The sequence below is a fragment of the Azotobacter salinestris genome (genome assembly GCF_009363155.1).
Taxonomy (GTDB): Bacteria; Pseudomonadota; Gammaproteobacteria; order Pseudomonadales; family Pseudomonadaceae; genus Azotobacter; species Azotobacter salinestris.
Map to the genome: position 1 here is coordinate 1213491 of NZ_CP045302.1, position 113352 is coordinate 1326842.

The window sequence follows — 113352 nt, forward strand, 5'->3', positions numbered from 1 at the left end:
AGGCTGGCGAGAAAGGCCTCGCGCAAATGCTCGGCGGCCTGGCGGGCCCCGACATTGCCGCGATCCAGATGGCATACCGGCCCCGGAGCCTGCCAGGCACGGATGTTTTCCTGCGGCAAGAGCCCCTGGAAGGATGCACGAATGGGTTCGATCGTATCTGGAAAAAGCCCGTTGAGTGCAATAAAGACTTCGTTCTCACCACAGTTTCTAGCAATTGCCTGAGCAAGAGAAAGGGAGTATCTGCCAATCCCACGAGTTCGGTTTTCAGCTTGCGAACTCTGTAAATCAATGACGATACGCATTGGCGCTCTCTCTTTCCTGCATGTCTTTTCTCAGGCTCGTGTAGATCTGACGAGCCCTGGGCGTCAATGTCGAAAGATCCTCCCCCTGAATATTCTCAACCACCTGAGGTCCCGGCGGCACCGCCCCCAATAGACCGCGATTCAAGGCAAACAATCGGAGACGCTGGAAAAGCACGGGATGTCGGCGCAGCCGGTCTGCCAGACGCTGCTTCAGCCCCGGCCGCGCCATGATCCAACGCATGGCCCGGGCGAGGATGGGCCGCAGCAAGCGCCTCATCAAGTACGAAGGCGACCCGCCCAGCTTCCGCAGACCGATCATCAGCACGCGCAGGGGTTTGGTGACGCGCCAGGAGGTGCTGTTGAGCATATCCTTCGCCTGCGCTTCGTAGGCACTGGCCTGCAGGTACCAGTGGTGAGCGTTGTATTGTGCCTCTGCAAGCTGCTGTCGGGCTTGCTGCAACTGTGCATCGAGCTGGTGGGCCTGTTCCCGCAGGGCACTCGCCTCACTGGCTGCTTGCTGCGTCTGCTGGCGAAGCGTTTCATTGAGGGTTTCCACGGCAGCCTGTTTCACTTCGGCCTGAATGCTCCGGGCGATGCTTCCCCTGAGGGCCGCTTCGACTTCCCGGGCACGTGCGCCGGTCTCTTCGAGCTGCTTCCGGAACCGGTCGAACTCCTCCTGCAGGCCATCGTCATATCGCTTGGCCAGCATATCGAGCGCCACGCCATATTTCTTCTCGAATGCCGAATCGAAAAGGGCCATCTGCTCGACCGGCGCGGCTTTCTGCGCCACTATGGCGTAGTCTGGACTGACTCCGGCCAGCACATTCATCAGGGCGATCCGCTCGGCTTTCGCCAGTGCCGCAGGTTCCTGCAAGCGCAGCAGCTTGAACCTGGCAAAGCCGGTATGTTCGGTGAGGAAACTCAACAACAGATGGGGAACGGGACGTTCGTGGGTGGGATCGAAGTAGAAGTTGTTGGTGCCAACCACCAGGTTTTCCGCGTTGGGCGACTCCAGGATCAACAGACCTGCGGGCTTCAGCACCCGCAGCGCCTCGGCCACCAACTGCTGAAGGCACTCGAAGGACATATGCTCGACGATATGGAGGCCGGAAATCAGCACTTGGCTTTCGTCCGCCAAACGTTTGAGGGTATCCAGGGCCTCGCCCTGCTCTGCCGGCAGGTTCAAGGTGCTGCAGACCTCGAGCATTCCCTGGTCGAGATCGACGCCCCGCGCTTCGAAGCCGTTCTCCAGCAGGATCTCCAGCCACTCCCCGCGACCGCAGCCGAGGTCCAGCGCCGGGCAACTGGAGTACAGTGTTTTCAAGGGCTCGATAAAGGACAGGTAGACGGCCTGGCGCTCCTTTATAAGCTCTCGTGAACCGCGAAGACGTTCCTCGAAGGCGCGATAGAAGGGCTCCATCATCGGCGATACTCCATGGTCAGCATAATCCAGATCAGGCCGGCAAATGCTTCTTTCAAGGCATCGCTCAAGTTGACTACCAATGGCGGGTTGTTCCGACCATGGATGCAGGCATTGAAAAATGGCCCGTCAAAACAGTCCGTGATCATATAAATAACTCATTACCATTCTTATAGGCGCGACTTCGCTGATATACGAGCAGCGCAGGAATTATTGGTGCCGACAGGAAAAATATCCTTCGTATCGAAGCGAAACATTAAACTTTCGCCGCACCGAGTTGAAAATCGAGCAATCCGCGCTTGAGCTGTTCCGCACTTTCCGCCCAGGTCAGCCAGGGCATGTTGGCGGAACAAGGATGCCGCCCTTCCTTGTACAAACACAGCCAATCGGCGAGAGCCCTTGCCAAGTCTTCCGCCGCCGATCCGCTGAAATAATAGGCGTGCCTGCCGGCAATCTCGCGAAACACGGGAATATCGCGAGCAATAATGGGTAATCCGTGCTGGGCAGCTTCGATCAGGGGTAGACCAAAGCCCTCTCCCTCGGAGGCGGCGATCAGACAGTCCGAAGCAGCATAGATCTTTTCCAGATACTCGTCGCTGATGCCATCGAGCCACCAAAGTCGCTGGCCGAGTTCTGAATGAGCGCTCAATCTCTCGCAGAAATCGGACATCATCCAGCCACTCTTCCCTACCATGACCAAATTCAAGTCCGAGCCGGCTTTCCACAGAGTTTCGAACGCTGACAGGATCTGCCGATATCCCTTGCGTGGCTCTATGGTTCCCACCGACAAGAAGCATGGCCGACGGTTCATGGCGTTCAGGTTCTCTTCCCAGCCTTCCGGCAGTCCACGGCTGGGAGAGGAACTGGTTATATCCGCGCCAAGATGAAAAAAGGCAAGCTGGAATGTCTTGCTCTTCATGATGGAGGGAAGCATCCCGAACCAGCGCCGATAATCTGCTGCAACGGCTTGCGATATGCACAGGACCCCGTCGCTTTCCGCCGTGACGCCAAGCCAGTCGAGATAACCGGCCGTATCCGCTTCCGCAAAGTATTCTGGCAATCTGACCGGTAACAAATCGTACACGACAAAATATACCGCCACCCCGTGCCTCTTTATGTCGGAGTACAAGCCCTGTCGCGACGCAGGCACTACATAACCACCAGCAAGATCCAGGCAGAGCAGAATATCTCCCGGCGCAGCGTCTATTTCACGGGAAGCCTTTTCGGGCTCGGCAAACAGCTCATCGTTGTGCAGGGAAATATTTGCCACTTTGTAGCACCATGCCGAGTCCTTGCCGTCGAGATAGACCGGAACAATCTCGAAGAAATCATCCGGATTATCCAGCAGCGCGGCCAGAAGCCCCCTGACGACACGCTGAATCCCGGTTCTGAAATCATTCTTGTAGACAACGGATATGTCGATGTAAATCTTGCTCCGTCGGCCTCCAGCCTTGAGAAGGCCGGAAATCATATTCCTCGCACACTCGCTCCAGGTCAGCCACCCTATATTTCCGGATTTCGGATGGGTCCCCTGCCGATAAAGCTCCAGCCAGGCCACGACGCTGCCTCCCAGCGCTGCCGGGGCCGCCCCCCGGGGAAAATAATGGGCATTTTCGCCGACAATTTCCCTGAAAACCGGAATATCTCGAGCAATGATCGGCAAGCCATGCTGTGCAGCTTCGATCAGCGGCAACCCGAATCCCTCGCCTTCGGAGGCGGCGATCAGGCAGGTAGAAGCAGCGTATACCTTTTCCAGATACTCATCACTGATGCCCTCAAGCCAGAAAAGCCGCCTTTCCCGTTCGGGGTGCGAACCCAGGCATTGGATGGTATGGGGAATCGTTCTGCGCATCTCATCGGGAAGCCCAAGCCAACCTTCCTTGCCAACGATTACCAGATTGACATCGACCCCGTTGCGCCAAAGCTGTGTGAAGGCCTCCAAAGCAAGCAGATGACCTTTTCGCGGCTCGACCGTACCGACCATGAGAAACGTCGGTCGTGCCCTGCACTCGCTCAGCACCCGATGCGCATCTTCGGGAAGTCCCTTGCTGGGAGCAGAACTGTCTATATCGGCCCCAAGGTGAGCAACCACTACATGAAACGGACGGCCATTCCTTTCAATGTGCCGTGAACGCCATGCCTGCAGGTCATCGGCAACCGCTTGTGTTATGCATACGGCGCCATCCGCTCCGGCGACGGCAGACAACCAGCGCGCATGGCCAGCGTCCGCTCCCGGAGGAAAGGCATGTGGCAGCAACAGCGGAAGAAGGTCATACACCATGAAATAAGTCTGGACACCATCGGCACGCAAAGCGTCGTAAAAGCCCTCGTCCGCAGCCTGGGCAAGCAGCCCCCCCGAGATGTCCAATCCCAGCACGATATCGCCATGAACAGGATCAGCCCTCTCGTCCACCAGGATGTCCGAGGCTATACCAAGCATTCCGGCCATATAGCGCCGCGCATGGAAATAGCCCCAGGCGCCATCCCTTTTATCCAGATAGACAGGCTCGACCCGATATCCGGGCGGAGGGTTTTCTATCAGTGCAATGGCCAGTGCCCGGGCAACGCGCTCGATACCGGTCTTCAAGTCGTTACGACATGTAGCGGAAAGGTCCAGATAAAGAACTTTGATCAGACTTTTGCTTGGCGTTGTGATACCCAACTTCTTTTCAACCCCTGGTGTTGCTGTTCCAGGCCGGCACCATGCCGCTTGGCCAAACTATCGAGCGCCAAGCCGCATCCACTCCAAGCTTGGTCGAAAACGGATCGAGACTCCCTTCTAGTCCCATCGAGGCTCGATGACGCTGTATTGACTATCGACGGCATTCCACGGTCGGAGGTATCCAGGCCAGGCCCACGAATGCTTCCCTGGATACATTGACCACGTTGAATACCAATGCCAGGTCACGCCATTCATAATTGCGGGATATATGACTGTCGGTAGTGTGCAGGGCCACTGCGATGGAATAGGAGCCGATACCGAGATTGGCCGGAAAACTGAAGCGGTATTCCAGCCTCTCCCCGGCGCGCAGGGTTTCGAGCTTGCAGCCCAGGTGGTGGGTGTTGGTGCCGAAAACCGACTGACCAAGCCGGTCTTTGATCATGTAGCCCATTACCAGTTCGGGGATGTCGCTGCCGATGCGGGCAACGATACGCAAGGAGACAGACTCCCCCACCGACACGAACTCGACTGGATCGCCCATGGTGTTGTACAAGCCAACCGATTCGATAGTGGCCTCTCCCGTGCCGGAGCAGGTCTGTATGCAACCGTCCTCCAACTGCCGGACTTCGAGCTTGGTATTCTCCTTCTCGGCAATCAGGGCGTTGTAGAAATCCATCACCTCCTCGGGGTTGCCGTCCTTGATGACAGCGCCACGCTCCAGCAGGATCGCTCGATTGCAAAGCGCCTGAATCGCACCTCGATCATGAGAGACGATCAGCAGGGTGGTACCCCGTTTCTGGAACTCGCGGATGCGGTCGAAGCTCTTGTGCTGGAAGTAGGTGTCGCCGACCGACAGGGCCTCATCGACGATGAGGATTTCGGGGCGAAAGGCGGTCGCCACCGAAAACGCCACACGCATCTGCATGCCGCTGGAATAGGTGCGCACAGGCTCGTCGAAGTATTCGCCGATTTCGGCGAAGGCTTCGATTTCATCCATGACCTGGCCGACCTGTTCGGCACTGAAGCCCATCAGGCCAGCGGCGTGATAGACGTTCTGCCGCCCGGTGAGCTCCGGGTTGAAGCCCATGCCCAGTTCGAGAATGGCAGCGACGCGCCCGTTCACCTGCGCGCAGCCCTCGGTGGGCTGCAGGGTGCCGGTGATCATTTTCAGCAAGGTGGATTTGCCGGCGCCGTTCTGGCCGACGATGCCGATGGCCTCTCCCGCCTGGATGGAAAAGCTGATATGTCTTAGAACCCAGTGCTCCTCTCTGGGCTTGACCGGAAGATAGAACCAGCGCGCAATACGTTGCCATTCGGAGCCGTAGCTGCGGTAGGCCTTGCCCAGGTTGTTGACACTCAGCAGAGTCATAAGGCATCCACCATTTCCGGCGCAGCGCGACGAAACATGAAAAGACCGAGCAGCATCAAGGCAAGCGCCATGAGTGTGGTAATACCGGTCTGCTGCAGGTCCGGGGCACTGCCGTAGACCAGGATGCTGTGATAGGCGTCGATGATCGGATACATCGGATTGATGTCCATCATGCCCTTGAGCTCTTCGGGAATGATGCCAACCGGATAGACGATTGGAGTGAACCAGAACCATATCTGCAGCACGATGGGTACGACTTGACCTATATCGCGCACAAAGACGTTCAGTACACCAAGAATCAGCCCCAAACCAGTCGCCAGCGCCACCACGCTCAGAGTAAGCGGGATCAGCCAGAACATCTGCAGGCTTGGCGGCTGCCCCAGCAAAGCGAAAACCACCAGCACGGCCATGAGTAACAACTGGTTGTTGAGCAGGCTGGAGCCGATCACGATCACGGGCAGAGTGATGCGCGGGAAGCGCATTTTCTTCATCAGGTTGCCCTGGTCGATGAACAGGGTCAGGCAACGACCGACAACCTCGGCAAAGAGGCTCCAGCCCAGCATGCCGGCCATGAGGTAAAGGGCGTAGGCATATTGGCTTTCGATCCCCGGCAACTTGGCTGCCAGCACATTGGAAAGGATCAGGGCATAGATGGCCACCTGCGTCAGCGGGTGGATAATCATCCATAAACCACCGAGGTGGCTGCGGGCAAAGCGAGCAGCGAACTCGTTACGGATGGATGAAACGACGAAGCCTCTGTAGCTCCAGAGGCTTCTCAACATGGCGAACATTGGCACTCCTGCACGGGGTTACACCACTCGGAACAACTCGCAGATTCTGTCCTGAAGGCTCGTGGTGGGCCTATCAGCCCACAAGCAGAGCAGTTAAAGCATTTTTCCACTCATCGCCTTGATTGCCACCCTCTTTCTCACTCTTTCGCCGAGCCTTGTTTGGAGGCCCTTGCCTTGCCATCATGAGCCAGCCATACGTTGACGCTTTCGATCGTTTGCTCGGACAACTCGCCAGCCCAACGATTCAAGGCCAGAAGATTAGTAACAAAATCGTATTTAGCCTTGAGCAGGTCACGTCGCGCCTCGTATTCATTTTTTACGCTGGTTAGGACATCGACCGCATTCACGACTCCAAATTGAAATCCCCGCTCGGCCGCAACGGTTGATTTTTTTGCGGACTCCAATGCATTGCGCGAGGCCCGGATTCTTTCCACACTGGAGTTGGCAGTGAGATAGGCACTGGTGGTTTCCTTGACTACTTGGCGACGCACCGACTCGAGTTCCTGCTCGGCCGCCGTCATATCGCTCTGCAAGGCCCTGACCCGGGCGGAAGTAGAGCCCCCGCTATAGATGGGCACCTGCACACCCACACTGGCGCTATAGTTGTCATAGCGTGCTGCCGGGTTGTTGTCGTAACCGGCATCACTGCGTATGCCCGACAAGTTGAGGTTGAGCGACGGATAATGCCCCCCTTTACCTCCACGAAGCGCCGCATTGGCGGCGGCAAGGGCATTTTCCCGGCTCTTGAGTGCCGGGTTGGCAGCGATGGCGCGGTCGATCCAGGCCTCCAACTGCTCGGGTGGCGCCTGTAACTCGATGTCCTCGCGTATACGGCTGAGGTTTTCCTTCACGGGCCGCCCAACGAGTTCTGCGAGTTCCTGCCGGCTGACCTCAACCTGGTTTCGTGCCTCCAGCTCTGAAGCAGCCAAGGCATCGACACGTGCCTGCAGGTCAAGGACGTCGGTGACCATTGCCATTTGCCTTTCGTATAACGCCTTGATGCGATCCAGGTTTCTCTGGGTCGCTCGGCGCTCCGCCATGATCAGCTCGAGCTCGTCCTCTGCGGCCAGCGCGACGAAGTAGCGCCGCGCAAGATCCACGGTCGCTTCGGCGTGAATGTCTTTGGCTTCGAACTCGCCTTGCCGGGCAAGACTCTTGGACTCCTGATAGTTCTCCCAAGCGACTTTGTTGTAGATATGCTGGGTCAAAGTGACGGAGTAGCGCTCCGTATCGTAAGAGGTGCGATCGGTCTCGGCATCCCGTGTGTTGCGGCTGAAGGTGCTGCTTGCGGAAATTTGCGGTAGCAGCCCGCCCAAGGCTTCACGTCGACGGTCCCGCGCGGCCTGGGCGCGCGCGTAGGCAGCCAGGATCTGTGGATCCTCGAGACGTGCCTCGCGGTATAGTTGCATCAGGCCGACGCTGTAATCGAGGATGCTGACCTCCTGCCGTCGGGCCGCCTGGGAGATAGACGCCGACTCCCCTGTACGGGTTTCGCCCTGTACCGATACGGCCAGCACGACTAGCAACATGCAGATCGAACTACGGCGCACAGGTCACTCCTCGATCAGCGATCTGGCGAATGCATCGGCAGCCGGTTGAATCAGATATTGCAGCATGGTGCGCTCGCCGGTATTGATGAAGACCTCGGCCGGCATCCCCGGCTGCAGCCTGAGACCGTTCAAGCGCTTGGCCCCCTCCTCGGTCAAGCCGATGCGGGCCAGGTAGTAGGGAGTCCCGTCCTGCTCCTCAAGACGGTCGGCGGAGACATGGATGACCCGCCCCTCAATGACCGGTGTGGTACTGCTGTTGAAGTTGCTGAAGCGAATATCGGCAGACTTACCTACTTCAACCCGGTCAATATCATTGGGCGAGACCTTGGCCTCGACAATCAGGTCGGAAACCGATGGCACGATTTCCAGCAAAGGGGTGGCCGGGCTGATCACACCACCAATGGTGTGCACCTTCATACCGAGAATCATCCCATCCTCCGGGGCACGGATCACGACGCGACTCAGGCGATCCTCCAGGGCAGCCTTCTTTTCCTGCAGATCGAAGACCTTGCTTTGCACCTCGGCCAGTTGACTGACGACTTCGGCATTGAAGTCCTTGTTGAGCTGGAGGATTTGTAGTTTGGTCTCATTGATCTGCAGTTGGGTCTTGGTGATCTCCGAGCGGTGATCTGCCACTTCGGCACGTGTCTTGTCGAGATTGCGTTCTTGCTCCAGCAGACGCTGCTTCTCGACAAAGCCTTCGGCAAGCAATTCCTTCAACTCGCGGATTTCCGTTGAGAAGGACCGTTCCAGGCTGCCCTTGGTGCCAATCACCTGCTTCAGGCCATTGACCTGCTCATGCAGTTGGCCAATGCGCTCCTGCAACACTGAAACCTCTCCCAGACGGGAGTTTCGGCGAGCCTTGAACACTTGGACCTCCCCATCGCGGGCCTCCAGGGCACGCGGTGTGGCTTGCTCGATCATGGAGGAGAAATCGATGGCTTCCAGATCGTCACGCTCGGCCCGCAATCGGGCCTCTGTCGCCTGCGCGGTGATCAGTTGGCTGCGGGTCACTTCGTAATCGGCGCGAATCTGGGTCTCGTCGAGAACGATCAGGGGAGCTCCGGTCTTGACCAGGTCGCCATCCCGGACCAGCAATTCCTTAACGATCCCTCCCTCGAGGTGCTGGATGCTTTTGCGAAAACTTTGCACCATCACCACCCCGGGAGCCAGCGCTGCACTGTCCAGCGGCGCGAGGGCAGCCCAGCTACCAAAGATGCCGAATGTGATGAAAACCACCAGGAAGCCGAAGGCACTTACCCGTTTGCCGGACGTAGCCGGGTCGGAAAGACTGGCATCCAGTCGCTTGACGGTCATATCAGTCATGTCTATGTCTTCCTTCAGTCCTTGTTAGCCACGGGCACATCGGCAGAAGCCTTGGCTGGCTTCTCCAGATTGGGCTGCTGTTGTGCCGCAAGCTCGGCCAGGACCTTGTCTCGAGGACCGAAAAGGACAACACTGCCACTGCGCATCACCAGAAGGCAGTCCAGCTGAGCCAGGATGCTGGTGCGGTGAGTAATGATAAAGACGGTCGCGCCAGTCGCCCTGACCTGCTGGATGGCCGCACCCAGGGCGCGCTCTCCCACATCGTCCAGGTTGGAGTTCGGCTCGTCGAGAACGATCAGCCGGGGGCAACCGTAGAGTGCGCGGGCCAAGCCGATACGCTGGCGCTGACCACCGGAAAGACTGACGCCTCCACTACCGATCACGGTGTCGTAACCCTCGGGCAGCTGCAGGATCATCTCGTGCACGCCTGCCATTCTGGCCGCCTGGATTACCTTGCCGGGGTCGACCTCTCCGAAGCGGGCGATGTTTTCATTGATGGTACCTTCGAAAAGCTCGATATCTTGCGGCAGATAGCCGATATAGGGCCCGAGCTCCTGCTTGTTCCAGTTGTTGATATCGGCGCCATCCAGGCGTACCACACCATGCTGCGGAGTCCATACACCGAGAAGCGCCCTGGCGAGGGTGGACTTGCCGGAGGCACTGGGACCGATGATGCCGACGACAGCGCCGGCCTGCACGGTGAAGCTGACATTCTTGATGATCGGTGTTCTGGCACCCGGCGCAGCGACGATCAGGTTCTCCACCTGGACATGTCCTTCGGGGGCGGGTAGCGACATGCGCTCCGGCTCGGCCAGCTGTTTCTCCAGAACCTCGTTGAGGCGCCCATATTGAGAGCGGGCACTGACGAAGCCCTTCCAGCTGCCGATCATCTGATCGATCGGCGACAAGGCACGACCGAGCAGGATGGAACCAGCTATCATGAGCCCGGGATTGATCTCCTGCTTGATGACCAGATAGGCGCCCAGCCCGAGGATCAGCGACTGCACCAATATGCGGAAAATTTTGGAGCAGGATGAGACCAGACCAGCCCTTTCGCTGGCTAGCGATTGGAGTTGCAGCACCGTCCGGTGGCGTTTCCACCAGCGCCCCATGAGGCTCTCGAGCATCCCCATGGACTCGATCACTTCGGCGTTACGCAAATTCTTGGTGGTATGAAGATTGGAAGCCAGATTCTGCTTGTTGGCCTCGACGAGCACATGACCGGTGAGCTTCTCGTTCACCATGGCCAAGCCAAGCAATATGATTGCACTGGCGATGGCAACCAGGCCGTACCAAGGATGAAGCAGATACATGACGCCAATATAGACCGGCAGCCAGGGTATATCGAAGAACGCGAAGAGTCCGTTGCCCGTGAGGAACTGGCGCAACCCGGTAAGATCATTCATCGACTGCGCCGAAGCATCCGTTCCTCCGCTTTCCAGCGCCCGTCTGAAGCTCGCCCGGTAGACTTCGCGACTGAGCAGTGCGTCGAGTTTGTCGCTGACACGAACCATGAGGCGTGATCGCGTCCACTCCAGGGCGCCCATTGTCATGATCAGGATGCCCATGATCAAGGTAAGCATCAGCAGCGTGCTTGTGCTGCCGCTGGTTACGGCCCGATTATACACTTGAAGCATGTAGAAGGTTGGAACCAGCATCAGTGCATTGACGAAGAAACTGAAGAAGCCGACCGTGATGAAGCCGCCCTTGCAAGCCTTGAGCGCGGCCTGCAGGCCATGTTCATTTGTATCACGCATAAAACTCAGCACCAATAGCGGGCAGCCCAAAGGAGTCTACGCTATCACAGACCATTCGAACCATAAAGGCTGAATATCGGACAATCGTATGAGCGGTAGGTAATAGTCCATTTGCAACTATAGACAAAACTGCAAACAACTCATCTGCCAAGAGGCCTTGGAGCACTATTTCCCCATGAGCACCAGCCTGATCCGGCTCCATGAGGGATGGCAGATTGGACAGCTTTTCCTTTGAAACTGCCTCCATATTGATATTCCTTTGCAGAATCCGGGATACGCGCCTATCAACCCGAGCACTCTTCAGCTCGACCGACCTGCGCGGTCACTATTTGGCGCAAGACTTTCCCCACGCCTCTCGATCCATTTCCGGTATTCATTGGTTACAAAACATTCGAACTCCTCACGAAAACGAGCTTCGCTGAAACGCAGGGCATTCTCGACACAATTGCCCGAAGTTATTCTCGGCAATTGCTCTTCGAAACGCCGAACGGCCTCTTCGAGCGCCTCGATATTCTGCGCATGAAAGAAGCAGCCCGAAGGGTTTTCGGAGTCCAAGCCACGGATGGTTTCCAACGCCCCGCCCCTGCCATAAGCGATAACTGGAGTACCTGCAGCCTGTGCCTCGAGCGGTGCAATGCCGAAGTCCTCTTCCGCCGCAAAAACGAACGCCCTGGCCTTGCGCAAATGCTCTTTCAGAACCGGAAATTCACAGTACCCTAGAAACTTGATGTTCGGTCCCGCCAGGGAGCGGATCTTATGAAGTTCGGGCCCGTCGCCGATAACGACCAGCTTCCTGTCGGGGAGCCGTCGAGAAAAAGCCTCCACAATCAGATCCACCCTCTTGTAGGGCACCAAGCGCGAAGAGGTAACATAAAAGTCCTCTTTATCGCCAGCCTCTGTCGCTTTAAATGCCTCCACATTCACTGGAGGATAAATAGTGACCGAATCCCTTCGATACACTTTTTGTATACGACGCCCGATAAATCTCGACACAGAGATGAAGTGATCGACACCATTGGCAGTCCGCATATCCCATAAACGCACCCTGTGCAGCATCAGCCTAGCCAGCCAACCCTTCACCCCTCTGTCCAGACCTGACTCCCGCAAATATTGATGCTGCAGATCCCAGGCATAACGCACAGGAGAATGACACATGCAGATGTGCAACTGATCCGGCCCCGTGATTACACCTTTTGCCACGGCGTGCGAGCTGGAAATAATCAAATCATAAGCGGACAAGTCGAACTGCTCGACCGCCAGCGGCATCAGCGGAAAATAATTTCGATATTTCTTGCTGGCCAATGGCAACCTTTGAATAAAGGAGGTCGCAACCCGCTTATGTAAAATAAAGCCTCGCTCTTGGGCGGGAATAAAGTCCACCAGACTGAAAAGATCTGCGTCGGGATAAATCTTGAGAATCTGCTCCAAGACACGCTCCGCCCCCGCGTAACACACCAGCCAGTCATGTACGATGGCTACCTTCACTCCAGCACCTACTCCCCGATCGAAAATTCAAACATGCAGACAAGCACACCCTTCAACTCAGTACATGCTGAATGGCGCAAGCGCAAGATTATATCCAAAATTCTTCAGCCGCCTGCTCGACCATAGACATCGTCGAACCGAACAATGTCATCTTCGCCAACGTAGTCTCCGCTTTGCACTTCGATCAGAACCAAATCGATCACTCCCGGATTTTCCAGACGGTGCTTATGACCGGCCGGAATGAAGGTGGATTCATTGGTATTGAGCATGAATTCATGCTCTTCATTGATCACATGAGCCATGCCACTGACGACGACCCAGTGCTCGCTGCGATGATGATGCATCTGCAAGGAGAGCGAGGCCTTGGGCTTGACCACGATACGCTTGATCTTGAAGCGATCACCTTGCTCCAGGATGGTATAGGTTCCCCAAGGACGATGCACGGTACGGTGCACCAGGTGGGCATCATGACCGCTCCTCTTGAGTTGACCGACAATGTGCTTGACGTCTTGGACATTATCTTTGTGGGCAACCAAAATCGCATCCGGAGTATCGACCACGATCAGGTCTTCCACTCCCACCAAGGCTGTCAGGCGTCCAGCACTCTGAACATAGTTGTTGTGAGCCTCGTGGACTACTACCTCACCTTCACAGCGATTGCCCTCGGCATCCATTGGCGTAAGTTCGCTGATCGCATTCCAAGAGCCGATATCACTCCATTCAATATCGCAGGGCACGGTCGCCACCCTGCTGGAACGCTCCATCAAGGCATAATCAATGGAAATATCCGGCACCTTGCTGAAACGGTCGGCATCGAGCAGCAGACAGCGATGCCTGCCAGCCTCACTCAGGCGCGAGCAATCCATTGCAGCACGCACCTCCTCCAAAACTTTGGGGGCATGAACCTGCAGCTCTTCCAGCAAAGTACCAACACGAAAACAGAACATGCCGGAATTCCAGTAATAATTGCCGGCAGCGATATAGCTCTGGGCAGTGGCCAGGTCGGGCTTTTCGACAAAACGGCGAACCCTGAGGCCACTACCCAGGGAAGAGTCCACCTCGATGTAGCCGAAGCCCGTCTCCGGATATTCCGGTCGAATTCCGAAAGTTACCAGCCAGCCCTCGGCCGCCAACTGGCGGGCCTTCCTGACAGCCTCGGCGAAGGCCGCCTGATCGCGAATCAGGTGGTCAGCCGCAAGTATCAGTATCTGGGCATCCAGACCGTAGGTCTCGCCCACTTGCAGGGCGGCAGCAGTCACGGCTGCCGCCGTGTTGCGACCAAATGGCTCAAGAATGAAGCTCAAGCTGACCTGCGTACATCCTGCTCGAAGATATTCGTCTTCGGTCTTGAAAAGCAGACCATTATTGGTGACGGTGAGAATTTCCACGACATCATCCAGGGAGGCTGCACGGATGAAGGTTTTTCGAATCAGATTCTGACCATCCGGCAGAGGCATGAATGGTTTTGGATGCGTTTCCCGGGATACCGGCCAGAGGCGGCTACCAACCCCACCGGACATTATTACAGGAATCAAAGTCATCAAGGTCGGCCTATAGCTTTATTTATTAAGGAAGCCCTGAGGCAGGGCCTGCACGATGAGCCGGTCAAAACCCACTCAAGTCGAAAATCACCATTATGAGATAATACGAATCCTGAAGCACACGCTCTGCCCTCCCCCTCAAACCACCTCTTCCAATTCGAGCACGCTACCGCCCAGAATTATCGTTATTTTCCGAAAACGAGGGATCGGGAAAATAGCCATCCATTGACAGGTACTGCAACCAAGGGCCTCAATACTTGCGTATGCTTTCCAACGGCAGACTCAGCCGATGCTCGCGGTGGAGCAGCCTCATCAGCAGCGTGACCCGTTCTTCACCATCCAGCGCCACAAAGATGGCGTCCAGTTCTGCAAAGCTTCCCGTGACGATCCGCACCCGGTCGCCGGGCTTCAGGGCTGGCTCGGGCGAAGGCTCGACGCGTCGTTGCAACTCGGCGATCAACCCGTCGGCAACCGGCAGCGGCATGCCGCCAAAGCCGACCAGGCGGCTGACGCCTCGCGTCGAGCGCAGTGGCGCCCAGTTGGCATCGGCGGCCAGTCGAATGAACAGATAGCCGGGGAATAGCGATTCGCTCTGAATTTGCAGGCTGCCGCGCACCAGACGCTCTCGCTGGCACTGCGGACGGAAGTACTCATACCCTTGGCGCTTCAGGTTTTCTTCAGCCCGCTCGTCCTGGCGAGGCTTGCATTGCACGAGATACCACGCCTTGCCTTTACACATGCCGCATGCATCGCCCACAGTGCGAATGTTCATATTCCGCGTCATCCTGTCTCCTGCTGCCGATATGGCCAGCGCAGGAGGCTTTTCAATTTACTCAACGTCCCTGGGTACGCTCCAACGGACTGCATTCGCACATCTGGCAACACTGCTCATGATACCAAGCGGATCTGCGGGCGGGCTTCGGGACAGTGAAGCCGCCCAGGACAATCGCAAAAGCTTCATCTTGCAGCCTTCAAGCGATCGCTCTGGCGGATCTGCTTCATTTCGATCATCGTTCCTCAAGGCGTAATGATGTTTACCTTCTTCTGTCTTTGCCCATAGCGCCGCCTCAATTCGGCACCAAGTTCGTGCTTGGCGCCGGCTTCGCCATGGACAAGACGAATTTCGTCCGGCCACTCGCGCATCCGGGTGATAAAGCTCACCAGCCCCTGCCGGTCGGCATGGGCAGAGTAGCCGCCCAAGGTGGTGATACCGGCCCTGATCCCAAGGCGCTCGCCCTCCAGATCGACGTAGCCACCCCGCGGACCATACTTCTGGATAGCATGTCCGGGCGTGCCCATGGCCTGGTAGCCGACGAAGAGCACATTGTGTCGACGATCTCCCAGCATGGCCTTCAGATAGTTGACGATGCGTCCGCTGGTGCACATGCCGTTGCCGGCGATGACTATGGCCGGACGGGCCGTACTCGCCAGGTGCTCGACCATGCGCAGGTGGTCGGCGTGATTCTCCACCGTGATCAACTGCTCGAAGCTTAGCGGCCGGCGCCCGGATTTTATCCGCCTGATGGCTTCCTGGTCCCAGAACGGCTGCAGTTCTCGATAGGCCTGGGTGAAGCGGCTGGCGAGAGGAGAATCAAGAATGATGGGCAGCTGCGGCCAATCGGTCTGGCCGGGCAGCAGCCCTCCTCCCGTGTTCTCCAGCGAGCGGGATCGCGTCTTGCGATAAATGATGTCTTCCAGCTCGTAGAGCAGTTCCTGGGTCCGCCCGATGCTGAAAGCCGGAATCAGCACGCTGCCCTGGTCGGCCAGGGCCTGCCCGATCACGGCCTCGAGACGCTGCCGGCGAGTGCGCCGGTCCTCGTGCAGGCGATCGCCGTAGGTGCTCTCGATGATCACGGTATCGGCGCGGTAGGGCGATCGGGGTGCAGGCAACAATGGCGAATGGGGAGCGCCCAGATCGCCGGAGAACAGGATGCGGCGCCTTTGACCGGCGGGCCGATAGTGCAGATCGACCTCCACGTAGGCCGAGCCGAGGATGTGCCCGGCCCGCTGCAGGCGAGTCCGGCAGAGCAGCGCCGGAATCTCCACCAGGGTGAACCAGTGGCGGTAGGGCAAGGCGATCAGGCGCTGCCCGATCAGCTTGAGGTAGCGCTCCACCTGCCGCTGATCGGCGCTCACACCCAGTCTGAAGGCATCCTCGAGAACGATGGGCAGCAGCCTGGCCGAAGGCTCGCTACAGAGGATCGGTCCCTTGAAGCCGGCCGCCAGCAGATAGGGAATCCGTCCGACATGATCGATATGCACGTGAGTCGCGATCAGCGCCCTGACGGTATCCAGCGCGAAGTCGATGGCCAGCCTACCCGCTCCAGCCCGCCCTTCGGCAGAGGTTTCCGCCCCCTGGAACAGGCCGCAGTCAATCAGCAGACTGTGCTGCGCATCCATCAGGAGTTGATGACAGGAGCCGGTGACTCCCTGGGTGGCACCGTGATGGAGAATCTCCGGGTATGGCATCGCTCGATCCTTCAGCTGAAAGTCCTCAATCGCCTGGCAAGCACCATCCCGCGCCATGCCCAGGCCCTTCCTCATGCGCAGCAAACATGAACAGACACCCGGCGAACGCCGGCTGTCGGCTCTGACTTGGCTGCTGCGGTCTCTCCGGCAGCACACCCACTGCCCTACCGGCAGGCAGGACAGGCGTTCGATGCGAACCGCGACAGGAACTCGCAGGAATGGGAACATGCGGGCGAGCTACCAGACCGCGCGGCACCCTGACGCCGGAGGCGCGGATTGTGCCGGACGGAAGACGGATTTCAAGCCTTGACAGGATAGGCGCCCGGTCGAATGAAGAGCCGGGCGCACAAATACCGGAAGAGCATCACAAAACCTATCTCCCCGGAGAGATGGAAGCGTGCCCCGATTATTCGGCAGCCGGCTTCTGAGTGAGCCGGGCCAGCTCCTTCTGGCATTCCACCAGTTGGCGCTGACGGGAGGCCAGCTGCATTCTCAGGCGACCATAGAACAGCATGCCCAGTAGCGGCGAGGCCAGCAGCCCCAGTAGCAGGGCAGCAGAAACGAAGACGGCCATCGGCAGTTGCGGCGTAGTCCAGCCAAAGAGCACCAGCGTCGCGACCTGGCGGTTTTCCAGTACGAACACCAGCGTGGCGGCGGCTACCAGCAGCAGGATCAATCCCAGCAAGATTCGTTTTAAGTGGCGCATTAAGCAGTTCTCTCGTGATGACTACACTTTCGTTCGCTCTATCCGGACGGCCATTGCATTGCACAAGGACAACCTGGAGGTCCGCTGCGCGGACGAGCCAGCTCCGAAGGCGCTCAGTGTACCGTCCCGGCATTCGAGCGGAACATAGTCATTTCATTCATTGACGCGATCGCGCAGTTCCTTGCCGGGCTTGAAATGCGGCACGAACTTGCCATCGAGGCGAACGGTCTGCCCTGTTTTCGGGTTGCGACCGACGCGCGGCGCCCGATAGTGCAGCGAGAAGCTGCCGAAACCGCGAATTTCGATGCGATCTCCGGTGGCCAGAGCCTGCGACATCTGCTCCAGCATGGTCTTGATGGCCAGTTCCACATCCTTTGCGGACAACTGCCCCTGCTGGGTGACGATGCGCTCGATCAACTCCGACTTGGTCATGGTTTTCCCTTCGTTTTCAAGCGGCTAGATCAAAATGGGTTGCTTGGGTTTTAGCATGCTGGACAGAGTTTGAACAGCCCGGAGCACAGCCAAGCAGCGAGGAGCACACAGAAAGGACAGCGCGTCCTCCATCGGCCCAACCACGACCAAGGGGCCGAAAACGGAAAAGGGCGACCGAAGTCGCCCTTTTCATTCAACGCAACGCCGAACTCAGCTCTGGTTGCCCATCTGAGCGCGGATCAGATCACCAATGGTGGTCGGACCGGGCGCCTCGGTTTCCTGCTTGCGCAGTTCCTTGATGGCGTCCTTCTCGTCGTCCACATCCTTGGCCTTGATCGACAGGCTGATGACGCGGCTCTTGCGATCGATGCTGATGATCTTGGCTTCGACCTCATCGCCTTCCTTCAGCACGTTGCGGGCGTCCTCGACGCGATCACGACTGACTTCGGAAGCCTTCAGCACAGCTTCGATGTCGTTGCCCAGGTCGATGATTGCGCCCTTGGCATCGACTTCCTTCACGGTGCCGCGCACGATGCTGCCTTTCTCGTTGAGCGAGGCGTAGTTGGAGAACGGATCGTCCGCCAGTTGCTTGATGCCCAGCGAGATGCGCTCGCGCTCCGGATCCACGGAGAGGATGACGGTTTCCAGCTCGTCGCCCTTCTTGAAGCGGCGTACGGCTTCTTCGCCCTGCTCGTTCCAGGAGATGTCGGACAGGTGGACCAGACCGTCGATGCCGCCTTCCAGGCCGATGAAGATGCCGAAGTCGGTGATCGACTTGATGGTGCCGGAGATGCGGTCGCCCTTGTTGTAGCGGCTAGAGAAGTCTTCCCAGGGATTGGACTTGCACTGCTTGATGCCCAGGGAGATGCGACGACGCTCTTCGTCGATGTCCAGCACCATGACTTCCACTTCGTCGCCGACCTGAACGACCTTCGACGGGTGGATGTTCTTGTTGGTCCAGTCCATCTCGGAAACGTGCACCAGGCCTTCCACGCCCTCTTCCAGCTCGGCGAAGCAGCCGTAGTCGGTGAGGTTGGTGACGCGGGCCATGACGCGGGTGCCTTCCGGATAGCGGGCCTTGATGGCGACCCACGGATCCTCGCCCAGTTGCTTCAGGCCCAGGGAGACGCGGTTGCGCTCGCGGTCGAACTTGAGCACCTTGACTTCGATCTCGTCGCCGACGTTGACGATCTCGGACGGATGCTTGATGCGCTTCCAGGCCATGTCGGTGATGTGCAGCAGGCCATCCACGCCGCCCAGGTCGACGAACGCACCGTAGTCGGTGAGGTTCTTGACGATACCCTTGACCTGCTGGCCTTCCTGCAGGGACTCCAGCAGGGCCTCGCGCTCGGCGCTGTTCTCGGCTTCCAGGACGCTGCGACGGGACACGACCACGTTGTTGCGCTTCTGGTCGAGCTTGATGACCTTGAACTCGAGCTCTTTACCTTCCAGGTGGGTGGTGTCGCGCACCGGACGGACGTCGACCAGGGAACCCGGCAGGAACGCACGGATGCCGTTGATGTCGACGGTGAAGCCGCCCTTGACCTTGCCGTTGATGACGCCTTTGACAACTTCTTCTGCCGCGAAAGCCGCTTCCAGAACAATCCAGCACTCGGCGCGCTTGGCTTTTTCGCGGGACAGCTTGGTTTCACCGAAGCCGTCTTCCACTGCGTCCAACGCGACGTGGACCTCGTCACCCACCTTGATGGTCAGCTCGCCCTGCTCGTTGTAGAACTGTTCGACCGGGATGACGCCCTCGGACTTCAGGCCGGCATGCACGGTAACCCAGTCACCGTCGATGTCGACCACGATGCCGGTGATGATGGCACCGGGTTGCATGTCGAGGGATTTCAGGCTTTCTTCAAAAAGTTCTGCAAAGCTTTCGCTCATGTTGATTCCTGTCGATTGGGGCGGGGGACCCGCCCATCTCCACATTCCAGACAATGTGGGTTCGTTTCTTCAAAAAGTCCGCAGTACGAGGTCTGGTTTTCTGCGGCCCTTGTGTATCATCCAGCAAGATCGCGCGCGGCGATTTCGCTCATGATCCGCTCCACCACCTGCTCGATCGAGAGCTCCGTGGAATCCAGCCGGATCGCGTCCGGCGCGGCCTTGAGCGGAGCGACAGCACGCTGGCTGTCACGCTCGTCGCGCTTGCTTATCTCGCCCAGTAGACTAGACAGGTTAGCATCGACCCCACTCTCCTTCAACTGCTGGTAGCGGCGGCGCGCCCGTTCCTCGGGTCTGGCGGTGAGAAAAACCTTCAGCGGGGCGTCCGGAAAGACCACGGTGCCCATGTCCCGACCATCGGCCACCAGGCCCGGCGGCTCGAGGAAGGCATGCTGACGCTGCAGCAGGGCTTCGCGCACGGCCGGCAGCGAGGCGACCTGGGAGGCCCCGGCGCCGACCTGCTCGTTGCGAATGGCGTCGGTGACATCCTCACCCTCGAGAATGATCTGCTGCGGGCGCTGCTCGGTGGAGGTGATGAACTGCACGTCCAGATGGGCGGCCAGCACCTTGAGCGCCTCTTCGTTGGTCAGATCCACGCCATGGTTGCGCGCGGCGAAGGCGAGCAGGCGATACAGGGCTCCCGAGTCGAGCAGGTTCCAGCCGAGCCTCTTGGCGAGCAGGCCGGCCACGGTCCCCTTGCCGGAGCCGCTGGGGCCGTCGATGGTGATCACGACCGGGCGAACGCTCATGACTCACCCTCCTCGTCCACGCGAATGCCGACATGCTTGGCCAGGGCGACGAAATTGGGGAAGGAAGTGGCCACATTGGCGCAATCATGGATGCGGATCGGCGCGCTGGCACGCAGCGAGGCGATGCTGAAGGACATGGCGATGCGATGGTCGCCGTGACTGTACACCTCTCCCCCGCCGATCGGACCGCCCTCGATGACGATGCCGTCCGGGGTCGGCTCGGCCTTGACGCCGAGTGCCTGCAGACCGTCGGCCATCACCTGGATGCGGTCGGACTCCTTGACCCGCAGCTCCTCGGCGCCGCGCAACACGGTGCGCCCCTCGGCACAGGCCGCGGCGACGAACAGCACGGGGAACTCGTCGATCGCCAGCGGCACCAGGTCCAGAGGAATCTCGATGCCCTTCAGGCGGGCCGAACGCACGCGAATGTCGGCGACCGGCTCGCCACCCACTTCGCGCGGGTTCTCCAGGGTGATGTCGCCCCCCATCAGCTTGAGAATCTCGATCGCTCCGGTGCGGGTCGGGTTGATGCCGACGTGCTCGAGCAACAGCTCGGAGTCTTCGGCAATGCTTGCGGCCACCAGGAAGAAGGTCGCCGAGGAAATGTCCGCCGGCACCTCGATCTGGGTCGCCTTCAGCTTGTGGCCGGACTCGACGGTGACCTTGCTGCCCTCGACCTTCACCGGATAGCCGAAGCCGCGCAGCATGCGCTCGGTGTGGTCGCGGGTCGGCGCCGGCTCGCTGACCGAGGTTTCGCCGCCGGCATAGAGGCCGGCGAGCAGCAGGCAGGACTTCACCTGGGCACTGGCCATGGGCATCTGGTAATGCATGCCGGTGAGTTTGCGGCCGCCCCTGATGGTCAGCGGCGGCCGGCCCTCCGGCCCGGTTTCGATCTCGGCGCCCATCTCGCGCAGGGGTTTGGCCACGCGGTTCATCGGCCGCTTGGAGAGCGAGGCGTCGCCGGTCAGCACGGTGTCGAACGGCTGAGCGGCGAGCAGCCCCGACAGCAGGCGCATGGAAGTGCCCGAGTTGCCCAGGTACAGCGGCCCCGGCGGCGCCTTCAGACCGTGCAGGCCCACTCCGTGGATGGTCACCCGGCCATGGTGCGGGCCCTCGATGACCACGCCCATGTCGCGGAACGCCTGGAGGGTGGCGAGGGCGTCCTCGCCCTCGAGAAAGCCCTCCACTTCGGTCGTGCCCTCGGCCAGCGAGCCGAGCATGATCGAGCGGTGGGAGATGGATTTGTCGCCGGGAACACGGATGTGTCCGCGGGCATGACCGCCCGGCAGGGCCAGGTAGATCAAGTCGTTATCGTGCATGGCATCCACATAGGCCCGGCGGGCCAGTATCTTGCTGAAATGCTCACGGGCGACGCGGGCGCGGGTGAACACGCCCAGCAGTTGATGCCCGTCCCCTGCATCGACCGCGGCGCGCAGGGCGTCGAGATCGCTGCGAAAGACATCGAGGGTGCGCAACACCGCCTCGCGGTTGGCGAGGAAGATATCGCGCCACATCACCGGATCGCTGCCGGCGATCCGGGTGAAATCACGGAAACCGCCGGCGGCATAGCGAAAGATCTCCAGGTTCTCGCTGCGCTTGGCCAGCGAATCCACCAGACCGAAAGCCAGCAGGTGCGGCAGATGGCTGGTGGCGGCGAGCACCTCGTCGTGGCGCTCGACGGTCATGTGCTCGACCACTGCACCGAGCCCTCGCCAGAGGCCATCGACCAGCGCCAGGGCTTCGGGATCGCTCTCCTGTACCGGTGTCAGGATGACCTTGTGGTGGCGGAACAGTTCGCTGTCGGCCGCCTCCACGCCGCTGCGCTCGGAGCCGGCGATCGGATGGCCGGGCACGAAGCATAGTGGCTGACCGGCAAAAGCCCGCCGCGCCGCCCGCAGCACATGCCCCTTGGCGCTGCCGACATCGGTAATGACAGTGTTGCCCAGATCGAGTCCGGCGAGCGCGCCGAGCAGCTTCTCCATGGCCAGAATGGGTATGGCGAGTTGGATCACCTGCGCTCCCCGACAGGCGACAGCGAGGTCCTCTTCGCAGCGGTCGACCACACCCTGGGCGACGGCCAGCTCGCGGGTCTGCGGATCCAGATCCACTCCGACGACCTCGCGGCACAGGCCGCGCTCAAGGACTCCCTTGGCGAAGGAGCCGCCAATCAGCCCCAGACCCACCACGACCAGACGGCCGATCCTGGGCTCCGCCGGTTGCACCGCAGCGATAGGTGAGAATGCATGCTCAGACACTGGCGAGAACCTTCTTCAGCGCCGCCAGGAAGCGGGCGTTCTCTTCCGGCAGACCGATGGACACACGCAGGAAGGTCGGCATGCCATAGCCGGCCACCGGACGCACGATGACGCCCTCGCGCAGCAGCGCCGCGTTGATCGGCGCCGCATCGCGGCCGAAGTCGACGGCGACGAAGTTGCCCCTGCTGGGAATCCAGGACAGGCCAAGCTCGCCCAGCCCCGCCTCCAGCTGGGCCATGCCCGCATCGTTGATGCGCCGGCCTTCGGCCAGGTACTCGGCATCCTCCAGCGCGGCGCAGGCGGCAGTCAGGGCCAGGCTGTTGACGTTGAACGGCTGGCGCACCCGGTTCAGCACGGCCGCCACTTCGGCTGTGGACACGGCATAGCCGACACGCAGGGCGGCCAGCCCATAGGCCTTGGAGAAGGTGCGCGAAACCAGCAGATTCGGGTAGCGGGCCAGGTACTGGAGCCCGTCGGGCAAGTCGTTGCCCGATGCGTACTCGATGTAGGCCTCGTCGAGGACCACCAGCACGCGCGCCGGCACCCGGGCGAGGAAGCGCTCCAGGGCGTCCGGGCCGAACCAGGTGCCGGTCGGGTTGTTCGGGTTGGCAAGGAACACCACGCGGGTATCGGCGTCGATGGCGGCAAGCATCGCCTCCAGGTCATGCCCGTAGTTCTTCGCCGGCACCGCCCGCCCCTCGGCGCCTGCCGCCTGGGTGGAGATCGGGTAGACGGCGAAGGCGTGCTCGCTGAACACCGCATTGAACCCCGGCGCCAGCCAGGCGCGGGCGACCAGATCGAGAATGTCGTTGGAACCGTTGCCCAGCGTGATCTGCGCCGGCACCGCGCCACAGCGCTCGGCCAGCCGGGCCTTGAGCACGTAGCCGCTGCCATCGGGATAGCGGGTCAGCTCCGCCAGCTCGTCGCGGATCGCTTCCAGCACCCTGGGGCTCGGGCCGAGCGGGTTCTCGTTGCTGGCCAGTTTGACGATGCCCGCCGGATCGAGATCCAGCTCGCGCGCCAACTCGTCCACCGGCTTGCCGGGCACATAGGGAGACAGCTTCTGCACGCCCGGCACGGCCAGGGCGAGAAAATCACAGGTCATGAATCAAGCCTCAAGCGTGGGGCCGCAAGCAACAGGACAGGCCGGGCAGCGATGCGCCGATGGCTTGCCCCTGCTCGCTTGCGGCGGCCGCAATCACAGTACTGCCTTGGGATAGGAGCCGAGCACCTTGAGCGCCACGGCCTCCTGGCTGAGTCGTTCCAGTACGCTCTTGACCAGCGGGTCGTGGCGGTGACCGACGAAGTCTATGAAGAACACGTAGGTCCACTTGCCGCTGCGCGAAGGACGGGTCTCGATGCGGGTCAGGTCGATACCGTTCTCGTGGAAGGGCACCAGGAGTTCGTGCAGGGCACCGGGCTTGTTGTTCATCGAGACGATGATCGAGGTCTTGTCATCCCCCGTCGGCGGCACTTCCTGGTTGCCGATGATCAGGAAACGGGTGGAATTGTCCGGACGATCCTCGATCTTCTCGGCGAGCCTGGTCAGGCCGTAGAGCTGGGCCGCCATGTCGCCGGCGATGGCCGCGCTGTTCCACTCGCCCTTCACCCGCCGGGCGGCATCGGCATTGCTGGCCAGCGCCACGCGCTCGACGTTCGGGTAGTGCGCATCCAGCCACTTGCGGCACTGGGCCAGCGACTGGGCATGGGAGTAGATGCGGGTGATGCCGTTGGTCCGGGTATTCTCGCCGACCAGCAGATGATGATGGATACGCAGCTCCACCTCGCCACAGATCACCAGGTCGTGCTCGAGGAAGCTGTCCAGGGTATGGTTGACCGCCCCCTCGGTGGAGTTCTCCACCGGCACCACGCCGAAGTTGACCGCGCCGGCGGCCACTTCGCGGAACACTTCGTCGATCGCCGCCATCGGCGTGCTGATCACCGCATGGCCGAAGTGCTTGAGCGCAGCGGCCTGGGTGAAGGTGCCTTCCGGGCCGAGATAGGCAACCTTGAGCGGATGCTCCAGGGCCAGGCAGGAGGACATGATCTCGCGGAACAGCCGGGCGACTTCTTCGTTGCCCAGCGGCCCCTTGTTGATCTCCATGATGTGCCTGAGCACCCAGGCCTCGCGCTCGGGCCGGTAGAACACCGGTGACTCGCCGGGCTTGAGCGCCGCCATCTTCACTCGCGCCACCTCTTCGGCGCAGCGCGCACGCTCGCTGATCAACTCGAGGATCTTCTCGTCGAGGCTGTCGATGCGTACGCGCAGAGCCTTGAGCTGATCCTGGTCACTCATCAGCCGTGCTCCTTCTCGAATTCGGCCATGTAGGCCACCAGAGCCTCGACTGCGTCCAGGCCGACCGCATTGTAGATCGAGGCGCGCATGCCGCCGACCGAGCGATGGCCTTTGAGGTTGAGCAGGCCGCGTGCCTCGGCACCGGCGAGGAAGGCCTTGTCCAGCTTCTCGTCGGCCAGACGGAACGGTACGTTCATCCAGGAGCGGGCGTTGAAGGAAATCGGGTTGGTGTAGAACGCGCTGCCGTCGATGAAGCCGTAGAGCAGATCCTTCTTGGCGCGGTTGCGCTGCGCCATGGCCTCGATGCCGCCCTGCTCCTTCAGCCACTCGAAGACCAGCCCGGACAGGTACCAGGAGAAGGTCGCCGGGGTGTTGTACATGGAGCCGTTGTCGGCGGCGACCTTGTAGTCGAGCATGGTCGGACAGAGGCTGCGGGCGCGCCCGAGCAGGTCTTCGCGGACGATCACCACCACCAGGCCGCTGGGACCGATGTTCTTCTGCGCACCGGCGTAGATCAGGCCGAACTGCGACACGTCGACCGGTCGGGAGAGGATGTCCGAGGACATGTCCACCACCAGCGGCACGTCGCCGAGCTCCGGCACCCAGTCGAACTGCAGGCCGCCGATGGTCTCGTTGCTGGCATAGTGCAGGTAGGCGGCGTTCTTCGACAGCCGCCACTCGTTCTGTCCGGGGATGGCGAAGTAATCGTAGGCCTCGGCGCTGGCGGCGACATTGACGCTACCGAAGCGGCGCGCCTCCTCCATGGCCTTGCGCGACCAGATGCCGGTGTCGACGTAGTCGGCGACGCCGCCCTCGGGCAGCAGGTTCAGCGGAATCTCGGCGAACTGCTGGCTGGCCCCGCCCTGCAGGAACAGCACCTTGTAGTTCGAGGGAATCGCCAGCAGATCGCGCAGGTCCTGCTCGGCTTTCTCGGCGATGGCCACGTACTCGTCGCTGCGATGGCTCATCTCCATCACCGACAGCCCCCGGCCATGCCAGTCGAGAAGCTCTGCCTGGGCGCGGAGCAGGACAGCTTCGGGAAGCGCGGCCGGGCCGGCGCAGAAGTTATAGGCGCGTTTGCTCACGTCGTTATCTCTCACACTCTATTCTCAGATCGTTCCCACGCACGGCGTGGAAACGCAGCCTTGACGCTCCCGCGGATCGCAGCGAAGGCGCGCCCCCTACAGACAAAACCGAACCTGCTTCCGCGGGGGCCCGACCTGGAGGGGACGATGCACTCCCGCCGTCAGCCCAATCAATCCTCGCTGTCGGTCGGCACCACATCCGGCGAGACATCGCCGCCACCGCCGAGCAGCTCGTCCTTGCTCGGCTCGGTGCTCACCACCGGCAGCTCCTTCTCCATGACCGCTTCGTCGATGCCGGCCTCGACCTCTTCCTGAATCTCTTCCTCGGAGGGTTCCTGCACCCGCTCCAGACCCACCAACTGCTCGTCGCCGGCCAGTTTGATCAGGGTGACGCCCTGGGTGTTCCGGCCCAGCGAGGAAACTTCGTCCACGCGGGTGCGCACCAGGGTGCCCTGGTCGGAAATCAGCATGATCTCCTCGCCCTCCTGTACCTGGATGGCGCCGATCAGCTTGCCGTTGCGCTCGTTGGTGACCATGGCGATCACCCCCTGGCCGCCACGGCCACGACGCGGATACTTGCTGAGCGGGGTGCGCTTGCCGTAACCACGCTCGGAGGCAGTGAGGATCTGCGCGCCGCGCTCGGGGATCAGCATGGAAATCAGTTGCTGGCCGGCACCGAGCTTCATGCCGCGCACGCCGCGGGCGTTGCGGCCCATGGTGCGCACGTCGCGCTCGGCGAAGCGGATCACCTTGCCGCCGTCGGAGAACAGCATGACCTCCTTCGCACCATCGGTGATGGCGGCGGCGATCAAGGTATCGCCCTCGACCAGATCCAGCGCGATCAGGCCGGCCTTGCGCGGGCGGCTGAACTGCACCAGCGGCACTTTCTTCACGGTGCCGCAGGCGGTGGCCATGAAAATGTAGGCACCGGTCGGCTCGCCGTTCAGCTCGGCGGTCTCGCCGTCAGCTTCTTCGGCCTCGGCCTCGACCATTTCGCCCTCGATCGCGGGGCTCTCGCCGTCTTCCAGCTCCTCGTCGGCAGCGCTCTGCTGCAGTGCCTCCAGATCGACCTGCAGCATGGCGGTGATGCGCTCGCCCTCGTCCAGCGGCAACAGGTTGACCAGCGGCCGGCCACGGGAAGTGCGCGACGCCTCGGGAATCTCGTAGGTCTTCAGCCAGTAGACCTTGCCCTTGCTGGAGAACAGCAGCAGGGTGGTATGGCTGTTGGCGACCAGCAGGTGCTCGACGTAGTCCTCGTCCTTCACACCGGTGGCCGCCTTGCCCTTGCCGCCGCGACGCTGGGCCTGGTAGGTGGCCAGCGGCTGGCTCTTCGCGTAGCCGCCGTGGGAGATGGTCACCACGCGCTCTTCCTCGGTGATCAGGTCGGCGATGGTCAGGTCGACCTGGGAGGCGACGATCTCGGTGCGCCGTGCGTCGCCGAACTCGGCCTTGACCTTCTCCAGCTCCTCGCGGATGACCTCCATCAGCCGCGCGGGGCTGGTCAGGATGCGGATCAACTCGCCGATCTGGGCGAGGATCTCCTGGTACTCGGCGAGCAGCTTTTCGTGCTCGAGGCCGGTCAGGCGGTGCAGGCGCAGGTCGAGGATCGCCTGGGCCTGCTCCGGCGACAGATAGTACTTGCCGTCGCGCAGACCGTATTGCGGCTCGAGATCCTCCGGGCGGCAGGCGTCGGCGCCCGCGCGCTCGACCATGGCCTCCACGGCGCTGGACTCCCAGGCGGTGGCGACCAGGCGCTCCTTGGCCTCGGCCGGGGTCGGCGAGCGTCTGATCAGCTCGATCACCGGGTCGATGTTGGACAGCGCGACCGCCTGGCCTTCGAGGATGTGGCCGCGCTCGCGGGCCTTGCGCAGCTCGTAGACGGTGCGCCGGGTCACCACCTCGCGACGGTGGCGGACGAACACCTCGAGCATGTCCTTGAGGTTCAGGGTGCGCGGCTGGCCATCGACCAGGGCCACGACGTTGATGCCGAACACGCTCTGCAATTGGGTCTGGGCGTAGAGGTTGTTGAGCACCACCTCGGGCACCTCGCCGCGGCGCAGCTCGATCACCACGCGCATGCCGTCCTTGTCGGACTCGTCGCGCAGCTCGGTGATGCCCTCGATCTTCTTCTCCTTCACCAGCTCGGCGATCTTCTCGATCAACCGCGCCTTGTTCAGCTGGTAGGGCAGCTCGGTGATGACGATCTGCTGGCGGTTGCCGGTCTTGTCGATGTCCTCGATCTCGGCACGGGCGCGGATGTAGATGCGCCCACGGCCGGTGCGATAGGCCTCGATGATGCCGGCGCGGCCGTTGATGATGCCCGCCGTGGGGAAGTCCGGACCGGGGATGTACTGCATCAGCTGGTCGACGGTCAGCTCGGGGTTGTCGATCAGCGCCAGGCAGCCGTCGATCACCTCGGAAAGGTTGTGCGGCGGAATGTTGGTGGCCATGCCCACGGCGATGCCGCTGGAACCGTTGACCAGCAGGTTGGGAATCTTGGTCGGCATGACCGCCGGGATCTGCTCGGTGCCGTCGTAGTTGGGCACCCAGTCGACGGTTTCCTTGTCCAGATCGGCGAGCAGTTCGTGGGCCAGCTTGGCCATGCGCACTTCGGTGTAACGCATGGCCGCGGCGTTGTCGCCGTCCACCGAGCCGAAGTTGCCCTGGCCGTCGACCAGCATGTAACGCAGGGAAAACGGCTGGGCCATGCGCACGATGGTGTCGTACACCGCGGTGTCGCCGTGCGGGTGGTACTTACCGATGACGTCGCCGACCACGCGGGCGGACTTCTTGTACGGCTTGTTCCAGTCGTTGCCCAGCTCGCTCATGGCGAACAGCACGCGCCGGTGCACCGGCTTCAGGCCATCGCGCGCATCCGGCAGGGCACGTCCGACGATCACGCTCATGGCGTAGTCGAGGTAGGACTGTTTCAGCTCGTCTTCGATATTGACCGGGAGGATTTCTTTGGCCAGTTCGCCCATGGAAGCCGGGTTCCTTTTACGTCAGCAGTGTCCTGCGTTTAAGCGCGGAATGGTAACACAGGGGAGCCGCCGCAGGCTGCACGCCGTGCGCGGCAAGCGGCAGCCGGCATGTCGTGCCGGCTGCCCCTGTGGCGACAGGTCAGTGCAGCCGCTTGCGGCTCATGAGCTCGGCCATCTTGGCCGCGTTCGGCCGTTCGACCACGCCCCGCTCGGTGACGATGGCGTCGATCAGGTCGGCCGGAGTGACGTCGAACACCGGGTTGACCGCCTCCACCGAGGCCGCCACGCGCTTGCCGCCGATCTCCAGCAGCTCGCGCCCATCGCGCTCCTCGATGGGAATTTCATCGCCACTTTGCAGCGACATATCGATGGTGGAGCTGGGCGCCACCACCATGAAGCGCACGCCGTGGTGCATGGCCACTACCGCCAGCTGATAGGTACCGATCTTGTTGGCCACATCGCCCTCGGCGGTGATCCGGTCGGCACCGACGATCACCCAGGTAATGCCCCTGGTCTTCATCAGGTGGGCGGCCGCACCGTCCACGTTCAGGCTCACCGGCACGCCCTCTTCGGCCAGCTCCCAGGCGGTCAGGCGCGCGCCCTGCAGCCATGGGCGAGTCTCGTCGGCATAGACCCGCTCGACCAGCCCCTCCAAGTAGGCCGCCCGGATTACGCCGAGCGCGGTGCCGAAGCCGCCGGTCGCCAGCGCGCCGGTATTGCAGTGGGTCAGGAGCGCCTGAGGTTTGCCGCCATGCTTGCGGATCAGTTCGACGCCGAGCTGGGCCATGGTCAGGTTGGCCTCGCGATCGCTCTCGTGGATGCCCACCGCCTCGGCCTCCAGCGCCGCCAGCACGCCCTCGCCCTCCTTCAGCCGCGCCAGACGCTCGCGCATGCGATCCAGCGCCCAGAACAGGTTGACCGCGGTCGGCCTTGAAGCGGCCAGCACCCGGAAATCCTCCTCCAGCGCCGCACGCCAGTCGCCGCCGGCCGCCAGCCGCTGGCGAGCGCCCAGCACCACGCCGTAGGCGGCACTGATGCCGATCGCCGGCGCACCGCGCACTACCATGTCGCGGATCGCCCCGGCCACGCCCAGCGCACTGTCGTAGGCAAGCCAGCGCTCTTCCTGCGGCAGCAGGCGCTGGTCGAGCAGATGCAAAGTGCCATTCCGCCACTCGATGGCCTTGATTTTTTCCGCAGCCAGCAATCGCTCGCGCATGGGACACCTCGCAGTTCAGGAAACGAAAAAGGTGCGGATTATAACGAGCAGGCAAAAAGGCTGCTCGGCTATACTACTGCGCCTTTTTTGCACCAACCGACAAGGACCTCCACCATGCCTGACGCCACCGCTCCGCTCGACCTTTTGCTCCTGCCGACTTGGCTGGTGCCGGTCGAGCCCGCCGGTGTCGTGCTGCACGATCATGCCTTGGGTATCCGCGACGGCCGCATCGCCCTGCTCGCTCCCCGCGATGTCGCCCTGCGCCATGCCGCCCGGGAAACCCGTGAGCTGCCCGGCATGCTCCTCGCGCCCAGCCTGGTGAACGCTCACGGCCATGCCGCGATGACCCTGTTCCGCGGCCTGGCCGACGACTTGCCGCTGATGACCTGGCTGGAAAAGCATATCTGGCCGGCCGAGGCCCGCTGGGTGAACGAGGACTTCGTCCGCGACGGCACCGAGCTGGCCATCGCCGAACAGCTCAAGGGCGGCATCGGCTGCTTTTCCGACATGTACTTCCATCCGGAAATCGCCAGCGACCCCATCCACCAGAGCGGCATCCGCGCGCAGCTGTGCATCCCGGTGCTGGACTTCCCGACCCCCGGCGCCCGCAACGCCGGCGAGGCGCTGCGCAAGGGTGTCGAGCTGCTCGACGACCTTCGCCATCACCCACGCATCCATGTCGCCTTCGGCCCCCACGCACCCTATTCTGTAGGCGACGAAACCCTGGAGAGCATCCGCGTGCTCGCCGAGGAACTGGATGCATCGATCCACATGCACGTGCATGAAACCTCCCATGAGATCGCCCGCGCCCTCGAGCGCGACGGCGTGCGCCCGCTGGCCCGCCTGGCCCGTCTGGGCCTGCTCGGCCCGCGCTTCCAGGCGGTGCACATGACCCAGGTGGACGACGAGGATCTGACCCTGCTGGTGGCAAGCAACAGCAGCGTGATCCATTGCCCGGAGTCCAATCTCAAGCTGGCCAGCGGCTTCTGCCCGGTGGAGCGCCTCTGGCAGGCCGGCGTGAACGTGGCCATCGGCACCGACGGCGCAGCGAGCAACAACGATCTCGACCTGCTCGGCGAGACGCGCACCGCGGCCCTGCTGGCCAAGGCGGTCGCCGGCTCGGCCACTGCCCTGGATGCCCATCGCGCGCTGCGCATGGCCACCCTGAACGGCGCCCGCGCTCTGGGGCTGGACGCCGAAACCGGCTCCCTGGAACTCGGCAAGGCCGCCGACCTGGTCGCCTTCGACCTCTCCGGATTGGCCCAGCAGCCGGTCTACGATCCGGTCTCGCAACTGATCTACGCCAGCGGCCGGGACTGCGTGCGCCACCTCTGGGTCGGCGGCCGGCAACTGCTCGATGAGGGTCGCCTGACCCGCCTGGACGAGGAACGACTGAGGGAAAAGGCCCGCGAATGGGGGCAACGCATAGCTGCCGCGGACAGCGTCCGCTGACCCCGCCCGCGACAAACCGACACAGGGCACGGACCCCATGCGCCCGGCAAAGCTGGCACCATGGACCGCGCAGAGTTACCGCCCGACAACCACGGAATCACTGATGAGCAACGTCGACCACGCCGAAATCGCCAAATTCGAGGCTCTGGCTCACCGCTGGTGGGATCGCGAGAGCGAATTCAAGCCGCTGCACGAGATCAATCCGCTGCGCGTCAACTGGATCGAGGAGCACGTTCGCCTGGCCGGCAAAAAGGTGCTCGACGTCGGCTGCGGTGGCGGCATCCTCAGCGAGGCCATGGCCCTGCGCGGCGCCACGGTGACCGCCATCGACATGGGCGAGGCGCCGCTCGCGGTGGCGCGCCTGCACCAGCTCGAGTCCGGCGTCGAGGTGGACTACCGGCAAAGCACCGTCGAGGCGCTGGCGGCGGAGATGCCCGGCCAGTTCGACGTGGTCACCTGCCTGGAGATGCTCGAGCACGTGCCCGACCCGGCCTCGGTGATCCATGCCTGCCACACCCTGGTCAAACCCGGCGGCCAGGTGTTCTTCTCGACCATCAACCGCAATCCCAAGGCCTACCTGCTGGCGATCATCGGTGCCGAGTACCTGCTCAAGCTGCTGCCGCGCGGCACCCACGACTTCAAGAAGTTCATCCGCCCTTCCGAACTGGGCGCCTGGTGCCGCGCTAGCGGCCTGGCGATCGGCGACATCGTCGGCCTGACCTACAACCCGCTGACCCGCCACTACAAGCTGGGTACGGACGTCGACGTCAACTACATGATCCAGACCCTGCGCGAGGAATGATTCCGGCATGACTCTACGAGCGGTCCTCTTCGACATGGACGGCACCCTGCTCGACACGGCGCCGGACTTCATCGCCATCATCCAGGCCATGCGCACCGACCGCGGCCTGCCGCCGGCCGACGAACGCGCCATTCGCCACGTCGTCTCCGGCGGCGCCCGGGCGATGATCATGGCGGCCTTCGCCGTGGAGCCTTCCGCCGCCGAGTTCGAGGCCCTGCGCCTGGAGTTCCTCGAGCGCTACCAGGAGCACTGCGCGGTGCTCACCCGCCCCTACGCGGGCATGGAGGAGCTGCTGGCCGATATCGAGCGGGCCCGGCTGCTGTGGGGCGTGGTGACCAACAAGCCGCTGCGCTTCGCCGAGCCGATCATGCAACGTCTGGGGCTGGCCGAGCGCTCGGCCGTCCTGATCTGCCCGGACCACGTGAAGAACAGCAAGCCCGACCCGGAGCCGATGATCCTCGCCTGCAGCCGGCTCGGCCTGGCCCCGGCCAGCGTCCTGTTCGTCGGCGACGATCTGCGCGACATCGAATCGGGCCGCGCCGCCGGCACCCGCACCGCCGCGGTGCGCTACGGTTACATCCATCCGGACGACAACCCCGGCCACTGGGGCGCCGACGTGGTGGTGGATCATCCGCTCGACCTGCGCACGGTTCTCGACCGGGCGCTCTGTTCGTGCTGAGCCGCCAGTCCGCAGGCTGCGCCGGCCGCACGGCGAGCTGACCCGCCGGCAGCACCGCGAGGGACCGCCCGCGGGTTGCGCTTCGCCAACCTCTATGAAGCTGCAGTTCTCCATAGGAGATTCCCATGTTCCAATACACTGCCCGTCCCGACCTGCTGAAGGACCGCATCATTCTGGTCACAGGCGCCGGACGCGGCATCGGCGCGGCCGCCGCCAGGATCTTCGCCGCCCATGGCGCCACCGTGCTGCTGCTGGGCAAGACCGAAGAGCACCTCAACCGGGTCTACGACGAGATCGAAGCTGCCGGACATCCGCAGCCGGTGGTGATTCCCCTCAACCTGGAAACCGCCCTGCCGCACCAGTACGACGAGTTGGCGGCGACCATCGAGGGCGAATTCGGCCGCCTTGACGGCCTGCTCCACAACGCCTCCATCCTCGGCCCGCGCACGCCGCTGGAACAGCTCTCCGGCGACCACTTCATGCGTGTCATGCAGGTCAACGTGAACGCCATGTTCATGCTCACCAGCACCCTTCTGCCGCTGCTCAAGCTCTCCGAAGATGCCTCGGTGGTATTCACCTCGAGCAGCGTCGGCCGCAAGGGACGCGCCTACTGGGGCGCCTATGCGGTATCGAAGTTCGCCACCGAGGGTCTGATGCAGGTACTCGCCGACGAGGTCGACGGCACCTGTGCGGTACGCGCCAACAGCGTCAATCCCGGTGGCACCCGCACCGATATGCGCGCCCAGGCCTACCCCGGGGAGAACCCGATGAGCCGGCCGGGGCCGGAAGAGATCATGCCGGTCTACCTGTACCTGATGGGGCCGGACAGCAAGGGCGTCAATGGCCAGGCATTCGACGCCCAGCAGGCGTCGAACATGCCCTGATCTCCCCGGGGTTCGGCCGCAACGTCCTCAGGGACGCTTGCGGCCGAACCCCGGACGCTGGCCTTCGCCGGCCGGCGGGCTGCGGCGCTTGGCCGGCGCCGGTGCCGGCCTGGGCTTGCGGGCCGGACGCTCGGCCAGCTCGACGGGCGGCCGCTCGCCGGACGGCTTGCCCGGACGCTTGCGGCCGGACTCGGCGGGACGCTCGCCTGCCGGCCTGCCCGGGCGCTTGCGAGCGGATTCGGCCGGACGCTCGGCGACCGGCGCTCCGCGACCGCGCGGGGCTTGCTCCTCCTTCGGCCGTCGCGGGGCGCGGCGCTCCTGTGCCTCTGCGCCCTCATGGGCCGGCCGCAGCACCCGCTCGCGCGACCCGCTGCGGCCGACCGGCTTGGCCGACTTGCGCTGCAGGCGCTCGATCTTCTCGCGGAACTTGAGCTTCATGTCCGGCAGAGCTACCGGCTCCAGCCCCACTTCGCGGCTGAGAACGTCCACCTCGCCCTGGGTCATCTCGCGCCAGCGGCCCATGGGCAGGTCGGACGTCATGAACACCGGGCCGAAACGCACCCGCTTCAGCCGGCTCACCACCACCCCCTGGGATTCCCACAGGCGGCGCACCTCGCGGTTGCGCCCTTCCATGACCACGCAGTGGAACCAGTGGTTGAGACCCTCGCCACCGGGCGCCTCCTGAATGTCGGTGAAGCGCGCCGGGCCGTCCTCCAGCATCACCCCGCGCTTGAGGCTTTCGAGCATCTCCTCGGTGACCTCGCCGCGCACGCGCACGGCGTACTCGCGGTCCATCTCGTAGGAAGGGTGCATCAGGCGGTTGGCCAACTCGCCGTCGGTGGTGAACAGCAGCAGACCGGTGGTATTGATATCGAGCCGTCCGATGTTGATCCAGCGGCCTTCCTTCAGGCGCGGCAGGCGGTCGAACACGGTCGGCCGGCCTTCCGGGTCGTTGCGGGTGCAGATCTCACCCTCGGGCTTGTTGTAGATCAGCACGCGGCGCACCGCCTCGGCGCCCTCTTCGCGCCTGAGCAGACGCCCGTCGAGGGCGATGGCGTCGTTGCGACCGACACGCTGGCCGAGCGTGGCGACCACCCCGTTGACCATCACCCGCCCTTCGGCGATCCGCGCCTCGATGTCGCGCCGCGAGCCGAGGCCCATGCGCGCCAGCACCTTCTGCAGCTTCTCGCCCTGGGCGGCAGGCAGGGAATTCTCTTCACGTTCGCTCATCTGGGCACCTCCCGGTGTGTCGGTTCCGCTTGAATGGGGCGCGCATCATACGCGCATCGCCGACGGGACGCACCCGCCCTGCTGGCTCAGCCGAGCAGGGCCAGGGCCTCGCCGGCCAGACGCTCGATACTCGCCCAGTCGCCGCGCTCCATGGCCGCGGCGTCGAGCATCCAGGTGCCGCCCACGCACATCACATTGGGCTGCCTCATGTACTCCCAGAGGTTGCCCGGACGAAGGCCGCCGGTGGGGCAGAAGCGGATGCCGGGAAAGGGCCCCGCGAAGGCCCGCAACGCCGCCACGCCACCGCAGACCTCCGCTGGAAACAGCTTGAAGCGCCGGTAGCCCAGGCTGTGGCCGAGCATCAGATCGGAAGCGCTGCTGGCCCCCGGCAACAGCGGCAGCGGGCTTTCCAGGCCGGCCTGAAGCAGCTCCGCAGTACAGCCGGGGCTGACCACGAACTGCGCGCCGGCGCCTTCGGCCTCGGCCAGCATCGCCCGGTCGAGCACGGTACCGACGCCGACGCACAGCTGCGGCCGCTCCCGGCGCAGGGTGCGGATGGCGCTGAGACCGTGCTCCGAGCGCAGGGTGATTTCCAGAGTGCTCAGGCCGCCGGCGGCCAGGGCATCGGCCAGCGGCAGGATGTGCGCCGCCTGACGCACGGTGATCACCGGCAGTATCCGCGCCTGGGTACAGAGCCTGTCGAGGGCGGCGATCTTCTCGGCCATGGGAACGGACATACGACGCTCCTCGGCGCTCAGGGGCACCAATAGATCTCGAGGGGAGAGTACAGGAAGGCGCGGATCGGTATCTGCCGGGCATCCTCTGCAGCCAGGGCGGCACGCAGGGTGGCGAGCTTGGCTTCGCCCTGCAGTTGCAGCAGCGTCGAACGTGCCGAGGCCAGCATAGGCAGGGTCAGGGTCAGGCGCTGGCGGGGCTCGCTGGGCGCCTGCATCGGCAGGCAGCGACGCGGACAGGCAGGATCGAGTGCCGACTCCAGGTTCGGACTGCCGGGAAACAGCGACGCGGTATGGCCGTCCTCGCCCATGCTCAGCACCAGCACGTCGATCGGCGGCAGCCCGGCCAGCGCCGCATCGGCCAGCTGTGCCGCCGCCTCCAGGGACTCGGCAGGCTGGTAGAGGCCGACAAAGCGCGCCTGCGCCGCCCGGCCGCGCAGCAGATGACGCTGCACCAGGCTGGCGTTGCTGTCGGGATGCCCGGGCGGCACCCAGCGCTCGTCGGCCAGGCTGACCGTCACCCGCGCCCAGTCCAGCGTCTGCTCCGCCAGTCGCTCGAAGAAGGCAGCCGGGCTGCGCCCGCCGGACACCACCAGGCAGGCCTGGCCGCGCGATCCGATGGCCACCCGTACGGCCTCGGCCACCTGCTGCGCCATGGCGGCGGCAAGCTCTCCGGCGTCGACCTGCGCATGGAGGGCCAGCTGCGAAGGCCATTCAACGGAATGGATGGACATGGACAAGCTCCCGCTTCAGTGCCCCGGATGGGCGCTCTGCGCACGACATATGTTTTTTACCAGTTTAGGAAATAAAACCCCTGACTTCACGGTAAAGCCCCTAGATTCTGTTGTAATAAAACTACGAAGTCTTGTAAAACACGAAAAGCCCTCCACACAGGACAGGGAAACGGCATGAGAAATTTCCTCGAACGGATCCAGGGGCGCCTCGACGAGCTGAACAGGGCCGAACGTAAGGTCGCCGAGGTCATTCTGCAGGACCCGCAACAGGTAATGGGCCTGAGCATCGCCGCCCTGGCCCAGGCGGCCGGCGTCAGCGAGCCGACCGTCAACCGCTTCTGCCGCTCTCTTGATACCAATGGCTACCCGGCCCTGAAGATCCAGCTGGCGCAGAGCCTGGCCAGCGGCGTCGCCTACGTCAGCCAGGCAGTGGCGGCGGACGACGGTCCCGCCACCTACACGCGCAAGATCTTCGGCAGCACCATCGCCGCCCTCGACAATGCGTGCCAGAGGCTCGATCCGCAGAGCGTCGACAAGGCCGTCGACCTGCTGATTCAGGCCCGACAGACCCACTTCTTCGGCCTCGGCGCCTCCGCCTCGGTGGCCCTGGATGCGCAATACAAGTTCTTCCGCTTCAATCTTGCCGTAACGGCGCAGAGCGACGTGCTGATGCAGCGCATGCTCGCCTCGGTGGCCCACACCGGCGATCTCTTCGTGATCATTTCCTACACCGGGCGCACCCGCGAACTGGTCGAGGTGGCGCATCTGGCCCGCAGCAACGGCGCCTCGGTGCTCGGCCTGACCGCCGCCAGCTCGCCGCTGGCCAGAGCCTGCAGTCACAGCCTCGACGTTCCGCTGCAGGAAAACACCGACATCTACATGCCGATGACCTCGCGGCTCATCCAGCTCACCGTGCTCGATGTGCTGGCCGCCGGCGTGACCCTGCGCCGCGGCACCGACTTCCAGCCGCATCTGCGCAGAATCAAGGAAAGCCTGGCGCAGACCCGCTACCCGACCGACGACGAAGTGACCGAGGAGTGACGGACAGCGCACCGCCTCAGCCGGCGCTCGGGCGTTCCGCCCAGGCATCCAGCGCCAGCCCTGCGCCCAGCAGGCCGGGCTGCTCGGCGATCGCCAGCCAGACCGGAACGTCCTGCAGATAGCCGCTCATCACCCCCTTGTCGACGAAGCAGCGGGCGAAGCCGCTGGTGCGCAGGAAGTCGGCGAAATGCGGCAGGATGCCACCAGCCAGATAGACTCCGCCGCGTGCCCCCAGGGTCAGCGCATGGTTGCCGGCGACCCGCCCCAGCCAGCAGCAGAACTGCTCCAGCACCGCCGCCGCGCCGGAATCGCCGGCCAGCGCCGCGGCGCTGACCGCGGCGGCCGAGGCGAGCTGCGGCGTCCGGCCGTCGAGGACACAGCTGGCGCGATACAGGCGCAGCAGGCCGCTGCCGCTGAGCACGCTCTCCGCGGAAACGTGACCGAGCTCGCGCTGCATCAGCTGCCACAGGGCCACCTCGCGCTGGTTGCCGAGCGGCAGATCGACATGCCCGCCCTCGCCGGCCAGGACCTGCCAGCCTCCCGCGCCGTTCGGCAGCAAGGCGCTGACGCCGAGCCCGGTGCCCGGCCCCAGCACCAGCCGGGGGCTGTCGGCGACGGCATGGCCGGGGCGGACGGTCAGCCGCTCATGATCGTCCAGGCGGGTCATGCCGAGGGCCATGGCGGCGAAGTCGTTGATCACCAGCAGCTGGCGCAGCCCCAGTGCCCGGGCCAGTGCCTGGCGGCCGAACTGCCAGTGGTTATTGGTCAGATGCAACAGGTCGCCCTGCACCGGTCCGGCGCAGGCCAGACAGGCCGTCTCCAGCGCCGCCAGCGGCAGGTCCAGCTCGGCGAGATAGGCGCGGATCGCCTCCTCCGGACCGGGATAATCGCCCGTGGCCAGCACCCGCAGTGCTTGCGCCCGGCCATCCTGCCAGAGGGCGAAGCGCACGTGCGTTCCACCGATATCGGCGATCAGGGCCAGCCTCATTTGAGCGCTCCGAGCCGCTCGGTGAACACGCAGGCCCCTTCCTCGGCCGAACTGAAGGCCGTGCGCATGAAGGCGAACAGCTCGCGGCCACAGCCGACGCCGGCGTCGTCCGGCGGCGGGACCGTCTCACGCGCCGTCCATTCCGCCCCCGGCAACATCACCTTCAGCTCGCCGCTCTCGCCGTCCACGCGGATCGGGTCGCCGTCGCGCACCCGCGCCAACGGCCCGCCCTCCTGCGCTTCGGGACAGACATGGATGGCCGCTGGGATCTTGCCGGAGGCCCCGGACATGCGCCCGTCGGTGACCAGCGCGACGCGATAGCCGCGGTCCTGCAGCAGCCCCAGGTAGGGCGTGAGCTTGTGCAGCTCGGGCATGCCATTGGCCTTCGGGCCCTGGAAGCGCACCACCGCCACGAAGTCGCGCTCCAGCTCGCCGGCCTGGAAGGCCGCGGCCAGCTCGGCCTGGCTGACGAAGACCCGCGCCGGGGCCTCGACCACCCGGTGCTCCGGCGCCACCGCGGAAACCTTGATCACCCCGCGTCCGAGGTTGCCCTCCAGCACACGCAGACCGCCCTCGGCGGAGAACGGTCGGGCCACCGGCCGCAGAATGCTTTCGTCGAGACTCTGCGACGGGCCTTCGCGCCAGACCAGCCGCCCCCCGTCCAGAAACGGCTCCTGGGTGTAGCGGCTCAGCCCGCGCCCCAGCACGGTGTTGACGTCCTCGTGCAGCAACCCGGCGCCGAGCAGCTCGCGGATCAGCAAGGGCGTACCGCCGGCAGCGTGGAAGTGGTTCACGTCGTCCTGGCCGTTGGGGTAGACCTTGGCGATCAGCGGCACCACCTCGGACAGGTCCGACATGTCCTGCCAGGTCAGCTGGATGCCGGCGGCCTGGGCCATGGCCGGCAGGTGCAGGGTGTGGTTGGTCGAGCCGCCGGTGGCCAGCAGCGCCACCACCGCATTGATCGCAGCCTTCTCGTCGAAGACCTGGCACAGCGGCAGGTAGTCGCCGGCCTGCCGGGTCAGGCGCGTCACCTGCCGGGCCGCCTCGCGGGTCAGCGCGTCGCGCAGCGGCGTGTAAGGGTTGACGAAGGCGGCGCCCGGCAGGTGCAGGCCGATCACCTCCATCAGCATCTGGTTGGTGTTGGCGGTGCCGTAGAAGGTGCAGGTGCCGGGGCTGTGGTAGGACTTCATTTCCGACTCGAGCAGTTCCTCGCGACTGGCCTTGCCTTCGGCGTAGCGCTGGCGGGTCTCGGCCTTTTCCTTGTTGGGGATGCCCGAGGGCATCGGTCCGCCGGGGACGAAGACGAACGGCAGATGGCCGAAGCGAAGCGCACCGATCACCAGGCCGGGGACGATCTTGTCGCAGATCCCCAGGCACAGCGCCGCGTCGAACATGTTGTGGGAGAGCGCCACCGCGGTGGCCATGGCGATCACGTCGCGGCTGGCCAGGCTCAGCTCCATGCCCGCCTCGCCCTGGGTGACGCCGTCGCACATCGCCGGTACCCCGCCGGCGAACTGGCCGACTGCGCCGATCTCATTCAGGGCGGCCTTGATGAGCGGCGGAAAATGCTGATAGGGCTGATGCGCCGAGAGCATGTCGTTGTAGGCCGAGACGATGGCCACGTTGACTTCGCCGGGCAGGCGCAGGCGCTGCTTGTCGCTCTCGCCGCAGCCGGCCACGCCGTGGGCGAAGTTGGCGCAGGGCAGCCGGGTACGCGACGGCCCGTCGGCGGCGGCACGGCCCATGAGATCGAGGTAGCGCTCGCGGGTGGCGCGGCTGCGCTCGGTCAGCCGCCGGGTGACTTCGAGAACTCGGGAATGCATCGCGGACTCTCACTGGCTGGTCAGTATTCATTTAGGCCCAGGGCAGGGGAATGGACAAGGAGCAGGCGGCGCCGCCGCCGCTGCGCTCAGGAGTCGTCCGCAGCCCGCTCGACACCCTCAGCGCCGTCCTCCGGCAGGTCGTCGAAGTCGGTCTTGAGGCCCTGCTCCATGGAGTCCAGCTCGGCCAGCAGGGTGCGGAAGCTGGTCTGCTCGGCCGGCTCGCCGAGTTCGGCACGTACCGGCAAACCGACCGGCGGCAGCTCCCCGTCGGCCGCTCCCTCCGGTCCGGGCTCCAGACTGCGCAGGACCGCCAGGGGCGGCAGCTCGTCGAGGCTCTTCAGGTTGAAGTGGTCGAGAAAGGCACGCGTGGTAGCGAACAGCGCCGGCCGACCGGGCACCTCGCGGTAGCCGACCACCCGTATCCACTCGCGCTCCTGGAGGGTCTTGATGATGTTGCTGCTCACCGCCACGCCACGCACCTCCTCGATCTCGCCGCGGCTGATCGGCTGGCGGTAGGCGATTAGCGCCAGGGTTTCCAGCAGGGCCCGCGAGTAGCGCTGCGGCCGCTCCTCCCAGAGGCGCCCGACCCAGGGTGCGAAGCGTTCGCGCACCTGCAGGCGATAGCCGGAGGCCACTTCCTCCAGCTCGAAGGCGCGCCCCTGGCAGGAACGGGCGAGGATCGCCAGGGCATCGCGCAGACGGGCGGGGTCGGGCCGCTCACCCTCCTCGAACAGCTCGCCGAGACGCTCCAGCGACAGCGGCCGGCCGGCGGCGAGCAGCCAGGCCTCGAGCAGCACGGCCAGTTCGGCCGGATCGTTCAGGTTCATTGCGTATCTTCCGCAGGCTCGTCGCCACGCAGGCGCACATGGATGGGCGCGAAGGGCTCGGTCTGCACCAACTCGACCAGGGACTCCTTGATCAGCTCGAGCACCGCCATGAAGGTCACCACCACCCCCAGACGCCCCTCCCCGGCCTGGAACAGCGCCACGAAGGGCACGAAGCTTCCGTCCCGCAGGCGCTCCAGTACCTCGCTCATGCGCTCGCGGGTGGACAGCGCCTCGCGGGTGACCTGGTGACTCTCGAACAGGTCGGCGCGGCGCAGCACCTCGGCCATGGCCAGCAGCAGCTCGTCCAGGCCGACCGTCGGCAACAGGCGGCGCACCCGCGCCTGCGGCGCCTCCAGCTGCGCTGGGTGCAGTTCACGACCGACCCGCGGCAGGCCGTCGAGTTCCTCGGCGGCCTTCTTGTAGCGCTCGTACTCCTGCAGCCGGCGGATCAGCTCGGCGCGCGGGTCCTCCTCTTCTTCCTCGACCTCCGCCGAGCGCGGCAGCAGCATGCGCGACTTGATCTCGGCGAGCATGGCGGCCATCACCAGGTATTCGGCAGCCAGCTCCAGGCGCGCGGTCTTCATCAGCTCGACGTAGCCCATGTACTGACGGGTGATCTCGGCCACCGGGATATCGAGAATGTCGATGTTCTGCCTGCGGATCAGGTAGAGCAGCAGGTCGAGCGGCCCCTCGAAGGCCTCGAGGAACACCTCCAGGGCATCCGGCGGAATGTACAGGTCCTGCGGCAGCTCGGTCAGCGCCTGCCCGTAGACCAGCGCGAAGGGGGCGCCGGCGGCGGCTACGGCGTCGTCCGGCATGGGCTCGGCGGCCGGCGCGGCGCTGGCCGGTACAGGGCGGGGCAAGGCTCAGGCTTCGCCGGCGAAGGGGGTCGGGTCGCCGCAGCCGACGCGCACCACCTCGGGCTCATCCTCGAGCAGGCTGACCACGGTGGAGGCCTCCAGGGTGCCGGCACCGCCGTCGATGATCAGATCGACCTGGTGCTCGAGGCGCCGACGCATCTCCCCCGGATCGCTCATCGGCAGCATCTCGCCGGGCAGGATCAGGCTGGCGCTCATCAGGGGCTCGCCGAGCTCCGCCAGCAGGGCCTGGGCGATGGGGTTGGCCGGGATGCGCAGACCGACGGTGCGCCGCTTGGGATGCAGCATGATCCGCGGCACTTCGCGGCTGGCGTGGAGGATGAAGGTATAGGGGCCGGGGGTCCAGGTCTTGAGCAGGCGGAAGGCACCGGTGTCGACCCGGGCGAACAGGCTCAGCTGCGAGAGGTCGCTGCACACCAGGGTGAAGTTGTGTCGCTCGTCCAGCTGGCGCAGGCGGCGGATGCGCTCCAGACCTGCCTTGTTGCCGAGCTGGCAGCCAAGCGCGTAGGAGGCATCGGTGGGGTAGACGATCACCCCGCCGCCGCGGACGATTTCCACGGCCTGACGAATCAGGCGCAGCTGGGGGTTTTCCGGATGGATCTGGAAGTACTGACTCACATGAATTCCCTGTTCAGAGGACGGCGCAGTGGCGGACATGGGCGAAACGCATCCAGAGAGGCGGCAGGTCGTCCGGCAACGGGCGGTACAGCCCGAGTTCGGACCAGGTATCGGGGGCGTGGAAATCGCTGCCGGCGCTGGCCAGCAGACCGAATTCGCGAACCAGGATGGCCAGGCTGCCGACCTGCTCGGCCGGCTGCAGACCATTGCTGACTTCCAGGGCGTGACCGCCGGCGTGGATGAAATCGCCGACCAGGCGGCGTCGCTTGCTGCGGGTGAAATCGTAGTGCCAGGGATGCGCCAGGCTGATCCAGGCGCCGGCCGCGCGCAGGGTGGCAACCGCCTGGTCGAGGCTCGGCCAATACTGCTTGACGTCGCCCAGCTTGCCCGCGCCCAGCCACTTCTGGAAGGCTTCCGCACGGTCCCGGGCATGCCCGGCACGCACCAGAAACTCGGCGAAGTGCGGACGCGCCGGCGCATTGTCGCTGTCGCCCAGCTCGCGCTGCACCGCCCTGGCGCCCTCCAGGGCCCCGTCCATGCCCTTGCCGGCCAGGCGCCGGGCGATCTCCCCGGCCCGCTGCCAGCGCCCCTCGTGCAGTGCGGCAAGGGCCTGGCACAGCGCCGGCGCATCGCAGGCAAAGGCGTAGCCGAGCACGTGCACGGTGGCCCCGCTCCACAGCGCGGACAGCTCGATGCCGTTGATCAGCTCGATGCCAAGCTCCGCGCTGGCGGCCTGCGCCTCGGGAAGCCCGGCCAGGGTATCGTGGTCGGTCAGCGCCAGCAGCCGGACGCCGCGCCCATGGGCGCGACGGACCACCTCGGCGGGGCTCAGGGCTCCGTCGGAAGCGGTACTGTGGCAGTGCAGATCGACCTTCATGGCGCTGGCTTTCGCGGCTGTCGAGGTTTGTTATTATGCCGTCACATCCCGCGTCTGGCTGCCACAGTGAAACAATTCATCGATTTCATTCCGCTGATTCTCTTTTTCATCGTCTACAAGCTGGAACCCCGCATCGTCGAACTGGCCGGCCAGAGCTTCACCTTCGGCGGCATCTTCAGCGCCACTGCGGTCCTGATCCTCGCCTCGCTGCTGGTCTACGGCGCGCTGTTCCTGATCCAGCGCCGGCTGGAAAAGGGCCAGTGGATCACCCTGCTCGCCTGCCTGGTGTTCGGTGGCATGACCCTGACCTTCCACAGCGAAACCTTTCTCAAGTGGAAGGCGCCGGTGGTCAACTGGCTGTTCGCCCTGGGCTTCGCCGCCAGCCAATTCATCGGCGACCGCCCGTTGATCCAGCGCATCCTGGGCCACGCGGTCAGTCTGCCGGCGCCGCTGTGGACGCGCCTGAACCTCGCCTGGGTGGCGTTCTTCGTGTTCAGCGGCTGCGCCAACCTGTTCGTCGCCTTCACCTTCCACGAATTCTGGGTCGACTTCAAAGTGTTCGGCAGCCTGGGCATGACCGTCCTGTTCCTGGTCGGCCAGGGAGTCTTCCTCGCCCGTCACATGCACGAACACGGCACCGACCCCGCCGCCAAACCCAAGGACTGACATGCTCTACGCCATCATCGCCACCGACGCGGAAAACTCCCTGGACAAGCGCCTGGCCACCCGTCCTGCGCACCTTGCCCGCCTGCAGCAACTGAAGCAGGAAGGCCGCCTGGTACTGGCCGGACCGCACCCGGCCGTGGACAGTCCCGACCCCGGCCCGGCCGGCTTCAGCGGCAGCCTGGTGGTCGCCGAATTCGATTCCCTGGAGGCCGCCCGCAGCTGGGCCGAGGCCGATCCCTACTGCGCCGCCGGCGTGTATGCCGACGTCAAGGTCAAACCCTTCAACAAGGTCCTGCCCTGATCCGGCGCCATCATGAGCGAACTGCTGCTGATCGACGACGACTGTGAGCTGTGCGAGCTGCTGGCCAGTTGGCTGGCCCAGGAAGGCTTCCAGGTGCGTGCCTGCCATGATGGCCATGCCGCCCGCACCGCCCTCGTCGAGAAGACCCCGGATGCCGTGGTGCTGGACGTGATGCTGCCCGACGGCTCCGGTCTCGAGCTGCTCAAGCAGCTGCGCGGCGACTACCCGGATCTGCCGGTGCTGATGCTCTCCGCCCGTGGCGAGCCGCTGGACCGCATCCTCGGCCTGGAACTCGGCGCGGACGACTACCTGGCCAAGCCCTGCGATCCACGCGAGCTGACTGCCCGTCTGCGTGCCGTGCTGCGCCGCAGCCAGCCGCCGGCCTCCTCCAGCCAGCTGGAGCTGGGCGATCTGTGCTTCAGCACGGCACGCGGCGTGGTCGGCATCGGCGGGCACGAGATCGCCCTCACCGCTTCCGAGAGCCGCCTGCTCGAAGCCCTGCTGCGCCAACCCGGCGAACCGCTGGACAAGCAGACCCTGGCGCAACTGGCGCTCGGCCGCAAATTGACTCTCTACGACCGCAGCCTGGACATGCATGTCAGCAACCTGCGCAAGAAGCTCGGCCCGCATCCCGACGGCAGCCCGCGCATCCTCGCCCTGCGCAGCAGGGGCTACTACTACAGCGCCTGAAGGCACCTTTACCCAGCCTTTACCCTCGCCTGACCTCATCTGACCGTTCATTCCCTAGACTGAACTCGTCCGGCACACAGCCGATTCCGTACCGAGGAGACACATCATGCGCAAGACCCTTTCCATGCTGCTGCTCGCCGCTGCCCTGCCTGTCGCCGCGATTGCCGGAGACATGGGCCATCCCGGCGACATGAGTCACGGCTATCATCACAAGGAACGCAACGGCATGGCAGGGATGATGATGGGCCCGGCACACGGGCTCCAACTGACCGACGAACAGCGCAAGACAATGCGCCAGGTCTACCAGGAAGCTGCCAAGGAGAAGCGCGAGATCAACCAGCGCTACCTCGACAAGCTGTCCGAGGCCGACAAGGAAGCGATGAGGAACGAACTGCGGGCCAGCCGTGAAAAGGCCGAGAAGACCTTCCGCGACCAGCTGACGCCGGAGCAGCAGAAGGCCTTCGACGAGCGCAAGGCCGAGCAGGAGAAGCGCCGCGCCGAGTGGGAAGAGTTCCGCAAGTGGAAGGCCGAGAAGGAAGGCCGGCAGCAGTAAGTCCGTCCCGCCGGACCGCCTCCGGGCGGTCCGGCGCTCCCGTCCAGTGGCCTGTGCAGTTGGTTGACTCAAGTTCGGATGACCGGGCACCGGAATTGACCGAGCGAGCCGTGCGGACAGGCCACCAGCACCGAGCCCCTTATGCATTCACTCTTCTGGCGAATCCTCGCGGCATTCTGGCTGGCTTTGGTGCTGGTCGCCGGCCTGTCCATGCTGCTCGGCCGGGCGCTGAACAACGATGCCTGGATCATCGCCCGCCACCCCGGCATGCAGGATCTCGCCACCCGCTGGACCGAGCGCTATGAGTCCCAGGGCGCCCTGGCCGCGCAGCCCCTGCTGGACGAGAACCGCAACCAGTACCGCGTCGTCGTCCAGGTGCTCGACGAAACCGGTCGTCATCTCTCCAGCCGCGACCTGTCCCGGCAACATCGACCGCCGCCCCCTCCCGAGCCCGGCAATCGCCCGCACCTGCCGCGCTTTCCCTGGCGCCAGCTGAGCCAGGAATACACCAGTCCGAAGACCGGGCAGACTTATCTCTTCATCTACCGGACACCCCATGAGGAGCTACAGGCCTGGCGCCATGACAGCCTGCTCTGGCCGCTCAGCGCCCTGCTCATCGCCCTGGTGGTGCTGACCCTGTTCAGCCTGCTGCTGACCGTTTCGATCACCCGCCCCCTGAACCGCCTGCGCCGCGCCGTGCACGACCTCGGACAGACCAGCTACCAGCAGAACAGCCTGGCGCGCCTGGCCAACCGACGCGACGAACTGGGCGTGCTGGCGCGCGACTTCAACCGCATGGGTGCGCGTCTGCAGAGCCTGATCGGCAGCCAGCGTCAACTGCTGCGCGACGTTTCCCACGAACTGCGCTCGCCGCTGGCGCGGCTGCGCATCGCCCTGGCCCTGGCCGAACGCGCCAGCACGGAAGAGCGTGCCCGCCTGTGGCCACGCCTGACTCAGGAGTGCGACCGCCTGGAGGCGCTGATCGGCGAGATCCTCACCCTAGCGCGCCTCGATGCCGACCCCGGCGCGGCCCGTCCGATCGACCTGGCCGAACTGGTCGCACGCCTGCGCAACGACTATGCCCTCAGTGCCCCGGACCGCGAGATCCGCAGTGAACTGGAGCCCGGACTCGAGCTGTCAGGCTGGCCGGACATGCTCGAGCGGGCACTGGACAACTTGCTGCGCAACGCCCTGCGCTTCAGCCCGGCCGGCCAACCGGTGGAAATCCATGCCGAACGCCAGGGCGAACACCTGCTGCTCAGCGTGCGCGACCACGGCCCGGGCGTGGCGGAGGAACACCTGGAGCGTCTGGGCGAGCCCTTCTACCGCGCACCCGGGCAGAGCGCGGCCGGTCACGGACTGGGGCTGGCCATCGCCCGGCGCGCCGCGGAGCGTCACAACGGCCGGCTGATCCTCGGCAATCATCCGGACGACGGTTTCGTCGCCACCCTCGACCTGCCGCTGGCAACGCCCCGCTGAGCCGCCGGCTCAGCCCGGCCAGGCGCTGACGAAATCGGCCACATTCAGGCGGTGTGGCAGCCGCGGCTCGCCTTCCGGCGTCCCCAGGTAGAGGAAGCCGATGATCCGCTCGTTGCCGGTCAGGCCCAGGCCGGCCGCCACCCGCGGATCGTAGGCGGCATCCCCGGTGCGCCACATCGCGCCGAGTCCCTGGGCATGGGCCGCCACCAACAGGGCATGGGCGGCGCAGCCGGCACTCAATATTTGCTCGACATCCGGCACCCGGGGATGCTCCTTCAGGCTGGCGATCACCACCACCAGCAGGGGCGCCCGCAGCGGTGCGCTGCGCGCCTTCTGCAGTACCTCCTCGCGGGCCTCCGGCTGGCTGGCGGCAATGGCGCTGGCGAACAGCTCGCCGAGATGCGCCCGGGCCTCGCCCTCCACGGTCAGAAAGCGCCACGGACGCAGCTGGGCATGGTCCGGCGCGCGCAGGGCGGCGGCGAACAGGTGCTCGCGCTGCTCGGCACTCGGCGCCGGATCACGCAGGCGAGCGACGGAAACACGGTTGAGCAGAGCATCGAGAGCCTCCATGGGCACCTCCTTGGGAGTGGTGGGAAAAGTCTACGCCGGGCCGCCGCGCTCAGGCCACCCGCTCGGGGGCCATGTCCGGCTGCAGCGGTGGCGTCAGCGGCGGCAGTCCGTAGGCGGCACGGGCCTTGTCGCAGTGGGGATTGGCCTGGCCGTTGCTCCAGGCGGCCTCGAACTCCCGGCAGGTACTGGAGCGCTGCTCGTAGAGGGTGCAGCGCACCGCATCGCCGACTTCGCCGAGCAGTCCGGTGCAGCGCACCGGCCTGCCCTCGGTACCGCGCATCGCCACCCGGTGCGGGCCCACCGGCACCGCCAGGTCATCCGGAACGAGCCCGCCGGCGGAACGGCATTCGCCCCAATAGAAAGACACACGAAAATGCGCGCAGCATGCGCCGCACGTCAAACAAGGATTGTGATCGGACATGATTGGAAAATGACAAGAAACCGGCATGGGCCGGCGCCCAGGCTGCGCGAAGGAGCGGCAAGAAAGCCGCAAGGAGGCCCTTCGCCCGGCCTGCCCCTGACAAACGTCGCTATTCTATTCGCCGCCATGCGCTTGTGAAGGGGTCTGCATGGCAGCCAGCCAGCCGAGCGGTTTACAGTGCGACCTGCGCAGGTAGAATGGCCCGCCTCGAACCCTCAGCCCGGGCATCTTTCCATGGCTCTGCCGACTCTGCGCATTATCGGCTTCATTCTCGGCATCTTCCTGATCACTCTCGCCATCGGCATGGTTCTGCCGATGCTGACCCTGGTGATCTACGAGCATTCCCACGAGATCGAATCCTTCGTCTGGGCGAGCATGATCACCCTCAGCGCCGGCATCGCCCTGATTCTCCCCGGCCGCCCGGAACAGGTGCAGCTGCGCCCGCGCGACATGTACCTGCTGACCACCGCCAGCTGGGTGATTGTCTGCGTCTTCGCCGCCCTGCCGCTGAACCTGCTGCAGAACATCAGCTACACCGATGCCTTCTTCGAAACCATGTCCGGCATCACCACCACCGGCTCGACCGTACTGTCCGGACTGGACAGCGCCTCGCCGGGCCTCTTGATGTGGCGCTCGATGCAGCAATGGCTGGGCGGCATCGGCTTCATCGGCATGGCGGTGGCGATCCTGCCTCTGCTGCGCGTCGGCGGCATGCGGCTGTTCCAGACCGAATCCTCGGACTGGTCGGAAAAGGTGATGCCGCGCTCGCACATGGTGGCCAAGTACATCGTCACCATCTACGTCGGCTTCACCCTGCTGGGCATCCTGGCGTACCGGATGAGCGGCATGAGCTGGTTCGACGCCATCAACCACTCGATGACCTCCATCTCCACCGGCGGCTACTCCACCTCGGATGCCTCGATGGGCAAGTTCGGCCCGGCCGCGCACTGGGTCTGCATCGTCCTGATGGTGCTCGGCAGCCTTCCCTTCACCCTCTACGTGTCCACCCTGCGCGGCAACCACCAGGCCTTGCTGCGGGACCACCAGGTGCGCGGCTTCCTGCTGATGCTAAGCCTCACCTGCCTGCTGTTCGGCCTCTGGCTCTGGCTGCACTCCGACCACCGCTTCCTCGATGCCCTGCGCATCGTCACCCTGAACGTGGTGTCGGTGGTCAGTACCACCGGCTACGCCCTCGGCGACTACACCCAGTGGGGCGGTATCGCGGTGATGCTGTTCTTCTACCTGACCTTCGTCGGCGGCTGCTCGGGCTCGACCAGCGGCGGGCTGAAGATCTTCCGCTTCCAGGTCGCCTATGTGCTGCTCAAGGCCAGCATACGCCAGCTGATCCACCCCCGGGCAGTGATCAAGCAGCAGTACAACGGCCATAACCTGGACGAAGAGATCGTCCGCTCGATCCTCACCTTCTCGTTCTTCTTCACCATTACCATCGGCGCCGTCGCCCTGGGCCTCAGCTTCATCGGACTCGACCTGATCACCGCCCTGACCGGCGCCGCCACCGCGGTGTGCAACGTGGGCCCCGGCCTCGGCACCATCATCGGCCCGGCCGGCAACTTCGCCAGCCTGCCGGACGCCGCCAAGTGGCTGCTGTCGATCGGCATGCTGCTCGGCCGCCTGGAGATCATCACCGTACTGGTGCTGCTGACCCCGACCTTCTGGAAGCACTGAGCGGACACGACGCCCGCTCGCCCCCGGTCATTGCCTTGCCAGCCGCCGGTTGTCCGGCAGCTCTGCCCCGGTGCTGCGCCAGGGATTGATGTCCAGCCCGCCACGGCGCACGTAGCGTGCGTAGACGGTCAGCCGCGCCGGTTCGAGCCGATGCAGCAGGTCGAGGAAGATGCGCTCGACGCACTGCTCGTGGAAGTCCGCATGCTGGCGGAAGCTCACTACATAGGCCAGCAGGCTGGCAGGGTCCAGCGCAGGGCCCTGGTAGTTCACCACCACGCTCCCCCAGTCCGGCTGGCCGGTCACCGGGCAGTTGGACTTGAGCAGATGGCTGTGCAGCACTTCCTCCACCCGGCGCTCCGGGTCGCAGCGCAGCAGCTCGGCCGACGGCTCTCCATAGCGGCTGATGGCCACGTCCAGTTCGTCGATGCACTGCCCGGGCAGTGCCACGATGCCCTCCTTCTGCACCTCGGCCAGAGTACGCAGGCGCACCGCCACCGGCGCTCCGGCTGCGTCGGAAAGATCCTCGGCCAGAGTCTGGCGCAACACCTCCCGATCGGCGAAGACGGTCTGGTTGAGCGAGTTGAGATAGAGTTTGAAAGACTTCGACTCGATGATACTCGGCGAATCGGCAGGGATCGCGAACTCGCCGACGGCCACCACCGGCTTGCCGGAGGGCAGCAGCCAGGACAGCTCGTAGCAGTTCCACACATCCACCCCGCGGTACGGCAGATTTGCCCCCGTCAGCCCCAGCTCGGCCCACTTCGGCGCGCGCGGAATGGGAAACAGCAGAGACGGCGTATAGGTATCGAGGTATTCGCTGGACTTGCCCAGCGGGGAATGTTCGGCGGCGGGATGCATGGCGAAAACCTGATGAACTGGTCGAGCGCGGCAGTGTATCGGGTTCGCGGCCGGCTTTCATGCCGCAGGACGGACGGGCCCGCAGCCGGTATAAAGGGCCTCTTTTCGGACGGACATCGCGATGAAACTGCTGATCGTCGAAGATGAACCCAAGACCGGCCGCGCCCTGCAGCAGGGCCTCGGCGAAGCCGGCTTCGCCGTCGCCCTGGCTGCCGACGGCGCGACCGGCGAGCGCCTGGCGCTGGAGGGCGAGCATGATCTGCTGATCCTCGACGTGATGCTGCCCGACCGCGACGGCTGGCAGATTCTGAACGCCGTGCGCCAGGCGGGCCTGGAGACGCCGGTGCTGTTTCTCACCGCTCGCGATGCGGTGGCGGACCGGGTGCGTGGCCTGGAGCTGGGCGCCGACGACTACCTGATCAAGCCCTTCGCCTTCGCCGAATTGCTGGCGCGAGTGCGCACCCTGCTGCGCCGCGGGCAGGTCTCGGCCCCGGAAACCCACCTGCGGGCCGCCGATCTGGAGCTCGACCTGCTGCGCCGGCGGATCCGCCGCAGCGGGCGGCGCATCGAGCTGACGCCCAAGGAGTTCGCCCTGCTCGAGCTGCTGCTGCGCCGCCAGGGCGAGGTGCTGCCCAAGTCGCTGATCGCCGCCGAGGTCTGGGGCATGCACTTCGACAGCGAAACCAACGTTGTGGAGGTGGCCATCCGCCGCCTGCGCGCGAAGATCGACGACGACTTCACTCCGCCGCTGATCCATACGGTGCGCGGCATGGGCTATGTCCTCGAGGTGCGCGAGGCGTCATGAGGCCGCTGCCCCTCGGCGCCCGCCTGAGCCTGCTGTTCGCCGCGTGCAGCGCCGCCGTCTCGCTGCTTGCCGGCATCTTCTTCAACCAGGCCAGCGAGGCGCATTTCGTCGAACTCGACCGGCAGCAGCTGGAGGGCGAACTGGCCGTGCTGCGCGGCCTGCTCGATGGCGTTACCGATGCGGCGGATCTGCTGGGTCGCCTGCCCGCCGTGCGCGAGGAACTGGCCCTGCATCCGGAACTGGCCCTGCGCATCGTCGGCAACGACGGGCGCATCTGGTTCGACAGCCTTCCCGAACGCCAAGATCCCGCGGCCTACCGCAGTCTGGAGGCGCCCCTGGAGCCACGGCGCGCCGACGGTGCGCGGCTGGTCGTGCGCCTGAACATCGCCCACCACCGGCATTTTCTCGACGACATGCAGCGGATGATCTGGCTCGGCGTCGGTCTGTCCGCCCTGGCCACCGCCCTGCTCGGTGCCTGGGTGGTGCGTCGCAGCCTGCGTCCGCTGCGGCGGATGGGCGAGGTGGCGGCCGGAATTTCCGCCAGTTCGCTGACCACCCGCCTGGAGCAGGAGCGCCAGCCCGCCGAGCTGGCCGAACTGGCGCAGGCGTTCGATGCCATGCTGGCCCGGCTGGAGGACGCCTTCGCCAGGCTCTCGGCCTTCTCCGGGGATATCGCCCATGAATTGCGCACGCCGCTGTCCAACCTGCTGACCCAGACCCAGGTGATCCTCTCCCGGCCACGCACCCTGGAAGACTACCGCGAAGCCCTGCACTCCAACCTGGAAGAACTGCAGCGTCTGGCGCAGATGGTCGCCGACATGCTGCTGCTGGCCAAGGCCGACCACGGCCTGCTGCTGCCGAACCGCGAGCCGCTGGAACTCGCCGTGGAGATCGACGCCCTGCTCGACTACTTCGCGCCGCTGGCCGAGGATGCCGGGGTGCATCTGGAGCGTCGCGGCGATGCCCGGCTGGCGGCCGATCGCGGCATGCTGCGGCGGGCGCTGTCCAACCTGCTGGACAACGCCCTGCGCTTCACCCCGGCCGGTGGCGAGATCCGCCTGGAGCTGACGAATACCGCAGGCCGCCTGCGCCTCGAGGTCGGCAACAGCGGCCCGGCCATACCGGCCGAGCAGCTGCCGAAACTGTTCGACCGCTTCTACCGCGCCGATCCGGCGCGCCGCGAGGGCAACGGCGAACACGCCGGCCTGGGCCTCGCCCTGACCCGCTCGATCGTCCGCGCCCATGGCGGGGAAATCCGCTGCGAGTCGGTCGAGGGCTGGACGCGCTTCATCCTCGAGTTTTCCGAAGCCTCCTAATGACGCATGCCGCGCCCGCTCACCAGCAGGCGCAGGCAGTAGGCGTACAACAGTGCGGTGGCCAGCAGCATGAAACCGATGGCGATGCCGATGTGGATGTCGGAGACGCCGAGAATGCCGTAGCGGAAGGCGTTGACCATGTGCAGGATCGGATTGCCCAGCGACACCGCCTGCCAGAACGGCGGCAGCAGGTCGATCGAGTAGAACACCCCGCCAAGGTAAGTCAGGGGCGTCAGGACGAAGGTCGGGATGATCGAGATGTCGTCGAAGTTGCGCGCGAACACCGCGTTGATGAAGCCGCCCAGGGAGAAGATGGTCGCGGTGAGCAGCACCACCAGCACGATCATCCCCAGGTGATGCACCTGCAGGTCGGCGAAGAACAGCGACAGCAGGGTGACGATCAGCCCCACCGCCAGGCCGCGCAGCACGCCGCCGATGGCGTAGCCGAGCAGAATGATGTGCGGCGACACCGGCGAGACCATCAGCTCCTCCACCGAGCGGTGGAACTTGCTGCCGAAGAAGCTCGACACCACGTTGCCATAGGAATTGGTGATCACTGCCATCATGATCAGCCCGGGCACGATGTAGTCCATGTAGGCGAAACCGCCCATCTCGCCGATGCGCCCACCGATCAGGTTCCCGAAGATGACGAAGTACAGCACCATGGTGATCGCCGGCGGCAGCAGGGTCTGTGGCCAGATGCGCAGGAAGCGCTTCACCTCGCGGGCGACGATGGTCTGCAGGGCGACCAGGTTGGCGCGCAGTTCCAGGCTCATGGCGCCACTCCGTCGAGATTCTTCTCCACCAGGGACACGAACAGCTCCTCCAGACGATTGGTCTTGTTGCGCAGGCTGAGCACCTCGATGCCCTGCCGGTCCAACTGGGCGAACAGGGAGGTCATGCCGAGGTTCTTCTCCACCTGTATCTCCAGGGTATGGTCGTCCACCAGCCGCGCCGGATAGCCCGACAACTGCGGCTCGACCAGCTGCGGCTCCTTGAGGTCGAGCAGAAAGGTCTCCACATGCAGCTTCTTCAACAGCTCGCGCATGCTGGTGTGCTCGACGATCCGCCCGTGGTCGATGATGCCGATGTGACGGCAGAGCTGCTCGGCCTCCTCCAGGTAGTGGGTGGTGAGGATGATGGTGATGCCCTGGCGATTGAGATCGGTGAGAAAGCTCCACATCGAGCGGCGCAGCTCGATGTCCACTCCGGCGGTGGGCTCGTCGAGGATCAGCAGGCGCGGCTGGTGGACCAGCGCCCGGGCGATCATCAGGCGCCGCTTCATGCCGCCGGAGAGCATCCGCGAAGGTACGTCGCGCTTGTCCCACAGCCCCAGCTGGGTCAGGTACTGCTCGGCGCGGGTCCTGGCGATGCGCGCCGGAATGCCGTAGTAGCCGGCCTGGGTGACGACGATGTCGAGGGTCTTCTCGAACTGGTTGAAGTTGAACTCCTGCGGCACCACGCCGAGGCAGCGCTTGAGACCGGCCGGGTCGCGGTCGAGGTCGTGGCCGAACACCTGCACACTGCCGCCGGTCTTGTTCACCAGGGTCGAAAGAATGCCGATGGTGGTGGACTTGCCGGCCCCGTTGGGGCCGAGCAGGGCGAAGAAGTCGCCTTCGGCCACCTCCAGGTCAATGCCCTTGAGGGCCTGGAAGCCGTTGGCGTAGGTCTTGGTCAGCTGCCGGATGGACAGAGCGGAACTCATGGGAATATGCGCACGGATCTGATCGGGAAAAGCGGCATATTGGGGCATGCAGCCCCGATTGCAACCGCAGCCCTGGCGAGGCCCGCGCCGGGCCGGCTCGACCACACTCAGCCGCCCTCGGCTATCCTCAGGTGAGTCGCGCTTTCCGGCAGCCCCGTACCTCAGCCTGCGCCCCACTCAGGAAGGATGCCCATGCTGCTCGCCTGGCTTCTGCTTCTGATCACCGGCCTGCTCGTGCTGGCCCATCTGCGCACGCCGGCCCTGCCCGCCCTGGCGCTGATCGCCCTGTACCTGATCGCCATGGGGCTCTCCGGCGACGCGCCCGGCTGGCTGCTGGCGCTGCTCTGGCTACCCTGGCTGGCGGTCGCCCTGCTGCTGCTCCTGCCGCACCTGCGCCGGCGCTACTTCAGCGGCCCGCTGCTGACCTGGCTGGGCAAGGCCCTGCCGCCGCTCTCCGACACCGAGCGCGAAGCCATCGAGGCCGGCAGCGTGTGGTGGGACGGCGAGCTGTTCGGCGGGCGACCGGACTGGAACAGGCTGCTCGGCTACCCGAAGCCCGGCCTCACGGCGGAAGAGCAGGCCTTTCTCGACGGCCCCGTCGAGGAGCTGTGCGCCATGGTCAGCGACTGGGAGATCGGCCAGCGCCTCGACCTGCCCCCCGAGGCCTGGGCCTTCATCAAGGCGCAGGGCTTCTTCGCCCTGATCATTCCCAGGGAGTACGGCGGCAAGGGCTTCTCCGCCCATGCCCATTCGCAGATCGTGATGAAGCTGGCCAGCCGCAGCGGCGATCTGGCCTCGACGGTGATGGTGCCCAACTCCCTCGGCCCAGCGGAACTGCTGCTGCGCTACGGCACCGAGGCGCAGCGCCGCCACTATCTGCCACGCCTGGCCGACGGCCGGGAGATCCCCTGCTTCGCCCTGACCGGCCCGCATGCCGGCTCCGATGCCGGCGCCATGCCCGACAGCGGAGTGATTTGCCATGGCCTGTGGCAGGGGGAGGAAGTGCTCGGCCTGCGCCTGAACTGGGAAAAGCGCTACATCACCCTAGGCCCGGTGGCCACCCTGCTCGGCCTGGCCTTCAAGACCTACGATCCCGACCACCTGCTCGGCGACCGGGAAGAGCTGGGCATCAGCCTCGCGCTGATCCCCACCGGCACCCCGGGCATCGAGATCGGCCGACGCCATCTGCCGCTCGGCGCCGCCTTCATGAACGGGCCGAACGCCGGCCATGACGTGTTCGTGCCGCTGGACTTTCTCATCGGCGGCCAGGCGATGATCGGCAAGGGCTGGTCGATGCTCATGGAGTGCCTGTCGGTGGGCCGCTCGATCTCCCTGCCGGCGGTCGGCACCAGTGTGGCCAAGGGCTGCAGCTACGTCAGCGGGCGCTATGCGCGCATTCGCGAGCAGTTCGGCGTGCCGCTGGCCAGCTTCGAGGGCATTCAGGAGGCCCTGGCGCGCATCGGCGGCAATGCCTGGCTGATGGACAGCGCTCGCCTGCTCACCGCCCAGGCGGTGGATCTCGGCGAGAAGCCGGCGGTGCTCTCGGCCATCCTCAAGTACCAGCTGACCGAGCGTGCCCGCGAGTGCATCAGCCACGCCATGGACATCCACGGCGGCAAGGGGGTCATCCTCGGCCCGGGCAACTACCTGGCGCGGCTCTGGCAGATCACGCCGGTCTTCATCACCGTGGAAGGCGCCAACATCCTCACCCGCAACCTGATGATCTTCGGCCAGGGTGCCGTCCGCTGCCACCCCTATCTGCTGCGGGAAATGAACCTCGCCAGCCGCGCGGATCAGCCCGGGACGCTGGAAGAATTCGATGCCGTACTGCGCGGGCACCTGGGCCATGTCGTCGGCAATGCCGCCAGCACCCTGCTGCTCGGCCTCGGCGGCGGCTGGCTCGACCGGGTCCCGGGCGATGCCGCAAGCCGCCGCTATTTCCGTGCTCTCAATCGTCTGTCGGCGGCCTTCGCCCTGCTTGCCGACCTCTGCCTGCTGCGGCTCGGCGCCGACCTGAAACGCCGCGAGCGCCTCTCGGCACGCCTGGCCGACGTGCTGAGCCATCTCTATCTCGGCTCGGCCGCGCTCAAGCGCTATCACGATCTGGGATACCCCCGCGAGCAGCACGCCCTGCTCGACTGGGCCATGGAGGAGTCCCTGGTCCGGGCCGAGCAAGCCCTGGCCGGCATTCTCGCCAACTTCCCCGACCGCCCTCTGGGCATGCTGCTGCGCACCCTGGTGTTCCCCCTTGGCCGTCGCCATCAGGGGCCCTCCGACCGGCTGGATGCTCAGGTCGCCGACATCCTCGGTCTCCCCGAGGACGAGCCGGCCCTGGCGGCGCTGCTCGAGGGCTGCCATCGCCCACGGTCCCCCGATCAGCCGCTCGGCGCCCTGCACCAGGCCTTCGAACGCATCCTCGCCACCCAGGTCAGTGCCAGAAAGCTGCGCACGGCGCTGCGCGACGGCCGGCTGCAGCTGCCCCCCGGGGCCGACCCGATCGACGCAGCACGGGCGGCCGGCGTGCTGGACAGCACCGAGGCCGCCGCCCTGCAGGCGGCGGAAGAGGCGCGGATGAAGGTCATCCGCGTCGACGATTTCGCTCCGGAAGAGGTCCAATTGGGCGAAGGCAGGGTTCGCTGAAGGCGAACCCCATGACCCACGCGCAGCAGCCCTGCCGCTCGAAGGGAAGCGGCGCAACGGGCTGTTATACTTCGCGCCCTTTTCATTGCAGGTATCCCATGCCCACGTCCTACCTCGACCACAACCTCGCGCTGCTCGCCCAACTGCGCGCCCTGCTCATCGCACTGGGCGAAGCCGAACAAGTCTCCGACGAGAGCCACGCGCTGTTCATGGAGCGCTTCGACGAGTTGCTGATGTCCCTGCCGAAGATCCCCGAGGATCGCCATCTGGGTCAGGACATGATCTGTCAGGTATTCCACCGCTATCCGCAGATCGCCCATCTGGTGCCGCGCGACCTGCTCTGGTTCTTCGGCGGGGATTGTCTGCACTTCATGCCGGACGAGGAAATCGCCCTGTATCAGGAGCTCGACGAGCGCCGCTTCGAGGCCGAAGAGCAGGGCAAGCCCTTCGACTGGAACCAGGAGAAGCAGATGCTCGCCCTGCCGGAAGACAGCAGCAGGCATTGAACGCGACAGGCCCGCCCAATGGGCGCGGCCTGCACGGCCCGATTGAAAGGCAGAAACAAAAACGCCGCTCGATGAGCGGCTTTCTTACTGTTCGCCATTTTTCGCCCCTTTCCGCAGACCCTAGATTCTACGGGCCTTCCAGCCTATCATCCGTCCGCAAGCGTCCGCTCAATACCGCCTAAATCCTCTGCCAAGGTGTGGGCCAAGGTGTGGGCTGGCGATCACAGCAGGAGAAGGGCGATATGGCGGGAACCCTTAACGCAAAGACCGTGGCGAGCCTGGAGAAAGCCGCTCTACCTGGAATGACCGGCGACGGCGCGGGGCTGTACTTCAAGGTGGGCAAGACTGGCGGGGCGAGCTGGATATTCCGATACAAGATCGGCGGCCGGAGTCGGGAAATGGGGTTGGGTGCCTATCCAGCAGTATCCCTGGCCGAGGCGCGCATCCTGGCCGCCGACGCGCGCAAGCTGACCGCCATGGGCAAAGACCCTCTCGCCGCCCGCGATGCCGAACGCGAGGCCCAGCGCGAGGCGGAGCGGCTCCGGGAGGCCAAGCGCATGCCCTTTTCGAAGCTGGCTGCCGACTTCATGGTGGCGCACGGGGCGAGTTGGTCGAACAAATGGCGTCAAGGCTGGCTGCGCAAGCTGGAGCGATATGCCCTCCCCCATGTGGGCATGCTGCCCGCCGACGAGATCACCACCGAGCATGTGCTGCTGGTGCTGCAACCGATATGGGCCGACAAGACCCGTACCGCCGATGAGGTTCGCGGACAGATCGAGCAGATACTCGACGCCGCCAAGGCTCGCGGCCTGCGCTCCGGCGAAAACCCCGCCCGCTGGCGTGGGCACCTGGAAAACCTGCTGAGCAAGGCCGAGAAGCGCAAGGCCCGCCAGTACCAGCACTTTCCAGCGATGGCATGGCGCGACGTGCCGGCGCTCATGGCCAGGCTGGCCAAGATCGACACCTACGACGCCGTGGCGGCCCGCCTGCTGATCCTGACCGGCGCCCGCTTGCACATGGTCCGCTTCGCCGAGTGGGCCGAGATCGACCTGGAGGTAGGCGTGTGGTCGCTGCCTGCCGAGCGGATGAAGATGCGCCAAGCCTTCGACATCCCCCTGGCGGCCGAGGTCGTCGAGCTGCTGCGCCAGCTTCCGCGCATCGAGGGCAGCCCCTATCTATTCCCCGGTCGCGGCAAGAGCGGCGTCATGCACGCCAACGCCATCCGTAACCTGCTTCACGGCCTGGGGCATGCCGACGTGACCCGCCACGGCTTCCGCTCCAGCTTCCGAGACTGGTCCGGCGAGCGAACCCATCATCCGCGAGAGGTCTGCGAACTGGCGCTGGCGCATGACGAGCGCAACCAGACTGAGGGCGCCTATTCCCGCTCCGACTTCTTCGAGAAGCGCCGTGCTTTGATGGCCGAGTGGGCGAGGTTCATCACCAGCCCGCCGGCAGAGAACGTCATTCAAGGCGACTTCAAGCGCGCCTGATCGAGTTACGGCCAGCCTAGTCCGACGGGGCGAAAAGCGGGATCACCTACCCCGCCTGGCTGGCCGCCTTCTTCTGTAGGTCGCCTGTGGGGGCAAGAAGTGAGCAAGTTACTGAAGCTTAAGAGCTGGCTGACCATTGATGAGGCCGCAAGACGCCTGTCTATCAGCGCAGGCGAGGAAGTAACAGAAGCCGACATTCTGCGCTTGGCACTTGATGGTCATCTAACCCTGTCTGTGTACTTCGTGAATCATGCAAGAGGCCGACCGGCCAGAATCGAGCCGCTAGGCGCACAGCATTTCAGCAATGCTCCTTCGTTTTTCGAGTTTGGCCCGCCAAGGTATATGACTATCGAAGGGGAGTTGCTTCCGAATAAAAAAGAAGTGCTCATCTATGAAGGCGACGAGCAAAAGCCGCAGCACATTGAAGGCGTGTGGGATTTGCTGATGCTTGGCGCGGAACGCCTGGATGTCGAAGACGCATACCAGCGTTTGACTAGTGGGCCTGACGTTGAGCTGATCTGTCTTGGCGGCCCCTTAGTTGCCAACGAAGACCGAACCAAAGTCTTTCAGCTTCTCAACAGCTACAAGCGAAGCACGCGCCCGGTAAAACCCGCCCCTCGTACTGATAAGCCTGAAATATCGAAAGATATGCGAGAGGCGCTCGACCGGATCAACGCCATACTTGGCCCTGTAACAATCACAGCCTCAGAAGAAAAAGAGCCTTCGCGCTGGGATTATGAAACCGTCTACTACCCTGCCGAAGGCCTCCCCGATGACAGCGCCTTTGTTGTGCGCACCACAGCGCTGCGAGAGCTCGAAGAAAAGTTGCTTGCTGATGACGCCCAGCCAGAAAAGCCACTTCACCACAGCGAGCGCAAAAGTGCTGCGCAAATCATAGCCACCCTGGCCGCAATGGCTGGACTTGATCTGTCCACGCCATACGCCGCAGATGAAACCCTGAGAGCCTCCGCCGCAACCCACGGTTTAGAGCTGCCGAGTAGCCCTGAAACTGTGGTGAAGTTTCTCAAGGATGCCGCAGCACGAGCCGGTAAATCCTGATCCCAATTTACCCCAATGGGGTTTTGCCCAACCCCATTAGGACACAAGCTCCACTCCGCTGTATCAAATAGCCATCGTCCGCAGCGCAACGCTGCAAACCGAAAGGAACGACGATGGCAGCAATCAACCAAGCCCACACCGAGCAGGCCGCAGCACAGCGCCAGCAGCGCCGCATCATGCGGTTGCCGGAAGTGAAAGCCGCCACGGGCTTTGGCCGCACCAAAATCTACGAGCTGATGAAGGAGGGGCGCTTTCCCAAGGCTAGGCGCATAGCTTGCTCGAATGCCTCCGGCTGGGACTCCCTGGAGGTGGAAGCCTGGATTGACGAGCAACTGGACGGGGAGGCTTAAAATGGAAGAAGGCCACTCCCTGTACCAGCAGAGCAGCCCGTCGCAAGGCCAGTTTACCACCATCGCCAGCCCCGCCAAACCGCTGGCCAAGGCCCCGACCAAGGCCGCCCGCATCATCCCCTTCGACTACGAAGGCCAGCCGGTACGGTTCAACGTCGATGGCTGGCTCCATGCGACGGAGATTGCAGAGTGGTTCGGCAAGAAGTCCGCGCACTGGCTGGAACTGGACAGCACCAAGGAGTACATCCGGAAACTGTCCGAGCGCATGGCGGCGAGTAATGTCGGGAAATCCGACATTACTCTGGTCATCACCCGACGCGGCAACAGCAAGGCGAGCGGTACCTGGCTTCACCCGAAGTTAGCTGTGAAGTTCGCGCGCTGGCTGTCCGTGGACTTTGAAATCTGGTGCGACGAGCAAATAGAGGCACTGCTGCGCGGTGGCGGGAAGCCCTGGGCAAGCGCCAGGCGCGAGGCCGCCATCGGCTATCGCGGCATGAGCGATGCTGTGATGCTCGACTGTGAGGCAAGCGGCAAGACGGCCAAGCCTCATCAGTTCCAGAACGAGGCCAAGCTGGTTAACTGGGCGATCACCGGAAATTTCTCCGGCCGCGACCGGGACCAACTGAGCGCCAGCGAGCTGGAGCTTGTCACCCTGGTCGAGCTGCGTAACTCCTTGCTGATCGCCCAAGGCATGCCCTATGACGAGCGCAAGGTTGCCCTTTCCCTGTACGTAGAGACGTTGCAAGGCAAGCGCCTGGCAAGAGAGCGTGCGGCATGACCATCCAGGCCCTGCTCCTCCTCGGCATCTTCGCCATCGACCACCTGCGCCCGGCCTTTGCCGCGCTGGAGATGATCCGGTTTCGGATCATGTTCTTCGCCCGCATGCGTCAGGCCATTGCCAAGCGCCCCCTCCATCGCTACCCTGCGCAGGTCACGGTAAATCCCGTGACCGGGCTTGGCCGCCCGAATCGTTCGAGGCGCACCAGCGCCCACCATTCCGTTGCAGGCGCTTTTTTTGTGCCCGCAATGTCGCTTTATGGCGGGTTGCGTGGGGACACCTTCGGGTGTGCCGGTTCCCTTGGACGCCGGTCGGCCAACCCCGCGCAATCCGTCGCCATTCCTTGCTTGGCCGCAAGCGGTGACGGTTCCCCAGTCCAAGGAGAACCACCCATGACCCAGCGTCACGTCCTTACCCTCAATCCGTCCAAAGCACGCGCCGCCGCGCATCGCGCCATGGCCTTGGCCGCCCTGCGTGCCGACTCCTCCCTGTCCGTTCGCCTCAAGCGCTACAACGCGCGCATGGCCAAGGCCCGCGCCCTGGAAGCTCAGGAGGTGCTGGCATGAGCGACCCGAACTGGAATGACCTGCTCCCGAACCACGAAGCCATCCAGGCCATGACCCCGGAGCAGTTGAAGGCTGCCGGAAAGGCCGTCGATCAATACGTTTGCACGCTTGCCAACGGAATTTCCGGCATCGGCAATCTGCTGGCCTGTACCGCCTCGAACGGTAAGACCGGGCTGAGTGAGGATGCCGTGACCAGCGTCGGCTGGATGCTCGAAAGCCTGGGAGACCTGATCTCCACCCTGACCGACACCGGCAAAGACCTCAACTACCGCCGCAACACCCTCAAGCGCGAGGACTGACCCATGCCCCACCCGAAAAGCTGCCGGAAGGCGGCGCAGGCCCCTGTCGGCCTCAAGAAAGCCCTCGCCGACCTGGAGAGCGGCCCGCTTGCCTTGGCGATCAACATCGGGTTGCTGGCGCTTGCCGCCCTGATTCTGATCGAGGTGGCCCGCCATGGCTGAAGGCCGCATGACTATCGGCTTTGACATCGAGCAAGTAGCGCGTCATCTGCTGGGCGAGCCGAACGCCAACATGAGCAAGCCGACCGAGCTTCGCTTCGGCACTCGCGGTTCGCTTGCCGTGGACCTGGAAAAAGGCACCTGGTTTTCCCACGAGGAGCACGTCGGCGGCGGCGTGCTCGATCTGATCGCCAGGGAGACGGGCATCACTGCCCGCGCCGATCAACTGGCCTGGCTGGAATCGCAGGGGCTGCGAGAACAGAAGCCGACTCCATGTCCTGCAAGTCCTAATGTCCTGGTCAAACCCAAGATCGACACCACCTACGCTTACGAGGACGAGACGGGCCGCATGCTGTTCGAGGTGGTCCGCCTCGAACCGAAGGGCTTCCGCCAGCGCCGGCCCGACGGCAAAGGCGGCTGGGCCTGGTCGGTGAGGGGCGTGCGGCAAGTTCCCTTTCACCTGCCGCAACTGCTGGTCGCCGATCCTGGTGCGCCGGCGTTCATCGTCGAGGGCGAAAAGGACGTGCTCCGCCTGGAGTCGGCCGGCTTGGTCGCCACCTGCAATGCGGGAGGCGCCGGCAAGTGGCCCACCGAGCTGTGCGAGCACTTCGCAGGCCGCCGCATGGTCATCCTGCCGGACAACGACGAGCCGGGACGCCAGCACGCCGACAAGGTGCGCTCCGAGCTTTCCGGCGTGGCTGCCGAGGTGCGCGTGCTCTGCCTCCCCGGCTTGCCGCCCAAGGGCGACGTGTCCGACTGGTTGGACGCAGGAGGCACCGTCGAGCGCCTGATGGCGCTGGTCAATGATCCCGGCAACGGGCTGCCCGAGGACAATGCGCCCACCGAGCAGCCGGGCGAGGAAGCCCTCGCCCCCGGCGGCAACGGCGAAGACGAGAAACAGGGCCAAGCATCTCAATTGGTCAAGTTCGTCGAGCAGCGCTTCGAGCTGTTCCACGACGCGAACAAGGACGTGTTCGCCCGCGACCGGAAAACCGGCGAGGTGCGCAACTTGGCTTCTCGCCAGTTCCGCGACTGCCTGCTGGCCGGCTTCTACACCGACACCGGCAAGGCACCGCGTGACCAGTCGTTGCGTGAAGCCCTGGGGGTTCTGGTCGGCCTTGGCCGCTTCCAGGGCGAGTGCCTGGCCGTCCATCTGCGCACGGCAGGTGCCGCCGGCGAGTATTTCCTCGATCTGGCCGCACCCGGCAGCAGCCGCGCCGTCCGGCTGCTCCCTGGTCGCTGGGAGATCGTCGATAAGGCTGATGCCGCTTTCGTCCGCCCCGAGTCGATGCAAGCGCTCCCCGAGCCGATCCCCGGCGGCAGTATCGAGTCGCTGTGGAAGGTCGCCAACGTGCCGAAGGACTCCCGCCTGCTGGCGCTCGCCTGGCTGGTAGAGTGCCTGCGACCCGACACGCCCTATCCGGTGCTGGAGCTGCTGGGCGAACAGGGCAGCGCCAAGAGCACGACGCAGACGGCGCTCCGGCGCCTGATTGACCCCAACGCCTGCGACCTGCGCGGCTCGCCGAAGTCGGTGGAGGACATCTTCGTCTCGGCGGGGGCTTGCTGCCTGGTGAGCTACGAAAACGTCTCGCACCTGCCGGCGCCCATGCAGGACGCGCTGTGCGTGCTGGCAACCGGGGGCGGCTTCGCCAAGCGCAAGCTGTACTCCGACAGCGAGGAAAGCGTCATCAGCGTCAAGCGGCCCATCGTGCTGAACGGCATTTCCGCCGCCGTCACGGCGCAGGACCTGGTAGACCGGACGATCACCATCGAGACGCCCGTCATTGCCGAGCGCCTGGAGGTAACCACCCTGTGGCGCGAGTATGAGGAGAACCGTCCGCGTCTGCTGGGCGCCCTGCTGGACATCGCAGCGAAGGCGCTGGCGATCCTGCCCGACATGCGCCTCCCCGCAGACGAGCGTCCGCGGCTGGTCGAGTTCGCTCTCCTGGGCATGGCCGTAGCCAAGGCCGCCGGGAAGGAGCCCGAGGACTTCCTGGGGGAGTTCAACGCCTGCCGGCAAGAAAGCCTGTCGCGCACCATCGACGCCAGCCCGGTCGCCGCCGCCGTGGTAGATATGATCGAGGCTCGTCCGCAGGGCATGACCGCGCCGGCGAAGGAGGTCCTAAACGCCCTGGAGCAGTACCGCCCGACCGGTTGCGACTCGTGGCCGAAGTCTCCCAAGGGATTGGGGGATGCCCTACGCCGGGCCGCTCCGGCGCTTCGGCAGCTTGGTATCGAATGCAAGAGCCTGGGTAAAGTCGGCGGCGCTGGTAAGTGGGAGATAAAAAGAAAGTTGCCGAGGCAAAGTCCTGCAAGTCCTAATGTCCTGCAAAGCGATCAAAAAACAACCAATCAGCAGGACTTTAGGACATTCAGGACTTCGAGTCAGGAAGTTTCCCCCAGCGCCACCACATCGAAGCGCTGGAGAATGGATCTGTGAGCGCCGCCGAGATCATCCGGCGAGCACAGGCCGAAGACGTAGCTCTTTCCCTGGACGGCGACCGTCTGCATCTGGAGGCGGAGCGTCCGCCATCCGCCGCTCTGCTGGCCGAACTGAAGGCGCACAAGGTCGTGGTCATTGAGGCGCTGAAGGTGGCCAGCGCCCGCCCGGCATGGATCGACCGACCAGCGCCGGCGCAGCAGCAAGCCGTTATCGTCGAGCAGCCGAACGACGAGCCGCAGCACATCATCCGCACCGCTGCCACAGCCTCGCCTGAGTGGCTGGAGGTGCGTGACCAGTACATAGGCCACCTGATGGCCTGCCGCGCCTGCTACGCGCCTACAGGCCGCCACTGCGCCGTCGGTGCCGAGCTGCGTGCCATCTATGACAGCACCCCCTGGAGTTGACCCCTGCCGCCGGCTGTCATGATCTGGATTTCTGGAGTTAGCGTTGAGGAGTAAGAGATGAGCAAGAATCGGTTATTCAAGGACCAGTCCAAGACCCGCCTGATCGTGTCCGTAGAGGTCGATACCGTGGAGGCCATCGACGAGCTGATCGGCAAGCCCTTCGGTGGCAGGCATCCGGCCAGGGGCAATCGTTCGGAGTTCGTGCGCCTGGCCATCGAGGAGAAGCTGGCGCGCGACCTGGCAGACCGGCAGCGCCTGGGGGCCGCATAAGCCGCTGCTGATTTTCGGAGTCCTGAAGGGCGGCTGGCTTTGATGATTTCGAGACCAGTCGTCGCGCGCGAGCTTGGCCAGCAAGCTGCTTGCAGAGCACCTGCCCGAGTTTTGAGAGCAATACGCGCGCGTGCGAGGCCCAGCATCTGAAATAGACCGAAATAGACGAAGGTAGCGGCGGGCTGCTGAGGGCTGCCCGTTGCGAAATTGCACCTCATCTGACCACCGTTTTGCATTGCCATTGACCCAGTCATTTGCATTCGAGATGACCATGCATTGCAAAGAGAGTGACCACTTGCACAGGCCGCTCGACCGGCTCAGAACGACCCAAAGCGGTCGGTCGTATCGGGCAGAAACCGGCCGATTCTGTTGAAAAACTCCCTCTACGATTTTTACCCGCGAAAGTGGGCGACTGACGTTGAAATCTGGGCCAATGCCGACATCGAGTTGCTCCAGATTTCGCGTAGCAACGCCTCAATCGGGTGTTTTCCCGTCTCCATTCGAGCGAACCAAGACAGTACCGACTTTTTCAACAGAATCGGCCAAAAGCAGACGCTCAGCCGTGAAGCGGCTCCCCTCCTGAAGCTGCATTTCACGATCGGTTAGAGTAAGCTTTTTAGATATTCCCTTCGGTTTTACTCTTCGGCGGGGCATTATTCGCGAGGGTCGAGATAATGTGTCGGAACGCGGCAAGCAATTTTTGCATTGAAATTTTCAAGGAATTCATATTTTGAATAAAAAAAGCTTGTTAAGTGTCATTCGGATTGGTCATCGCGTTGCCGAAGACGAGAAAAATGAATTAGCTAATTACTTCGTCAAAACGTCTCAATGGAACAAACTAGCAAACGGTGAAATCGACATCATTTACGGGGCAAAAGGCACAGGGAAAAGTGCGCTTTACTCCTTGTTGACAAGCAACGCTGAAGAGTTTCTAGGTCGGAATATTTTGTTGGTTCCTGCGGAGAACCCACTAGGGGCATCAGCCTTCCAAGGCCTCATCGACGATAATACCGTCAACGAAGCAGACCTTAATTACATCTGGAAACTTTATATTCTTCAGCTGATATCCGCAGAATTACGTAAAGCATCAATTGCAAGCGATGTGGCTAGTAAACTAATTTCAGCGTTGGAAGTGGCCGGCTTGCTTCCTAAGTCTTTCACGCTGACCTCTTTATTCGCTCGAGCGAAAAATTATATTCAGAGCTTCGCGGATAAGAATCCGACAGATGTTGAGTATAATATCGGATTAGATCCTATTTCCGGCATGCCGACAGCCACTAGAAAGGCGAGCTACGGAACTACTGATACGAAAGCGCGGTTATCTAGCGTCCCGGTAAATGATCTTCTGAGTTTTGCCAACGAAGGGCTGGCCGAAATCTCACTGCAGGTATGGCTGCTGTTTGATCGACTTGACGTTTCATTTTCTTCTTCACCAGAACTAGAAAGAGCCGCACTGCGCGCTCTCTTTAGGGTCTACGCTGATTTAAAACCACTTGAAAACATAAAGGCGAAAATCTTCGTTCGAAAGGATATCTGGGAACGAATCACGGAAGGTGGATTCCGCGAAGCTAGCCACATTGTAAAAACTGATACCATTGAATGGGATCGTGACGGCCTGCTAAATCTTGTTGTCAATCGTCTTCTGAACAATCAGGAGCTAATTGATTATTTGAAAGTCGAAAAGCCTGAAGTTATAAGTAATGCAAGTAAGCAAGAACAAATTATCAAAAGAATACTTCCTGATAAGGTCGATACGGGAAAAAATCCAGACGCCTTTGACTGGATGATCTCACGAGTGCAAGATGGCACTAAGAAGGCTGCGCCTCGCGAAATAATTCACATGCTTGAATGTTTGATTTCCAATCAAGTAAAAAAGCTTGAGCAAGGAAAGCCTGAGCCGGAAGCAGAAGTGTTGTTTGATCGTGCGGTTTTTAAAGAGTCACTGGCCGCGGTATCTACAGTGAGGTATACACAAACTCTTTGCGCAGAATATCCTGATTTAAAAAAATATACCGAACTGCTTAAAAATGAAAAGGCCGAGCAAAAGGTTGATACCCTTGCGCGAATCTGGGGGGAATCATTGGACGTAGCTCAATCATTGGCAGATCAGTTAGTTGGAGCAGGTTTCTTTGAGGCGCGTAATGAGAAGAACATTGCAACGTACTGGGTCCCATTCTTATATCGCGACGCACTTGATTTAGTTCAAGGAAAAGCATTCTAGGAGTAATACTCTTCTACGAAGCGCACCTGGCGGCTTATCGCCGCCGGGATTTCGACTACACACACTTCAATGACTGCTTTTGGCCGATCTCTGCCGTTATGCGGCTCACAGAGATGGCCAAGTCAGGTGCAATAGGTGGTCAAATCCATGCAATTACGCATGCAAGCTGCTTGCAGAGCACCCGCTGAGCTTCCTGAGCAACCACCCCGACTATTCCTCGGCGAAGGCCGGCGATGACGCTGCGGCGCTGCGCCGGGTGCAGAAGGGGGACGACTCGCGCAGCGTCACCGTTGAGGGCGCCACTTACGGCACGTCGAAGGAGGCGCTGGCGTCGGTCGAGCGCCAGCAGGGCGGCAAGCCGAATGCGCGCTACTCGGTGCAGATCGGCGGCGAGCACGTGACCAACAAGAAGGGCATAGAGGCCGCCAAGCCATCAGACAAAACCGCCGGTGCAAAGGGGCTTTCCCATATTATCGAGGCCCGCCAGCGCAAGGATGGCAAGAGCGCTGAAGGCGCTTTGCGGTTGCTCGATGGGATGGTGGAAGCGATCTCCAAGGGGGGAAGAGTTCAACCGGATAGCAGTCGGCAAGACTACCCATGGGGCGAGGAGCACGACGACATGATCGTCTGGATGACCAAGCGGGAAGGAAGCAACGCCTGGGTGGTAACGGGTTATGAGAAAAGGCCCGATGGACGAGCGGCAGGGAGAGCTACCGGCAGGCCTACGCACGCCGCCGCTTCGCGCACCCGCGACGACGTGGGAGCGGGTAATTCAAATAATGGCAGAGACAATGGCCAAATCAATCGATCCCTAACTGAAGCGCCTGTAAATCCAGACGACACCCGCTACAGCGTCCGGCCGTCGAAGGCCTTTTCGGCGAGCCGTGGTTTGTGGCGAAGGATGTGGCTGAGGTGCTGGGGTATGCCAATACCGCTGACGCCATAGCCAAGCATTGCAAGGCTACGAATACCATCGCCATTCGCGATGGAAAACGCGGAAACCCGAATCAGACCATTATCCCCGAGCGTGACCTGTACCGCCTGGTGATGAGGTCGCACCTGCCGTCCGCCGAGCGCTTCGAGGAATGGGTGGTTGCCGAGGTGCTGCCGTCGATCCGCAAGACGGGCGCCTATGTCATGCCTGGCGCGCAGCCGGCTACAGCCGGTGCCGACTCGAAGCTGGTCGGCGAGCTAGCCGTCATGGAGTGCTATACCCGCCTGCTCAGGCCGGCGCCGTCCAGCCAGATTTATTATATGCTGGCCAAGATCGGTGATCGCCATGGGCTGTATACCGGCTTCCTGCCCGCCTACGCGGTGGACGCGGCGCCCGACTCGACGGCAGGGAGTTTCATGCCGACCAAGGCGCTTAGCGTCCTGCTGAAAGAGCGCGGCATCCCCATGGGCGTTGCCGCCTTCAATCTCCTCTTGTTGGCCTTGGTGCGATCACCGAGCACAAGAACCCGAATCCGCGCTACGCCTTCGACGCGACCACGCACTACCTGTTCCACCCTGACGTGGTGAATCGCTGGCTAGACCGCTATTCTTCCGATCCGTCGTTTTCGAGCAATCCATCAGGCGAAAACGCGCAACGGTCCGGCGAAAAGGAGCGACGGGGCGGCGAAAACGAGCAAGCAATACAAGAGACTACTTACGAGATTACTTCAGAGATTATTCCGGGCGGGGTCGCTGACGCGCCCAGTCCGGCGCTGGAGGGCGAGCTGATCGAGGCGAGAGAAGCACAGGGCGGCGAGCTACCGGCAGTTGCCCTGGCTTCACGCGCAAGGGGCTTTCCCGTCGCTTTCCCGTCGATTCAGCGGCAGGACTCGGCTTGGCAGTAGGCGACCGAGCGGGAGGCCCTTGTAGCCCCATAGCGAGCCGCCATGAACTACCCCAGTACGGCTGGCATAGGGAAGGCATAGAGCGAAGCACCATGGCGATATGGAGGCCTTTCAGCCATATCGGATATCGGGGCAGGCGGTCTGGCAGGTACCAAAGCCGGCGCAACAGGGCGAAATGCTTGCGGGAAGGGGTGGCGTCGGCCAGGGCGGTGTCGTCCGGCAGTGCAGAAAAGGCCTTCGGCGGCCGGACGCTGTAGCGGGTGTCGGTATTGACATTGGCATTTCCCGCGTCATCCTTATTAATACTTCCTGTGCCGTGCGGGCTGCCACTCCTTGAAGTGTCCCGTTGCGTGCCGGGGGTCGCGAGGTCAGCGCCCATGTTTCCCTGGGCAGGCGTAGGGGATTCATGCGTAGGAGTACGAGTACCGGAACCGACCGTGCCCGCATCTGACCTCATTTCCCAACCAGTCACCAGCCATGCATTGCAGCCCGCTTTCCGGGTGAGGATTGCCTCGGTTTCCCTGTGACGGATCTTTGCCGTCTGGCTACCTTTGATCTCCTCCCGCTTGATCTCCTGCCCTTGGGCAATTGTCTCAATGATCTGGTCTAGTGGTCTGAATCAGAAATTTGCATGAACTGATCGAGGCAGAGAAACCCTACTGAGAGGGTTGCCCAGACTGCAGGAGACTGCCATGGCTGACCCTCGTGCCGTGTCGATCACGCTGTCCGATAGCGACCGCGCCACCTTGACGAACTGGATACGACGGCGCTCGACGGCCCAGGGGCTGGCCATGCGGGCGCGCATCGTGCTGGCCTGCGCCGAACCGGGAGCCACCAATCTGGCCGTGGCCGCGAAGCTGGGCGTGAGCAACCTGACGGTGGGCAAGTGGCGCAGGCGTTTTGCCGACCAGGGCGTGGCAGGACTGGTCGATGCCCCTCGCCCGGGAGCCCCTCGAACCCTTCTGGACGAGCAGATCGAGCGTGTCGTCAGCACGACACTGGAAACGCTCCCCAAAGGCGCCACCCACTGGAGCACCCGGCGCCTGGCGGCGGAACTGGGCATGAGCCAGACGGCAGTCTCGCGCATCTGGCGGGCTTTTGCGCTGGCCCCTCATCGCAGCGAGACCTTCAAGCTTTCCACGGACCCGCAGTTCGTCGACAAAGTACGCGACATTGTCGGGCTTTACCTGAACCCGCCCGACCGGGCGCTGGTGCTGTGCGTGGACGAGAAACCCTCGATCCAGGCTCTTGAGGACACCGCGCCGGCCATCCCGATGCGGCCGGGGCAACTGGAGCGGCATACGCACGACTATATCCGCCACGGCACCACCGACCTCTTCGCCGCCCTGGACATCAAGGCCGGTACGGTGATCGGCGAAGTGCATCGCCGGCATCGCAGCCTCGAGTTCCGCCACTTCCTGGCCACCGTCGAGCAGGCCACGCCGCCCGAGCTGGAGCTGCATCTGGTGCTGGGCAACTCCAGCATCCACAAGACCCCGCTGGTACACCGCTGGCTGGTGCGCCACCCGCGCGTGCAACTGCATTTCACACCGACATCGGCTTCCTGGCTGAACCTGGTGGAGTGCTGGTTCTCCCTGCTCACCGCCCGCCAGCTCAGGCGAGGCCGGTTCTGCTCCACGCGGGCGCTGGAGTACGCCATCCGGGCCTACATCGCCGAGCACAACGCTCATGCGAAACCCTTCGTGTGGACCAGGACAGCCGATGAAATCCTGGCTTCGGTCGCTTCTTTCTGCAAACGAATTTCTAACTCACACCACTAGCAGGCGATCAACGTCCGCCTCGGTCATTCCGTCTTTGCGTTGGCGCGCCTCAAAGATGTGCGACAGCCCCATTGCGCCGACAGTCTTGCCCGAGGGCTTGACCCGACCGGTACTTCTCCAGACGAAATCGACCCAGCCCAGGCCATTGCGGAACATGGCCCGATGAACGCTTGTCTTGTCGGCCACTGCACGGGCAAGCGCGTCGCGTCCACGCCGAATGTTCGCCTCTACGCTTTTCATGGCCGACAGCGAATAGCGGTCGCCTGGCTCAATACCGCCCTGCTGCCCGCCGCTTCGCCCCTGCAATGCCATGGAGGTCAGCGCCTCCTTCGCCAGGGCGCGCAGCTGGGCCGGCGTCACCTGGCCGAACTGGCGGCCGAAGCGGCGCAGCACCCACGCCTTGAGGGCGCCCAGCACGTCATCCACCCAGCGGCGGAAGGCGGCCGGCAGCGTCGCGTACTCCTCCACTGCATAGGCGCCAAACTCCTCCACCTGCAGGCGCGGGGCGGCGCCGGCAGCGCGCGAGCGGGCCGCGTCGAATACCTCGCGCGCCTTGCCGGTGGAGCGCTCGGCCTGCCAGTACAGGGCGGAAAGGCGGCGTATCAGGTCGTTCCATGCGGCGGAGCCGATCAGCCGTTGTCCGCCACTGTGGAAGGCCTCATGGAGCAGTACGGCGGGCGCGGCGTGCGCCGACAGATTTGCGGCGACCATGTGAATGGTGCCATCCGTAGCAGTCGCCGCCTGTACTCCAGCAGGAAGGGCACCCAGGCTGCTCGGCAATCCGCTTGCGTCAGCATGGATCACCACGCGACCAGCGTCAGGGAGGCCTCCTTGGTCAGGCCCTTGTCGCTGGAAAAGGCGGCCACGTCCGCCATCAGGTCCATGCCGAGCATGGTCCCGGCTTTCTGCGACACCGTGTCGCCTGCCTTCATGTCCTCGGTCAGCGCGTTGAGCGCCTTGACCAACTCGCGCCCGGCGGCGTTGCGCTGGTGGATCGCCTTGCCGCTAAGCTCGACTGCAAAAGGGTCACCGATGCCTTCTCGCGCCAGCACCGGCACGATGCGCGGCCGGCTGCCCTCGGGGATCAGCGCACGCACCTGCTCCACGAACTCCGGCGTCACGGCGTTCGTCGAGTCGCTGGAGAGGGAGCACGCAGGCAGAGGCGAGCTTGCGCGTCGAGCGGTTGGGCGGTCACCTGGAAGGCGTAACTGATCGTTACCCCCCTGCCGACCACCATGACGAGACGGGGCTGACGACAATCAGCAGCACCCTTCGCGCTCAGACTCTCGCCAGGGTGTGGGCCAAAGTGTGGGCTGGCCGATGCGCTTATGCTGAAACCCACGAGATATGCGGCCTTCAGAAACAAAAACGCCGCTCGATGAGCGGCGTCTTCGTGAATTTGGAGCGGGAAACGAGACTCGAACTCGCGACCCCGACCTTGGCAAGGTCGTGCTCTACCAACTGAGCTATTCCCGCATGGGTTGTACTTTCTGACATTTCGACCGAACCTGCTTTTTCGGCTCGATCTTCAAGGCTTTCACTCAAACCTTGAGGCGAAGTGTGACGACACGCATTACCGACGCCTTCGAGAACCTGGAGCGGGAAACGAGACTCGAACTCGCGACCCCGACCTTGGCAAGGTCGTGCTCTACCAACTGAGCTATTCCCGCATTGGCGTCCCCTAGGGGACTCGAACCCCTGTTACCGCCGTGAAAGGGCGGTGTCCTAGGCCACTAGACGAAGGGGACGCGGCCCGGAGCTTACAACAGACTTTCCGGCTTCCAGCGTTCGACTTTCACATCAGCGCCGGAAGTGGGGCGCATTCTAGGGAGCCTTTTGAAAGCCGTCAACACCTGAATAAAAATTCTTTAAATCAATGACTTCCCGGTGCCGGGCGTTTATCCGAGCAGCTGCAGGCCGACCCAGTGGCGAGCGAACTGATAGGCACAGCGGCCATTGCGATTGCCGCGTCCCTGGGCCCAGCGAATCGCCGTCTTTTCCAGGGTCTCGTCCCAGTCCCAAGGCAGTCCGCACTGCCCTGCCAGCACCGCGATCCAGTGGCGCACCACGGACAGATAATGATCCTGGGTGAAAGGATAGAAGGACAGCCACAGACCGAAGCGGTCGGACAGGGCGATCTTGTCCTCCACGGCTTCGTTCGGGTGCACTTCGCCGTCGACCAGTTGCCAGTTGTCGTTGTCGCCCTGCCGCTCCGGCATCAGATGGCGGCGGTTGGAAGTGGCGTAGAGCAGCACGTTGTCCGGCGCACGCTCCAGGGAGCCGTCCAGCACGCTCTTCAGCACCCGATAGTCGCCGTCGCCGGCCTCGAAGGACAGGTCGTCGCAGAACAGCACGAAACGCTGTGGCAGACCGGCCAGGCGCTCGACCACCCGCGGCAGGTCGACCAGATGATCGCGCTCGATCTCGATCAGGCGCAGGCCGGCTTCGGCATGCTCGGCCAGCAGGGCACGAACCAGGGAGGACTTGCCGGTACCACGGGCGCCCCACAGCAGGGCATGATTGGCGGGCAGACCGGCGACGAATTGGCGGGTATTGCGCGACAGCTGATCGCGCTGGCTGTCCACGCCGATCAGGTCGGCCAGATGCATATCCAGGCTCACCTGCAGTGGCAGCAGCGCCCCGTCGCGCCCGCTGCGCTGCCAGCGCGCCGCCAGGGTGCAGCTCCAGTCGAACGGGAGCTGTGCAGCCGGCAGCAGGGGCTCGAGACGCTCCAGCAGGACCTGCGCCTGGTCAAGAAACTCGTTCAATCGGACGTTCACAATCCTTCCTTAAATACGATGATCAGAATGCATGAAGGGTTCTGCCAGCCCGAGGCATGCTTGAGTTATCCTACGCGGCTAGCATCTGGACTCCTGCCACTGCATGAACATAGCGCCAACCAACCGCCTCTCCTACAAGCAGGCCTCCCTGGCGGTACTGGCAGCGTTCGTGCTCGGTACCCTGCTCAGTCTGGCGAAGATCAGCCTGGATTATGCCAGCCAGAGCGCGTCCATCGAGCGTGAAATCAACAGCCTGCAGCAGATCAGCCTCAACCCTGCGGCGCGCATCGCCTACAACATCGATGCCGAACTGGCCCAGGAGCTGCTGCTCGGCCTGCTGCGCTCTCCGGCGGTGATCGGCGCCGAGATCGTCGGCAGCGACCAGCGCCCCCTGGCGGCGGTCAGCCGCCCGGCGATGAACAGCGAATACCGGGTGTTCAGCGATATGCTGTTCAAGCCCCGGCGCTACTTCGAAGCGCCGCTGAGCATCGCCCACGCGCCCGACGAAGCCCTCGGCTTCCTGCGCCTGGAAATCGACACCTATGCCTTCGGCAGCGCCTTTCTCGAGCGCTCCGGACTCACCCTGCTGACCGGCTTCGCCAGCAGCCTGCTGCTCGCCCTGCTCCTGCTGGTGGTGTTCAACCGGATGCTGACCCGGCCGCTGGTCGGCATCATCCAGCAACTGAGCGAACACAACCCCAACGAGAACCGGCCGCTGCCCTGCCCGTCGCGCCATGAAAGCGACGAGATCGGCATTCTGGTCCAGGCGATCAACCAGCTGCTGCGCAAGACCAGCCAGGAGATCGAGCAGCGGCGCGAGGCCGAGAACCGGCTGACGGACTATCTCGGCGAACTGGAGAACATGGTTTCGGCACGCACCGCCGAACTGGAGGCGGCCAATGCCCGCCTGATGCAGAGCAACCGCGACCTGGAGGCGGCCCGGAGCACCGCCCTGGAGATGGCCCAGGCGCGCTCGGCCTTTCTCGCCAACATGAGCCACGAGATCCGCACGCCGCTGAACGGCCTGCTCGGCATGCTGTCCCTGTCCCTCGACGGCCCGCTCAGCAACGAGCAGCGCCAGCAGCTTTCCGTCGCCCACGCCTCGGGCAAGGTGCTGGTCCGCCTGCTCAACGACGTGCTCGACCTGTCCAAGTTCGAGTCCGGCCAGATGGAGCTGGAGCGGATTCCCTTCGATCTCGGTGCGCTGATCGAGGACGCCACCGCCCTGCTCTCGCAGAGCGCGGCACCCGGCGTCGAACTGACCTGCCTGATCGACCCCGCGCTGCCGGCCCAGGTGATCGGCGACCCGACGCGGGTCAGGCAGATCGCCAGCAACCTGATCTCCAACGCGCTCAAGTTCACCCGCTTCGGACGAGTCGACGTCTGCCTGCAGGCCGGCGGCGAGAGCATACGACTGGTCATCCGCGACACCGGCATCGGCATCTCCCGGGAGGCCCAGGCGCGCATCTTCCAGCCCTTCGCCCAGGCTACCGCCAACATCACCCGCCAATACGGCGGTACCGGCCTTGGCCTGGCCCTGACCCGCAAGCTCTGCGAGGCCATGCAGGGCCGGCTCGCCTTCACCTCCAAGGAGGGCCTGGGCAGCACCTTCACCGTCGAGCTGCCGCTGCCTTGCCACACGCCGGCCATGCCACGCGCCGCGCTGCATGGCCGGGTTATCGCCCTGACGCCCGGCAGCAGCGGACTGGCGGAACTGCTGAAGATGCACCTGCCGGGCTGGGGACTGGAGTATCGGCGCCTGGATATCGACAGCGGCCTGGCGGGCGTCGAGACCGACCTGCTGATCACCGACTGTCCGCAATGCCTGCTGGGCATGCGCCCGGTCGTCACTGCGCCATTTCTGGTGGTGGCCGCCTACGGCAGCTTCCTGCCCCGGGAGGAGACACATGCCCTGGCGCCCCTCCAGCAGTTGGCCCGCCCGCTCTCCCGCGCGGCCCTGTACCAGGCGGCGACGCGCGCCCTGCAGGCCGTCGAGGAGCCGCAGTCCACTGCCGTCGAGACCGTACAGGCGACGCCGCACCAGCGCCAGGTCCTGCTGGTCGAGGACAACCCGGTCAACCAGATGGTCGCCAAGGGCATGCTGGCCAAGCTGGGCTACGAGGTCGCCATCGCCCCCCATGGCGCCGAAGCGCTGTCCTATCTGGAGCATGGCCCGGTCGACCTGATCCTGATGGACTGCAACATGCCGGTGATGGACGGCTACGAAACCAGCCGGCGGATTCGCCAGGACGGCCGCTGGTCGGAGCTGCCGATCATCGCGCTGACCGCCAACGTCCTGCCGGAGGAGCGCGAGCGCTGCCGCACCGCCGGCATGAACGACTATCTGGCCAAGCCCCTGCGCCGCGAGGATCTGGCCAACATGCTGCACACCTGGCTGCCGGGCGGGACGAACGCTACATGAGCGGAGCCGACGACAGGCTCGATGACCCTGCGGCAAACGAGGAAACAGCACTGTGCGAAGCCAGTCTGATACTGGCCGTCGGCCAGGCCCTATTCAAGCAGGGCTTCGATTTCGCCGCAGAGCTTTCGCGGGTCGGTCGCGGGAGCGAAGCGCCTGACCAGCCGGCCCTCGCGGCCGATCAGGAACTTGGTGAAGTTCCACTTCACGCCCTGGCTGCCCAGCAGGCCTGGCGCACGCTTCTTCAGCTCCGCGAACAGGGGGTGCGCCCGGGGCCCATTGACCTCGACCTTCTGAAACAGCGGAAAACCGACGCCATAGTTAAACTGGCAGAACTCGGCGATTTCGAGTTCATTGCCTGGCTCCTGATGACCGAACTGATTGCAGGGGAAGCCGAGCACTACCAGCCCCCGCTCCCGATAACGCTGCCAGAGCATCTGCAGGCCTTCGTACTGGGGCGTGAAACCGCAGCGACTGGCCGTGTTCACCACCAGCCAGGCGCGACCGGGAAAATCGGCCAGCGTCCGCGGCTGATCATCGAGGGGTATGTCGAACAGCGGGTCGTGCATACGGAAGTCCTCCCGCAAGGTCCGGGCCGGGCCCAGGCATTGCCTGGTACCCGGCAGGAGTGAACCCTACTCAACCCTCGCCGCGCGGTTTCAGGCGCAGCGAGGCGGAGTTGATGCAATAGCGCAGCCCGGTCGGCGGCGGCCCGTCGGGAAACACATGGCCCAGATGGGCATCGCAGCGGGCGCAGAGCACCTCGATGCGGTGCATGCCATGGCTGTAGTCGTCGCGGCTGGACAGGGCGCTGGCGGCAACCGGCTGGAAATAGCTGGGCCAGCCGCAGCCGGCGTCGTACTTGGCGTCGGAATCGAACAGCGGCGCATCGCAGCAGACGCAGTGATAGACCCCCGGCACGCTGGTGGCGTAGTACTCGCCGCTGAAGGCCCGTTCCGTGCCGCCCAGGCGGCAGATGCGGAAACGTTCCTCGGACAGGAGCTCCCGCCAGGCATCAAGGGATTTTTCGAGCTTGTCCATGCGTGTTCCTCGTTCGATTGGAAAAAAGCCCGACCGATACCTTTCCACCGAATCGGGCCGCGACGTATGATTCACAACCAGTTTGTCATCCGCGTCATCCATAGCCAAGGCCGCAAGGCCCGAATCGGTCCGGCGGCGAGGGATGGCTGCGTTCGCTGACTCCGGCGCCCGCTCCCGGCCCCGGCCGGCACCACCGTCCTCCTTCCCTACCCGCTTCCGGCTCCTGCGCGCTTCTTCTTCGGGATCACACACATGCAGGTTAGTAAATCGAACAAGCTCGCCAACGTCTGTTACGACATTCGCGGGCCGGTGCTCAAGCACGCCAAGCGCCTGGAGGAGGAAGGCCACCGCATCCTCAAGCTGAACATCGGCAACCCGGCGCCGTTCGGTTTCGAGGCTCCCGAGGAAATCCTCCAGGACGTGATCCGCAACCTGCCCACCGCCCAGGGCTACAGCGACTCCAAGGGGCTGTTCAGCGCGCGCAAGGCGGTGATGCAGTACTACCAGCAGAAGAAGGTGGAGGGCGTCGGCATCGAGGACATCTACCTCGGCAACGGTGTCTCCGAACTGATCGTCATGGTCCTGCAGGCCCTGCTCAACAACGGCGACGAGGTGCTGATCCCGGCGCCCGACTACCCGCTGTGGACCGCGGCCACCAGCCTGGCCGGCGGCAAGGCGGTGCACTACCTGTGCGACGAGCAGTCGAACTGGTATCCGGACATCGCCGACATCAAGGCCAAGATCACCCGCAACACCAGGGCGCTGCTGCTGATCAACCCGAACAACCCCACCGGCGCGGTCTATCCGAAGGAAGTGCTCGAGCAGATCGTCGAGGTCGCCCGCCAGCACAACCTGGTGATCTTCTCCGACGAGATCTACGACAAGATCCTCTACGACGACGCCCAGCACATCTCCACCGCCTCGCTGGCGCCGGACGTGCTCTGCCTGACCTTCAACGGCCTGTCCAAGGCCTATCGGGTGGCCGGCTTCCGTTCCGGCTGGGTGGCCATCTCCGGGCCCAAGCACAAAGCGCAGAGCTACATCGAGGGCCTCGACATCCTCGCCAACATGCGTCTGTGCGCCAACGTGCCGGCCCAGCATGCGATCCAGACCGCCCTCGGCGGCTACCAGAGCATCAACGATCTGGTCCTGCCCGGAGGCCGCCTGCTGGAGCAGCGCAACCGCACCTGGGAACTGCTCAACGACATTCCCGGGGTCAGCTGCGTCAAGCCGATGGGTGCGCTCTACGCCTTTCCGAAGATCGATCCCAAGGTCTGCCCGATCCACAACGACGAGAAATTCGTCCTCGACCTGCTGCTGCAGGAAAAGCTGCTGATCGTCCAGGGCACCGCCTTCAACTGGCCGTGGCCGGACCACTTCCGCGTGGTCACCCTGCCACGGGTCGACGACCTCGAGCAGGCCATCGGCCGCATCGGCAACTTCCTCAGGACCTACCGTCAGTAAGAAGCCACGATGGACCTGCAGATCGACGACTTCCACAAGAACGCCGCAGCCGGCCTGCTGCGGCTGTACCAGGCCTTCCCGCGCAAGATCGCGCTCTATGTGGAGGACCTGATCGGCCGCGAGGAGCCGGATGAATTCGGCCTGCCGAGCACGCGCCACCAGAGCTGCCTGGGCGCCCTGCTCTGGCTGGCCGAGGAGGGCTATCTGCGCTTCGACTCGACCATCCGCCACGAGGCCCTGGATCAGGCCGTGCTCAGCGAGAAGGGCTTCCTGCGCCTGTCACGGCCGGTCGCCGGCACCGCACCGGCGAATCCTGCGCTGCCGGCCAGCGTGCAGCGGGTCCGGACCACCCTGGCCTGGCAGCTGCGCGAAGCCCTGGCAGCGGGCGACAGCGAGCGCCTCGTGCAGCTCGGCCGCCTGATCTTCGGTGTCACACCGGCCCGCTCAGGGGACATAGTTTGAAATAGTCACCGGGTTGAAGACCCAGGGGACGCGACCTTATATAGCCCGGCATGAAACCCATGCCTCTGTGAGGAGAACCTGATTCCATGATGCGCATCCTGCTGTTCCTGGCGACCAACCTGGCGGTGCTGATCATCGCCAGCATCACCCTGAAATTGCTCGGGGTCGACCGTTTCACCGGCCAGAACTACGGCAACCTGCTGATCTACTGCGCAGTGTTCGGCTTCGCCGGCTCGCTGGTGTCGCTGTTCATCTCCAAATGGATGGCGAAGATGAGCACCGGCACGGAAATCATCAGCCAGCCGCGTACTCGTCATGAGCAGTGGCTGTTGCAGACCGTCGAGCAGTTGTCCCGTGAGGCCGGCATCAAGATGCCGGAAGTCGGTATCTTCCCCGCCTACGAGGCCAACGCCTTCGCCACCGGCTGGAACCGCAACGACGCGCTGGTGGCGGTCAGCCAGGGCCTGCTGGAGCGCTTCTCGCCGGACGAGGTGCGTGCCGTACTCGCCCACGAGATCGGCCACGTGGCCAATGGCGACATGGTCACCCTGGCCCTGATCCAGGGGGTGGTGAACACCTTCGTGATGTTCTTCGCACGGATCTTCGGCAACTTCGTCGACAAGGTGGTGCTGAAGAACGAGGAAGGCCCGGGCATCGGCTACTTCGTCGCGACCATCGTCGCCGAACTGGTGCTCGGCATCCTCGCCAGCATCATCGTCATGTGGTTCTCCCGTCGCCGTGAATTCCGCGCCGACGAGGCCGGCGCCCGGCTGGCCAGCACCCGTTCGATGGTCGGCGCCCTGCAGCGCCTGCAGGCCGAGCAGGAAGTCCCGGTACACATGCCGGACAGCCTGACCGCCTTCGGCATCAACGGTGCGAAGAAGGCCAGCCTCACCGCGCTGTTCATGAGCCATCCGCCGCTGGAAGAGCGTATCCAGGCGCTGCTCCAGCGCGGCTGACGCATGCCGCCGGCCGCAACGGCCTGCTAAGATGGCGACAGGAAAAGGGGCGACCGCAGGTCGCCCCTTTCGTTTGTGCCGGAAACGGGAGACCCCATGCGCCGATTGATTCTCGCCTGCTGTACCCTGCTCGCCCTTGGCGGCTGCCAGAGCGCCTACTACTCAATGATGGAAAAGGCCGGCGTCCACAAGCGCGACATCCTCGCCGACCGGGTCGAGGCCGCACGCGACAGCCAGCAGGCAGCCAAGGAACAGTTCAAGGACGCCCTCGAACGCTACCGCAGCGTGGTGCAGGTCCAGGGCGGCGATCTGGAAGCCCGCTACACCGCCCTCGAGCGCGAGTACCGGGCCAGCGAGGCCAGCGCCAAGGCGGTACGCCAGCGCATCGCCGCCGTCGAGGACGTGGCCGGGGCGCTGTTCACGGAGTGGGAAAGCGAGCTCGACCAGTACAAGAACGCCACCCTGCGCCGGGCCAGCGCCAGGGAGCTGGAACGCACCCGCAAGGAGTACAAGGCCTTGCTGAGCCGCATGCAGGCCGCCGAGAAGCGCATCGAGCCGGTGCTCAGCGTGCTGCGCGACCAGGTGCTGTTCCTCAAGCACAACCTCAACGCCCGTGCCATCGGCGCCCTGCAGGGCGAGTACCGCAGCCTACAGGGCAACGTCGACCAGTTGCTGCGCGACATGCAGCGCTCCATCGACGAGGCCGACAGCTTCGTGCGCCGCCTGCAGGCACCGCTCGGCTGAACTATCGGCGCTCCAGCCGGTAGACGCGCTCCTCCAGCCGCTCCAGACCACGCTGGAGGAACTTCCAGTTTTCCCTGAGCACGTCGGGCGCCTCCAGCAAGTGCAGTTGCCAGTCCGCCGCCAGCAGGTGCTGCACCTCATGGTCGGGGACGGCGAAGGGCGGGCCGTCCATCCGTGCCTGGTCGTAGTCGAGGGTGACCAGCAGCCCCCGGCAGCCCGACGGCAGAATCGCCGACAGGTGGGCGACATAGCGCTCGCGCATCTCCGGCGGCAGGGCGATCAGCGCCGCGCGGTCGTAGAGTCCCCGGCAGCCGGCGACATCCGCAGCGCTCAGGGCGAAGAAATCGCCACAGCGGATCTCCACCAGGCCGGCCCGGTAAATCCTGAAGGCACCCTGCGAACTGACTTGCGGCGTCAGCTGGTGCTCGTCGAAGAAATCCCGTACTGCCTTTTCCGCCAGCTCGACGCCGAGCACCGCGAAGCCCTGCCCGGCCAGCCAGGCCAGATCGAGGCTCTTGCCGCACAGCGGCACCAGTACCCGGCTTCCGGGCGCCAGCCCCAGCGTCGGCCAGTGGCGGCTCAGGTAGGGGTTGACCTCCATCTGGTGGAAGCCGATCTCGTTGCGCGTCCAGCGCGCCTGCCAAAAGTCCTCGTGCACCTGTTTCTCCTGCAAAGTCGATGTTGCGCAGGAAACTCTACACGCGAAACGGCCGGCCAGGCTGCAGAAACAAAAAAGCCCTGCCTCGTCGGCAGGGCTTTTCGGGTGCATCGGGAACTCAGTCCTCGCGATAGCGGCGCAGCTTCAGCTGCTTGCCGGCGACACGGGTGTCGCGCAGCTTGCCAAGCAGGCGCTCGAGGCCATCTTCCGGCAGCTCGATCAGGCTGAAGCTGTCACGGACCTGGATGCGACCGATGGAGTCGCGAGCCAGGCCGCCTTCGTTGAGGATGGCACCCAGCAGGTTCTTCGCGGCGATCCCGTCGCGCGCGCCCAGCGCGGCACGGCAGCGGACCCGGCCTTCCGGCAGGGGCATCGGCGCGCGCCGCTCGCGGTGCACGCTGCTGCGCTCGCCACGCTCGGGAGCACGCTCGCTGCGCTCACGGCGCTCGCGCGGCACCGCCACGCCCGGCACCAGCGGCTGCTCGCGCTCGACCTCGGCTAGGGTCAGCCCCTGGCCGTTGGTGGCCTTGCGCAGCAGGGCCGACGCCAGGGCTCGCGGGCTGCAGTCAAGCTCGGTAGTCAGACGGTCGAGCAGCGCGCCGTGGCTCGCCTCGGCCTCGGCCAGCAGCGGCTGCAGGCTGGCGGTCAGCTTGCGGATGCGTGCATCCAGCACCTGCTGGGCGCTGGGCAGGTGCACCTCGGCGACCTTCTGCCCGGTGACCCGCTCGATTACCTGCAGCATGCGCCGCTCGCGCGGGGTCACCAGCAGCAGGGCACGGCCGTCGCGACCGGCGCGGCCGGTACGGCCGATGCGGTGCACGTAGGACTCCGGGTCATAGGGCATGTCGACGTTGAACACATGGGTGATGCGCGGCACGTCGATGCCGCGGGCGGCTACGTCGGTGGCGACGACGATGTCCAGGCGGCCGTCCTTGAGCGATTCGATGACTCGCTCGCGCTGGTTCTGGGCGATGTCGCCGTTCAGCGCGGCGGCCTTGTAGCCCTTGGCCTCGAGGGCGCTGGCCAGGTCCAGGGTCGCCTGCTTGGTGCGCACGAAGGCGATCAGCGCGTCGAACTCCTCGACCTCCAGCAGGCGCAGCACGGCGGCGGTCTTCTGGTCGGCGTGGACCATCAGGTGGGCCTGGTCGATGCGCGCCACGGTCTGGGTCTTGGCGGCGATCTTGACGTGCTGCGGCTCGTGCAGGTGTTTCTCGGCGATCTCGCGGATCGAATGCGGCAGGGTCGCGGAGAACAGCACGGTCTGGCGGCTTTCCGGCAGGGCGGCGAAGATCACCTCGAGATCGTCCATGAAGCCGAGCTTGAGCATCTCGTCGGCCTCGTCGAGGACCAAGTGCTTCACGGTGGAGAGCAACTGCTCGTCGCGGCGCAGGTGGTCGCACAGCCGGCCGGGGGTGGCCACCAGGATCTGCGCGCCCTGGCGCAGCGCCTTCAGCTGCGGGCCCATGGGCGCGCCGCCGTAGACGGCCACCACGCCGACGCCGGGCAACTGGCTGGCATAGCTCTCGAAGGCGGTGGCCACCTGCAGGGCCAGCTCGCGGGTCGGCGCGAGGATCAGCAGCTGCGGCTCGCGGCGCGCCGGGTCGATGCGCGACAGCATCGGCAAGGCGAAGGCGGCGGTCTTGCCGGTGCCGGTCTGGGCCTGGCCGATCATGTCGTGGCCGGCGAGGATCACCGGGATCGCCTGGGCCTGGATGGGGGATGGCTCTTCGTAGCCCACCGCGGTGATGGCGGCGAGTACAGCGGGATGAATGCCGAGTGCGGCGAAGCCGCCGGTCTCTTGGGTCATGGGATCTGCCTCATGTGCATCCGCAAACCCAAGGCCCAAGGCTGCGCGCATGCCATGCAAAGACCCGAAGGTCACCCTGGCAGCCCGGTCGGCAGGAATTTGCGAGAACGCGTGATGGATGGGATGAATCGTCAAGGATAGTCCGCAGGGCTGGCCTGCAGCCGAAGACGGAACTTCGGGGAAGGTGCTACCTGAACGCGGCCGCTTGGGCCAGTGCCTACTATACAGGAAAAAGCCGACCGGTGTGCGCTCTTTGCCGGACAGGTCACACCACCATTGGTCGGAGTGAGGGGTGGCCTCAGCCGAGCCTGCCGTCCGCCTCTCCCTGCTGCACGGCGGCCCGCAACAGCTCCGCCAGACGCCGTCCGGCCCGCCCCAGCGGCTTGTCCAGCCGCTGCACCAGCATCGGCGTGAAACGATAGCGCGAACCGCCCCGGTAGCGCACCTCCACCAGCTCGCCGCGCGCCAGCTCGTCGGCCACCAGGTACAGCGGCATCCAGCCGAAACCCAGGCCCATGTGCAGCGCCTGCTTCTTGGAGGAAAAGCCCGAGAGGTAATACACCCGGTCACCGCCGAACATGTGGCGGTCGTCGCCGCGGTCGCTGGAGTCCTGCACCGTGAGCTCCACATGCTCGTGCAGCAGGGCCAGATCCACCTCGCCGGCAGTGGCCAGCGGGTGGTCGGACGACGCGCACAGCACGCACTCGATCTCCGGCAGCGGCTCGGCATGCAGCAGGCGGTCGGGCTCGTAGTCCTTGACGATCATCAGGTCGGCCTGCTCCTTCTCGAAGCGGTACTGCACGCCGAACATGAATTCGATCTTCACCTGCACGCGGGTCGGCACATGCTCGTCGGCCAGGGTCTTGAGCGCCGAGAGCACCGCATCGAGCGACAGGATGCCGTCGGCCACCAGGAGCAGGCGCGGCTCCCAGCCGTCGGTGAACTGACGGGCCAGCGCCTCGAAGTGGTCGGCGTGCCCGAGCAGACGGCGGCCCTCGGCCAGCAGCGCCTCGCCGGCCGGGGTGAGTTGCACCCGATAGCCCTCGCGATCGAGCAGCGTGAGGCCGAGTTGCTCCTCCAGCTTGCGCACCTGATAGCTGACTGCCGATTGCACCTTGTGCAAGTGCTGGGCGGCGCGGCCGAAACCGCCGTGGCGCACCACCGCATCGAGCGCGGCCAAAGATTCGAGATCGATGGGCACAGGACAACTCTCCCAGCCAACAACATCTATAAATTAGATGAAGATGGACATATATTTCCGCTTTTTTCGATCCACATCAATACCTAAAGTCTGCCCATGCGCCACTCCCCGCTGGCCATCCCCTCAATTCAAGGAGATGCGACATGAGCGACAAGAACAATCCCATCGGCCTGCGCGGCATCGAATTCACCGAGTTCACCGGCGAGACGCTCGAACAGCTCGACACCCTGTTCTGGGCATTCGGCTTTTCGAAGAAGTACCGCCATCCGCGGCTCGACATCAGCGTCTACAACCAGAACGGCATCAACTTCCTGCTGAACGGCGAGCGCAACGGCTTCTCCGGCCGCTTCGCCAAACTGCACGGCCCGTCGATCAGCTCCATGGGCTGGCGCGTGGACGACGCCGCATTCGCCAGGCGGGAAGCCGTTCGTCGCGGGGCACGCGCGGCCGATCCCAAGGACTGCGACCTGCCCTACCCGGCCATCTACGGCATCGGCGACAGCCTGATCTACTTCATCGACCGCTTCGGCGCCAAGGGCTCGATCTACGAGACCGACTTCGTTTCGCTCGACCAGCCCAGGCTCCAGCCGGACAAGGGCTTTCTGGAAATCGACCACCTGACCAACAACGTCCCGGCCGGGCAGATGCAGAAGTGGGCCGACTTCTACAAGACCATCTTCGGCTTCACCGAAGTGCGCTACTTCGACATCAAGGGCGTGAAGACCGGCCTGACCAGCTACGCGCTGCGCTCGCCGGATGGCAGCTTCTGCATCCCGATCAACCAGCCGAAGGACGACAAGGACCAGATCGCCGAGTACCTGAACGAGTACAACGGTCCGGGCGTGCAGCACCTGGCCTTCAGCACCGACGACATCCTCGCCTCGCTGGACGCCATGAAAGGCGGCCCGATCGAGATGCTCGACATCGACGCCAGCTACTACGACGACGTGTTCCAGCGCCTGCCGAACGTGCGCGAGGACAAGGCGCGCATCCGCGCCCACCAGGTGCTGGTCGACGGCGACGAGGACGGCTACCTGCTGCAGATCTTCACCAGGAACATCATCGGCCCGATCTTCGTCGAGATCATCCAGCGCGAGAACAACCTGAGCTTCGGCGAGGGCAACTTCGGCGCCCTGTTCCGCTCCATCGAGAAGGACCAGGAACGCCGCGGCGTGCTCTGAGGGAGACCGGCCACGGGCCGGCGGCAAGGTGCCCACCACACGACTTGCCGCCGACCGGAGAGGCGGCAGGCGTTGCGCGACTGGAATCCTCCGCCACGCTAAGGTTTAAGACGGCATACCTTTCGACAGCCCCGCCCAGGCACGACGCCTGCGCCGGAATCCAGGAACGACAGGAAGACCAGATGAACACCGCTCCGCTGCTCGATGCCAGCCACGATCCGGCCCTGCAGAGCTGGGTCGCCTCGGCCAATGACCCCGCCACCGATTTTCCCATCCAGAACCTGCCCTACGCCCGCTTCCGCCGCGCCGGAAGCGACGAGCCCTGGCGGATCGGCGTGGCCATCGGCGACCGGATCCTCGATCTGGCCCGCGCGGCCACGGCCGCTGGCTGGAGTGGCGAGGTGCAGGCAGCGCTCGCGCCCCTCGCCGCCGGCGATCTCAACGCCCTCATGGCCCGGGGGACCGAGGTGCGCCGCCGGGTGCGCGCCGAATTGTCGGCGGCGCTGAGCGCCGGCAGCCCGCGCCAGGCCGACCTCGCCGGCGCCCTGCTGCCCCAGGCCGCAGCCGAATACGACCTGCCCTGCCGGATCGGCGACTACACCGACTTCTACACCGGCATCCACCATGCGACCACGGTCGGCAGCCTGTTCCGCCCGGACAACCCGCTGCTGCCCAACTACAAATGGATCCCCATCGGCTACCACGGCCGCAGCTCGTCGATCGGCGTCTCCGGCCAGACCTTCCACCGCCCGCACGGCCAGGTGAAGGCGCCCGACGCCGAGCGCCCCGAGTTCGTGCCCTGCCGCCGCCTCGACTACGAGCTGGAGCTGGGCCTGCTGGTCGGCCGTGCCAACGCCCTCGGTGAGCCGGTGCCGATGGCCGAAGCCGAGGAGCACCTGTTCGGTGCCGTACTGCTCAACGACTGGTCGGCACGCGACGTCCAGGCCTGGGAATACCAGCCGCTCGGCCCCTTCCTGGCCAAGAACTTCGCCACCACGATTTCTCCCTGGGTGGTGACGATGGAGGCCCTGGCCCCGTTCCGCGCGCCCTTCGTGCGCCCGGCTGGCGATCCGCCGCCGCTGCCCTACCTCGATAGCGCCTTCAACCGCGACTTCGGCGCCCTCGACCTGCGCTTCGAGGTGCTGCTGCAGACCGCGGCCATGCGCGCACGCGACGAGGCCCCGCACAAGCTCATGGAGAGCAACTTCCGCGACGCCTACTGGACCATGGCGCAGATGCTCGCCCACCACACCGTGGGCGGCTGCAACCTGCAACCGGGCGACCTGCTCGGCAGCGGCACCCAATCGGGACCTGCGCCCGGCGAAGGCGGCTCGCTGCTGGAACTGACCCAGGGCGGCAAGCAGCCGATCACCCTGCCCGGCGGCGAGACCCGCGCCTTCCTGGCGGACGGCGACACGGTGATCCTGCGCGGCCACTGCGAACGCGAGGGGGCCCGGCGCATCGGCTTCGGCGACTGCGCCGGCAGCGTGCTGCCGGCCCGCGAGGTGCACCCATGATCCGCCTCTACAGCGCCGCCCGCTCCTCGGCCTCGTTCCGCGTGCGCATCGCGCTCAACCTCAAGGGGCTGGAGTACGACTACGTGGCGGTCGCCCTGCGCGGCGGAGAGCAGCTGGGCGCGGCCTTCCGCGCCGTCAACCCGGCTGCCCTGGTGCCGGTGCTGGAGATCGACGGCCAGCGCCTGGTGCAGTCGCTGGCCATCCTCGAATACCTGGAGGAAACCCGCCCCGAGCCGCCCCTGCTGCCCCGCGAGCCGGCGGCGCGGGCACGGGTGCGGGCCGCCGCCCTGGCCATCGCCTGCGACATCCACCCGCTCAACAACCTGCGCGTGCTCGGCTACCTCGGCCGCGAACTGGGCGCCGAAGAGGCCGCACGCAACGCCTGGTATCGCCACTGGGTGGCGGACGGCCTCGCCCAGCTCGAGGCGCAGGTCCGCTCAGGCGGCGCCCATGGCCGCTTCATCGAGGGCGACCGGCCGAGCCTGGCCGATCTCTGCCTGGTGCCGCAGATCTTCAACGCCCGGCGCTTCGACGCCCGGCTCGATCATGTGCCGCTGCTGATGCGCATCTTCGACGAATGCATGGCCCTGCCCGCCTTCGCCGATGCCCAGTGGGCGCGGCAGCCGGATTTCGGCCAATGACAGGTCCAAGACTCCGGGCCTCCTCATGACCACGGCTCGATACAGGAACAACGAGGTCGCCATGTACACACCAGCACCATCGGACCTGAGCTACCAGACGGGCTTCGGCAACACCTTCAGCAGCGAGGCCCTCCCGGGTGCTCTGCCCATCGGGCAGAACTCGCCGCAGCGCCTCCCCTACGGTCTGTATGCCGAGCAGCTCTCCGGTACCGCCTTCACCGTGCCGCGCAGCGAGGCGCGGCACACCTGGCTGTACCGCATCCGTCCCTCGGCCAGCCACCCGGAATTCAAGCGCCTGGGCTTGCAGATCAGCGGCATCGAGCAGGGGCCGGTCACCCCCAACCGACTGCGCTGGGTGCCCTTCGAGGTGCCGGCGGAGCACACCGACTTTCTCGACGGCCTGATCTGCCTGGCGGCGACCGCCCCGGTGGAGCAGGCCTGCGGCGTGAGCGTTTACGTCTACCGGGCCAACGCCTCGATGGAGTCGGTGTTCTTCGACAGCGACGGCGAGTTGCTGCTCGTGCCCGAATCCGGGCGCCTGGGCATCGACACGGAGCTGGGACGGCTGGAGATCGGCCCGCTGCAGATCGCCGTGGTGCCGCGCGGGGTGCGCTTTCGCGTCGAGCTGCTGGACGCCACGGCGCGCGGCTACCTGTGCGAGAACCACGGTTGCCCGCTGCGCCTGCCCGAGCTGGGGCCGATCGGCAGCAACGGCCTGGCCAACCCCCGCGACTTCCTCGCTCCGGTCGCCCGCTACGAGGACCGCGGCGGGCCGGTGCAACTGGTGCAGAAGTTCCTCGGCGAGCTGTGGGCCTGCGAGCTGGACCACTCGCCGCTGGACGTGGTCGCCTGGCACGGCAACCACGTGCCCTACAGCTACGACCTGCGCCGCTTCAACACCCTCGGCACGGTCAGCTTCGACCACCCGGACCCGTCGATCTTCACCGTGCTGACCTCGCCCGGCAGCGTACCCGGCCAGGCCAACATCGACTTCGTGATCTTCCCGCCGCGCTGGATGGTGGCCGAGCACACCTTCCGCCCGCCGTGGTTCCACCGCAACCTGATGAACGAGTTCATGGGCCTGATCCAAGGCGTCTACGACGCCAAGGCCGGCGGCTTCCTGCCCGGCGGCGCCTCGCTGCACAACCGCATGAGCGCCCACGGCCCCGACGCGTCGACTACCCGCCAGGCCATCGCCGCCGACCTGCAGCCGCAGAAGATCGAGAACACCATGGCCTTCATGTTCGAGACCGGCCAGGTCCTGCGCCCGAGCCGCCTTGCCCTCGACTGCCCACAGCGGCAGACCGACTACGACGGCTGCTGGTCGGGGCTGGCCAGAACCTTCGATCCGAGCCGAAAGTAAGTCTCGCTCAATCCGGCAATAAAATAGGGCATAATCAGCATTTTCCCGATGACCCGTGACGCCCGAAGCCTCAGCCCCCTGGAACAGCGCGAAAAACGCGCCATCGCCCTTCGCATGCGCGAGCAGGGGTATACCTACCGAGCCATCGGCGAAGCCGTTGGCGTTCATCTGCGCACCGTGGCGCACTGGGTTGAGGTGGCGCAGCGCCAGGGCAAGGCGGCTGCCATCGAGGGTGGCCAGCGCGGGTCACTGCCAGGAGAGCGCCGCAGCCTCAGCCCGGAGCAGGAGGCGCTGATTCGCACGTTGCTGCTCGATACCATGCCAGACCAGCTGAAGCTCGCTTTCGCGCTCTGGACTCGGGAGGCGGTACAGGCCCTGATCGCCCTGCACTGTGGTTTTCAGATGCCGATCCGGACGGTCGGCGAATACCTCAAGCGTTGGGGCTATACCCCGCAGCGGCCGTTGAAGCGCGCCTATCAGCAGCAGCCCGAGGCGATACAGCGCTGGTTGAAGACCGAGTACCCGAAGATCGAACAGCGTGCCAAGGCCGAGAGCGGCGAGATTCACTGGGGCGATGAAACCGGCTTGCGCAGCGATAGCCACGCGGGGCGCAGCTACGCCCCGACAGGGCGAACGCCGGTACGCGAGGTCAGTGGAAGCCGCTTTGCCACGAACATGATTTCGACGGTGACCAACCGGGGCAAGCTGCGCTTCATGCTGTACCGGGAAACCATGACGGCGACTGTGTTGATCCGCTTCCTGGGGCGGCTGATCCGGGACACCCAAGGGCGCAAGGTGTTCCTGATCCTGGACAACCTGCGCGTGCATCACTGCAAGACAGTGAAAGCCTGGCTGGGCGAGCGACGAGAGCGGATCGAGGTGTTCTTTCTGCCTGCGTACGCCCCGGAGCTCAACCCGGACGAGTACCTCAATGGCGACCTCAAGCAGCAGGTGCGCAGCGGGCCGAGCGCGAGAAGCCGGGAGGCTCTGGAAGGACGTGTTCGTTCGGTCATGCGCCGCCTGCAATCAAAGCCCGAGCGAATTCGCTCGTACTTCAGGCACCCCAAAATTGCCTATGCGGCATGATTTGAGGTATTGGATTGCCGGATTAATAACCCGCATACCAGCCAGTCCTGCTCCGATCGCTGGCCGGGCATAATGGGGATTTGCGCATATCCTTCCCAGAGCCCCGCAGGAACCTGCCGTGAAACCTCTGAGCCTCGCCCGGTTTCTTTCCACTGTCGTTCTGTTCTGTGGAGTGTTCGGCTCCCTTCCCGGCGCTACCGAGCCCTTGCAGTTCGCATTGCTCGCCAAGCGGGTCGACGACCCTTTTTTCATCGGAGTCGCCGAAGGTTGTGCCTAGGCGGCCCAGGCCCAGGGCGATACCTGCCTGTTGCTCGGCCCTTCGGGATCACCCCATTTCCGTCAACAGGATGAAGCCCTTGAGCAGGCTCTCGAGCAAGGCTTCGATGGCATCGCCCTGTCGGTCACCCATTCGAAGTGGCTGGCCGATCACGCCCTGAAGCGGCTGGGCAAGACCCCGCTGATCACCTTCGACTCGGACCTGGAACCCGGCGAACGGCGCCTGCGCGGCTATGTCGGGCGCGATAACCTGGCCTTCGGCCGTCACCTGGCCCGGCTCGCCCAGCGCTTCAGGCCGCACGGCAGCAAGCTGTGCCTCCTGGGCGCCAGCCCGCAGAACACCAATCTCCAGGAGCGCCTCCAAGGCGTCCGCCAGCAGCTCGGCGGTGTCGAGCCCTCCGATGACGGAAAAGCCGAACGGCTGAACGGCGCGAATGGCTGGAGCGAGTTGAAACGCTGTCCGCTGTACGGCACCGGAGATCAACAGAGTGCATTGCGCCAGCTCACCACCCTGCTGAATGCCAACCAGGCCGACACCATCATCAGCCTCGGCGGCTGGCCGGTACACGAGGCCACCGAGCTCCGCCGGCAGCTCGGCCCACTGCTCGCCGAGCTCGATGCCAAGGGCGTGCCCCCGGTCATCGTCATTCCCACTCCCCGACTCGACGGCGCGCAGCGTGCATTGCTCGAGGAAGGCCTGATACAGGCTTACCTGAGCGTCGAAAGCCAGGAGATCGGCCGCCGGAGCTACTGGATGATGAAGCGCTTGGTGCAAGGCCTGCCCGTCCCCGAGCAAATTCTCCTCGACAGCCACGCCCATTTGCCCGAAGCGCTGCCGCACAGCGGCTCGGAACTTGAGCAGCGCCCCCTGGATAGCCTCCGGGCGAAACGGTTTCGGCCGGAACCCTGCAAGGCGCTCCCGTACCGAACCGTGTGGTCCCGGGGCTTTCCCAGGCCCAGGTCTCAACCCCGGCCAGCGGTCTGGCCAGAGGACCATTTGCGCGTATCATGTCCGCCACCCTGCCGGGCACTGCAAGGATTCGTCGTGAAACGTCCACTCTTCGCACGCCTCCTCTCCACCACCGTCCTGCTCTGCGGACTGCCGCTCGCCCAGCTTGCCGGCGGCTCCGACCCCCTGCGCTTCGCGCTCGTCGCCAAACAGGCCGATCAGCGCTTCTTCGTCGAGGCCGGCGAGGGCTGCGCCGAGGCCGCCCGGGCCCAGGGCGATACCTGTCTGTTGCTGGGGCCTTCGGGATCGTCCCATTTCCGCCTGCAGAACCAGGCCCTGGAACAGGCGATCGACAGAGGGCTGGACGGCATCGCCCTGTCGGTGACCCATTCGAAATGGCTGGCCGAGCATGCCCTGAAAGGGTTGGGCAAGACGCCGCTGATCACCTTCGACTCGGACCTGGGGCCCGCCGAGCGGTACCTGCGCCGCGGCTATGTCGGACTCGACAACCTGGCCTTCGGTCGGCACCTGGGCTGGCTCGCCCAGCGCTTCAGGCCGCACGGCGGCAGGCTGTGCATCCTGAGTGCCAGCCCGCAAGACACCAACCTCCAAGAGCGCCTTAAAGGCGTCCGCCAACAGCTCCGTGGCGTCCTGACCGCTCATTACGAGGCGGCCGACCGGCTGGCCGGCGAAAGTGGCTGGCGCGAGTCGAGACGCTGCCCCCTGTTCAACGCCAAGGACCAGCAGAGCGTGCTGCTCCAGCTCACCACCTTGCTGAACTCCGGCCAGGTCGACACCATCATCAGCCTCGGCAGCTGGCCGACCCAGCAGGCCGACGAATTCCGCCGGCAGCTCGGCCCGCTGCTCGCCGAACTCGATGCCAGGGGCGCCCGCCCGGTCATCGTCATCGGTACCCCTACCCCCAACAGCGCACAACTCTCCCTGCTCGAAGAGGGCCTGGTCCAGGCCTATCTGGGTGTCGAGAGCCGGGAAATCGGCCGTCAGAGCTATTCGATGATGAAGCGTCTGGCGCAGGGCATCGACGTCCCCGAAGAGGTTCTCGTCGACAGCCGTGTCTATCTGCCCGAGGCACCGTCGCATGGCACTGCCGAACCTTGAGCGCACCGAAAACAGGATTCCAGGGCCGCCCCCCTGCGAGCAACCGTTGCCCCTATCGCATGGATGTTTGAACATATCATTGCGGCCGGACTGCCAGATCCTGCAGGGATCTGCTGTGAAGCGCCGCCATTTGCCCATCTTCTTTTCGTCGCCCTGCTCTGCACAATGGCGCTCGCCCCTCCTGCCGGCGCCGAGCCCCTGCAGTTCGCACTGCTGGCAAAGCGGGTCGACAATCCCTTCTTCCGTCTGGTCGGCGCCGGTTGCGCCGAAGCCGCCGCGGCCCAGGGCGATACCTGCCTGCTGCTCGGCCCCTAGGGGCCGGCGCATTTCCGGCTGCAGAACGAGGCTCTGGAGCAGGCGCTCGACAGGGAACTGGATGGCATCGCCCTGGCGGTGATCCACTCGAAGTGGCTGGCCGGGCGCGCCCTGAAACGGCTGGGCAAGACGCCGCTGATCACCTTCGACTCGGACCTGGGGCCCGCCGAGCGGCATCTGCGCCGCGGCTATGTCGGACTCGACAATCCGGCCTTCGGCCGTCAGCTCGGCCAGGTCGTCCAGCGCCTGCGCCCGCAGGGCGGGACGCTGTGCAATCCTGAACTCCAGCCGGCAGGAGCCCAACCTCCGGGAGCGTCTCTACGGGCTCCGCCAGCAGCTCCGTGGTACCGGAGCCCTTGACGATCAAGCCGAGCGGCTGAGTGGCGAGAATGGCTGGCACGAGCTGAGCCGCTGTCCACTGTACAGCGCCAGCGATCAGCAGAGTGCGCTGTTCCAGCTCGTCACCCTGCTGAACCCCACCCAGGTCGACACCATCGTCAGCCTTGGCGGCTGGCCCACCCACCAGGCCGGCGAGTTCCGCCGGCAGCTCGACCCGCTGCTCGCTGCGCTCGATGTGAAGGGCACACGCCCGACCCTCATCATCCCCACCGCCGAACTCGACGACGCGCAGCGTGCCCTGCTCGACGAAGGCTTGGTCCAGGCTTATCTGAGCATGGAGACCCGCGAGATCGGGCCGGCAGAGCTACTGGATGATGAAGCGCCTGGCGCAGGGCCTCGACGTCCCGGAAAAGGTGCTCGTCAAGACCCATGTCTGTCTGCCCGAGGCGCCACCGCAGGACCACGCGCGCCCCTGAGCGAATGGAGCGGCGAATCAGCTCGCCGGCCGCAGGATCTCGATCAGCGGCCACAGGGAGTAACCCAGCTGCGGCGCCAGGGCCTCGGCGCGCGCCAGCAGGCCCTCGTGGTCGAGGGACTGGTCGAGATCGGCGGGTACCAGGAGGATCACGTTGCCTTCCTTGACCGGGCACTCCCAGTAGTGGCGGTGATAAAGCCCGCGCAGCAATGCGGCACCGAGCGGCTTGCCATCGTCCCCGGCCCACTGGTTGATAACCAGCCAGCCGCCCGGGTTGAGGCGCCTCTGGCAGTCGGCCAGGAAATTCCACGCCAGATGGGCCACGTTCGGCCCGGTATCCGTATACAGGTCGACGAAGATCAGGTCGGCGCTCTCCGCGCTGGGCAACAGCTCCAGGGCATCGCCGATGCGGATGGTCAGTCGCGGATCGTCGGCGAGCCCCAGGTATTCCATGGCCAGGCGCGGCACGTCGGGGCGCAACTCGATGACCTCGACGTCCTCCAGCGGCAGGAAGGCCAGGCAGGCCTGAGTCAGGTTGCCGCCGCCCAGGCCGAGGAACAGCGCGGTTTCCGGCGCCTCGTGGCAGAGCGCGCCGAGCAGCATGGCGCGGGTGTAGTCGTACTCCAGCCAGCTGGGATCGGTGGTGAACACGCAACTCTGCTCCACCGCCTCGCCGAATTCGAGAAAGCGGTAGTCGCCGACCTCCAGTACGCGGATCAGACCGAATTCGTCACGCACCTCGGCGAGCAGGCGCTCCTCTTTTTCCATTGCCATCCCCCTGCGATGAGCCGGCTATGTTAGCAGCCGACGCGGGCGGCGATCGGTTAACATGCACGATCATGCCAAAAACAGCCTGTCCGAGCAGCCAATGAAGCAGAACTGGAGTCCCGCCAGCTGGAAAACCAGACCCATCCAGCAGCAACCCGAATACCCCGATGCCGCCCACCTCGCCCGGGTCGAAGCGACGCTGGCCGGCTATCCGCCGCTGGTCTTCGCCGGCGAGGCGCGCGAGCTGCGCCGGCTGTTCGCCGAGGTCACCCAGGGACGCGCCTTCCTGCTGCAGGGCGGCGACTGCGCGGAGAGCTTCGCCGAATTCTCGGCGACCAAGATCCGCGACACCTTCAAGGTGCTGCTGCAGATGGCCATCGCCATGACCTTCGCCGCCGGCTGTCCGGTGCTCAAGGTCGGACGCATGGCCGGCCAGTTCGCCAAGCCGCGTTCGGCCGGCAGCGAGACGGTGGACGGCGTCACCCTGCCCGCCTACCGCGGCGACATCGTCAACGGCATCGATTTCGACGAGCAAAGCCGGCTACCGGACCCGCAGCGCCTGCTGCAGGCCTACCACCAGTCCACCGCCACCCTCAACCTGCTGCGCGCCTTCGCCCAGGGCGGCTTCGCCGACCTGCACCAGGTGCACCAGTGGAACCTCGACTTCATCGCCGACGCGGCCCTGTCCGAGAAGTACAGCCAACTGGCCGACCGCATCGACGAGACCCTCGCCTTCATCCGCGCCTGCGGCCTGGAGAACGCGCCGCAGCTCCATGAAACCAGCTTCTTCACCGCCCACGAGGCGCTGCTGCTGAACTACGAGCAGGCCCTGACCCGCCAGGACAGCCTGACCGGCGAGTGGTACGACTGCTCGGCGCACATGCTGTGGATCGGCGACCGCACCCGCCAGCCGGACGGCGCCCACGTGGAGTTCCTGCGCGGCGTCGGCAACCCGATCGGGGTGAAGGTCGGCCCCAGCATGGACCCGGACGAGCTGCTGCGCCTGATCGACATCCTCAACCCGGACAACGACCCCGGCCGCCTCAACCTGATCGCACGGATGGGCGCGGACCAGGTGGAAGAGCACCTGCCGGCGTTGATCCGTGCGGTGCAGCGCGAAGGCCGCCAGGTGCTGTGGAGCTCCGATCCGATGCACGGCAACACCATCAAGGCCGGCGGCTACAAGACCCGCGCCTTCGAGAGCATCCTGCGCGAGGTGCGGCAGTTCTTCGCCGTGCACCGGGCCGAGGGCAGCCATGCCGGCGGCATCCACATCGAGATGACCGGGCAGAACGTCACCGAGTGCATCGGCGGCAGCCGCGCAGTCACCGAGGACAGCCTGTCCGACCGCTACCACACCCACTGCGACCCGCGGATGAATGCCGACCAGTCCCTGGAACTGGCCTTCCTCATCGCCGAGACCCTGAAGCAGGTGCGCCGCTAAGGTGCAGCGGGGAATCCCCGATGCCCCCTCGCGGACGGCCTGCCAAGCCACGAGCCAGGCCGGGGCCTGGCCGGCCGTCGGTGGCAATGAACTTGCATTACTCTTCTGGCCATCGAAAGTGGCCTAGCCTTTCAGAAAATGGAGTAGTCCGAACAACAACAATGCCGAACCATCGGCCCTGATATCTGAGGGGGTTGGATAAATCTCGTTTCCGAGGTGATCGACATGAAACTCTCGTATCTGGTGTTGCCCTTCTGCTGCGCGGCCTCCCTCGCCCAGGCCGCCGAACCGCCCGTCCAGCAGTACCGCTACGGCCTGCCCCTGGACATCGCCAAGGTCATTTCCATCGATGCTCCGTACGACCCCTATGTCTGCGAGATCATCGACGCCAGGATGACCTACCTGAATTCCGCCGGCGAGACCAAGGTCGTGGCCTATCGCAAGCTGTCCGCCGGCTGCCTCCTGAAGACCTGATCGCACAGCCCTCGCCCCCGCAGGGACGCGGGGTGCATGAGTGACGTCCTCTCCGCTTGCCGCCCTCAGTCGACCAGCAGAAGCAGCGCGCAGAACACCAGGAAACCGCAGAACAGCAGACCCAGCGCCCGCTCCGGCAGTGCATGGGCCATCCGCACGCCCCAGCCGATACTGAGCAGACCGCCGATCGCCAGGGGAATCCCCAGCAGCCAGTCGACCCGCCCGTGCAGCGCGTAGGTGGCCAGGCTGACCGCCGCGCTGGGTGCGGCCAGCGCCAGCGAAAGGCCCTGGGCGACGACCTGGCTGGCGCCGAACAGGGTGGTCAGCAGCGGCGTCGCCAGCACTGCTCCACCCACCCCGAACAATCCGCCCAATACCCCCGAACCGACCCCCAGCGGCACCAGCCAGGGCCAGGGCCGGCGCAGCCCGCCGCCAGGCACGCTGTGCAGGAACAGGCGCAGGGCGGTCCACAGCGCCAGCACCAGGAGAAAGCCGCCGAAGGCCAGACGCATGCGTTCGGCGTCCAGCAGGCTCGCCACCTGGGCGCCGAGCCAGGCGGCGCAGAAGCCGGTGCCGGCCATGACCAGCGCGTGGCGCAGATCGATGCGATTGTGCTGGTGATAGCGGCGCAGCGCCAGCAGCACGTTGGGCACCACCATGACCAGGGCCGAGCCCTGGGCCAGATGCTGATCGAGACCGAACAGCAGGCCCAGCACCGGAATGGCGATCAGCCCGCCGCCGATGCCGAACAGCCCGCCCAGGCAGCCCAGCACGAGCCCCAGGCCGATATCGAGAAGAAACTGCAGCAGACTCATCGCACCTCCCGGAAAAGGCACATGCTAGACAGACATGGCTAGCAGGGAAACGCAAAGCAAAGCAAAATTGCTTTGCATTATTCGCACAGCAGGTTTCCATGAATCCCGATACTCTCAGCAGCCAGCTGGAACTGTTTCTCGAGGTGTTGGAATGCGGCAGCTTCTCCGCCGCGGCCCGGCGCCGGCAGCTGACGCCCTCGGCGGTGGCGCGACGCATCGACGCTCTGGAGCAGGCGCTCGGCAGCCCGCTGTTCCAGCGCAGCACCCATGAGGTGCGCGCCACTCCCGCCGGCCTGGCCTTCGCCGAACGCGCCCGGCGCATACTCGACGAACTGCGCTTGGCGCGGGCCGAGGTGGTCTCCCTGGACAGCGCCCCGGAAGGCCTGATCCGCGTCGACGCCCCGGCGCCCTTCGGCCGCCGCCGGCTGGCCCCGGTCATCGCCGAATTCCTCGCCGCCTATCCGCGGCTGGACGTGCAGTTGCGCCTGATCGACAGCTTCGTCGATCTGCAGGGCGAGCATCTGGGCCAGGTCGACCTGGTTCTGCGCATCGGCCCGCTGACCGATAGCCGCCTGGTCGCCACGCCGCTGGCGCCGATGCGGCGCATCGCCTGCGCCAGTCCTGACTACCTGCAGCGCCGCGGCATTCCCGGCGATCCGCGCGAGCTGCCGGAACACGACGGCCTCGACTGGGACGTCCTGGCCCCACCACATGCCTGGCGCTTCGCCATCGACGGCCAGGTCCGCACCATCCGTCCCGGCCGCCGGCGGATGACCGCCAACAACGCGGAAACCCTGCTGTTCGGCGCCCTCGCCGGCCTCGGCATCGCTCACCTGCCGACCTGGCTGATCAGCGAACACCTGCTGCGCGGCGAACTGTTGCCGCTGTTCTGCGAGAACGGCCTGCCGCCGCCCGAGTCCAGCGGCGTCTATGCCCTGCGCCAGCATCCGGCCGGCGCCTCGCGCATGCGCCTGCTGCTGGAGTTCCTGAAGAACCGCTTCGGTCCGGTGCCGCCCTGGGACCTGCCCCTGCTCAACAGCCTGAGCCGTTCCTGAATCGCCAGCCGCCGGACCGATTGCATTTTGCCCGCGAAAGGCTTGCGCGCTAAATTAGTCGAAGATTACCGGGAGATCGCCATGGCCACCGACGAAACCTGTCAGGAGCTGCTGCTCGACAACCAGCTGTGCTTCGCCCTCTACTCCACCTCGCTGCTGATGACCAAGGTCTACAAGCCGCTGCTGCAGGAGCTTGGCCTGACGTACCCGCAATACCTGGCCATGCTGGTGCTCTGGGAGCGTGACGGCATCACCGTCGGCGAGATCAGCGCGCGCCTGCTCAGCGATCCCGGCTCGCTCACCCCCCTGCTCAAGCGCCTGGAGGCCGAAGGGCTGCTGAACCGCACCCGCAGCAGCAAGGACGAGCGCGTGGTGGAGCTCCATCTCACCGAACGCGGCCGGGCCCTGCACGACAAGGCCAGGAAGATTCCCTCCTGCATCGTCGCCGCCAGCGAGCAAACGCCGGACGCCCTTACCGCCCTCAAGGAAGAACTGATCCGCCTGCGCAACAGCCTGCAAAAGGCCCTCTGACCGGCTTATTCCAGTTCGTCCCGGTCGTTATCCCGAAATCTTCCAAAAATTAACTTGCGCGCAAGATAAATACGCTTTAACTTTCATCCCGCGCACTTAGTTAGCACGCAAAATTTTATCGAGCAAATAGACTGGAGATACCGCCATGCAACGTATCCAAGCTCTCTATACCGCCACAGCCACCGCCACCGGCGGCCGTGACGGTCGTGCCGTCTCCTCGGACGGCATCCTCGACGTGAAGCTGACCACCCCGCGCGAACTGGGCGGCCAGGGCGGCGAGGCCACCAACCCGGAGCAGCTCTTCGCGGCCGGCTACTCGGCCTGCTTCATCGGCGCCTTGAAGTTCGTCGCCAGCCAGAGCAAGCGGCAGATTCCCTCGGATGCCTCGATCACCGGCAAAGTCGGCATCGGCCAGATTCCCGGCGGCTTCGGCCTGGAAGTGGAGCTCGACATCCACCTGCCGGGCCTGGAGCGCAGCGTGGCCGAGGAATTGGTCGCCGCCGCCCATCAAGTCTGCCCCTACTCCAACGCCACCCGCGGCAACATCGAAGTGCGCCTGAACGTCACCGTCTGAGCCTGCGGCAGGCGGATGCCGGAAACGAAAAAGCCCGGCGCAGGGCCGGGCTTTTCTTGGCAGCGGGGAGATCAAGCCTTGACGCGGGACTTGTACTCGCCGGTGCGGGTGTCGATCTCGATGAAGTCGCCGATTTCGCAGAAGGCGGAAACCTGCAGCTCGGCGCCATTGTTCAGACGGGCGGTCTTCATCACCTTGCCGGAGGTGTCGCCGCGCACGGCCGGCTCGGTGTAGGCGATTTGGCGCACGATAGTGGTCGGCAGTTCGACGGAGATCACCTTCTCGCCGTAGAACACCGCTTCGCAGACGTCGGTCATGCCGTCCTCGATGAAGGCCATGACGCCTTCGAGGTCGCCCTTCTCGATCTCGTACTGGTTGAACTCGTTGTCCATGAACACGTACAGCGGATCGGCGAAGTAGGAGTAGGTCACTTCCTTGCGGTCCAGGATGATCGGCTCGAGCTTGTCGTCCGCGCGATACACGGTTTCGGTGCCGGCGCCGGTGAGCAGGTTCTTCAGCTTCATCTTGACCACGGCGGCGTTGCGGCCGGACTTGTTGAACTCGGCCTTCTGGATGACCCAGGGCGAGCCGTTGATGTTGGCAACCTGGCCAGCACGGAATTCTTGAGCGGTTTTCATTCGGTGTATCCGTTTGGATGAATAACGAAAAGCAGGCCGCGTATCATAGCCAATCCGTGTAAAACTGCACCAGTGCCGCGGCCAGATCCGGTCGGACGGCCTGCCGGTCGCACCAGCGCTCGGCATGGGCGCACAGCTCCGGCCACTCGCCCGTCAGTGCCGACCAGGCCGCGTCCATCGCCTGCCCGGCGTTCCAGGCACGCCAGAGTCCTTGCAGGGCGCCCGCGACACTCGGCGACAAGCCTTCGAGGTAGAGGGCGAGGAACGCCTCCAGCTTGTCCCAGTGGGCCCCCTGCGCCTGCGGATAGATCTGCCAGAGCAGCGGCCTTCCCGCCCACTGGGCGCGCAGGAAGGAATCCTCGCCGCGCACCGCGTTGAAATCGCAGCACCAGAGCAGGCGGTCGTAGGCTTCCTGACGGACGAAGGGCAGCACCTGGATACGCAGGGCGCCACGCCGATGTCTGTCGCCGGCAGTCAGCGCCGGCACGCCCAGCCAGCGCTGCAGGTCGCCGAGGATGCGCCCTTCCGGCACCAGCAACAGCGTGGGGGCGGCTTCCGCCGCCAGGGCGTCCAGCCAGCCCGGCAGGGCGGCGTTCTCATAGGCGAACAGCGAGATCAGTCGCTCGTCGGGGCGCACCGCCACACCGAGCGATTGGAGAAAGGCCGTGCGTACCGCGACGTCGGCCTGAAAGGCCCGGCGCTGCTCGACCAGGCCGCACTCGCGAAGCAGCCCGCCGGTATCCGCGGTGAAGCCGGGGAAGAAGAAGAATTTCTGCAGCCCGCCGGGTTGCAGGGACGGCAGGCCGTGGCAGCCGCCCACCCAGTCCTCGGCGCTGAGATACTCCAGATTCAGCCAGAGCACCCGGTGCCGGCAATCGGCCATGGCCGCGACATGCGCCTCGGGCAGCTGGCAGGCGAAGGCCTCGATGACCACGTCGGCCGGCTCGACCGGCTGCCAGTCCGCAGACCACCGGCATATTTCCACCCCGGCCTGCCACTGACGGGAAGCGCCGGCGTCCGCCTCGGGGCAGAGGCGCACCAGCGCCGCCAGATCGTCCACCCACAGCCTGACCCGCTGGCCGTGCTCGGCCGCCAACTGGCGGGCCAGACGCCAGGTCACGCCGGCGTCGCCGTAGTTGTCGACGACGCTGCAGAAGATGTCCCAGGAGGCCCGCATGTCCGCTCCCCTCGTCAAGGCACAGGAAAGGGCGAATTATGCCAGCGGATGGAAGTGAAGACGGGCTCCGGCAGCAGCCGGCGTCAGGGCGGAGCGGACAGGGTGTGGCGGACGGACGGGAAACGACGGAGCCGGATCGTCAGGCAGCCTCGCTCTTGCCGAAGAAGCGCTTCATGGAGCGTGACAGCCAGCCGCCGGCGCTGCGGTCGCTGGCCAGGCTCTGCATCTGCGCGCGGACCGCACCGACATAGCTGGCGTCCTCTTCCTTGATGTGGCTGAACAGCCAGCGCGACAGCAGATCCTGCAGTTCCCCGGCGACATCCTCGCCTGCCACGTAGCGCGCGCGATAGTCGGACACCCGCTTGATGAAGAGATCGTGAATGCGCTTGTGGGCGCGGCTGAACTGGTAGCCGGCATCCTCCATCAGCGACTCCTCGAAGGCGAAATGCGACACCGTGTACTCGACCAGCGCCTCGATCACCACCCCGACGGCCGCCCGGTCCTGCCCCTGGATTTCGTGCAGCTGGTTGATCATCTCGACGATGCGCCGGTGCTGCGTGTCGATCACCTCGATGCCGGTGTTCAGATCGTTGCGCCAGGTCAGATAAGCCACTCCAGTACTCCCCATCTCAAGCGGCAATGGATGCCAATGCCGCGCAGACTAGAGGGAGGCAACCATAATGGCCTTGAGCCAGATCAATCCGCTTGCCCCCCGCCGAACCGGGCACACGGGGCTCAATCGCGCTCGCGCAATTCCGCAGCCCCCGTGAAGAACACCTGCGCCAGCGCCACATAGACGCCCAGCAGGGGCAGCACGGCTTGCGCCGCGAGCACCAGGGAGGCCAGCATGAGCCCCCCGGCGATCACCAGCCAGCCCGCGCCGTACAAGGCCTTGAAGGCTTCCGGCACGGCGAGCAGACGCACCCCGAGCCATACCAGCAGGCCGCCATAGCCGATCAGCCCGGCGGCATAGAGCCAGGCCTGCCAACTGGCGAGCGGGCCGGCTTCGAAGAGCAGCGCGGCGACCTCCAGCAGGAGCCCCAGTGCGACACTCAGCCACACCGGCCAGCTCAGGCCGCGGGCGGCGAAGCGCGCTTCGGCGAAGCTCTTCAGACGAAGCAGCAGGTAATTGCCCAGCAGCACCAGGAGCAGACCGAGCCAGCTGGCATACAGGGCCACCCCACGCACCCGGGTGAGGCCGGCGAAGGACAGCAGCATGATCACCAGGGTGCCGAGCACGGTGGCCAGGGCCAACCAGCCAAGCACCCGCAGTTGGGCAGACGACCAGCCGGGCATGGGCGGCGCATCCGGGAGGGCCAGCAGGGCTCCCCGCGGCGGCGCATAGGGGTTATCGTCGCGCAGACCTGCAGGATCATCGCTCACGGCAGACTCCTCCTCCGGCCGGGCAGGTGCCCGGCACGGGCCATCTCCAGGAACTCACCGGCAACCCCACCTTGCAAGGAGCCTTCACAGTGACCGCAGCCCCGAGGGCAGTCCTCCGTCCACTGGCCGACTCGTCCCCTTCGGCGATCATCGCCGGCTTCGTCGCCATGCTCACCGCCTATACCAGCTCCCTGGTGCTGATGTTCCAGGCCGGCCAGGCTGCCGGCCTCGACAGCGCGCAGATCGCCTCGTGGATCTGGGCGCTGTCGATCGGCATGGCGGTCTGCACCATCGGCCTGTCGCTGCGCTATCGTGCGCCCATCGTGGTCGCCTGGTCGACACCCGGCGCGGCCCTGCTGGTCGGCAGCCTGCCCGGCGTCGGCTACGCCGAGGCGATCGGCGCCTACCTGCTGTGCGCCGCGCTGCTCACCGCGGTCGGCCTGAGCGGCGGCTGCGAACGCCTGATGCGCCGCCTGCCCGCCCCGCTCGCCGCCGCCCTGCTCGCCGGCATCCTGTTCGACATCGGCAGCGAGATCTTCCTTGCCGCCGAGCGGCGCCCCCTGCTGGTCGGCGCCATGTTCTTCGCCTATCTGCCGGTCAAGCGCCTGAGTCCGCGCCATGCGGTCCTCGCCGCCCTGCTGGTCGGCAGCCTGCTGGCCGGTCTGCTCGGCCTGCTGGATTTTCGCGCCGTCACGCTCGAGCCGGCGCGGCCGCTGTGGACCAGCCCGGGCTTCTCCCTGGAGGCCATGGTGAGCATCGGCATTCCGCTGTTCGTGGTGGCCATGGCTTCGCAGAACATTCCCGGCCTGGTGGTGCTGCGCGCCGACGGCTACCAGGTGCCGGCCTCGCCGCTGGTCGCCACGACCGGCCTCGTCTCGCTGCTGCTGGCGCCCTTCGGCGCCCACGGCATCAACCTGGCGGCCATCAGCGCGGCGATCTGCACCGGCCATGCCGCCCACGAGGACCCGCAGCGCCGCTATACCGCGGCGCTCTGGTGCGGGCTGTTCTATGCCATCGCCGGCACCTTCGCCGCCACCCTCGCCTCGCTGTTCGCCGCCCTGCCGGGCGAGCTGGTGCTGTCGATCGCCGCCCTGGCGCTGTTCGGCTCGATCGGCAGCGGCCTGAGCAGCGCCATGGCCGAACCCCGCGAACGCGAGGCGGCGCTGGTCACCTTCATGATCAGCGCCTCGGGGATGACCCTGCTGTCGATCGGCTCGGCCTTCTGGGGGCTGCTCGGCGGCGTGCTGACGCTGGCGATCCTCGAATGGCGCAGGCCGGCCTGAGTACAATCAGACCAGCTCGGCGACCAGCGTTGCCAGCGCCTGGGCCGGGTCGGCGGCCTGGCTGATCGGCCGACCGATGACCAGGTAGTCGGAGCCGGCCTCCAGCGCCTGATGCGGGGTGAGGATGCGCCGCTGGTCGTCCTGGGCGCTGCCGGCCGGCCGGATGCCCGGGGTCACCAGCTTCAGCTGCGGATGGGCGGCCTTCAGCGCCGGCGCCTCCTGGGCCGAGCAGACCAGCCCGTCCAGCCCGGCCTGCTCGGCCAGGGCAGCCAAGCGCAGGACCTGCCGCTGCGGCTCGACATCCAGGCCGATGCCGGCCAAGTCCTCGCGCTCCATGCTGGTCAGCACCGTCACCCCGATCAGCAGCGGTCGGCGGCCGTTGATGCCGTCCAGGCTCTCGCGGCAGGCGCGCATCATGCACAGGCCGCCGGAACAGTGCACGTTGACCATCCACACCCCCAGTTCGGCGGCGGCCTTCACCGCCATCGCCGTGGTGTTCGGGATGTCGTGGAATTTCAGGTCGAGGAATACCTCGAAGCCCTGCCACTGCAGCGTCTCGACGATGCCCGGGCCGCAGCGGGTGAACAGCTCCTTGCCGACCTTCACCCGGCATTGCGCGGGATCCAGCCGGGCGGCCAGCGCCAGGGCGGCCTCGCGGCTGGGAAAGTCGAGGGCGACGATGATCGGGGTCTGGCAGGACATGGGGAAGGGCTCCGGAAAGATCGCTATGGCTCGCAATTGTAGCGGACGCCCTAGGACAAATGCTCCAGCGCGAAGGCGAGCATAAAGCCCGCCAGGGTGATCAGCCCGGTCAGCGCGTGAGTGGCCTTGAAGGCCTCGGGAATCAGGGTGTCCACCAGCATGCAGAGCACCGCGCCGGCGGAAAAGCCCAAGGCGAAGGCCAGCCAGCCCGGCGACAGGTCCGCCAACAGGGCCGGCCCAAGCATCGCGGCAAGGCCCGAGAGGCCGACGATGGCGCCCCAGAGAGCGAACACCTGGCGCCGACCGTACCCTTCGGCACGCAGGCTGGCTGCACTGGCCAGCCCCTCCGGCAGGTTGGCGAGCAGCACGGCGACCACCAGCACCAAGCTCGGCCGGCCGTCGCAGAGCAACCCGAGGCCGAGCGCCAAGGACTCGGGAATGCCGTCGAGAAAGGCGCCGGCGGCAATCAGCAGGCCGACCAGCGACCCCCTGCCCATCCCTCTGGCACGATGCCGGACCTCCAGACGGTCGAGCTGCTCGTTGGCCAGGACGAAGGCCACGCCGCCCGCCAGCAGACCGGCCAGGGTCGGCCAGAGCCCGCCGAGCCGCTCAGCCTCGGGCAGTTGCTCGAAGCACAGGGCGGCGATCAGCACGCCGCTGCCGAAGGCCATAACCGCGGCGACCAGGCGCTCCGACAAGCGAGCCCCGAAGCCCAGCCAGGCGCCGAACAGCAGGCTGCTCGCCGCCAGCCAGCCCCAGAGCCCCGCCTGCAGTATCAGCGATTCCGGCATGCCTTCCCCCCTTTTGCCGGGGCAAGGCTACCCATTTCTCCCGCCATGCCGCCAGCACCGCGCTCCGGCCGTCAGGCGCTGGCACAGGCGGCCAACGCTCCCGGCAGGGAAAGGAAGGTCCTGCGCTCGGCAGTGAGCAGGCGGCCCGCCAGATCGCTTATGCTCATGATGACGGGCAGTGCCATGCCGGGCCCGAGCGGAAGGGCAAGGGCACTGGAGGATAATCGGCAGGCTCCGTGTCGCGGGAAGGCGCCACTCAGGCAATACCGAATCGACACCCTGTGGCAGTCGCCCTGCCCTTCCCGCCGTCACGCCACCCGATGCCCCCGCAGCCCGTGGGGGCCCTGCGAGAGAACACGACATGCCCTGGTACGTCTGGCTGATACTGATACTGGTGTTTGGTTTCGTGATCGGCAGCCTGCTGGTGCTGCGCGACACCGCGAAGAAACTGCCTCTCAGCGAGGAACAGCTCGAGCGGATTCGCCAGCGCAACGCCGAGCAGGACGCCGAGGAACGACGGGAAAAGGAAAAATGACCTCGAGCCGCGCCCGCCATCCGGCGGGCGCGAAAATCAGCGCTCCGCGCCCAGCCTGCCCTCCTCGTCGGAGAACACGATTTCCACCCGGCGATTGCGTGCACGGCCCCGGCTGGACGCGTTCTCGGCGACCGGGTGGGCCTCACCGTAGCCGGCGACCTGAATGCGCTTGCCGTCGACCCCCAGGTCCACCAGCATGTCCCGGACCGATTGGGCGCGCCCGCGGGACAGCTCGAGGTTCAGCTGGTCGTCGCCCTGGCTGTCGGTATAGCCCTCGATGCGCACCACGCGGCGCTGGTTGAGACGCAGGAACCTGGCCACCTGCAGCACGGTGCGCGTCGCCGTCGAGCGCAGCTCCACCTGCCCGGTATCGAACAGCACGTCGCCCAGGGTCATCACCAGACCGCGCTCGGTTTCGGTAGTGGCCAGGCCGACCAGTTGCTCCTCGAGCCATTGTCCCTGCTGCTCCGCATTGAGCAGGCGGGCCTCGCTCAACGCCAGCTGCAGGCGCTCGCGCTCCGTCTCCAACTGGGCGACGCGCTCGGCCGCCTGGCGCTGCGCGCCATGCTCGCGGGCGATCTGGGCATAGCGCCGGCTCAGGTAGGCATAGTGGAGGACATCCTCCTCGCTGCCCCGGTAGCCGGAAAAGCGCTCGGCCCGGAGCAGCGACTCGTCGGCCCGGGCCAGATCCTTCTCGGCGCTGAGCCGTACCGCCGGATCGGTGCGGATGGCCAGGAGTTCGGCCCGGGCTTCGTCCATGGCGTGCAGCGCTTCCGGCGAGGTGGTGGCGCAACCGCCCAGCAGCGCCAGGGCCAGCAGGGCGAACGGAAAAGCATGCCGTCCCTTCATCAGAGTTCCCCCAGTTGCTGACGCAGCGCGCCGATCTGCTGCTCGAGTTCGGTCGTCTGCTTGCGGCCCTTCTGGGTCAGCACCTGCGCCTCGGCCAGACGTGCATCCAGCTCGGCCTGCTCGGCCAACATGCGCGCCTCCTTGTGATGGCCGGCAGCCAGTGCGGCGCCGGCCTGTTCGAACTTGCCCTGCGCGAGGGCCAGCTCCGCCTGCTCCTCGCCGGCGCCGACGGCCCTGGCCTGCTCCAGCGCCTTTTCGCTCAGGCGCAGTTGCTCGTGCGGTGCGGGATCGCTGGCGCAGCCGCCCAGGGCGAGGAGAAGCAGGGCAACGGAAAAACGTGCGCTATTCACGGGGTGGATTCCTACTTGGCAACGGGTGAAGACGGCAAGCCCTGCGCCTTCCAGCGCGCGGCATTGCGTTGCAACAGGCTTTCCGCCAGTCCGGCGGCGTCCAGCTCGGCCAGCCTGGTCGCCAGCCGTGCGCGCAGCTCCGGTGTGTTGCAGGCGGAATCGCGGCCCACGGCCAGGTACAGGCCCTCGCTGAGCAGCGGCGGCAGCGGCTGGATTTCCGCCAGCATGCCCAGCGACTCGGCAGCCGCCTGGACGGCATGCCGCTCGCCGAGCAGGTAGGCGACCTCGCCCCGCTGCAGCATCCGCAACGCCTCGCTCAGGGTCAGCACCTCCTCGAGCGGCAGGGCGGTACTGGACAGCAGGTCGAATTCGCGGGCGAACCGGTCGTTGGCCAGGATCGCCCCCCGATGGCCATACAGATCGCTCCAGCCACCATAGGGGAAGACCCGGTCCTTGCGCACCCAGACCACGGCGGACTGCACGAAGAGCGCCGGCTCGACGAAATCCAGCGACGCGCGACGAGCACTGTCGGGAAAGCTGCCGAGCAGCAGGTCGATACGGCCGCTCGCCACGTTCTCCTCGGCACGTACCCGGGAACCGGAGCGGATCAGGTCGATCTTGACGTCCAAGGCCTTGGCCAGCAGCTCGAGCAGGTCGGCGCTGGCGCCGATCAACTGCCCGGAACCCTGCGGATCGCGCCAGAGATAGGGGGGCTGTTCGGGATCGCCGGTGGCGACCAGCCGCTCGCAGGTACCGGCCGCGCCCGCCATGGGCGAGACCAGGCCGGCCAGCAGCGCCAGCAGCGCAGGAAAAAAGCGGTTCTGCATGGAGTTTCCGCGGAAGGCATGGATGGGGGCTCGCCGGGGCCCAGTTGCACGAAGCCCGCTCGATGAGCGGGCTTCGTGTCCGGCCGGAAGACAGCTCAGAGCTGCTTTTCCAGTTCCGGCAGCACCTCGAACAGATCCGCCACCAGGCCGTAGTCGGCCACCTGGAAGATCGGCGCCTCGGCGTCCTTGTTGATCGCCACGATCACCTTCGAGTCCTTCATCCCCGCCAGGTGCTGGATCGCTCCGGAAATCCCCACCGCGACGTACAGGTCCGGCGCGACGATCTTGCCGGTCTGCCCGACCTGCATGTCGTTGGGCGCAAAGCCCGCATCCACCGCCGCCCGCGAGGCGCCCACCGCCGCCCCCAGCTTGTCCGCCAGGGCGTACAGCAGCTGGAAGTTCTCCCCGCTCTGCATGCCGCGCCCGCCGGAGATCACCACCTTGGCCGAGGTCAGCTCCGGACGGTCGGACTTGGCCAGCTCCTCGCCGACGAAGCGCGAGGTGCCCGCCTCGCCCGTGCCGGCCACGGCCTCAATGGCCGCGCTGCCGCCCTCGCCTGCCGCCGCGTCGAAGGCGGTGGCGCGCACGCTGATCACCTTGATCGGCGCGCTGGACTGCACGGTGGCGATGGCGTTGCCGGCGTAGATCGGCCGCTTGAAGGTGTCGGCGCTTTCCACCGCGACGATCTCGGAGATCTGGTCGACGTCCAGCAGCGCGGCCACGCGCGGCAGGTAGTTCTTGCCGTTGGTCGAGGCCGGCGCCAGCACGTGGCTGTACCCCTTGGCCAGGCCGGCGATCAGCGGCGCGACGTTCTCGGCCAGCAGGTGGGCACAGGCCGCCTCGTCGGCGACCAGCACCTTGGCCACCCCGGCGATCTTCGCGGCGCTCTCGGCGACGGCATGGCAGCCGCTGCCGGCCACCAGCACGTGGATGTCTCCGCCGATCTGTTGTGCAGCTGCGACGGTGTTCAGGGTCGCGGCCGCCAGTACCGCGTTGTCGTGTTCAGCGATTACCAGGATTGCCATCTCAGATCACCTTCGCCTCGTTCTTCAGCTTCTCCACCAGCTCGGCCACCGAGCCCACCTTGATGCCGGCCTGACGCTCGGCCGGGGCCTCGACCTTGAGGGTCTTCAGGGTGGAGGCGACCGATACGCCCAGATCCGCCGGCTTGACGGTCTCCAGCGGCTTCTTCTTGGCCTTCATGATGTTCGGCAGCGAGGCGTAGCGCGGCTCGTTCAGGCGCAGGTCGGTGGTGACGATGGCCGGCAGGCTCAGCTCGAGGGTCTGCAGGCCGCCGTCGATCTCGCGGGTGACCTTGAGCTGGCTGCCTGCGACCTCGACCTTCGAGGCGAAGGTGCCCTGGGCGTAGCCGGTCAGCGCGGCGAGCATCTGCCCGGTCTGGTTGTTGTCGCTGTCGATGGCCTGCTTGCCGGTGATGACCAGCTGCGGCTGCTCCTTGTCGACCACCGCCTTGAGCAGCTTGGCCACGGCCAGGGAACCCAGCTCCTCGTCGGTCTCGATCAGGATCGCACGGTCGGCGCCGAGGGCCAGGGCGGTGCGCAGCTGCTCCTGGGCCTGGGCCGGGCCGACGGACACGGCGACGATCTCCGTGGCGATGCCGCGCTCCTTCAGGCGCACCGCTTCTTCCACGGCGATCTCGCAGAAGGGGTTCATCGACATCTTGACGTTGGCCAGGTCGACGCCGGAGCCATCGGCCTTGACGCGGACCTTGACGTTGTAGTCGACCACTCGTTTGACAGCTACAAGAACCTTCATGGATTCCTCGTTACTCTCCGGTAAGTGAAATGTCGCCAAGGCAAGCAATGGCCTGTGGTTGACGGCCGGAGCCGACGTCAGCCCCCTGCGGCGAGCGTAAAAATGGCCGTATCTTGACTGCAGGCCACCTCCCGGTCAACCAAGAGCGGCCCGGCTTTCCGGGGCTCCGGCAGTCGCCTCCGCGGCAGTGCGTTCCCGTCTTTGCATTGGTCCGGGCGAAGGGGCCGGATATATAATGATCGACCCCCATCCGGGAACATGCGTAGAGAGCCCCGAGCAGGAGATAGTTTGTGGAACGCGAATACATGGAATTCGACGTCGTCATCGTCGGCGCCGGTCCCGCCGGTCTGTCGGCCGCCTGTCGACTGAAACAGCAGGCCGCCGAATCTGGCCAGGAGATCAGCGTGTGCGTGGTCGAGAAGGGTTCCGAAGTCGGCGCCCACATTCTCTCCGGCGCCGTCTTCGAGCCGCGCGCCCTGAACGAGCTCTTCCCGAACTGGAAGGAGCTGGGCGCCCCGCTGAACACCCCGGTCAAGCGCGACGACATCTATTTGTTCAAGAGCGCCGAGAAGGCCAGCAAGCTGCCGAACGCCCTCGTGCCCAAGACCATGCACAACAAGGGCAACTACATCATCTCCCTGGGCAACCTGTGCCGCTGGCTGGCCCAGCAGGCCGAAGCCATGGGCGTGGAGATCTACCCGGGCTTCGCCGCCCAGGAAGCGCTGATCGACGACACGGGCGTGGTGCGCGGCATCGTCACCGGCGATCTGGGCGTCGACCGCGAAGGCAAGCCCAAGGACAGCTACACCCCCGGCATGGAGCTGCGCGGCAAGTACACCCTGTTCGCCGAGGGCTGCCGCGGCCACATCGGCAAGCAGTTGATCGCCCGCTACCGGCTGGACGGCGAGGCCGACGCCCAGCACTACGGCATCGGCATCAAGGAGATCTGGGACGTCGACCCGGCCCGCCACGAGCAGGGCCTGGTGGTGCACACCGCCGGCTGGCCGCTGGACGACGAGAACCCGGGCGGCTCCTTCCTGTATCACCTGGAGAACGGCCAGGTAGTGGTCGGCCTGATCGTCGACCTGTCCTATAGCAACCCCTTCCTGTCGCCCTTCGACGAGTTCCAGCGCTACAAGCACCACCCGGTGATCGCCCAGTACCTGGAAGGTGGCAAGCGGGTGTCCTATGGCGCCCGTGCCATCTGCAAGGGCGGCCTGAACTCGCTGCCGAAGATGGTCTTCCCGGGCGGCGCACTGATCGGCTGCGACCTGGGCACCCTGAACTTCGCCAAGATCAAGGGCAGCCACACCGCGATGAAGTCCGGCATGCTGGCCGCCGACGCCGTCCTCGCCGCCCTCGCCGGCGGCAGCCAGGGCGGCGACGAGCTGAACGGCTACATCGAGTCGTTCAAGTCCAGCTGGCTGTACGAGGAGCTGTTCCGCAGCCGCAACTTCGGCGCCGCCATCCATAAGTTCGGCGCGTTCAAGGGCGGGGCCTTCAACTTCATCGACCAGAACCTGTTCGGCGGCAGGATCCCGGTCACCCTGCACGACAACAAGCCGGACCATGCCTGCCTGAAGCTGGCCTCCGAATCGAAGCGGATCGAGTATCCGAAGCCGGACGGCAAGCTCAGCTTCGACAAGCTCAGCTCGGTGTTCCTCTCCAACACCAACCACGAGGAAGACCAGCCCTGCCACCTGCGGCTGAGCGACCCGAGCATCCCGATCACCCGCAACCTGCCGCTGTACGACGAACCGGCGCAGCGCTACTGCCCGGCCGGCGTCTACGAGATCGTCAGCCAGGACGACGGCAGCCCGCGCTTCCAGATCAACGCGCAGAACTGCGTGCACTGCAAGACCTGCGACATCAAGGATCCGGCCCAGAACATCACCTGGGTGGCGCCGGAAGGTTCTGGCGGGCCGAACTATCCCAACATGTAAGTGAAACCATCGAGGCTCCTGCAGGAGCCTCGAATCTTTCCGCCCCTACCAGAGCCTCCAGGTATAGTCGACGTTGATGCGCGTCTCGTTGTCGTCGCGCATCGTCGCGTTGGCCGCGAAGCTGTTCTGGTAGCGCGCGTTGCGCAGGCGCAGCGCCAGGTTCTTCAGCGGGCCCGACTGGACCACGTAGGACAGTTCCAGGTCCCGCTCGCTCTCGCTCTGCCCGCTGCCCCCCAGGCGCGCCGGCAGCTCGACGTTGGTGCCCCGCATGAAGCGCAGCATGCCGGTCAGCCCGGGGATGCCGACCGCGGCGAAGTCGTAGTCGTAGCGCAGGTGCCAGTAGTGCTCGTCGGCGTTGAGAAATTCCGAGCTGAGCGCGTATTCGGAGATCAGATGCGGCTCCGAGCCGGCGATGTAGGGCATCGCCGAGTCGCCGCTGGACAGCGCGCCGCCCACCGTCAGCCGGTGCCCGCCCAGCTTGTAGCCGAAGTTCAGGCCGACGTATTGGTTGTCGACCGAGCCGGCCTTGCCGTCGCCCTCCTCGTCGCTGAAAAACCAGCGCAAATCGGTCTTGAACTCCCCCGGCCCCAGCTTGAACTGGTGGATCGCGCCCAGGTAGTGCTGCTGGTAGATCTCGTCGAGACGGGCGTGGTAGTAGCTCAGGGTCAGCGCTTTCGTCAGCGCGTAGTCGCCGCCGAGGAAGATGAACTCGTCGGACTCGGCGGTGCCGTCGAAGCGGCCGTTGGGCGCGGCGATGGCGATCTTCTGGTAGTCGGTGGAGTCGCGCTGGTTCATCCGGTTCAGGTAGCCGCCCTGCAGGCTCAGCCCCGGAATGTCCGTGGAGCGCAGGTGGCCGCCCTTGAAGGTCTGCCAGAGCAGAC

107 protein-coding genes, 3 tRNA genes and 1 pseudogene (2 of these 111 running past the window's edge) are annotated in these 113352 nt (G+C 65.0%); 50 read left to right on the top strand and 61 right to left on the bottom strand.

The genetic code is table 11. The features are described from left to right. From GCU53_RS05670 to mtnA, 22 genes are all read right to left on the bottom strand, one after another. Positions 1–302 carry the 5' portion of a glycosyltransferase gene (locus GCU53_RS05670; protein WP_152386745.1) on the bottom strand. It extends 3436 nt beyond the left edge of the window, so only the first 302 of its 3738 coding nucleotides appear in the window; it begins with the start codon at positions 300–302; the stop codon falls past the left edge of the window. Beyond that, complete coding sequence (locus GCU53_RS05675; protein WP_152386746.1) at positions 286–1725, bottom strand: class I SAM-dependent methyltransferase; 1440 nt, start codon at positions 1723–1725, stop codon at positions 286–288. Before GCU53_RS05675 ends, GCU53_RS05670 begins: the two co-directional genes overlap by 17 nt. 253 nt (positions 1726–1978) lie before the next feature. Further along, a complete protein-coding gene (locus tag GCU53_RS05680) occupies positions 1979–4384 on the bottom strand; it encodes a glycosyltransferase family 4 protein (protein ID WP_152386747.1) in 2406 nt (801 codons plus the stop codon). 151 nt (positions 4385–4535) lie between these two features. Further along, the gene (locus GCU53_RS05685; protein ID WP_152386748.1) at positions 4536–5753 is read right to left on the bottom strand and encodes an ABC transporter ATP-binding protein; all 1218 of its coding nucleotides are present in this window, start codon (positions 5751–5753) and stop codon (positions 4536–4538) included. Further along, on the bottom strand, positions 5750–6544 hold the full coding sequence (locus GCU53_RS05690) for an ABC transporter permease (protein WP_152386749.1): 795 nt from the start codon (positions 6542–6544) through the stop codon (positions 5750–5752). Before GCU53_RS05690 ends, GCU53_RS05685 begins: the two co-directional genes overlap by 4 nt. A gap of 137 nt (positions 6545–6681) precedes the next feature. Then, a complete protein-coding gene (locus tag GCU53_RS05695; RefSeq protein ID WP_425278172.1) occupies positions 6682–8079 on the bottom strand; it encodes a TolC family outer membrane protein in 1398 nt (465 codons plus the stop codon). Positions 8080–8097: 18 nt separating this feature from the next. After that, positions 8098–9420: an HlyD family type I secretion periplasmic adaptor subunit gene (locus GCU53_RS05700; RefSeq protein WP_152386750.1), complete on the bottom strand. Its 1323-nt coding sequence runs from the start codon at positions 9418–9420 to the stop codon at positions 8098–8100. A gap of 14 nt (positions 9421–9434) precedes the next feature. Beyond that, positions 9435–11177, bottom strand: a complete 1743-nt coding sequence (locus GCU53_RS05705; RefSeq protein ID WP_152386751.1) for a type I secretion system permease/ATPase — start codon at positions 11175–11177, stop codon at positions 9435–9437. Positions 11178–11477: 300 nt separating this feature from the next. Further along, positions 11478–12605: a glycosyltransferase family 4 protein gene (locus GCU53_RS05710; RefSeq protein ID WP_425278164.1), complete on the bottom strand. Its 1128-nt coding sequence runs from the start codon at positions 12603–12605 to the stop codon at positions 11478–11480. A gap of 161 nt (positions 12606–12766) precedes the next feature. Next, entirely contained in the window at positions 12767–14203 is a 1437-nt protein-coding gene (locus tag GCU53_RS05715; protein WP_152386753.1) for a mannose-1-phosphate guanylyltransferase/mannose-6-phosphate isomerase, read from the bottom strand. A gap of 250 nt (positions 14204–14453) precedes the next feature. After that, entirely contained in the window at positions 14454–14975 is a 522-nt protein-coding gene (rfaH, locus tag GCU53_RS05720; RefSeq protein WP_244307064.1) for a transcription/translation regulatory transformer protein RfaH, read from the bottom strand. A 245-nt stretch (positions 14976–15220) separates the two neighbouring features. After that, positions 15221–16672, bottom strand: coding sequence for an MBL fold metallo-hydrolase (locus tag GCU53_RS05725; RefSeq protein WP_167520041.1), 1452 nt, complete (start codon positions 16670–16672; stop codon positions 15221–15223). 406 nt (positions 16673–17078) lie between these two features. Beyond that, positions 17079–17348, bottom strand: coding sequence for a lipopolysaccharide assembly protein LapA domain-containing protein (locus tag GCU53_RS05730; protein WP_244307066.1), 270 nt, complete (start codon positions 17346–17348; stop codon positions 17079–17081). 183 nt (positions 17349–17531) lie between these two features. Then, complete coding sequence (gene ihfB / locus GCU53_RS05735; protein ID WP_012700218.1) at positions 17532–17810, bottom strand: integration host factor subunit beta; 279 nt, start codon at positions 17808–17810, stop codon at positions 17532–17534. A gap of 210 nt (positions 17811–18020) precedes the next feature. Then, a complete protein-coding gene (gene rpsA / locus GCU53_RS05740; protein WP_152386756.1) occupies positions 18021–19700 on the bottom strand; it encodes a 30S ribosomal protein S1 in 1680 nt (559 codons plus the stop codon). Between the two features lie 116 nt (positions 19701–19816). Further along, complete coding sequence (gene cmk / locus GCU53_RS05745) at positions 19817–20506, bottom strand: (d)CMP kinase (RefSeq protein WP_152386757.1); 690 nt, start codon at positions 20504–20506, stop codon at positions 19817–19819. After that, positions 20503–22761: a bifunctional prephenate dehydrogenase/3-phosphoshikimate 1-carboxyvinyltransferase gene (locus tag GCU53_RS05750; protein WP_152386758.1), complete on the bottom strand. Its 2259-nt coding sequence runs from the start codon at positions 22759–22761 to the stop codon at positions 20503–20505. Before GCU53_RS05750 ends, cmk begins: the two co-directional genes overlap by 4 nt. Then, positions 22754–23866, bottom strand: coding sequence for a histidinol-phosphate transaminase (gene hisC / locus GCU53_RS05755; RefSeq protein ID WP_152386759.1), 1113 nt, complete (start codon positions 23864–23866; stop codon positions 22754–22756). The genes GCU53_RS05750 and hisC overlap by 8 nt, the downstream gene beginning before the upstream one ends. Before the next feature lie 93 nt (positions 23867–23959). After that, the gene (gene pheA, locus GCU53_RS05760; protein ID WP_152386760.1) at positions 23960–25057 is read right to left on the bottom strand and encodes a prephenate dehydratase; all 1098 of its coding nucleotides are present in this window, start codon (positions 25055–25057) and stop codon (positions 23960–23962) included. Beyond that, the gene (serC, locus tag GCU53_RS05765; RefSeq protein ID WP_152386761.1) at positions 25057–26142 is read right to left on the bottom strand and encodes a 3-phosphoserine/phosphohydroxythreonine transaminase; all 1086 of its coding nucleotides are present in this window, start codon (positions 26140–26142) and stop codon (positions 25057–25059) included. Before serC ends, pheA begins: the two co-directional genes overlap by 1 nt. Positions 26143–26312: 170 nt before the next feature. Then, positions 26313–29123, bottom strand: a complete 2811-nt coding sequence (gene gyrA, locus GCU53_RS05770) for a DNA gyrase subunit A (RefSeq protein WP_152386762.1) — start codon at positions 29121–29123, stop codon at positions 26313–26315. A 139-nt stretch (positions 29124–29262) separates the two neighbouring features. After that, positions 29263–30339 carry an S-methyl-5-thioribose-1-phosphate isomerase gene (mtnA, locus tag GCU53_RS05775; protein WP_152386763.1) on the bottom strand — a complete coding sequence of 359 codons (1077 nt, stop codon included), beginning with the start codon at positions 30337–30339 and terminating at the stop codon, positions 29263–29265. A 114-nt stretch (positions 30340–30453) separates the two neighbouring features. On the opposite strand from mtnA, the gene GCU53_RS05780 reads away from it, so the two are divergent. From GCU53_RS05780 to GCU53_RS05795, 4 genes are all read left to right on the top strand, one after another. Continuing rightward, entirely contained in the window at positions 30454–31791 is a 1338-nt protein-coding gene (locus tag GCU53_RS05780; protein ID WP_152386764.1) for a TRZ/ATZ family hydrolase, read from the top strand. 103 nt (positions 31792–31894) lie between these two features. After that, positions 31895–32593 carry a bifunctional 2-polyprenyl-6-hydroxyphenol methylase/3-demethylubiquinol 3-O-methyltransferase UbiG gene (ubiG, locus tag GCU53_RS05785; protein WP_152386765.1) on the top strand — a complete coding sequence of 233 codons (699 nt, stop codon included), beginning with the start codon at positions 31895–31897 and terminating at the stop codon, positions 32591–32593. Positions 32594–32600: 7 nt separating this feature from the next. Continuing rightward, a complete protein-coding gene (gene mupP, locus GCU53_RS05790) occupies positions 32601–33272 on the top strand; it encodes an N-acetylmuramic acid 6-phosphate phosphatase MupP (RefSeq protein WP_152386766.1) in 672 nt (223 codons plus the stop codon). A 125-nt stretch (positions 33273–33397) separates the two neighbouring features. Beyond that, the gene (locus GCU53_RS05795) at positions 33398–34156 is read left to right on the top strand and encodes a YciK family oxidoreductase (protein WP_152386767.1); all 759 of its coding nucleotides are present in this window, start codon (positions 33398–33400) and stop codon (positions 34154–34156) included. 27 nt (positions 34157–34183) lie between these two features. Here the strand turns inward: GCU53_RS05795 and rluB are convergent, their stop codons facing one another. The 3 genes from rluB to pgl form a co-directional block, all read right to left on the bottom strand. After that, positions 34184–35386 (bottom strand): 23S rRNA pseudouridine(2605) synthase RluB, encoded by a 1203-nt coding sequence (gene rluB, locus GCU53_RS05800; protein ID WP_152386768.1) that lies wholly within the window; start codon positions 35384–35386, stop codon positions 34184–34186. Between the two features lie 86 nt (positions 35387–35472). Then, positions 35473–36111: a bifunctional 4-hydroxy-2-oxoglutarate aldolase/2-dehydro-3-deoxy-phosphogluconate aldolase gene (locus GCU53_RS05805; RefSeq protein WP_152389802.1), complete on the bottom strand. Its 639-nt coding sequence runs from the start codon at positions 36109–36111 to the stop codon at positions 35473–35475. A gap of 29 nt (positions 36112–36140) precedes the next feature. Continuing rightward, the gene (gene pgl / locus GCU53_RS05810; RefSeq protein ID WP_152386769.1) at positions 36141–36854 is read right to left on the bottom strand and encodes a 6-phosphogluconolactonase; all 714 of its coding nucleotides are present in this window, start codon (positions 36852–36854) and stop codon (positions 36141–36143) included. 174 nt (positions 36855–37028) lie between these two features. On the opposite strand from pgl, the gene GCU53_RS05815 reads away from it, so the two are divergent. Next, the gene (locus tag GCU53_RS05815; RefSeq protein ID WP_152386770.1) at positions 37029–37895 is read left to right on the top strand and encodes a MurR/RpiR family transcriptional regulator; all 867 of its coding nucleotides are present in this window, start codon (positions 37029–37031) and stop codon (positions 37893–37895) included. Between the two features lie 16 nt (positions 37896–37911). Here the strand turns inward: GCU53_RS05815 and GCU53_RS05820 are convergent, their stop codons facing one another. From GCU53_RS05820 to GCU53_RS05845, 6 genes are all read right to left on the bottom strand, one after another. Continuing rightward, positions 37912–38883 carry a glucokinase gene (locus GCU53_RS05820; protein ID WP_152386771.1) on the bottom strand — a complete coding sequence of 324 codons (972 nt, stop codon included), beginning with the start codon at positions 38881–38883 and terminating at the stop codon, positions 37912–37914. Then, positions 38880–40706 (bottom strand): phosphogluconate dehydratase, encoded by a 1827-nt coding sequence (gene edd / locus GCU53_RS05825; protein WP_152386772.1) that lies wholly within the window; start codon positions 40704–40706, stop codon positions 38880–38882. The genes GCU53_RS05820 and edd overlap by 4 nt, the downstream gene beginning before the upstream one ends. An 86-nt stretch (positions 40707–40792) precedes the next feature. Further along, complete coding sequence (gene scpB, locus GCU53_RS05830; protein WP_152386773.1) at positions 40793–41533, bottom strand: SMC-Scp complex subunit ScpB; 741 nt, start codon at positions 41531–41533, stop codon at positions 40793–40795. Continuing rightward, positions 41530–42351 carry a segregation and condensation protein A gene (locus GCU53_RS05835; RefSeq protein ID WP_152389803.1) on the bottom strand — a complete coding sequence of 274 codons (822 nt, stop codon included), beginning with the start codon at positions 42349–42351 and terminating at the stop codon, positions 41530–41532. Before GCU53_RS05835 ends, scpB begins: the two co-directional genes overlap by 4 nt. Positions 42352–42399: 48 nt before the next feature. Further along, entirely contained in the window at positions 42400–43029 is a 630-nt protein-coding gene (locus GCU53_RS05840; protein ID WP_152386774.1) for an L-threonylcarbamoyladenylate synthase, read from the bottom strand. 13 nt (positions 43030–43042) lie between these two features. Continuing rightward, complete coding sequence (locus GCU53_RS05845; RefSeq protein WP_152386775.1) at positions 43043–43906, bottom strand: PHP domain-containing protein; 864 nt, start codon at positions 43904–43906, stop codon at positions 43043–43045. Between the two features lie 66 nt (positions 43907–43972). On the opposite strand from GCU53_RS05845, the gene GCU53_RS05850 reads away from it, so the two are divergent. From GCU53_RS05850 to GCU53_RS05870, 5 genes are all read left to right on the top strand, one after another. Further along, the gene (locus tag GCU53_RS05850; protein WP_152386776.1) at positions 43973–44572 is read left to right on the top strand and encodes a septation protein A; all 600 of its coding nucleotides are present in this window, start codon (positions 43973–43975) and stop codon (positions 44570–44572) included. Between the two features lies 1 nt (position 44573). Next, the gene (locus GCU53_RS05855) at positions 44574–44873 is read left to right on the top strand and encodes a YciI family protein (protein ID WP_152386777.1); all 300 of its coding nucleotides are present in this window, start codon (positions 44574–44576) and stop codon (positions 44871–44873) included. Between the two features lie 12 nt (positions 44874–44885). Continuing rightward, on the top strand, positions 44886–45563 hold the full coding sequence (locus GCU53_RS05860) for a response regulator transcription factor (RefSeq protein ID WP_152386778.1): 678 nt from the start codon (positions 44886–44888) through the stop codon (positions 45561–45563). A gap of 106 nt (positions 45564–45669) precedes the next feature. Further along, positions 45670–46116 (top strand): Spy/CpxP family protein refolding chaperone, encoded by a 447-nt coding sequence (locus GCU53_RS05865; protein ID WP_152386779.1) that lies wholly within the window; start codon positions 45670–45672, stop codon positions 46114–46116. 141 nt (positions 46117–46257) lie between these two features. After that, a complete protein-coding gene (locus GCU53_RS05870) occupies positions 46258–47595 on the top strand; it encodes a sensor histidine kinase (RefSeq protein ID WP_152386780.1) in 1338 nt (445 codons plus the stop codon). Between the two features lie 9 nt (positions 47596–47604). Here GCU53_RS05870 and GCU53_RS05875 read toward each other — a convergent pair whose 3' ends face one another. Beyond that, entirely contained in the window at positions 47605–48165 is a 561-nt protein-coding gene (locus GCU53_RS05875) for a nitroreductase family protein (RefSeq protein WP_152386781.1), read from the bottom strand. 49 nt (positions 48166–48214) lie between these two features. Further along, complete coding sequence (locus GCU53_RS05880) at positions 48215–48586, bottom strand: YkgJ family cysteine cluster protein (protein WP_152386782.1); 372 nt, start codon at positions 48584–48586, stop codon at positions 48215–48217. Positions 48587–48820: 234 nt separating this feature from the next. On the opposite strand from GCU53_RS05880, the gene GCU53_RS05885 reads away from it, so the two are divergent. Next, positions 48821–50272 (top strand): TrkH family potassium uptake protein, encoded by a 1452-nt coding sequence (locus tag GCU53_RS05885; protein ID WP_152386783.1) that lies wholly within the window; start codon positions 48821–48823, stop codon positions 50270–50272. A gap of 27 nt (positions 50273–50299) precedes the next feature. Here the strand turns inward: GCU53_RS05885 and queF are convergent, their stop codons facing one another. After that, on the bottom strand, positions 50300–51130 hold the full coding sequence (gene queF / locus GCU53_RS05890) for an NADPH-dependent 7-cyano-7-deazaguanine reductase QueF (protein WP_152386784.1): 831 nt from the start codon (positions 51128–51130) through the stop codon (positions 50300–50302). 121 nt (positions 51131–51251) lie between these two features. Here queF and GCU53_RS05895 point away from each other — a divergent pair, with 121 nt between their 5' ends. Then, entirely contained in the window at positions 51252–51935 is a 684-nt protein-coding gene (locus GCU53_RS05895; RefSeq protein WP_152386785.1) for a heavy metal response regulator transcription factor, read from the top strand. Beyond that, positions 51932–53251, top strand: a complete 1320-nt coding sequence (locus GCU53_RS05900) for a heavy metal sensor histidine kinase (RefSeq protein WP_152386786.1) — start codon at positions 51932–51934, stop codon at positions 53249–53251. Before GCU53_RS05895 ends, GCU53_RS05900 begins: the two co-directional genes overlap by 4 nt. Here GCU53_RS05900 and GCU53_RS05905 read toward each other — a convergent pair. Further along, a complete protein-coding gene (locus GCU53_RS05905; protein WP_152386787.1) occupies positions 53248–54027 on the bottom strand; it encodes an ABC transporter permease in 780 nt (259 codons plus the stop codon). The genes GCU53_RS05900 and GCU53_RS05905 overlap by 4 nt on opposite strands. Continuing rightward, positions 54024–54956: an ABC transporter ATP-binding protein gene (locus GCU53_RS05910; protein WP_152386788.1), complete on the bottom strand. Its 933-nt coding sequence runs from the start codon at positions 54954–54956 to the stop codon at positions 54024–54026. The genes GCU53_RS05905 and GCU53_RS05910 overlap by 4 nt, the downstream gene beginning before the upstream one ends. Before the next feature lie 192 nt (positions 54957–55148). Here GCU53_RS05910 and GCU53_RS05915 point away from each other — a divergent pair, with 192 nt between their 5' ends. From GCU53_RS05915 to GCU53_RS05985, 16 genes are all read left to right on the top strand, one after another. Then, positions 55149–57596, top strand: a complete 2448-nt coding sequence (locus GCU53_RS05915; RefSeq protein WP_152386789.1) for an acyl-CoA dehydrogenase — start codon at positions 55149–55151, stop codon at positions 57594–57596. 98 nt (positions 57597–57694) lie between these two features. Continuing rightward, positions 57695–58102: a PA2817 family protein gene (locus GCU53_RS05920; RefSeq protein WP_152386790.1), complete on the top strand. Its 408-nt coding sequence runs from the start codon at positions 57695–57697 to the stop codon at positions 58100–58102. Between the two features lie 242 nt (positions 58103–58344). Next, positions 58345–59592 carry a tyrosine-type recombinase/integrase gene (locus GCU53_RS05925; protein WP_152386791.1) on the top strand — a complete coding sequence of 416 codons (1248 nt, stop codon included), beginning with the start codon at positions 58345–58347 and terminating at the stop codon, positions 59590–59592. 99 nt (positions 59593–59691) lie between these two features. After that, positions 59692–60651, top strand: a complete 960-nt coding sequence (locus GCU53_RS05930; protein WP_152386792.1) for a hypothetical protein — start codon at positions 59692–59694, stop codon at positions 60649–60651. Positions 60652–60764: 113 nt separating this feature from the next. Further along, positions 60765–61001 carry a helix-turn-helix transcriptional regulator gene (locus GCU53_RS05935; protein WP_152386793.1) on the top strand — a complete coding sequence of 79 codons (237 nt, stop codon included), beginning with the start codon at positions 60765–60767 and terminating at the stop codon, positions 60999–61001. Position 61002: 1 nt separating this feature from the next. Beyond that, complete coding sequence (locus GCU53_RS05940; protein ID WP_152386794.1) at positions 61003–61779, top strand: KilA-N domain-containing protein; 777 nt, start codon at positions 61003–61005, stop codon at positions 61777–61779. Then, positions 61776–62345 carry a hypothetical protein gene (locus tag GCU53_RS05945; RefSeq protein WP_152386795.1) on the top strand — a complete coding sequence of 190 codons (570 nt, stop codon included), beginning with the start codon at positions 61776–61778 and terminating at the stop codon, positions 62343–62345. The genes GCU53_RS05940 and GCU53_RS05945 overlap by 4 nt, the downstream gene beginning before the upstream one ends. Further along, a complete protein-coding gene (locus GCU53_RS05950; RefSeq protein WP_152386796.1) occupies positions 62342–62644 on the top strand; it encodes a hypothetical protein in 303 nt (100 codons plus the stop codon). The genes GCU53_RS05945 and GCU53_RS05950 overlap by 4 nt, the downstream gene beginning before the upstream one ends. A 3-nt stretch (positions 62645–62647) precedes the next feature. Further along, entirely contained in the window at positions 62648–62806 is a 159-nt protein-coding gene (locus tag GCU53_RS25440; RefSeq protein ID WP_167520042.1) for a hypothetical protein, read from the top strand. A 7-nt stretch (positions 62807–62813) separates the two neighbouring features. After that, positions 62814–65243, top strand: a complete 2430-nt coding sequence (locus tag GCU53_RS05955; protein ID WP_244307068.1) for a hypothetical protein — start codon at positions 62814–62816, stop codon at positions 65241–65243. Further along, a complete protein-coding gene (locus GCU53_RS25960; protein ID WP_244307217.1) occupies positions 65240–65650 on the top strand; it encodes a hypothetical protein in 411 nt (136 codons plus the stop codon). Before GCU53_RS05955 ends, GCU53_RS25960 begins: the two co-directional genes overlap by 4 nt. A 57-nt stretch (positions 65651–65707) precedes the next feature. Further along, the gene (locus tag GCU53_RS05965) at positions 65708–65920 is read left to right on the top strand and encodes a ribbon-helix-helix domain-containing protein (protein ID WP_152386797.1); all 213 of its coding nucleotides are present in this window, start codon (positions 65708–65710) and stop codon (positions 65918–65920) included. 730 nt (positions 65921–66650) lie between these two features. After that, the gene (locus GCU53_RS05970) at positions 66651–68141 is read left to right on the top strand and encodes a P-loop ATPase, Sll1717 family (protein WP_152386798.1); all 1491 of its coding nucleotides are present in this window, start codon (positions 66651–66653) and stop codon (positions 68139–68141) included. Between the two features lie 79 nt (positions 68142–68220). Further along, positions 68221–69087: a putative barnase/colicin E5 family endoribonuclease gene (locus GCU53_RS26660; protein WP_152386799.1), complete on the top strand. Its 867-nt coding sequence runs from the start codon at positions 68221–68223 to the stop codon at positions 69085–69087. Continuing rightward, on the top strand, positions 69045–69662 hold the full coding sequence (locus GCU53_RS05980) for a BRO-N domain-containing protein (protein WP_341873587.1): 618 nt from the start codon (positions 69045–69047) through the stop codon (positions 69660–69662). Before GCU53_RS26660 ends, GCU53_RS05980 begins: the two co-directional genes overlap by 43 nt. Before the next feature lie 1009 nt (positions 69663–70671). Beyond that, positions 70672–71760, top strand: a complete 1089-nt coding sequence (locus GCU53_RS05985; RefSeq protein WP_152386801.1) for an IS630 family transposase — start codon at positions 70672–70674, stop codon at positions 71758–71760. On the opposite strand, the gene GCU53_RS05990 is transcribed toward GCU53_RS05985, so the two are convergent. The 6 genes from GCU53_RS05990 to GCU53_RS06015 form a co-directional block, all read right to left on the bottom strand. Further along, the gene (locus GCU53_RS05990) at positions 71749–72471 is read right to left on the bottom strand and encodes a hypothetical protein (RefSeq protein ID WP_152386802.1); all 723 of its coding nucleotides are present in this window, start codon (positions 72469–72471) and stop codon (positions 71749–71751) included. The two genes, GCU53_RS05985 and GCU53_RS05990, sit on opposite strands and share 12 nt — an antisense overlap. Before the next feature lie 89 nt (positions 72472–72560). Further along, positions 72561–72881, bottom strand: a complete 321-nt coding sequence (locus tag GCU53_RS05995) for a hypothetical protein (protein WP_152386803.1) — start codon at positions 72879–72881, stop codon at positions 72561–72563. 279 nt (positions 72882–73160) lie between these two features. Beyond that, a tRNA-Gly gene (locus tag GCU53_RS06000) sits at positions 73161–73236 on the bottom strand. Between the two features lie 118 nt (positions 73237–73354). Further along, positions 73355–73430: transfer RNA gene (locus GCU53_RS06005), tRNA-Gly, on the bottom strand. 2 nt (positions 73431–73432) lie between these two features. Then, positions 73433–73508 (bottom strand) — tRNA-Glu (locus tag GCU53_RS06010). Positions 73509–73658: 150 nt separating this feature from the next. Further along, positions 73659–74540, bottom strand: a complete 882-nt coding sequence (locus GCU53_RS06015; protein ID WP_152386804.1) for an ATP-binding protein — start codon at positions 74538–74540, stop codon at positions 73659–73661. Between the two features lie 103 nt (positions 74541–74643). Here GCU53_RS06015 and GCU53_RS06020 point away from each other — a divergent pair, with 103 nt between their 5' ends. After that, positions 74644–76962: a hybrid sensor histidine kinase/response regulator gene (locus GCU53_RS06020; protein ID WP_152386805.1), complete on the top strand. Its 2319-nt coding sequence runs from the start codon at positions 74644–74646 to the stop codon at positions 76960–76962. Positions 76963–77051: 89 nt separating this feature from the next. On the opposite strand, the gene GCU53_RS06025 is transcribed toward GCU53_RS06020, so the two are convergent. Together GCU53_RS06025 and msrB are read right to left on the bottom strand one after the other, a co-directional pair. Further along, positions 77052–77528 carry a glutathione peroxidase gene (locus GCU53_RS06025; protein ID WP_152386806.1) on the bottom strand — a complete coding sequence of 159 codons (477 nt, stop codon included), beginning with the start codon at positions 77526–77528 and terminating at the stop codon, positions 77052–77054. A 70-nt stretch (positions 77529–77598) separates the two neighbouring features. Continuing rightward, entirely contained in the window at positions 77599–78000 is a 402-nt protein-coding gene (msrB, locus tag GCU53_RS06030) for a peptide-methionine (R)-S-oxide reductase MsrB (RefSeq protein WP_152386807.1), read from the bottom strand. A 252-nt stretch (positions 78001–78252) separates the two neighbouring features. On the opposite strand from msrB, the gene GCU53_RS06035 reads away from it, so the two are divergent. The 4 genes from GCU53_RS06035 to GCU53_RS06050 all read left to right on the top strand — a co-directional run bounded on the left by GCU53_RS06035 (position 78253) and on the right by GCU53_RS06050 (position 81629). Then, a complete protein-coding gene (locus GCU53_RS06035; RefSeq protein WP_152386808.1) occupies positions 78253–79464 on the top strand; it encodes a pyridoxal phosphate-dependent aminotransferase in 1212 nt (403 codons plus the stop codon). Between the two features lie 9 nt (positions 79465–79473). After that, a complete protein-coding gene (locus GCU53_RS06040) occupies positions 79474–79926 on the top strand; it encodes a hypothetical protein (protein ID WP_152386809.1) in 453 nt (150 codons plus the stop codon). Positions 79927–80012: 86 nt separating this feature from the next. Further along, positions 80013–80885, top strand: a complete 873-nt coding sequence (gene htpX, locus GCU53_RS06045) for a protease HtpX (protein ID WP_152386810.1) — start codon at positions 80013–80015, stop codon at positions 80883–80885. 96 nt (positions 80886–80981) lie between these two features. Then, positions 80982–81629, top strand: a complete 648-nt coding sequence (locus GCU53_RS06050) for a DUF2959 domain-containing protein (protein ID WP_152386811.1) — start codon at positions 80982–80984, stop codon at positions 81627–81629. 1 nt (position 81630) lies between these two features. On the opposite strand, the gene GCU53_RS06055 is transcribed toward GCU53_RS06050, so the two are convergent. From GCU53_RS06055 to GCU53_RS06065, 3 genes are all read right to left on the bottom strand, one after another. After that, positions 81631–82287 carry a thiopurine S-methyltransferase gene (locus GCU53_RS06055; RefSeq protein WP_152386812.1) on the bottom strand — a complete coding sequence of 219 codons (657 nt, stop codon included), beginning with the start codon at positions 82285–82287 and terminating at the stop codon, positions 81631–81633. A 118-nt stretch (positions 82288–82405) separates the two neighbouring features. Further along, complete coding sequence (locus tag GCU53_RS06060) at positions 82406–84094, bottom strand: DEAD/DEAH box helicase (RefSeq protein ID WP_152386813.1); 1689 nt, start codon at positions 84092–84094, stop codon at positions 82406–82408. A gap of 298 nt (positions 84095–84392) precedes the next feature. Continuing rightward, positions 84393–85295 carry a LysR family transcriptional regulator gene (locus GCU53_RS06065; RefSeq protein WP_152386814.1) on the bottom strand — a complete coding sequence of 301 codons (903 nt, stop codon included), beginning with the start codon at positions 85293–85295 and terminating at the stop codon, positions 84393–84395. A gap of 143 nt (positions 85296–85438) precedes the next feature. Between GCU53_RS06065 and hppD the strand changes: the two genes are divergently transcribed. The 8 genes and pseudogenes from hppD (at position 85439) to GCU53_RS25980 (ending at position 94102) form a co-directional block, all read left to right on the top strand. Further along, positions 85439–86476 carry a 4-hydroxyphenylpyruvate dioxygenase gene (gene hppD / locus GCU53_RS06070; protein WP_152386815.1) on the top strand — a complete coding sequence of 346 codons (1038 nt, stop codon included), beginning with the start codon at positions 85439–85441 and terminating at the stop codon, positions 86474–86476. 182 nt (positions 86477–86658) lie between these two features. After that, the gene (gene fahA, locus GCU53_RS06075; protein WP_152386816.1) at positions 86659–87993 is read left to right on the top strand and encodes a fumarylacetoacetase; all 1335 of its coding nucleotides are present in this window, start codon (positions 86659–86661) and stop codon (positions 87991–87993) included. Continuing rightward, a complete protein-coding gene (gene maiA / locus GCU53_RS06080) occupies positions 87990–88634 on the top strand; it encodes a maleylacetoacetate isomerase (protein ID WP_152386817.1) in 645 nt (214 codons plus the stop codon). The genes fahA and maiA overlap by 4 nt, the downstream gene beginning before the upstream one ends. A gap of 61 nt (positions 88635–88695) precedes the next feature. Then, entirely contained in the window at positions 88696–89997 is a 1302-nt protein-coding gene (hmgA, locus tag GCU53_RS06085) for a homogentisate 1,2-dioxygenase (protein ID WP_152386818.1), read from the top strand. 48 nt (positions 89998–90045) lie between these two features. Continuing rightward, positions 90046–91083, top strand: a complete 1038-nt coding sequence (locus GCU53_RS06090) for an IS630 family transposase (RefSeq protein WP_152386499.1) — start codon at positions 90046–90048, stop codon at positions 91081–91083. Positions 91084–91372: 289 nt separating this feature from the next. Then, a pseudogene (locus tag GCU53_RS26665) lies at positions 91373–93427 on the top strand (substrate-binding domain-containing protein); the annotation flags it as partial. Between the two features lie 165 nt (positions 93428–93592). Continuing rightward, entirely contained in the window at positions 93593–93742 is a 150-nt protein-coding gene (locus GCU53_RS25975) for a hypothetical protein (RefSeq protein ID WP_244307071.1), read from the top strand. Positions 93743–93820: 78 nt separating this feature from the next. Next, positions 93821–94102 (top strand): hypothetical protein, encoded by a 282-nt coding sequence (locus GCU53_RS25980; RefSeq protein ID WP_244307073.1) that lies wholly within the window; start codon positions 93821–93823, stop codon positions 94100–94102. 472 nt (positions 94103–94574) lie between these two features. Here the strand turns inward: GCU53_RS25980 and GCU53_RS06105 are convergent, their stop codons facing one another. Further along, positions 94575–95330, bottom strand: a complete 756-nt coding sequence (locus GCU53_RS06105) for a spermidine synthase (protein WP_152386819.1) — start codon at positions 95328–95330, stop codon at positions 94575–94577. A gap of 94 nt (positions 95331–95424) precedes the next feature. On the opposite strand from GCU53_RS06105, the gene GCU53_RS06110 reads away from it, so the two are divergent. Together GCU53_RS06110 and GCU53_RS06115 are read left to right on the top strand one after the other, a co-directional pair. After that, the gene (locus tag GCU53_RS06110) at positions 95425–96768 is read left to right on the top strand and encodes a class II 3-deoxy-7-phosphoheptulonate synthase (protein WP_152386820.1); all 1344 of its coding nucleotides are present in this window, start codon (positions 95425–95427) and stop codon (positions 96766–96768) included. Positions 96769–96993: 225 nt separating this feature from the next. Continuing rightward, positions 96994–97242, top strand: a complete 249-nt coding sequence (locus GCU53_RS06115) for a DUF2790 domain-containing protein (protein WP_244307075.1) — start codon at positions 96994–96996, stop codon at positions 97240–97242. Positions 97243–97307: 65 nt separating this feature from the next. On the opposite strand, the gene GCU53_RS06120 is transcribed toward GCU53_RS06115, so the two are convergent. Beyond that, positions 97308–98057: a sulfite exporter TauE/SafE family protein gene (locus tag GCU53_RS06120; RefSeq protein WP_152386822.1), complete on the bottom strand. Its 750-nt coding sequence runs from the start codon at positions 98055–98057 to the stop codon at positions 97308–97310. A gap of 98 nt (positions 98058–98155) precedes the next feature. Between GCU53_RS06120 and GCU53_RS06125 the strand changes: the two genes are divergently transcribed. The 3 genes from GCU53_RS06125 to GCU53_RS06135 all read left to right on the top strand — a co-directional run bounded on the left by GCU53_RS06125 (position 98156) and on the right by GCU53_RS06135 (position 100217). Then, positions 98156–99112: a LysR family transcriptional regulator gene (locus GCU53_RS06125; RefSeq protein WP_152386823.1), complete on the top strand. Its 957-nt coding sequence runs from the start codon at positions 98156–98158 to the stop codon at positions 99110–99112. A gap of 81 nt (positions 99113–99193) precedes the next feature. Further along, on the top strand, positions 99194–99643 hold the full coding sequence (locus tag GCU53_RS06130) for a MarR family winged helix-turn-helix transcriptional regulator (RefSeq protein ID WP_208845448.1): 450 nt from the start codon (positions 99194–99196) through the stop codon (positions 99641–99643). Positions 99644–99788: 145 nt separating this feature from the next. Then, entirely contained in the window at positions 99789–100217 is a 429-nt protein-coding gene (locus GCU53_RS06135) for an organic hydroperoxide resistance protein (protein WP_152386825.1), read from the top strand. Positions 100218–100288: 71 nt separating this feature from the next. On the opposite strand, the gene efp is transcribed toward GCU53_RS06135, so the two are convergent. The 4 genes from efp to GCU53_RS06155 form a co-directional block, all read right to left on the bottom strand. Continuing rightward, the gene (gene efp, locus GCU53_RS06140; RefSeq protein WP_152386826.1) at positions 100289–100855 is read right to left on the bottom strand and encodes an elongation factor P; all 567 of its coding nucleotides are present in this window, start codon (positions 100853–100855) and stop codon (positions 100289–100291) included. A 43-nt stretch (positions 100856–100898) separates the two neighbouring features. Next, entirely contained in the window at positions 100899–102032 is a 1134-nt protein-coding gene (gene earP / locus GCU53_RS06145) for an elongation factor P maturation arginine rhamnosyltransferase EarP (protein ID WP_152386827.1), read from the bottom strand. Between the two features lie 139 nt (positions 102033–102171). Continuing rightward, on the bottom strand, positions 102172–102645 hold the full coding sequence (locus GCU53_RS06150) for a bacteriohemerythrin (RefSeq protein WP_152386828.1): 474 nt from the start codon (positions 102643–102645) through the stop codon (positions 102172–102174). A gap of 122 nt (positions 102646–102767) precedes the next feature. Beyond that, the gene (locus tag GCU53_RS06155; RefSeq protein WP_341873588.1) at positions 102768–103415 is read right to left on the bottom strand and encodes a hypothetical protein; all 648 of its coding nucleotides are present in this window, start codon (positions 103413–103415) and stop codon (positions 102768–102770) included. An 89-nt stretch (positions 103416–103504) separates the two neighbouring features. On the opposite strand from GCU53_RS06155, the gene GCU53_RS06160 reads away from it, so the two are divergent. Beyond that, positions 103505–104698, top strand: coding sequence for a benzoate/H(+) symporter BenE family transporter (locus GCU53_RS06160; protein ID WP_152386829.1), 1194 nt, complete (start codon positions 103505–103507; stop codon positions 104696–104698). A 6-nt stretch (positions 104699–104704) separates the two neighbouring features. Here GCU53_RS06160 and pyrF read toward each other — a convergent pair whose 3' ends face one another. Beyond that, positions 104705–105400 (bottom strand): orotidine-5'-phosphate decarboxylase, encoded by a 696-nt coding sequence (pyrF, locus tag GCU53_RS06165; RefSeq protein ID WP_152386830.1) that lies wholly within the window; start codon positions 105398–105400, stop codon positions 104705–104707. A gap of 50 nt (positions 105401–105450) precedes the next feature. Further along, the gene (locus tag GCU53_RS06170; protein ID WP_152386831.1) at positions 105451–106191 is read right to left on the bottom strand and encodes a ZIP family metal transporter; all 741 of its coding nucleotides are present in this window, start codon (positions 106189–106191) and stop codon (positions 105451–105453) included. Between the two features lie 361 nt (positions 106192–106552). On the opposite strand from GCU53_RS06170, the gene GCU53_RS06175 reads away from it, so the two are divergent. Further along, positions 106553–106726: a DUF2897 family protein gene (locus GCU53_RS06175; RefSeq protein WP_152386832.1), complete on the top strand. Its 174-nt coding sequence runs from the start codon at positions 106553–106555 to the stop codon at positions 106724–106726. A 36-nt stretch (positions 106727–106762) separates the two neighbouring features. Here the strand turns inward: GCU53_RS06175 and GCU53_RS06180 are convergent, their stop codons facing one another. The 5 genes from GCU53_RS06180 to GCU53_RS06200 form a co-directional block, all read right to left on the bottom strand. Beyond that, positions 106763–107575, bottom strand: coding sequence for an OmpA family protein (locus GCU53_RS06180; RefSeq protein WP_152386833.1), 813 nt, complete (start codon positions 107573–107575; stop codon positions 106763–106765). Continuing rightward, positions 107575–107925, bottom strand: a complete 351-nt coding sequence (locus GCU53_RS06185) for a DUF4398 domain-containing protein (protein WP_152386834.1) — start codon at positions 107923–107925, stop codon at positions 107575–107577. Before GCU53_RS06185 ends, GCU53_RS06180 begins: the two co-directional genes overlap by 1 nt. An 11-nt stretch (positions 107926–107936) precedes the next feature. Beyond that, a complete protein-coding gene (locus GCU53_RS06190; RefSeq protein ID WP_152386835.1) occupies positions 107937–108752 on the bottom strand; it encodes a substrate-binding periplasmic protein in 816 nt (271 codons plus the stop codon). A 95-nt stretch (positions 108753–108847) separates the two neighbouring features. Continuing rightward, positions 108848–109777 carry an electron transfer flavoprotein subunit alpha/FixB family protein gene (locus tag GCU53_RS06195; RefSeq protein WP_152386836.1) on the bottom strand — a complete coding sequence of 310 codons (930 nt, stop codon included), beginning with the start codon at positions 109775–109777 and terminating at the stop codon, positions 108848–108850. A gap of 1 nt (position 109778) precedes the next feature. After that, positions 109779–110528: an electron transfer flavoprotein subunit beta/FixA family protein gene (locus tag GCU53_RS06200; RefSeq protein ID WP_152386837.1), complete on the bottom strand. Its 750-nt coding sequence runs from the start codon at positions 110526–110528 to the stop codon at positions 109779–109781. Positions 110529–110818: 290 nt separating this feature from the next. Here GCU53_RS06200 and GCU53_RS06210 point away from each other — a divergent pair, with 290 nt between their 5' ends. Then, on the top strand, positions 110819–112471 hold the full coding sequence (locus GCU53_RS06210; protein WP_152386839.1) for an electron transfer flavoprotein-ubiquinone oxidoreductase: 1653 nt from the start codon (positions 110819–110821) through the stop codon (positions 112469–112471). Between the two features lie 45 nt (positions 112472–112516). Here GCU53_RS06210 and GCU53_RS06215 read toward each other — a convergent pair whose 3' ends face one another. Further along, a protein-coding gene (locus GCU53_RS06215) for an OprD family porin (RefSeq protein ID WP_152386840.1) crosses the window boundary here: on the bottom strand, positions 112517–113352 show its 3' portion. Its footprint extends 439 nt past the window's final position; only the last 836 of its 1275 coding nucleotides appear in the window; its start codon lies beyond the right edge, outside the window — the gene reads right to left on this strand; the stop codon is at positions 112517–112519.

Bases quoted from the DNA above. Each gene is read 5' to 3' on its own strand.
- GCU53_RS05675 (WP_152386746.1), bottom strand. From the start codon at position 1,725: ATGATGGAGCCCTTCTATCGCGCCTTCGAGGAACGTCTTCGCGGTTCA.
- GCU53_RS05685 (WP_152386748.1), bottom strand. From the start codon at position 5,753: ATGACTCTGCTGAGTGTCAACAACCTGGGCAAGGCCTACCGCAGCTAC.
- GCU53_RS05690 (WP_152386749.1), bottom strand. From the start codon at position 6,544: ATGTTCGCCATGTTGAGAAGCCTCTGGAGCTACAGAGGCTTCGTCGTT.
- GCU53_RS05700 (WP_152386750.1), bottom strand. From the start codon at position 9,420: ATGACTGATATGACCGTCAAGCGACTGGATGCCAGTCTTTCCGACCCG.
- GCU53_RS05705 (WP_152386751.1), bottom strand. From the start codon at position 11,177: ATGCGTGATACAAATGAACATGGCCTGCAGGCCGCGCTCAAGGCTTGC.
- GCU53_RS05715 (WP_152386753.1), bottom strand. From the start codon at position 14,203: ATGACTTTGATTCCTGTAATAATGTCCGGTGGGGTTGGTAGCCGCCTC.
- rfaH (WP_244307064.1), bottom strand. From the start codon at position 14,975: ATGAACATTCGCACTGTGGGCGATGCATGCGGCATGTGTAAAGGCAAG.
- GCU53_RS05725 (WP_167520041.1), bottom strand. From the start codon at position 16,672: ATGCCATACCCGGAGATTCTCCATCACGGTGCCACCCAGGGAGTCACC.
- ihfB (WP_012700218.1), bottom strand. From the start codon at position 17,810: ATGACCAAGTCGGAGTTGATCGAGCGCATCGTCACCCAGCAGGGGCAG.
- rpsA (WP_152386756.1), bottom strand. From the start codon at position 19,700: ATGAGCGAAAGCTTTGCAGAACTTTTTGAAGAAAGCCTGAAATCCCTC.
- cmk (WP_152386757.1), bottom strand. From the start codon at position 20,506: ATGAGCGTTCGCCCGGTCGTGATCACCATCGACGGCCCCAGCGGCTCC.
- hisC (WP_152386759.1), bottom strand. From the start codon at position 23,866: ATGACCTGTGATTTTCTCGCCCTGGCCGTGCCGGGCGTGCAGAAGCTG.
- pheA (WP_152386760.1), bottom strand. From the start codon at position 25,057: ATGAGTGACCAGGATCAGCTCAAGGCTCTGCGCGTACGCATCGACAGC.
- gyrA (WP_152386762.1), bottom strand. From the start codon at position 29,123: ATGGGCGAACTGGCCAAAGAAATCCTCCCGGTCAATATCGAAGACGAG.
- mtnA (WP_152386763.1), bottom strand. From the start codon at position 30,339: ATGCGCGAGCGATTGCTGGCTGCGGAAAAAATCAAGGCCATCGAGTGG.
- GCU53_RS05780 (WP_152386764.1), top strand. From the start codon at position 30,454: ATGCCTGACGCCACCGCTCCGCTCGACCTTTTGCTCCTGCCGACTTGG.
- ubiG (WP_152386765.1), top strand. From the start codon at position 31,895: ATGAGCAACGTCGACCACGCCGAAATCGCCAAATTCGAGGCTCTGGCT.
- mupP (WP_152386766.1), top strand. From the start codon at position 32,601: ATGACTCTACGAGCGGTCCTCTTCGACATGGACGGCACCCTGCTCGAC.
- GCU53_RS05795 (WP_152386767.1), top strand. From the start codon at position 33,398: ATGTTCCAATACACTGCCCGTCCCGACCTGCTGAAGGACCGCATCATT.
- rluB (WP_152386768.1), bottom strand. From the start codon at position 35,386: ATGAGCGAACGTGAAGAGAATTCCCTGCCTGCCGCCCAGGGCGAGAAG.
- GCU53_RS05805 (WP_152389802.1), bottom strand. From the start codon at position 36,111: ATGGCCGAGAAGATCGCCGCCCTCGACAGGCTCTGTACCCAGGCGCGG.
- pgl (WP_152386769.1), bottom strand. From the start codon at position 36,854: ATGTCCATCCATTCCGTTGAATGGCCTTCGCAGCTGGCCCTCCATGCG.
- GCU53_RS05815 (WP_152386770.1), top strand. From the start codon at position 37,029: ATGAGAAATTTCCTCGAACGGATCCAGGGGCGCCTCGACGAGCTGAAC.
- GCU53_RS05820 (WP_152386771.1), bottom strand. From the start codon at position 38,883: ATGAGGCTGGCCCTGATCGCCGATATCGGTGGAACGCACGTGCGCTTC.
- edd (WP_152386772.1), bottom strand. From the start codon at position 40,706: ATGCATTCCCGAGTTCTCGAAGTCACCCGGCGGCTGACCGAGCGCAGC.
- scpB (WP_152386773.1), bottom strand. From the start codon at position 41,533: ATGAACCTGAACGATCCGGCCGAACTGGCCGTGCTGCTCGAGGCCTGG.
- GCU53_RS05835 (WP_152389803.1), bottom strand. From the start codon at position 42,351: ATGCCGGACGACGCCGTAGCCGCCGCCGGCGCCCCCTTCGCGCTGGTC.
- GCU53_RS05845 (WP_152386775.1), bottom strand. From the start codon at position 43,906: ATGAAGGTCGATCTGCACTGCCACAGTACCGCTTCCGACGGAGCCCTG.
- GCU53_RS05855 (WP_152386777.1), top strand. From the start codon at position 44,574: ATGCTCTACGCCATCATCGCCACCGACGCGGAAAACTCCCTGGACAAG.
- GCU53_RS05860 (WP_152386778.1), top strand. From the start codon at position 44,886: ATGAGCGAACTGCTGCTGATCGACGACGACTGTGAGCTGTGCGAGCTG.
- GCU53_RS05865 (WP_152386779.1), top strand. From the start codon at position 45,670: ATGCGCAAGACCCTTTCCATGCTGCTGCTCGCCGCTGCCCTGCCTGTC.
- GCU53_RS05870 (WP_152386780.1), top strand. From the start codon at position 46,258: ATGCATTCACTCTTCTGGCGAATCCTCGCGGCATTCTGGCTGGCTTTG.
- GCU53_RS05875 (WP_152386781.1), bottom strand. From the start codon at position 48,165: ATGGAGGCTCTCGATGCTCTGCTCAACCGTGTTTCCGTCGCTCGCCTG.
- GCU53_RS05880 (WP_152386782.1), bottom strand. From the start codon at position 48,586: ATGTCCGATCACAATCCTTGTTTGACGTGCGGCGCATGCTGCGCGCAT.
- GCU53_RS05885 (WP_152386783.1), top strand. From the start codon at position 48,821: ATGGCTCTGCCGACTCTGCGCATTATCGGCTTCATTCTCGGCATCTTC.
- queF (WP_152386784.1), bottom strand. From the start codon at position 51,130: ATGCATCCCGCCGCCGAACATTCCCCGCTGGGCAAGTCCAGCGAATAC.
- GCU53_RS05895 (WP_152386785.1), top strand. From the start codon at position 51,252: ATGAAACTGCTGATCGTCGAAGATGAACCCAAGACCGGCCGCGCCCTG.
- GCU53_RS05900 (WP_152386786.1), top strand. From the start codon at position 51,932: ATGAGGCCGCTGCCCCTCGGCGCCCGCCTGAGCCTGCTGTTCGCCGCG.
- GCU53_RS05905 (WP_152386787.1), bottom strand. From the start codon at position 54,027: ATGAGCCTGGAACTGCGCGCCAACCTGGTCGCCCTGCAGACCATCGTC.
- GCU53_RS05910 (WP_152386788.1), bottom strand. From the start codon at position 54,956: ATGAGTTCCGCTCTGTCCATCCGGCAGCTGACCAAGACCTACGCCAAC.
- GCU53_RS05915 (WP_152386789.1), top strand. From the start codon at position 55,149: ATGCTGCTCGCCTGGCTTCTGCTTCTGATCACCGGCCTGCTCGTGCTG.
- GCU53_RS05920 (WP_152386790.1), top strand. From the start codon at position 57,695: ATGCCCACGTCCTACCTCGACCACAACCTCGCGCTGCTCGCCCAACTG.
- GCU53_RS05925 (WP_152386791.1), top strand. From the start codon at position 58,345: ATGGCGGGAACCCTTAACGCAAAGACCGTGGCGAGCCTGGAGAAAGCC.
- GCU53_RS05935 (WP_152386793.1), top strand. From the start codon at position 60,765: ATGGCAGCAATCAACCAAGCCCACACCGAGCAGGCCGCAGCACAGCGC.
- GCU53_RS05940 (WP_152386794.1), top strand. From the start codon at position 61,003: ATGGAAGAAGGCCACTCCCTGTACCAGCAGAGCAGCCCGTCGCAAGGC.
- GCU53_RS05945 (WP_152386795.1), top strand. From the start codon at position 61,776: ATGACCATCCAGGCCCTGCTCCTCCTCGGCATCTTCGCCATCGACCAC.
- GCU53_RS05950 (WP_152386796.1), top strand. From the start codon at position 62,342: ATGAGCGACCCGAACTGGAATGACCTGCTCCCGAACCACGAAGCCATC.
- GCU53_RS25440 (WP_167520042.1), top strand. From the start codon at position 62,648: ATGCCCCACCCGAAAAGCTGCCGGAAGGCGGCGCAGGCCCCTGTCGGC.
- GCU53_RS05955 (WP_244307068.1), top strand. From the start codon at position 62,814: ATGACTATCGGCTTTGACATCGAGCAAGTAGCGCGTCATCTGCTGGGC.
- GCU53_RS05965 (WP_152386797.1), top strand. From the start codon at position 65,708: ATGAGCAAGAATCGGTTATTCAAGGACCAGTCCAAGACCCGCCTGATC.
- GCU53_RS05985 (WP_152386801.1), top strand. From the start codon at position 70,672: ATGGCTGACCCTCGTGCCGTGTCGATCACGCTGTCCGATAGCGACCGC.
- GCU53_RS05990 (WP_152386802.1), bottom strand. From the start codon at position 72,471: ATGGTCGCCGCAAATCTGTCGGCGCACGCCGCGCCCGCCGTACTGCTC.
- GCU53_RS06020 (WP_152386805.1), top strand. From the start codon at position 74,644: ATGAACATAGCGCCAACCAACCGCCTCTCCTACAAGCAGGCCTCCCTG.
- GCU53_RS06025 (WP_152386806.1), bottom strand. From the start codon at position 77,528: ATGCACGACCCGCTGTTCGACATACCCCTCGATGATCAGCCGCGGACG.
- msrB (WP_152386807.1), bottom strand. From the start codon at position 78,000: ATGGACAAGCTCGAAAAATCCCTTGATGCCTGGCGGGAGCTCCTGTCC.
- GCU53_RS06035 (WP_152386808.1), top strand. From the start codon at position 78,253: ATGCAGGTTAGTAAATCGAACAAGCTCGCCAACGTCTGTTACGACATT.
- GCU53_RS06040 (WP_152386809.1), top strand. From the start codon at position 79,474: ATGGACCTGCAGATCGACGACTTCCACAAGAACGCCGCAGCCGGCCTG.
- htpX (WP_152386810.1), top strand. From the start codon at position 80,013: ATGATGCGCATCCTGCTGTTCCTGGCGACCAACCTGGCGGTGCTGATC.
- GCU53_RS06050 (WP_152386811.1), top strand. From the start codon at position 80,982: ATGCGCCGATTGATTCTCGCCTGCTGTACCCTGCTCGCCCTTGGCGGC.
- GCU53_RS06060 (WP_152386813.1), bottom strand. From the start codon at position 84,094: ATGACCCAAGAGACCGGCGGCTTCGCCGCACTCGGCATTCATCCCGCT.
- hppD (WP_152386815.1), top strand. From the start codon at position 85,439: ATGAGCGACAAGAACAATCCCATCGGCCTGCGCGGCATCGAATTCACC.
- fahA (WP_152386816.1), top strand. From the start codon at position 86,659: ATGAACACCGCTCCGCTGCTCGATGCCAGCCACGATCCGGCCCTGCAG.
- maiA (WP_152386817.1), top strand. From the start codon at position 87,990: ATGATCCGCCTCTACAGCGCCGCCCGCTCCTCGGCCTCGTTCCGCGTG.
- hmgA (WP_152386818.1), top strand. From the start codon at position 88,696: ATGTACACACCAGCACCATCGGACCTGAGCTACCAGACGGGCTTCGGC.
- GCU53_RS06090 (WP_152386499.1), top strand. From the start codon at position 90,046: ATGACCCGTGACGCCCGAAGCCTCAGCCCCCTGGAACAGCGCGAAAAA.
- GCU53_RS25975 (WP_244307071.1), top strand. From the start codon at position 93,593: ATGGCGCTCGCCCCTCCTGCCGGCGCCGAGCCCCTGCAGTTCGCACTG.
- GCU53_RS06105 (WP_152386819.1), bottom strand. From the start codon at position 95,330: ATGGCAATGGAAAAAGAGGAGCGCCTGCTCGCCGAGGTGCGTGACGAA.
- GCU53_RS06110 (WP_152386820.1), top strand. From the start codon at position 95,425: ATGAAGCAGAACTGGAGTCCCGCCAGCTGGAAAACCAGACCCATCCAG.
- GCU53_RS06115 (WP_244307075.1), top strand. From the start codon at position 96,994: ATGAAACTCTCGTATCTGGTGTTGCCCTTCTGCTGCGCGGCCTCCCTC.
- GCU53_RS06120 (WP_152386822.1), bottom strand. From the start codon at position 98,057: ATGAGTCTGCTGCAGTTTCTTCTCGATATCGGCCTGGGGCTCGTGCTG.
- GCU53_RS06125 (WP_152386823.1), top strand. From the start codon at position 98,156: ATGAATCCCGATACTCTCAGCAGCCAGCTGGAACTGTTTCTCGAGGTG.
- GCU53_RS06130 (WP_208845448.1), top strand. From the start codon at position 99,194: ATGGCCACCGACGAAACCTGTCAGGAGCTGCTGCTCGACAACCAGCTG.
- GCU53_RS06135 (WP_152386825.1), top strand. From the start codon at position 99,789: ATGCAACGTATCCAAGCTCTCTATACCGCCACAGCCACCGCCACCGGC.
- efp (WP_152386826.1), bottom strand. From the start codon at position 100,855: ATGAAAACCGCTCAAGAATTCCGTGCTGGCCAGGTTGCCAACATCAAC.
- earP (WP_152386827.1), bottom strand. From the start codon at position 102,032: ATGCGGGCCTCCTGGGACATCTTCTGCAGCGTCGTCGACAACTACGGC.
- pyrF (WP_152386830.1), bottom strand. From the start codon at position 105,400: ATGTCCTGCCAGACCCCGATCATCGTCGCCCTCGACTTTCCCAGCCGC.
- GCU53_RS06170 (WP_152386831.1), bottom strand. From the start codon at position 106,191: ATGCCGGAATCGCTGATACTGCAGGCGGGGCTCTGGGGCTGGCTGGCG.
- GCU53_RS06175 (WP_152386832.1), top strand. From the start codon at position 106,553: ATGCCCTGGTACGTCTGGCTGATACTGATACTGGTGTTTGGTTTCGTG.
- GCU53_RS06180 (WP_152386833.1), bottom strand. From the start codon at position 107,575: ATGAAGGGACGGCATGCTTTTCCGTTCGCCCTGCTGGCCCTGGCGCTG.
- GCU53_RS06190 (WP_152386835.1), bottom strand. From the start codon at position 108,752: ATGCAGAACCGCTTTTTTCCTGCGCTGCTGGCGCTGCTGGCCGGCCTG.
- GCU53_RS06195 (WP_152386836.1), bottom strand. From the start codon at position 109,777: ATGGCAATCCTGGTAATCGCTGAACACGACAACGCGGTACTGGCGGCC.
- GCU53_RS06200 (WP_152386837.1), bottom strand. From the start codon at position 110,528: ATGAAGGTTCTTGTAGCTGTCAAACGAGTGGTCGACTACAACGTCAAG.